The sequence below is a fragment of the Peptoniphilus catoniae genome (assembly GCF_901447155.2).
Lineage (GTDB): Bacteria > Bacillota > Clostridia > Tissierellales > Peptoniphilaceae > Peptoniphilus_E > Peptoniphilus_E catoniae.
In genome coordinates this window covers 1-115,343 of the sequence record NZ_LR588417.1, presented here as the reverse complement: position 1 = coordinate 115,343, position 115,343 = coordinate 1, and the positions used below count along the sequence as shown (strand labels likewise).

Sequence of the window (115,343 nt, the reverse complement as noted above, 5' to 3'; positions counted from 1 at the left end):
GCAAAGCCACGTTCAACGTTTCCTTTTTTAGCCTTTGAAACATGGTAGGCATTAGGGTATTCTGGGTGAACTCTTTCAGAGTTGGGATCAAGTCCTTTTTCAGCTGTATCTATTACATCTAAAACTTCATAGTCTATTTTTATAGCCTTGGCAGCCTTGTCTGCATTTTCAACTGTATCTGCAAATACTAAAGCAATGGGGTCTCCTATAAAGTGAACCTTATTTACGGCAAGTATATCTTGAGGATATACGTCTTCAACAAAGGTCTTCTTTCCCGGTATGTCCTTACTTATTATAATTTTTTCAACTCCCGGCATTTTTTCAGCCTCTGAGTAGTCTATATTTTTTATATTTGCATGAGGATAATCGGTAAATCTTAATCTGCCTTCAAGGGCTCCTTTAAAAGGAAAATCGTCCACAAATAATGTAGCTCCCGTTACCCTTTCAATTCCATGCTTACTTGCAGGGCTTTCTCCAACCCATCCTTTTTTATTTTCAATTTTGTTGGGGATCTTCCCGTCAATTATATCTATAGCAGTATGTACAGATTCAATTATTTGTTGATAGCCTGTGCACCTACATATATTTTCTTTTAACTGATTTTTAATTTCTTCATCGCTGGGATGAGGATTTTCATCTAATAGAGCCTTTACCGCAAGTATTACTCCCGGAGTGCAGTAGCCGCATTGAAATCCGTGTCTTATTAAAAATGCCGTTTGAATCGGATCAAGCTCTCCATTGGAAGCAAGACCTTCAATTGTAGTTATCTGTGCTCCGTCAAGCTTATCAAGCCTTTTGGTACATGATTTAACAGCCTTCTTATCTATAATTACAGTACAGGTTCCGCATTGAGCTTGACTGCAACCATCCTTAGTTCCTACCAACCCCATGTCTTCTCTTAAAAAACGAAGCAAGGTTTTTTTGGTTTCTTCGGTTTTTACTTCTTTACCGTTAATTTTCATAGTTACCGTCATAAATCTTCCCCTCCATCTTATTTAAGCTGATTTTTTGTCTACAAAAGGCCTTCCATAGTTTACCTTGTTTCCGGACATTTCAATAAATCCTATAGATGATGTATAAAAAACTATAATACCGTCTATTAATAATGCAATGCCTGCTACTTTGGTAAGAAGTTCTTCAAGGACAAATCCTGACCAGCCAACTGAACTGACACCTATTGCCGCAAACAGAATAATAAAAAAGTCGGTTTTCGGACTTACTCTGTTGGCATAAAGAATAACAAAAAGCATAAGTCCACTTACTATGTAAATTACGCTTGCTATTTGAGTAGAAAATGCTATTCCTTTAGCTTTTGCTATTTCATTTGCTATAGTAAGGCTTCCTCCTGTGCAACCGAATATAGTTGCAAAAATAAAGAAGGTATTTCCTCCTATGCCGGATCCTGATTTTAAAATAAATACTGATCCTATGGTGTAGCCTATAAATACGCTAAGTTGTAAAACCCCTACAGCAAGTGCCGCCCCTTCATTAACCACTCCTAAAAGCATAGCTGCAAAGCTGAAGCATAGACAACAATAAATAAATGTCGTGGCAGGTGCTGCATTTACTATAACACTTGGTCTAACTGTTACCCTACTGTCCATAATCTTCCTCCCTTCATATAAACCACAACCTTACGTCTTGCCTATCTATTACCCCTGATTTAATAAATTATCTATTTATTTAGATAAATAGATAATTTATTAAAAAGAGAGCCCTCTCGGCGGCTCTCTTTTAATTTTTATATACTATTTTACCTCGACAAATGGTGTATTTAACCTTGCCTATTAATTTTTCCCCCAGGTAGGGAGAATTGTCTGATTTTGATTTAAAGTCCTTTACTATATACTCCTCATTGGGATTAAAGATTACTATATCTGCAGGTCCTCCCTTAAAAATTCTTCCCGCCTTTAAATTAAAAAGCTTTGCCGGGTTTATTGTCATTTTTTCTATTAGTTCCATAAGGCTCAAGTGACCTTTTTTAACTAAATTTTTATTACCAAGACCAAGGGCAGTTTCAAGTCCTATAATACCTGATGGGGCTTTTAAAAGTTTCCTTTCCTTTTCTTCCTTACTATGAGGAGCATGGTCCGTTGCTATTATTGAAATTGTATTGTCCTTTAATCCTTCTATTATTTTTTGCCTGTCCTCTTCTCTTCTAAGGGGGGGATTCATTTTTGCAAGGCTTCCCTTTTCAAAAACCAGGTCCTCTGTTGATGAAAAGTGGTGAGGAGTAACCTCTCCATAGAGCTTGGCTCCCATTTTTTTGTAGTATCTCATAAGGTCTACAGTTCCACCTGATGATATGTGTTGTATATCAACTTTTGCTCCCGTCCTTAAAGACAAAAGACCGTCTCTTGCAACAAATACCTCTTCTGAAATAGCCGGAGCTCCATAAACTCCTAAGGCATCTGAAACCCTCCCATGATTTATTCCGTTTTGCCTGTTAAGGGACGGGTCTTCTTCATGAAAGGATATAGGTACATCAAGATTTTTTGCTCTTTCCATTGCCTCAACTATAATATCCGTCCTTGTGTTGGGTATGCCGTCATCTGAAAATCCTACGGCTCCCTCCTTTATCATGGCTTCCATATTAACAAGCTCCTCACCCTTCATTCCAAGGGTTAAAGCTGAAACTGTATAAATATTTATTTTTGACTCCTCGGCCCTTTTTATAAACTCCCTTAAGGTTTTTACATTATCCATAACGGGTTTGGTATTTGCCATACATACAACTGATGTATAGCCTCCACAAGCTGCGGCTTCCGATCCTGAGGTCAAATCTTCCTTATAAGTAAATCCCGGATCTCTAAAATGGACATGAATATCTACAAAGCCCGGAGCTGCCACTAGGTCCTTGCCATTAATTGTTTCCTCATCACCTATGTCAATCTGCCCTATTTCCCTTATAAGTCCGTCTTTAATTAGGATGTCACAAACCTTATCAGTTCCCGATTCAGGATCCATAAGTCTTACTTGTTTTATTAACATACTTTACCTCCCTGCTTTAGCTGAATAATCAGTTTCCTCGCTAACTACTTTTTTGAAATCTACCTTATTATATTGAATTTGAAAGTCATTTATGGTAGCTTTTTATTGTAATATTTGTCAAAATACTAAAGGTATCTATTATTATAGTATTATTTAAAGTTTATTTGTAAATAACTTTTTCCAATACTGTTAGGAGGCGAACAATATGGCTGATTACAATATGTTGGACATTTTAGGACCTGTAATGGTAGGTCCAAGCTCCTCCCATACTGCAGGAGCTTGCAGAATTGCAAATGTGGCTCTTAAAATATGCGGAGAGGATTTTGAAAAGGTGGAGTTTATCCTTCATGGTTCCTTTGCAGCAACCTACAAAGGTCATGGCACCGACAAGGCTTTGATCGGTGGCATAATGGGATTTTCAACCTATGATGACAGACTTAGAAGATCTTTTGAAATAGCCGAGAAAAAGAAGCTTAACTACATATTTAAAACTGAAAACTTAGGAGAAGCTTATCACCCTAATACAGTTAAAATTAATTTTTTCTACAAGGACAGACAGGAGTATATAATCGGCAGCTCCATTGGCGGCGGTGCAATTGAAATAGTTAATATTAACGGAGTCAGCCTAAGCTTTAGAGGAGAGTTCCCTGTAATACTTCTTCAGTACCACGAACAAAAGGGTGTTATAGCCTATGTTTCATCACTGCTTTTCGGCAGGAATTACAATATAGAATCCATGAACACCGACAAGGACAATATAAGCAATATAGTTACTCTTACTATAGAGTTGGATCAACCTCTGGCTGAAGACTTAAAATCTGAGATTCTTGAATCGGAAAGATTTATTTTCGCCAAGTATGTGGAGGTGTAACAATGTTAAACAAGGCACAGGAAATTATAGACCTATGTAGAGAAAAAAACTGTCATATTTATGATCTGGTTATTGAAAATGAGTGCAAGACCCTTAAAATGACTGAAGAAGAGCTAAGGGCCTATGTAGATAAGGTTATAGAGGTTATGAAGGACTCAGCAAAGTCAAACCTTACCAAGTCCGACGAAACCAGATTTAAAATGATTGACGGCTTTTCTAAAATAACCTATAAATATGCCACAGACAAGGAGCCTATTATAGGAAGGTTCGCAGCAAAGGCTATGGCAATGGCTTTTTCAACTTCAGAGGTTAATGCCGCCATGGGTAAAATTATAGCGGCTCCTACAGCAGGTTCATCAGGTATTATGCCCGCCATGTTAGTAGCAGCTTCTGAAAGATATAATTTTGACAAAGAAACATTACAAAACGGTTTTCTTACATCTGTAGGTATAGGACAGATTATAGGAAAATACGCAACCTTTGCCGGTGCAGAGGGAGGCTGTCAGGCAGAGTGCGGTTCGGCCTCTGCGATGGCTACATCCGCTCTTGTAGAAATGCTTGGCGGCAGCCCTGAGGAAATTTTAAATGCCGCTTCAATTACCTTGATAAATGTTTTAGGACTTGTATGCGATCCTATTGCAGGACTTGTTCAGTATCCCTGCACCTTTAGAAACGCATCCGGTGTTATTAATGCATTTATAGCAGCCGATCTTGCCCTTGCAGGGGTGAAATCTATAGTCCCCTTTGAAGAGGTGGTACAAGCCATGTCTGAAGTTGGAACAAGCTTGGACGAGGGTCTTAGAGAAACGGGACTTGGAGGTCTTGCCGGAACCAAAACCGGACAAGCCATTAGAAAAAATTTTTTAAATTTGGAGGAAAAAAATGACTGAGTCAAAAAAATTTACCTTGGGCTTAATACCCAAACTTATTATCGCAATTATTATAGGTGTAATTTTAGGAGGCTTTTTACCTGAAACTGCAATTAGAGTAATTGTTACTATTGGAGGGCTCTTCGGAAAGTTCTTAAACTTTGTAATCCCTCTTATGATTGTTGCCTTTGTAGCTAAGGGTATAGCAGACCTTTCAGAGGGAGCGGGAAAATTACTTGGAATTACCTTAATCCTTTCCTATGGCTCAACTCTTATAGCAGGTACTTTGTCCTATACCATGGCTTCAAATATTTTTCCTAGCTTTATCTCAGCTGAAATGGCTGAAAAGGTTAAAAATATTGAAGGCCTTGAGCCCTTCTTTACTATTCCCTTAAACCCTATTCTAGAAGTTACATCAGCTTTGGTACTTGCCTTTATGCTGGGCCTTACTGTTTCCATTTTAAGATCTAAGAACCAAGGTCAAGCTTTCTATAATTTAATATCTGAATTTAATGAAATAATAGTCCTTGTACTTTCAAAAGCAATTATTCCGGCACTACCTTTTTATATTTTTTGTAACTTTGCAAGTATGAGCTATTCAGGTTCAGTTTTCGCAATACTATCAATTTTCATAAAAATATTCGGCTGCATTATAGTCCTTCACATATTGTATCTTCTTGCAATGTTCCTAATTTCAGGTACCTATTCAGGAAAGAATCCTATTAAATCCTTTAGAAAAGCTCTTCCGGCTTATGTTACTGCAGTAGGTACTCAATCAAGTGCCGCTACAATTCCTGTAAACGTAAATTGTAACAAAAATATAGGAGTAACAAAGCAAATAAGAGAATTTGTAATCCCACTATGTGCTACCTGCCATATGCCAGGATCAATGATTACACTTACAGCCTGTGTCTATACACTTCTTTGTATGTATAGCATGCCTCACAGCTATGCTCTTATAATTAAGTTTATAGCAATTTTAGGAATTACCATGGTTGCAGCTCCGGGAGCACCGGGCGGTGCTGTTATGTCAGCCCTTCCCTTCCTACCTGTTGTTGGAATAGCTACAGAAAGTCCTTTGGCTACAATTCTTATATCCCTTTACATTACTCAGGACTCTTTCGGTACTGCAGCAAATGTAACAGGAGATAATGCTATTTCCATGTCAGTAGAAAAATTCTACTACAAGAACATACTTAAAAAGCCTATACCTAAAGAAACTGAAGAGGCTTAAATTAAATAAAGCCTATTAAAATAAAAATGACCTGAGAAGTTGTCCTTCCCGGGTCATTTTTTAATCTTGGTAAAATTTTTCCTTATTTATCTTCAAATAGTCAAAAAGCCTATCTTCATTCTCATCAAAATTTACAACTCTTTCTTTTGGAAAGCTAACTTCTTCAATAAGCTTAAGGGCTTTTTTAAAATCTCCCACCTGATAATCAACATGGGCATCTGAATTAATTATTATATCCACCTTATAATCCTTACAAAGCTTTAAAATTTCAATGTTATTTGATTTTGCATTTATCCTTGAGGTTTCCTTAGTCAATGAAGAATTATTAAGCTCAATTAATATGCCCTTTTTCTTAGCTGCAAGTACAAGCTCCTCTTTGTCTATAGGGTATCTGTCATCATCAGGGTGTCCTATTATTCTTACCTTCTTCATGTCCATGGCCTTTATTAAGGCTTCGGTATTATTTGTAAGTCCTCCATCCTTTATACAGGCTGAATGAAGTGAAGCTATTAGATAATCCAAATTTCTAAGGTGCTTGTCTTCTGTCAAGTCAAGTCTTCCACAATAGTCTATAATATTTGCCTCGGCTCCCCTTATTAAATATATGCCGTCAAAATTCCTCTTTAGAATCTTCATATTGTAAAAATATACATTATTACATGTTCCCGGCATTTGTTCAGAGTGTTCACTGGTTCCTATAAATTTAAGTCCTTTTTTCTTAGCCTCTTCAATATTTTCCTTAAGAGTTGAGTAGGCATGTCCACTAACTATTGTATGTGTGTGAAGATCACATAGCATCTCTATAAAACTCCTCCTTAATTACCTTTACATCCTCTCCCGGTCTATAACCGGCTTTTTTACTGTGTACATTTATTATACCTTGATTAGACTGAAGTTTGTACTCAAATCCGGTTCCCATATATTCTATTGATATTACCTTGGCGCTTATGCCTGAGTTTCCCTTTGATATAGACAAATCCTCAGGCTTTACAGGGTAGAGGTTTTGATTTGCGAAATTTGCCTTAACCGCTTTATCCTTAAAGGTAATATCACAGCCCTCAACCTCAAATAAATCTCCTTGCCAGCTTCCTCTTATAAGATTTGACTTTCCTACAAATTTTGCAACATATTCGGTTTTAGGACTTTCATAAATTTCAAAGGGGCTTCCCTCCTGTTCAATAATGCCGTTTTTTAAAATAACTATTCTGTCGCTCATTGCCAGGGCCTCGCCTTGATCATGAGTTACATAAATTATTGTGGACTTAAACTTGTCATGGATCTCCTTTATAAACTTACGCATTTCAATTCTCAAGTTTGCATCAAGAGCGGATAAAGGTTCGTCCATAAGAATAATTTCAGGTCTTGTTATAAGCGCCCTTGCCAATGCAACTCTTTGCTTTTGTCCTCCTGAAAGATCATCAGGATAAGACTTTTCAAATCCTTTAAGTCCAACTATATCAATCATGCGATTTATTTCTTCATCAGCATTGGACTTTTTATTCCTTCCTTTAACGGCATACTCCAAGTGTTCTTTTACATTCATATGTGGCCAAAGAGCAAACTGTTGAAAAACCATATTAAGGTTTCTGTCTTGAGGAGGAAGAAAAACTTCATTGTTTTTTACAAAAATCCTGCCGTCTTTTATAACCTCTCCTGAATCTATTCCTTCAAAGCCGGCAATTATTTTTAAAAGTGTAGTTTTCCCACAACCACTGGCCCCTAAAAGGGAAATAAATTCTCCTTCCTTTATTTCTAAATTTATATCTTTTAAAACGGCCTTATCTCCAAAACTCTTATACAAATTTTTAATTACTAAACTCATTTTTTCCTCCACTATTTATTTTTTCCATTAATATATACATAGCTAAAAGCACTATTAAAACCAAGGTAGACATGGCATAGGCCAGATTATAGTCCCCTGCCTGTTGTAGGTTGAAAATAAAAAGCCCTATTGTTTTTGTAAAGGGCCCTGACAGTATGGCTGAAAGGCTAAGCTCCGACAGGGAATAGACAAAAATAAGTAGACTGGATGTTAAAACATATTTATAAATTAAAGGTAGAAAGATTTCAGTCCACTTTTTTAAACTTGACCTGTTAGACAAAACCGCCGCATACTCAAGGCTTGTTGATATTGAAGAAAACCCTTGATAGGCCGACTTCATGTCTATAATTAAAAACCTGCTGACATAGGCTATTAAAATAATTACGGAGCTTGCATAAAACCCTATATTAAGTCCTGGTATAGGCTTTGCCCAATGAAATATCATACACAAAGCAAGTACCATTCCAGGTAAAGAATAGGAAATACTTGTAGCCTTTTCAAGAATGGAAATACTTAAATCAAACTTTTTCTTCCATTTAAAATAAGCATAGATTATAGATAAAAAAGCACATATTATAACAGTTATTAAAGCGTAGGTTAAACTGTTGGTAATGGACATTTTTATAGAAGATATTGAAAATAAAGACCTATAGTTATCAAGGCTTAAATTTGAAAAAGAAAATCCATCTACATAGTTGCCTACAAGAGATGAATATATCATAAAGCCTATAGGCACAATATTTATAAAGATAAATACTAAAAAGGTCAATACTTCAATAAAACTTCTTGTTTTCGGCTTAAAAGAGTATCTTATTTGTGTGTCCTCAGATGAGTCCTTACCTGTTCTTGATCTTTTAATTATTGACGACTCAATTCCGGATACAGATACAGAGATTATAAACAGAAGTGCCGACAAAACAGCCGGGTCTGTAAATCCTCCTGTTGATATAGAAATCGTCTTTTCATAAATTAAGGTAGACAGAACTGAAATCCCTGCAGGCACTCCTAAAAAAGCCGGAATGGAAAAGTTGTCCAAGCTTGATAAAAATACAAGGACAAAGGTGCTTACAAGAGTAGGCGTAATCTGTCTTAAATTTATATTTCTAAAGGTTTCAAAGCTTCCATAATTCAATAGTTTGGAAGCATGTTCATTGCTTAAGGGCACCTTTATAAGGCTCCTATAAACACTTAAATAAACAAAGGGAGTATAGCAAACCAGCATAAGAAAAACTATCCCCCCTATTGAATATAGGTTAATAGGCTTAAGTCCTACTGACTTAAGAAGTTTTGTAACTATACCTACATTGGATGTTATGTTGGTCCAAGCAAGAGTCATAATATAGCTTGGCACAATAAAGGGCAGATAAACTAAAACCTTTAAAAGTCCTTTAAATCTTATATTTGTATAGGCTATTATAAAGGCCAGGTAAGAGCCTACAATAAGGGTTATAAAGGAAGATGATATACCTATAATAAAGGTATTTATTATTCCTTTAATAACCCTTTTATCTGAAAATATTTTACTGTAGTTTATTATAAGTCCATCCCCTTGAAAGCTTCTTATAAAAAGCTTTATAAAGGGGATGACAAATATAAATACAACTACTATAGCAATTAAATAATCTAGCAGCTTATCTCTTTTCAAATTAGATCCCTCTTATTGGAATATTTTTGAAAATTCTTCTTTATCGGCTTCCCTGTTTTCCAATAGGACTTTGTCATCTCCTGACAGGATATTTAGTTCCTTGGCAGACTTTAATCCTTCAGGTGCTTCTATATCTTCTCTAATAGGAGTGTAGCCCATAGATGCTGCAAGCTCTTGACCTTCCTTTGAAATTATATAGTCATAAAAGGCTTGTGCAGCTTCAAGGTTTTTACTTCCTTTTACAATACCTACTGGTTCAGTAACTATAGGTGATCCTTCTTCAGGGTAAATAAATTCAACAGGTGCCCCTTCTTTCTTTGAACGATTAGCCATATAGTCAACAATTATTCCAAGTCCCTTTTGTCCGGAAACTACTGATTTTTGAACTGCACCATTTCCCTTGTCCACTAAAATGTCGTTGTCTTTTAGACCCTTATAAAAGTCCCAGCCTATACCGTCAGTTCTGGTTAAAAGTGAAAGATTATAGGCAGCAGCTCCTGAATACAAGGGTGAAGGCATAATTGTTTGAGATTTTGTTTCAGGACTTATTAAATCTTTAAACCCCTTTACCTCACCTGAATAAATATCAGTATTTTGAATTATACCTGTGGAAATTATCTTTGTTCCGGCATAATAGTTTTCCTTGTCGTAAAATTTTTCATTAAGTCCGTCAAGCTCAGGGGAAACATACTTGTCAAGTATGTCTTTTTCCTTTAAGATTTCAAAGGTAACAGTGTCTGCAACTAAAACTACATCAGCCTGAAGAGCATTAACCTCTTTTTCAGATAAAATTTTTGAAACAAGTTCCTCTGTTCCTGATCTGAATACTACTACATCAGCTTCAGGGTAAACTTTTTTAAAACCATCTACCAACTTTTTAGCATCCTCTTCAGGTTGAGAGGTATATAAAGTTATTGTTCCCTTTGCTTTTTTACCTTCAGTTTGTTCACTTACAGTAGTATTTGCCTCTTTTGTATTTTGAGTGTTCTCTGTATTTCCCGTGCCTGCCTTTTCATTTCCACCTGATGAGCAAGCTACAAGAGCAAATGTCATTAATATTATAGCCAACAATCTTTTCATATTATTTTTCTCTCCTTTAAAAATTTTAAATTCCTATCTAAAATAAAAGTTGTTCTACCTATTTCCATTCCTTCGACTACCATGGGAAGATTTTTTTCTCCTATCTTTTCTATAATCTCTTCCATAGGAAACATTCCCCTATCAAGTTCAGTATGATACTTATCCCTAAGCCTGTTGCTTATATGAACCTTAGAAATATTTTTTAAATTGTTAAGGTTAAAGTATATTTCATCCAGGTTGTCACAATGAGCAACATCAAGGGTGTATAAAAAATCCTCGTAACTACTGCCTGTAAGCTTTTTTAAAGAATAAAGATCTATAATAAATTCCTTTTTTATTTTTTCCATTATCTCTATAGACACCTTAACTTTTTTCTTTAGAGAATAGTTGAGAATAGCACTAAAGCTTTCCCTTAAAAGATCGTAATAAAATTCTTCTTTAAATCCTACAGAAAATCTCCCCGGATGGATGGTAATTTCTCCTGCTCCGATTTTACTTGCCAGGTCTATATCAGCTAAGGTTTCCCTTAGACTTAAGTCCCTGACCTTTTTGTTAATTGATGCTAAGTTTAAATCCCAACTCTTTGCGTGAAGAGTAAGATTCAGATTAAACTCCTTTGCTAAATCCCTTATCTTTTCAGAAGAAAGATTTTTATTTTCGATTTGTTGAGACCAAAATTCTATACCTGATAAATTGTTTACACAGGCACAGTCAAAAATTTCCTCCTCAGAAAAATCCCACATAAGAGAAGATGAAATAAAAATTCTCTCTATATCAATCACCTCTTCTATAATCTATAGAGCATATGTATAGAAAAAATATCTGAATTTTAAAATTTATGTAAAATCTGTAAAAGCCACCTTGAGGTTATTAGCTTAGCTTTAAATAAGAATAAATAATGTAAATATGAAAAAGACCCACATTAATTTGTGAATCTTTTATTAGGAATTATTAAATTGTAGAATTTTTTAAAATATAAGTTCTAAAAGTCCATAGATTACAAGTTGATGTAGCAAATAAATCTTAAGGGAGTTTTTGCCTACCAGGGATAAAATATTTTTGCTGCCGTAGTATCCGAAAAAGTCTTTTTCCTTTAAAAGTTTACCAAGTCCATACCCGAAAAGATAAATAAATATCCAGGGTATTAGAGGAAAGTAGTCTGATGATCTAAAAGTTTCCTTAGGAAATCCCAAAATAAATAAATTCATTCTGTATAAAAACTCCGGTACTTTTATTTTATAGATAAATAGATTCAAGTAGCCTGCATCAATATTATAAAAAATTATAAAGAGCAAGATGAAGACAATCATCCAAAAGATGTTTATTTTGTTGAGCCTTTCCTTTAAAAAGCCGCAAATAATCATGGATCCGCCAAGACCATTTAAAACGCCGAAAATTATAAGCTCATTTCTAATAAAAATATAAGTTACCAAACTTATAAGAAGACCTAAAAGACTTACTATAAGACCTTTCTTTATAAGCTTATCCCCTTTTGTAAGATAAGAGCTTATTCCTGATATTATAAAGAAACTGACAGCTATTGAAATTTGCCAAGGTCTTACTTTTTCTATTGTATAAAATTCTATGTCCCTTCCGAAAATATAAACTAAATCATAAAACAGGTGATAGAAAATCATGGATATTATTGTAAAGCCTCTTAATGTATCTATATAATGAACTCTTTTCACCTAATCACTCCCGCCTGAAAGTCTCTACTAAAAAATTTTTTTGAACTCTGATATAATATACCCATTAGGAGGAATAGTTATGATGGGAAAAATTTTAGTTGTAGATGATGAAAAGGCTATAGCTGAAATAATTGAATACAACTTAGATCAGGAAGGTTATGAAATTACCAAGGCCTTTGACGGAAAAGAGTGCCTTGATGTTTTTAAAAATAAAAAATTCGATCTTATAATATTAGATGTTATGATGCCTAAGCTTGACGGCTTCTCTGTCCTTAGAGAAGTTAGAAAAACTTCAAGTGTGCCTGTAATTATGCTTACTGCTAAACAGGAAGAAGTGGATAAGGTCCTGGGTCTTGAACTTGGCGCTGATGACTATGTGGTAAAACCATTTTCCATGAGGGAACTTACCGCAAGAGTTAAGGCCATCTTAAGAAGAAACGGTTTGGAAAGTGAAGAGTCCTTAGATTCAAATGTAATTGAAGCCGGGGATCTTGTTATTGATCTTGACAAGTATGAAATTAAAAAGAAGGGCAAGGAAATTAATCTAACCCTTCGTGAATACGAACTTTTAAAATACCTTATTGAGCAATCCGGTCAGGTTGTATCAAGGGAAGAACTTCTTGATAAGGTTTGGGACTATGAATATTACGGAGATATTAGAACGGTGGATGTAACAGTAAGAAGACTTAGAGAAAAAATTGAGGACAAGGGCAAGGATTATAGATACATTCTTACAAAGCGCGGTGTAGGTTACTATTTCGGAGGATAAAATGTTCAGCAGTATCAGATATAGATTTATAACTATATATTTTGTACTGGTTCTTATTTGTATGGCCATAGTTGGAGCCTTTATTATTAACAGACTTGAGGTGGTACAAATTGAAAGTGCCGGCAAGGAAATGAATAGGACTCTTATGTCTATAGAAAATACATCAGGTTATTTGGCAACTGATGTTTGGGATGACAAGGAAAAGGAAATTCATAAAAGTCTTTCATCCTGGCGTATTTCTCAAAACGATACTATTTACGCCATATCAGCATCAAAAGATGTGCCTACTATAATAACCTCAACATCAAATGCTGAGGTTTCAGGAAAATCAGCCCTTTCCCACAAGTCCTTGGAGCCGAGTTTAATCCTCAAGGCCTTAAAGGGCGATGAGGCTGAAACTATAGTTATAGGAGAAATCGATAACCTTAACTCCAAACACATAGCGAAACCTATATTTTCCCCTGAAGGAAAAATAAGAGGTATTCTTTATATGACATCAAATCTGTCTGAGGTATATGATGTTGTTGACAAGGCAAGGTCCATACTTACCTATGCTACAGGTATAGCTTTGCTTATTACTACGATTTTAGGTTATATAATTGCCAAGTCCATTACAGAGCCTATTCGTACTGTAACTAAAAAAGCCTCTCTTATGGCAAAGGGCGACTTCAGTCAAAAGGTCGATGTAAAATCCAATGACGAAATTGGAAATCTAGGTCATATGTTTAACTACCTTACTGACGAGCTTAATGTTACCATCTCAAAAATGGAGCTTGAAAAGTCCAAGCTTAACACTATTTTTAATCACATGACTGAAGGTGTTGTTGCAATTAACAGAAAAGGACTTTTAATTCAGGCAAATCCCATAGCAAGAAAAATTTTAAATATTGATACCGATTATGTAGACAGATTTTTTGATTTGTCCACACTTAACATTAAGGTTGACTATAACGACCTCTCTTCCCTTGAAGGGGAAAGTGAAGTGGAAATAAAGGACAGGTTTTACAAAATCAAGTATGCTCCCTTTATGTTAAAGAGCCTCTATGACCTGGGTATTATAGTTGTTTTACAGGATATGACCAAGGAACACGCCCTTGACTCCATGCGTAAGGACTTTGTTGCAAATGTGTCCCACGAGCTTAAAACACCTATTACTTCCATTAAGTCCTATGGAGAGACCCTTCTTATGTCTAAAAACTTAAATCCCAGAGAAAGAAAATTTCTTGAAGTTATAAATAACGAAAGTAACAGAATGTCTTCTCTTGTTACGGATCTTTTGGAGCTGTCTGATTTGGACTATAAGTCCTATAAGCCGAAGTTTGAAAGAATTGACACCTATGATCTTATAAGCTCAACCTTAGATCACTTGGAGCTTCTTATTAAAGAGAAAAAACACAAGATAGTTTTAGACATTCCCATGGATATAAAAGATATTTCAGCAGACAGAAACAGTGCCGACAGAATTTTAATTAACATTATCTCAAATGCCATAAAATATACAGATAAGTTTGGCAAAGTGGAAATATCAGCCTACTCTGATGATAATAAGGTTTGTATAGTTGTAAAGGATAACGGTATAGGTATACCAAAGGAAGATATGCCTCGAATTTTCGAAAGGTTCTACAGAGTTGAAAAATCTCGCTCAAGGGAAATGGGCGGCACAGGTCTGGGTCTATCTATATCAAAAAACCTTGCAGAGTCCATGGGCGGCTCTCTTGAACTTGACTCGGACTATGGTAAGGGAACGGCAGTTAAAATTACCCTGAAGGCATGTGGGTGATTTTATGAAAAAAAGAGATATAAGCTTAAATATTATAATGGTAACTTTAATAATCCTAACTATATTTCAAGCAGGGATTTTATGGATAAGAACACCATCCTTTAATAGACACATAGCTAAGGAAGAAAACCTTGACAGGGAAGACCTATTTAAGAGAATCTTAAGACCTGAAAAAACAGTCTTTAACTTTTCAAAATACAACCATACAATTGCCTATGATTCCGACGGACTTTATGAAAAATATAAAATTATTATTTCCAACAGATTAAAGGACCTGTCTGAGGATGACCTTAAGTCTATAAGTCAAGAAGACTACCTGAATCTTATGAACACAGGCTCAATTGTATTTCAATTCAGCTCAAATATAGACGGAAGTATATATGCCAATACCCTTGGTTATCAAAAAGATTCTGACAAAATTCTTAAAGTAAAGGAGATTTACCTCTCTTATAACAAGCTTGCCCTATCTGATGGCACAAACAACTATCTTATTGAAACTGAACCTATAGAAGAAATTAAATCCGATCTTGATTTTGTTAAAAGCAGTGGTTACCCAATCTACCTTAACTTTAAAGAAAGATACGATATAAATAAAAATGTTTTTGTTCCTGCAGATAATTCTTTTGATTATAGAAATATTTCCTATGTAAGTAACATGGAAAATATGGATCCTGTTTACAAAACCAGTCTTGTAGAGAGATTCCTAGGCATGAATATAGATTATATAAACCAAATTACCCAACCTGAGGAAACTGTGTATGCCTTTGGTCAACAGTACCTTAAATTTAATAATAAGGGTATTATAGAATATAAAAATACAGAAGACTTTTCTTCAAATAATCTTAATCTTTATACATCTTTGGATTATGCAGTTTATTTTATTTCTTCAAAACTGGGAACCATTGAGAACCTAAACGTTGTTAAAATAGAAGAAATTAACGAAGAAAACAAATTAGGATATAAAATCTCCTTTAATTATATAGAGGACAATTTTACAGTCTATCCGGGAGAGAAAGAAGCTTCCAACTTTATAGAGCTTGAAGTCTTTTCAAATCACGTTAGATCTTTTAAGCAAATCTATCGAAAGGCTGAAGACTCGCCTGCTGTAAATTACACTGCCGTAAACTCCCTTTCCTTTGAAAGGATAATTATCAAAAACTTGTACATTTTTACAAAAGGAAGTAAGGAAGAAAGCAAATCTGTTTTAAATGTGCTTTCAAATATTGACTCTGTAAGTAAAGTTTACCTTGATGATACAGACCTTGAGCCTTCCAGACTAAAGTTGTGCTTAAAGGTAAATTATCAAGGCAGGGAGCTTTTCTTTCAACTTAAAAATGGAAACTTTATAATGGAGAGATAGTATGGATTGGTCTAAATCAAAAATAATTTTAATAGTTGCTCTGATAATAACCAACTGTATTTTATTTGCCTATATTTTAAATAACAACCTTATTAAAAAAGACAGCTCCTCTTCACCCGAGTTTATAAAAGAAACCATATCCATGTTAAAAGATGAGGGTATAGAAGTGGATTCTTATATCCCTACAAACAAGACTAAGTTACCCTCCCTTCTGGTAGAATTTGAAAGCTATGATAAGGATTATATTAACAAAAAATTTTTTAACGGTAACGGCGAAATTGAAACTCCCAACAAGGAAGTTACAAAAATAACCTTTAACAAGGAAAGTCTAAGTATAATTAATACCAGAAGACTTATTTATGAAAATACTATGAACATAACACAAAAGCAAAAAATAGACTTTAACAGAGCTGAGGAGCTTGCAACAATTTTTCTTATGGATAGAGGCTTTGACACATCAAATATGCAGTGCAGCTACTTTAAAGAAGAGGATGGAGTTTATCAAATGACCTTTTCAAAGCTCTACAAGGGTGTAAGTATAGAGCGTTCCTATACGAACTTTACCATAGATAACGGAGTGGTAACCTCCATGGACAGACTTTGGATAAACGTAAAGGATCAGTCTGAAAATGAAATCTATTTAAGCTCTGCTGCAAAGTCCCTTTTAAGACTTTTAGATGACAGCTCCGACTACTATGGCAAAACCGTTACAGACATTGACCAATGCTATTACTTTGACCCGGAAAGTCAAGGCTATGTAGATGATATTACAAGAGTAACTCAAGGTAGAGCAATACCTGCTTGGAAAATACAATTTAATGACGGAACAAATACAGTGGCGGATAGTTTTTAATCCGCCCTTTTATTATTTACAAGAAATAAACTTACTTTTTAAATTTATGCTTTATAATTTAGGCTCAAGGCTTAATCCTTTGCCCTTGAATAATTATTGTGGTAGAATTACTTATCGGAGGTTTTAAGATGAAATTCTGCTCACTATCAAGCGGCTCTTCAGGTAACTGTCAGTACCTGGAATATAAAAACACCAAAATACTTATAGATGCCGGTCTTTCAGGTAAAAAAATAGAAAATCTTCTAAAGGATATAAACGTGGATATAGATTCAATAGATGCGATTTTTTTAACCCATGAACATATAGATCATGTTAAGGGAGCGGGAGTCTTATCCAGGCGACACAATATGAAGATATTTACAACTGAGGAAACCTTTAAGGCCATGTTGCCTATAACTAAAGAAATAAGTGGCGAAAATATATATTTTTTCCAAAATAATAAAGCTTTCAACTTTAAGGATCTTTATATAGATCCTATGGATTCCTTTCACGATTGTGTTAAGGGAACTTGCTACAGTATAATTGGCAACAAAAAGATATCAATAGTTACCGATACAGGCATGGTAAGTCCTGAAATGATGGAGAGAATTAAAGGGTCCTCCCTTTACTACCTTGAATCCAACCACGACAGCGATATGCTGATTCAAGGCAGCTATCCCTGGTCCACAAAACAAAGGATTATGTCAACAAGAGGCCATCTTTCCAATGATAATGCGGCTAAAATTTTAGAAAGGCTTTTATCTAAAAGCGAGGAAATAGTAATGCTGTCCCACCTTTCCAGGGACAACAACGACCCTAAGCTTGCCGTAAGAACAGTAAGAGATTCCCTAACAAATAAAAACATCAGAGAGGGTATCGATTATATAATGGAGGTCTCACCTAGAGATTCAGTTTCAACTATTTACGACTTATAGGAGGATATATGAAAATACTTCTTACAAATGACGACGGATTCTTTGCCCCCGGTATAAAGGCAATGGCCAAGGCACTTTTAGCTGAAGGTCATGAGGTGATAATGGTGGCTCCCGAATTTGAAAATTCAGGCAAAAGCCATTCAATAACACTAATGGAGGAGCTTGTAGTTCATCCTGTTAAAATTAAAGACCTTGACTGTGAATGCTATAGCGTTTCAGGTACACCTGCAGACTCAGTAAGGGCTGCACTTAAACTTTTTGATAGCTTTGATTACTGCTTTTCAGGAGTTAACCTGGGCTACAATGCAGGCATGGATATTCTTTATTCAGGCACTGTTTCAGCAGCTATAGAAGCCAACGTCTTCGGCTTAAATTCAATTGCTATCTCAGCTCAATACGCTCGTGAAAAAACCAAGTTCAGCTCAGCTGCTAAAATTGCCATAGAGGTCTTTAATAAATTACACAATAAACTTGACAGGCTGCAAGTCCTAAATATAAATGTGCCTAATCTTAAATACGAAGACCTTAAAGGAGTTAAGGTTTGTATGATAGGCGGATCCGTTCCGGATAATTATAAAATTACTAAAAATGACGACAGTTACCTTTTAAAGCTGGGTCCAAGACCTGATGAAGATGATATTCCAAGCTCAGACAGATTTTATCTGTCCAAAGGCTATGCCACTCTCACTCCTTTGGTTTATGATCTTAACAATAAAAAATTAATAGAAAAATTAAGTGATGAAATATGAAATCTAAAAAATGGCAGACAAGAGAAAACTTATCTGCAAAAATATTTTTAATAACAATTGTATTAACCTCTATCCTTGCTTTTGTATCAAACTTTCAATTGGAGCTTGTGCCTTTAAAATATCTTGCAACAGGGCTTACAGCTTCCACTCTTTTGGTCCTTGTAGGCACCAACATTATGAGTATAATTGAGTCTAAAAACTATAGCGGAAGGAAAATAACAAGCGCCGTTTTAAATATCCTGATGCTTGTAGTTTTAAGCTATTTATTTTGGTTTAAGTCAAAATTCAAATGAGCTACACTATAAATTACAAATCATCTAACGGCGAGGATAATATTTATGCAAGGATTTGGGACTGCGAAAATCCTAGCTGTATTTTGCAAATCTCTCATGGAATGGTTGAACATATTGACAGGTATGATGACTTTGCAAAATTTTTAAACTCAAAAAACATACTTGTTGCAGGAAACAATCACTTGGGGCATGGGCCCACTGCAAGAAAGCTCGGCTACTTCGGAGAAGGCCCTGTAGAGGATTATTTAATAGAGGATGTTTATAGCTTAAGCAACTATCTTAAAGAAAAATACAATCTGCCCCTATACTACCTGGGACATTCTATGGGATCTTTTATAACAAGATATTTAATAAGTAAGTATAAAAGTAAAAAAGTTATTCTTATTGGGACAGGTTATATATCACAAGGCGAGGTAAAGCTTTTAAATAACTTATCCAAAGCATCAATTAAGGTGTTTGGAGAAAATTACAAATCTAAGCTTCTCCTCTTATTAAGTCTTGGTGCTTATCAAATAAAGGCTCCTTTGGGAGAAAGTTGGATCAGCTTTAATAAGGACAACCTCCAAAGAAGAAAAGAAGATAAGTATTGCAGCTTCTCCTTTACAGACAACGGATACCTGGGACTTTCACGACTTCTTAAAAAAATCATTGATAAGGATGTTGTTTCAAAGACAGATAAGGATACAAGCCTACTCCTTCTTTCAGGTAAAGAAGACCCTGTAGGAGATAAGACCAAGGGAGTTAAAAAAGTCTATAAGCTTTACAAGGACTTGGGATATAAGGTTGACATGAAGTTTTTTGCAAATATGAGTCATGAGATATTAAACGAGGATAATAATATAGAGGTTTACCAAGAAGTTTACAATTTTATAAAAGAATAAATATAAGGCAGATGGGCAAAACCACCTGCCTTTATTTTATCTATTTAACCTAAAAGTATATCTAAAAACATCATTACTATAAAGCCCACTATTATTCCGTAGGTAGCCTGTCTTTCATAGCCGTTGGAATGGGTTTCAGGAATAATTTCATCACTTATTACAAAAAGCATGGCTCCTCCTGCAAGGGCAAGTATAAAACCTATAATAGGTTGGAAAACAGATACCAGTCCATAGCCCAAAAAGGCTCCGACAGGTTCAACAAGACCTGTTAAGCCGGCAATTATAAAGGCTTCCTTAGTAGAATAATTTTCCCTTACAAGGGATAATGCCACTGCAAGTCCTTCCGGCATGTTTTGCAAACCTATACCTAAGGCTATAGCTATTCCGTTGTTTATATCTTCAGTTCCGAAGCCTACACCTGTAGCAAGACCTTCAGGAAAATTATGAATTGTAATGGCTATAATAAAAAGCCAAATCTTTTTTAAACTTTCAGCGTTTTTTCCTTCGACTTTCTTAGTAATTAAATGTTCATGGGGAGCATATCTGTCAATTAAGTCAATCATAACTCCTCCCAAGAATATTCCCATAGATGTCACTGTTACAGCTCCTATTCCTCCTCCACCAATTTCAATGCTGGGTAAAATTAGAGAAAAGCAGGTTGCAGCAAGCATTACTCCGGCTGCAGCTCCAAGTAAAGAGTCAAGAATCTTTTGAGATACACTTTTTGTAGAAAATATAGGCAAGGCTCCGACACCAGTAAATAAACCGGGTAATATGCAGCCTAATATAATTATAATTTTTGGATTTAAATTATTCATTTCTCATCTCCTTTTATATAGATATCATACATAAATTTAAAAATATTAACCCTCTTAAATTTCAAATAATTAAGATGACTTCTGTTTTTTATAAGTCAATGTTATAATTAAATTAATTTATAACAAATTAATATAAAATAGTTTAGCTTGAATAAGCTTAATTGTTATCATAAACACAACTGTTAAATGAAAGGAGAAAGCATGGAACATTTACTAAGCCAAAAAATCGACGATAATTTTTATTACATCGGGGTTAATGACCGTATCACTCATAAGTTTGAAGGCATGTGGCCCATTCCCAATGGAGTTGCCTACAATTCCTATTTGGTAAAGGGAAAGGCCAACATCCTTATAGATTCCGTTAAACTTAACAGAATTACGGTATTTCTTGAAAGACTTTATGACGCCCTGGAGGGAGAGGATTTAGACTACATTATAATAGACCATATTGAACCGGATCACAGCTCCGGACTTACTACTATTATGGATAACTACCCTAATACTAAAATAGTATGTAACAAAAGGACTCTACCCTTTTTAAAAAATTATTACAATATTGAAGATAATATTATAGTGGTAAAGGATAAAGAAACTATCACCCTTGGAGATAAAAGATACACCTTTTATACCACGCCTATGGTTCACTGGCCTGAGTCCATGGTTTGTTATGATGAAGATGATAAAATCCTATTTTCTCAAGATATATTTGGAGGCTTCGGCACTCTTGATGGCGCTATATTTGACGATCAAATCGACTTTGACTCCCAATATCTTGACGAAACCAGAAGGTATTACATTAATATAGTCGGTAAATATTCAAAACAGGCTCTTGCCGCTCTTAACAAATTGTCTCACCTGGATATTAAAATGATTTGTCCGGACCATGGTCCTATTTGGAGAAAGGATCCTTCAAAAATACTAAACCTTTACACATCTCTTGCCAAGCAGGAAACTGTTGACGGAGTTTTAATAGTATATGGTTCCATGTACGGCAATACAGAGCAAATGGCTGAGCTTGTTGCACAGGGAGTTGTTGAAGGTGGTATAGGTGTAGTTAAGGTTAGTGATATTACCAAGGTTGATATGTCCTATATTCTTTCAGACACCTGGAAATATAAGGGAGTAATTTTAGGATCCTGCTCCTATGACAATAATATCTTCCCTCCTATGGGATATCTACTTTCAGATCTTAGTCACCAAAAGATGAAAAACAATATTTGGGGAGCTTTCGGTTCCTTCTCATGGTCAGGGGGAGCTGTCAAAAGATTAAAGGGCTTCCTTGAAGAAGAAAAGCTTAACTATATCGAAACCATTCCTGAAATTCAAGGTGCTGCAAATCCTAAAGAAGCTGAGGAGCTAAAGGAACTTGGAAGAGAAGTTGCAAGAAGAATTTTAAAGGCATCTGAAGAAAAATAAATTTAGAGCTCTCTAATTACAAGTAGCCCTTGGATTAGGGAGCCTTTTTAATCTGAAATTTTTTTAAGCTAAAATATTCTTATAGCTTGCCATATTAATTCTTTTTGTCCTATAATAAAGGACAGTTTATAAAAAAGGAGATAGTATGAAAAAAGTTAAAAATTTAATAATAGTTTGTTTGATTTTATCAGCCCTTGTTATCGGTGCCTTCTTCTATGGAAAGAATCAGGGGGCCTTGGACAAGGAGCCTGTTATTACATCGGAGCTTTTAACCAACCAAATTAAGGATTCAAAGGAACTTACCGTTACTAAATACTACTACACCAATATGGCGTCCTTTGAAAATCAAAATGAATTTTACGGTTTTAAAATACCCTTTACTCAAAAGAAATTTATCTTATCCTATGACGGTATTATATCTGCGGGAGTAGATCTTTCAAAGCTTGATTTAAGTCTTGATAAGGAAAAAAAGATTATAAAAATCAAAATGCCTGATGCTAAGATTCTTTCTCACGAAATAAATGATTCTTCAATTACTATTTTTGACGAAAAGAATTCTGTTTTTAATCCTATTAACCTTGAAGACTACTCAGGCTTCTATAAGGATCAAAAGGCCCTTATGGAGAAAAAGGCCCTGTCAAAAAATCTTCTTGCAAATTCAAAAGAAGCTGCACAAAAAGCCATTGAAGAAATCCTATCCATATATAATACGGGAGAAGACTCTTATACAATAGAGTTTAATTAAGACAAAAAGAATAAATTTTTTCTTGTCTTTAAACTCTTAAAGAGTATACTCGAATAAGGGAGGAATAATTATGAATATGTTATTTATAGTTTTAAACAGTGATGCCCATATAGATGAACTTTTAATTGAGTTTGATAAAAACGGTATTAAAGGCGGCACTATATTGGATAGCCAGGGCATGGGACAAACTATGGTGGAGCACTCCATAGGTGTAAGCTATAATTATCTTCGTACCATGCTTAGTGGAGGCAGGCCTTATAATAAAACCATGTTTTTGATTCTTGATGAAAAAAAACTTGAAATTGCAAAGGACTGTGTAAGAAAGATAGTTGGAAATTTAAACAAAGAAAATGTAGGGATAATGTTTGACTTCCCTATTAGCAATGTAGAGGGATTGACCAAGTAATGAGTATGTTTTATATAGCGATTTTGTTGTTTGGCGGAATGATTTTTGCCCGCCTCTTTTCAAAGATTAAATTTCCCGAGGTTACGGGATTTTTAATTGCCGGAATAATTATAGGCCCTTCGGTTTTAAATCTGATACCTAAGGACGGTGTAAAGTCTCTTGAGATTTTAAGTAATGTTGCCTTAAGCTTTATAGCCTTTTCAATAGGTGCTGAAATGAAGCTTTCAGTTTTAAAAAAGCTTGGAAGTAAAATTGCTCTTATAACTGTTTTTGAAGCCCTAGGTGCCCTTGTAGTAGTTTTGTTGGGATGTCTTTTTATCTTTAAAATGGACTTCCCCTTTTCAATTACCCTGGCAAGTATAGCCTGTGCCACTGCACCTGCTGCAACTCTTATGGTAATTAGAGAGTATCGAGCCAAGGGAGAGCTGGTAGATGTGCTTCTGCCTGTAGTTGCCCTTGATGACGCAGTGTGTATTATAGCCTTCGGTATCTGTTCTTCTTTGGCGGTTAATATGCTAAAAGGCTCAGATATGGGTATGGCTTCCATGCTAGTGGAACCTATTTTAGATATTGTTCTTTCAATTGTTATAGGTTTGGTAGGAGGATTTTTATATTCCCTTGTTGCCAAAAGGGTTAAAACTGAAAATGAGCTTTTGTCCTTAATAATAGCAACTGTTTTTATGTTGGCATCTCTTGCTGATATGCTCGGCCTCTCAGGTCTTTTAACCCTAATGAGTGCCAGTGTTTTAATTTCAAATATATCTGTAAGCCCAAGAAGATACTTTGATATAGTTGATAGAATAACACCACCTATATTTATGTGTTTCTTTGTACTTTCAGGAGCAGACTTAAACCTTGCAGGTCTTAAAAGTGTAGGTCTTATAGGAGTCTTCTATATCTTCGGAAGAGTTTTAGGAAAGTATCTTGGAGCCTTTTCTTCATCAAAAATTACAGGTATGTCTAAAAAAGTCCAAAGATATTTGGGACTTACCCTTGTACCACAAGCGGGTGTTGCCATAGGTCTAAGCTTAATAGCCAGTCAAGAAATACCCGAACCTCATGGTTCAATGATAAGGACAGTTATCTTGGGAGCTACAATTGTTTATGAGCTTTTCGGACCCTTACTTGCAAAGTTTGCCCTTACACAGGCAGATTGTATAGTTAAAAAGTCTTAAACACTTATAAATTAATATTAGTTAATCAAAAAACCGCCCAAGCTTTAATTGATCTTGAGCGGTTATTTTTTATTTGTGGTAGGGATAGTTATTTATTATTCTGAAGCATCTATAGACCTGTTCCAAAAGTATCAGTCTCATAAGCTGGTGAGGAAAGGTCATATCTGAAAAGGAAAGTCTAAAATCGGCCTCCTTTAAAATTTCCTCACTAAGACCTAAAGATCCTCCTATTAGAAAATTAATGGTGGAGTTGCCTTCAAGCATTATATCCTTGAGCTTTTCTGCAAAAGCTTCAGAACTAAGCTTTTTTCCTTTTATATCAAGGGCTATGGTATAGCCTGATTTTATATGCCTTTTGAGTCTTTCCCCCTCAGCTTCAATTACTATCTGCTTATCCTTTTCAGATAAATTTTCCCCTGCAGCTTCGTCGGGAACTTCTATTATTTCCACCTTGGCGTGAGAGGACAGCCTTTTGGTAAACTCCTTTACCCCTTCTTTTATATAATCTTCCTTTACCTTACCTACCCCTATTATATTTATATTCATTAAACAAGCTCTTTAACTGCATTAAGAGCTGCCTCAAAGTCAACCTCGTGAGTAACCTCATTTACATATTCCACATAGGCAACCTTGCCATCTTTATCAACTATTACAACTCCACGACTTAAAAGTTTAAGCTCCTTAATTAGAAAACCGTACTTTTCCCCAAATTCATGATCCCTGTAGTCTGAAACTATTATAGACTTATCTATACCTTCAGCTCCGCAAAATCTTTGTTGAGCAAAGGGCAAGTCATTGGAAATTGTAATTATATAAACATTATCCCCAAGCTTTGATGCTTCTTCGTTAAAGCTTTTAGTCTGAAGAGAGCAAACCCCGGTATCAATTGACGGCACTACTGAATAAATTCTTATTTTACCCTTATGCTCCTCTGAGTTAAATTCTGACAGGTCATTTTTTACCGCCTTAAACTCAGGTGCCTTATCTCCAACCTTTACATGACTACCTTCAAGATGCATTTCTTGTCCACCGAACTTTATATTCATAATTATACCTCCATTAATCACTAGTAATATCGTCATAATATTAATATCCATTTATGATAAAAAATAACTTTTCTATGAAAAAATGATATAATATCCCGAAAGGAGTGAAAACAATGGAATATAAACACAAGGCGGTAGTACTTGGTACAAACTACTACATAGGTCTTTCAGTAGTGAGAAATTTAGGTAGAAGCGGTGTAAGTGTAACTACTGTAGACTATGATAACCATCACTACGGCTGCTCCAAATATGTAAAAGAAAAATTAATCGGCCCTCATTATAAAAAGGAAGAAAAAAAATTAGTGGAATTTCTCATAGATTATGCAAAAAAACAGGAAGAAAAACCTGTGCTTTTCCCTACAGCGGACCTTTATGTTGAATTTATGGAAGACAATTTTGATTCCCTTAAGAAATATTACCTTTGGCCCAATGAAAAAAAAGGTCTTTTAAGAAAACTTATGGACAAGGAGTCCCTACTTGAATTTACAAAGCCCCTAGGAATAAGAACTCCCGAAATAATTCCCATGGATGCTGATAACTTATATAAAAAGGTTACTGAGGAACTCGGTTATCCATGTATAGTTAAGCCTAAGGACTCTATGCCTTTTGTAAATAAATACAGGTCCAAGGTCTTTATGATAAAAAATGAAGAAGAGCTTAAGGAAAAAATAGAAATGTGTAAAAGGGATTCTCAGGAAGTTTTCGTTCAAAGAATTATAAAGGGTCCTGAAACAAACTGCTATTCCTTTGATGTTTACATGGATAAAAATCAAAAGGTTGTTAGTTATATGACCACTCACAAAATAAGGCAGTGGCCTATTAACTTCGGTGCCAGCACCTATGCCAAGCAAATTTATATACCGGAGCTTTATGACATATGTGTTCCCCTTTTTAAATCCACAGGATATAGAGGCTTTGCCGAAGTGGAGCTTAAACGTGATGAGAAAACAAAAAACATCTATCTCGTTGAGGTTAATGTAAGATTTGTAAACTTTACCGAGCTTCAATGCTACATGGGTATGAATACGCCTATGATGTACTTTTTAGACTCTATAGGCGAGGATTTTTCCGGACCTGAAATTAAAGAAGATCACGAGGTTTATTGGAAGTATAAATATGAAGATCTTTCTGCAATTAGAAAATATTTGTCTACAGGTCAAATGAGTCTTAAGGATATAATTTCAGATTATAGATTTAAAAAAGTTTCATCAACATGGGCCCTTGATGATCCTATGCCGGGAATACATTTTTTCCTTTGGGCCATAGGAAAAAGATTTAAAAGATAACTTAAAAGATAAAAATCCCCTTAAGCTATGAGCCTTAAGGGGATTATTTTATATTACTCCTCTAAACTTAAAGAGTCCGTAGAGGGGAATTAAAAGCAGATATACTTTTATCAAAGTGGAAAAAAGTGACGAGCTTTCTTTTTTTGCATAAATTAAACTTATTACAATAATAGCTGCAAATAATACATATTTTATTATTTCAAATTTTAAGGCAAGCTCTTTACTAAATTTATTTTTACTTGTTAAAAACTGAAAGATAACAAAAATTGTTACCATGGCTATAAGAACTTTTTGTAAGTTTTCTTTTTTCATTTTTCTATTCTATTGTACTCGTCAATAGCCTCTCTAAGAATTAAAATTGAATCATGAAGGTCTTCAGTATTTATAACATAGGCAATTCTTACTTGTTTTTTTCCTTTGTCGCTTCCATAATAAAAACCTTCTCCGGGAGCAAGCATAACTGTTTTGTTGTCCTTGGAAAAATCTGTCAATAACCATTTGGAAAAGTCAAAGGCATTATCTACAGGAATTTCCGGCATTATATAAAAGGCTCCTTGAGGTTTATATACCTTTATATCGTGAATTTCTTCAAGCTCTTTGCAAATTAAGTCCCTTCTCCTTTTATATTCTTTATTTACATCTTCAAAGTATTTTTTATCTACATTATAAAGTTCAGTTGCGCCTATTTGGTCAACTGTAGATACTGCAAGCCTTGTTGAACAAAGCTTTACAAACTCCTTATAAAGATCCTTGTTTTTAGTTGCAAGAGAACCTATTCTTGCTCCACAAGCCCCAAATCTTTTAGAAATTGAATCAACTAATATAAGTCTGTCCTCAATTCCTTTAACTTCTCCGAAAGAATGGAATTTTTTTCCATCAAATACAAATTCTCTATAGACTTCATCTGCAATTATAAAAAGATCTTTTTCTATAGCTATTCTTGCTATTAATTCAACTTCTTCCTTGCTATAAACCACACCGGTAGGATTGGAAGGATTAGAAAGTAAAATTGCCTTGGTACTTTTATCCACCCTGGAAATTATATCTTCATAGCTAGGAAGTCTGTATCCGTTTTCTACAGATGTTTCAAATACTCTAGGTTTAATTCCACATTGTCTAAATGCAGTTAGGTAATTGGTGTAAAAAGGATCTGATGTAAGTATAGTATCTCCCAAATCTGTAATTGTCATTATAGCAAAGATTAAGGCTTCACTTGCCCCATTAGTTATTACAATATCTTCAGGATCTATATCTATGTTCTTGGATTTATAGTAGAGGGAAATTTGTTTAATTAAATCTGGATACCCCTTAGATGATTCATAGGGTAAAACATGGGACTTAATTTCCGATATAGCCTTAAAGAACTCATCAGGCACACTTATATCCGGTGCTCCTATATTTAAATGATATATCTTTTTTCCCCTTTTAATTGCCTCATCAGCATAAGATGTTAAGATTCTTATTGCTGAATATGGCACTTCTTGTATTCTTGTTGAAATATTCATCTTCCACCTCTAGTTAATTTTTAATCTCAAATCATCACCGAAAAACTTCAAAGGAACAAATCTTTGATAAACCCTTGAAAAAACTCTATTAGTATAGGTCCTTGAAAGCTCGTCCGGAGAAAGATTGGTAGATATAAGTGTCTTCTTTCCTCTAAGTATCCTGGTATTTACTACATTAAATATCTCCGATGCCGAAAATGAATTTACAAGCTCAATTCCTAAATCGTCAATTGCTAAAAGATCGCAAGAAAAAAGTAGGTCGTATTTAGCTTGCGTTATTTCACTTCTTCTGAATTTTCTATCCTCCATAACATCTAGTAAGTTAAATGCAGTTTGATAAATTACACCAAAATTTTTATCTATAAGTTCCTTAGCTATACAGTTAAGCAAAAAGGTTTTTCCCTGTCCTGTAGGACCGTAAAAAAGAAGATTCATGTCATTTTTCTCATTAAAGCCGTAAATAAACTTCCTTACCGCCTTTAGGATAAGCTCCATGTTTTCTCTTGGGGATATACCTTCACTTTCTTTAACTTCCCTGGAAAAAATTCCAAGGTCAAAAGTATCGAAGTTTTCCTTGCCCAATATATAAGAAATATTACTCATTTCATATAATTCTTTGCTTAACTTTACCTTCATACAGTCGCATTTTTGTCCATTTTCAAGATAACCCGTATCCCTACACTCTAAACACTTATACCTTATATCTAAATAATCTTTAGAATAACCATATTTTTGCAAAATTTTTAATTTTTCTTCTCTAAGTTCGTAAAGATCTTGATTTATCTTTAAAAGGCTTTCACTTGAAGGTGCCTTTATCTGCTCCTTAGATCCTGATAGGGCAAGATTTACTATTAGTTCATCGATTTTTTTTATTTGTGGGATCTTTTCATAAATCTCCGCTTTTCTCTCTTCCAAAGCATCCCTTTCAGAGTCCCTGGTCATTTCGTATTCTTTTTCAATTTTTCTATAAACTTCTTTCATTAAATCACCTTAATTTCTTAAAAAAGGCATCTCTTTTCTTCTTAGCTAACTCGTCCAGGTCTTCTTTAGAGTAGTTGTCAGACTGCTCCTTAAAGTTGTGGAATTTGGTTTTAGGTATTCTAGCTGTCTTATCAAGTTTGTCTATATCCTCAACCTCAGTAATTCCCTTTTCTTTCCAATCTTTAAGAATTGAATCTACATATCCTATATTTGGATTATTGGTATTAATACACCTATCACAGGCTGCCATAACTATATCCATATTAAATCCCAAATCGTTAAACCATGAGTTAACCTTATCAAAATCTACTTGATTAAAGCCCTTGTAAGAAAGACCTATTCTATTTTTTACTTTCATAAGCCTGTAGCGGTTGTCGTCATATTCCTTGTAGGATTTTTCTATGTCCTCTTTACTTCTTATATTATCCTTTGCCCAATTTCTCACTACAGCCTCCACATAATCTACAGAGTCCTTTTTCATAACTTCTGTGGAATACCAAAAGGCTTCTTCTATAAGATCAGTAGGCATATTATAAGTATCTCTCCAGCTTGCAATGTTTTGCTTTTGAGCAATACTTAAAGGTCTTCTCATATAATAGTCGGCAACTGAAAGAAGATTGGCTATATTTTTGTCATCTAAAATTTCATTTCTATCCGCAACCTTTTCTTCCTTGGAGGCTGAATAAATATTCTCTATATATAATTGTTTAAGATTTAAAAAAATTATATTGAAGGATCCGTCTTCATTATACTCTTTTTTTATAATTCCAGCCTTTTCCCAGTAATCCCACGCCCTTAGAAGATCCGACTCTATAAGTCCTAAAAGATCCGCTATTATTCCAAAATCAAAAGCCTTAAGACCTCTTGACTCCTTGGCGAATTTGTAGCCTAGAAGATAAATTTTGACAAAATTTCCGTCAGCTTGAGGCATATAGTCGTTTAAAAATATATTTTCAACAGGTGTGTCCCCAAGATCCATTGTTAAATTTTGTAGTTTGAAATACATTTTACCACCTCATTAAAGGTATCTTTATCTAAAATCATTTTATCTCCATAAAAAAATGTTTTTCCGAAAATTTTAAAAAAGCTCTCCTTGTTTTCCAAATACTCAGGATCATAGGGATCCGGTTCATCATTTGGATAGGATTGCATAAAAGAAGCATACTTGGAAAATCCTAATTTTTTATAAAGTGCCAAGGCCCTTTTATTATAAGTTGCAACTCTTAGGTAAATTTTTTTAAATCTCCACTTATTAAAATAATTATCAAGCATAGTTACCAGGGTCTCTTCCCCATAGGCTTTGCCTATAAGGTCCGGGTTAAATACCAGTCCCAAAACTGAACTTCCTGTAAGTCTTCTTATGTTTTTAAAACTTATGTATCCTATTGGATCTCCCTTTAAGAAAACTGTAAAGTACTTGCCCCTTGCAGTTTTCCAGCTGTACCAGTTAAGTATCTCCTCAGGACTTTCTTCATAAAAATTGTAATCGTCATAAAGACTACTCTTATGCCTACCCCAATTTTTAAAGGCATTTACATCCTCAGGGCTCATTAGCCTGTAGCTTAATCTTTTGCTGTAAATCATACCATCACCTTAAAAAACAAAGAGACTTAAATGTCTCTTTATTGCTGATACTCAAGTTTTTCCACAGATTTTCTCCAGCTTCCGAACTTGTAATAAAGTCCATTTAGTACAAAGGTAATACACCAGGACAGAGGATAGGATATAAATATCATTTCTATTTTAAAATACATGGACAAGCTTACATAGACCCAAATAATTCTAAGTACACACATACCTATCATGGACATTACCATAGGAGGAACTGCATAGCCCGCTCCTCTTACATAGGCCCCGAAAACCTCACTCATACCGAAGATAAAATAGGCTGTTGAAAGGTATCTGAAGCCCTTAACTCCAACCTCTATTACCTCTTCATCATTAGAGAAGATTCCCATTAAATCGTGGATAAAAATCCTACCTAAAATAGACAAGCTTAGGCAGACAACTACTGATACCAGCATGGACATTTTTATGCCTTCTTTTAGTCTTTCAAATTTTCTCGCTCCTATATTTTGCCCTGCATAAGTTGTTGAAGCAAGGGCTATAGCATTTAGCGACATAAAAATAAAGCCGTCAATTTTCTCCTGAGCGGCAAAGCCCGCCATGGTACTTGCCCCAAAAAGATTTACCTTAGATTGTATAAGAACGTTGGAAAGGGATATTAATGAACTTTGTATCCCTGTAGGTACTCCGATTTTAACAATTTTTGAAAAAGTGCTTTTATAAAAATTAATTTCCTTTAAAATCAATTTAAAATTTCTTTCAGACTTCATTAAGCTGTAGGTAACTAAAAATGCCGCAGCTATTTGAGCTATAAGGGTAGCAGTGCCTGCTCCTATAACAGACATTTTAAACCAAGCAACAAAAACAAAGTCCAAGGTTACATTAATTACAGCTGATACGCAAAGAAAGTTAAAAGGTCTTTTAGAATCTCCTACTGACCTTAGTATTGCAGCTCCCATATTATAGACTAAAAGAGGAGTTATCCCTAAAAAAAATATCCTCATATAGACTATGGCATCAGGAAGTATTTCATCAGGTGTATTTAACATTTCAAGCAGCTTGGGAGCAGATATAATTCCTATAATAGAAAGCAAAATCCCCCCGCTTATGGCAATGGCAAAGGCATTATGTACTGAATCGTGAAGCCTTTGTCTGTCATTTGCCCCATAAAACTGAGAAACAATAACTGATGCGCCTGTAGTAAGACCTAAAAACAAGCCTATTAAAAGATTTGATATGGAGCCTGTTGCGCCGACAGCTGCCATAGGGTTTTTACCTGCAAACTTACCTATAATCATAAGGTCTGCAGTATTATAGCCCTGTTGCAAAAAGTTGGTTAAAAGAATAGGAATGGCAAAATATATAATTCCGGAAAGAATTGATCCCTCAGTTAAATTAATATTGTCTTTATTTTTTAATTTTTTTAAATTAAACTTCAACTATATCGCCTTCCTTCTGTTCTTCTATTTATTATATCATAGCAAAGAAGCAATAATACTATTATAATAGTTACAGTTGAATTTTTATAGCTTATAATAAAACAAATAAATTGATTGGAGATAGAAATGAAAAAACCTTTTTACTTAATAATTACAGCTTTTATTTTTATATTAACAGCCTGCTCAGCTCAAAGAGAAATATCAGAATTAAATGAGGGCAGTGAAAATAAGTCTCTTCCAATAAAAAAAGAGGAGCCTAAAGAATACTTTTCTCCCCTTAATGGAACAAAAACACAAGAAGACATATCAACTGAACCTGTCTTTGCTATAATGTTTGATAATCATCCAAAGGCAACCCCTCAGTCAGGGCTTGCATCTGCAGACCTTATTTACGAATATAAGGTTGAAGGAGAATATACAAGATTTTTAGGACTTTTTCAAAAAAACAAGCCTGAGGTTATAGGTCCCGTAAGATCTGCAAGACCATATTTTGTAAATACTGCAGCCGAATACAAGGCAATATACGTTCACTGGGGAGGATCAGAGGCGGGTTATGCTCAAATATCTTCAGATGATGTTAAAGATATAGACGCCATTATCTATGAAGGCTCCACCTTCTATAGAAATAAGGAAGTAAATAAAAAAAGACCCCACGACGGTTACACCTCCTATAATCTTTTATATGAAAGAGCAAAAGACCTTGAATATATAAATTCAGAAAGCCTAAAGCCTAAGTTTGTCTTTGACCAAAGTGAAAATCTTGAAAAATTAATGGCTCAGTCAAAAGAAAAAGATGCCACAAGTCTTAATCTTAGCTTTTTTCCCAATTATAAAACTTCCTTTGAATATAATCAGGACAAAAAATCCTACCTTGCCCTTAGAAATGATGAAAATATTATTGATGAGGATACCGGAGAAGATATTTATGCAGAAAATATAATAGTGGTCTTTGCCGATTCAAAGGTTACAGGACCTAATGGAACCCTAACCATTTACAATATAGGCCAGGGAGAGGGAATGTTTATTTCAAAGGGGAAGCTTATGGATATTAAATGGTCCAAGGAAAGCGAGACATCAGACATGGTTTTTACAACTATGTCAGGAGAAAAGCTTATTCTAGCTCCGGGTCTTACCTTTATAGAAACAATAGACTCAAAGGACCTTGTAAGTGTGCTTCCTGAAGATAGTGAGGCTAGTTTAGAAGCAGAAAAAGAGAATGTAAGCTCCAATAACAAGTAGTATTATAATAAATTTAGATATATAAAAAATCTCCTCAATTAAGAGGAGATTTTATTATTTTAATAATAAAGTCTTTAACTTCCTATCCACGGTTAAGGATTATAGAAGTAAGGTTTTATTTATTCATTTCATACAAAATTCTTAAACCCTCCAGGCTTAGATTATCATTTATTATTAAATCATAGCTGCTAAGATCTGTTAGAAATTCTGCATATTTGCCAGTTACTATTATTTTGACATCCTTAGGTTCAAGTCCAAGCTCCTTGCAAAGCATTTTTATGTTTCCATCAAAGAGATTGACATAGGAATAGTACAAACCTGATTGAATTGCTTTAACAGTGCTGTTTCCTATAAGCTTTTGAGGTTTTAAAGCTTCGACCTGAGGAAGCTTGGCACTGAAGTTTGCCAAGGCGTACTTTGCAAGACCTATACCCGGAAAGATAAGCCCCCCCAAATAGTCGTTTTTACCACCTATTACATCGAAGGTTATAATATCTCCAAGACTTACAACTATAGCAGGTCCCTTATAAATTACAGAGGCTGCAACTGCATCTACTATTCTATCTGATCCAAGCTCCTTAGGGTTTTCATATTTTATATTTATGCCGGTTTTTACACCTGCTCCTATTATAATAGGTTTAATTTTAAAATATTGGTTTCCTATTATCTTAAAGGTGTCTGTAAGTTCAGGCACAACTGAAGAAATTATAAGGTTTTTTACATTTTTTAAACTTATATCTTCTCCTATTAAGATTTTCATAAGAACATAAATTTCTTCAGGAGATTTGTAAACATCGCTTTTAATTTTGTAATTGTTAAGCAATTTTTCCCCGTCAAAAACTCCAAAACAGATATCTCTGTTTCTAATACTAATTGTTAGTAGCATTTTCTCTCCTGCTCAGTCTAACAGCATTTACAACTGATGTAGCTATTATTACACTTATTATTGCCTCGGGAATACCTGATGTAACTACTACTCCAAGTACTGCTGCTCCGGCATCTCCAATAGGTCTCTTTAAAATTTTCATATACTCAGCAGCATATAGAAAATAAATACCTCCCATTACCAAAATGGTATTGGTCATGGATCCTATAAAAGCCCCCACTGTTACCTCTAAATTTGAACCGCTTCTGTTAAGTAGGTAAATCATAGCAAGGGACACTATTATTAGAACTACATTTAGGGCTATTACCAGGGAAGTTGCTCCAGTTTTTATATTCTTGTATAAAAGATAGCTTAGTCCTAATACAATTGCTCCCCAAAGTCCAAAAGCGACTTTTTTGGAATTTAAAAATCCAAGTTTTTTCGCCCAGGAATATGCATAATAGGAAGTGAGTCCTATAAGCACTCTAGGTAAGATCGAAATCAATGGATTATAAAATACAATTGACATAGGTGTAGGTTTTGTAACTGCATTAAATAGACTGGACAATCCAAATATAAGTCCTACAGCCATACCTACTACAGGTCCTTCTAAAATTCCTGCAATTATTACAGGAATGTGCATTGTAGTCGCATTTATTATGCCAAGGGGTATGAATCCCAGCGGAGTCAATCCAAGTGCTATTGTAATTGCTCCAAGCATTGATGCAACAACTAACTTTCGGTTTCTTAAATTTTTCATTTTTACCTCCTGATAGGGTTCATATAGATACCCTTCAATTTTTAAACCTCTACTATTCTACATCACTATAGGCTATAAGTCCACCTATAGATTTGGAAGAATAAATTGCATTTGCTATTGCCCTTGAAATAACTTTTGCTCCAAGAGCTCCTACAAAGGATATATCCGCATCAACCTGTCCTGTTGCCAGGGCAAAAATCGTATCTCCGTCAAACATGGTGTGAACAGGCACTATACTCCTTGCATATCCGTCATGTGCCATTTGAGCCACCTTATTGCAGCCGGGCTTATTAAGTTTAGCATTAGTTGCAACTATTGATATAGTGGTGTTGGTAGATTTGTTAAAGGCATTGTAGTCAGCTGTCTTCTTTTCATAAATTTCCATAGTATTTAAAAATTTCTTTTCTTTTTTGTCATAGGGAGCCGCTATAAGCTTTGACTCCTCATAATCATAAATATCTCCAAAGGCATTAAGGGCTGTTATCGCCGCAACTCTTAAAGATCCAATTTGAATTGAAGCTTGACCTATACCTGACTTAATGGCGTAATCATTTCCCAAAATTTTTCCAACGCTGGCTCCGGTTCCTGCTCCCAAGCATCCCATAGTCTTATCATGGTCTGAAGCATTTTGAGCAGCCTTATATCCCATATTAAAGTCCGGCCTTACAAAAGGGTCTCCCAGGGCTAAATCAAAAAGTACCGCTCCTACAACTATAGGTACCTTGCAAACTGTAACATCCATGCCTATATCTTTTTCTTCAAGAAATTTCATTACACCTGATGCCGCATCAAGTCCGTAGGCTGATCCACCTGCTAATATTAAACCGTGGACCTTTTCAACAAGATTTTCAGATTTTAAAAGATCTGTTTCTCTTGTCCCCGGGGCCGATCCTCTTACGTCAACTCCACAAACCGCTCCTTCTTCACAAATAACGGCACTTACACCTGTAAGGGCATTGCTGTCTTCGCAATGCCCTAATTTTATACCTTCAATATCTGTTAAATATCCCTTATACATTATTTTATTTGTCCCTTTTTTATAAAATCTACAAGATTTGTAAATAAAGTTCCTTCCTTTACCTTTTGGGCACTTTCTTCGTCCTTTAGTATTTCTATAAGTCTAAAGGCAAGAACTTGTGCAAAGGAAGGTCCCATTGCTGTAACAATGTTATCAGCTTCATAAATAGGAAGATCCTTTCTCCCCTTTACGCTAAGATTTCCTTCATATCCCGGAAAACAGGTAAATTCATTATCTTTTAGAAGCTTTGCCCTGTCAAGGACAACAGGTCCTGCACAAATTGCCGCTACCAGCTTATCCTCTTGACTATACATTTCAACGGATTCTATAACTCTGTTGTCATCTGCAAGATTTGTTGCTCCAGGAAGTCCTCCAGGAATATATATTGCCCTATAGTCTTCAAAAATTATTTCAGAAAAGCTAAGATCTGCTTCAATTTTAACTCCATGAGCGGACTCAACCATTCTACCCTCATTAATACTTACCAGATCCACAGTTAAATCTGCACGTCTTAAATAATCGCTGATAGTTAAGGCCTCAATATCTTCAAAACCGTCAGCTAAAAAAATTAATAGATCCTTCATGGTAACTCCTTTCACATTTCCCTATACTTCTTAGCAGCCTCGTTAAGAGCCTCTATAATTCCGGACCTGAAACCGTGGGCTTCAAGTACCTTAAGTCCCTCAATTGTAGTGCCGCTTGGTGATGTAACATCATCCTTTAGCTTTGCGGGATGTTCTTTTCCTTCTAGAATAAGCTTAGAGGAACCAAGCACGGTCTGAGCAATAAACCTATAGCTATCTTTCCTGTTCATTCCGTTTAATACAGCAGCATCTGCCGCAGCTTCTATAAACATATATATGTATGCCGGAAGAGAACCGCAAACTGCCGTAAAGGCTGCAAATTTATCTTCATCAAGTTCTGTTACTTCACCAAAAGAGCTAAATATTTCTATTACATCTTTAAGTTCATTTTCATTAAGTCTATCATTTGGACAAATTGCACTCATGGCTTCCATAACTATAGCCGGCATATTTGGCATACCGATAACAATCTTTCTGCCGGGGAAAAGTCTTTCCATTTTCTCTAAAGTGTAACTTGCCGCAATAGATATAACTACACTTTCATCAGTCAGATAGTCTTTTATTTCCTTAGCAACTGTTGGACATACTACAGGCTTTACCGCTATTATTATATACTTGGCCTGTTTTACCAAATCCACATTGGATTTTGCTATTGTTACATTATCTATACCCTTAAATCCATCCATATCGGACTCTGTTCTGTTATAGATAATAAGGTTCTTTTTTTCTTCGCAAAGAGCCTTTGCTATAGCTCCTCCCATGTTGCCTATCCCAATTATTCCTATTTTATCCATGAATACCTCCTGATAATATTATTACACAAAGATACGCTTTTTTAAAGTAAATTAATAATATGAAAGCTTGTATCCCCCTAAAGCTAGCCTTTAAATAGAAGTTTATACTTTTCTTATTCAAAATATTTACCCGAAATTTCTGTTAAGTTTCTTTTATTTTGATATTATATTATAATGAAGCAGGTGATTAAATGAGTAAGTTTACTATGAAAGATTTGTTTATTACGTTTTTTAAAATAAACTCCGTTACCTTTGGAGGCGGCTACACTATAGTAACTGTAGTTAAAGACGTCTTTGTTGACGAGCTTAAACTTCTCTCTGAAGAAGAAATGCTTGATATCTTGGCCCTGGCCCAAGGAGGACCCGGAGCTATGGCAATATCAACATCAATTCTTACCGGCTATAGACTCAAAGGTCCTATTGGCGGAATAGTGGCCCTTGTGGCATCAAGCTTGCCCTGTTTAATTATTTTGTCCTTAGTTTCGATTTTTTACAATGAATTTAAAGAAAACTTCTTTGTCAGATCAGCCTTTGACGGAATAAGCGGCATGGTTACGGCAGCACTTCTTCTTACAGTTTATAATATGGGCAAAAATTCCTATAGGAAATATCCGGGCTTTACTCTTATAATGGTTGCACTTATATTTGTCCTGGGATATTTTTTAAAGGTTAAAACTGCGTATTTAATAGTATTTTGTGCAGCAGTAGGTATACTGGTATTCGGCTTAGCAGATAGGAGGTCCGGTAATGATGACTAAACTTTTGGATCTTTATCTTATCTTTGCAAAAATCGGCATTCTTGCCTTCGGTGGAGGCTACGCTTCCATTCCCTTAATAGAAAAATACATAGTAGAAGAAAATAGCTGGATCACCATGCTGGAATTTAGAGATTTAGTTTCCATATCTCAAATGACTCCCGGACCTATAGCTATAAACTCCGCGACCTTTGTAGGTCAAAAGGTAATGGGATTTTTAGGTTCTGTTGTGGCAACTCTTGGCTTTGTTACTCCCCAGCTTATCCTTATGATGATTCTTGGCTACTTTCTCTTTTCTAAGGGCAAGAAATTTAAAGTTTTGGATTGGATTTTAAATGGTATAAAGGCAGGGATAGTGTCCCTTATCTTTATAAGTGCCATTAAACTCTTTAAGGCAAGTATATTTCCTCAAGGCTTTACAAGCTTTAATATATCAGCAGCTATTTGCTTTGCCCTTGGAATATATATGTATCTTAAAAAATACAGCCTTTTTAAAATGGTTTTTTGTGGAGCCGTACTTGGACTTGTAATTAATATATCAATGAAATTTTTAATGTGAGGTAGTTATGTGGACTAGAAAATTTTTAAAAGATAATGCAAAAGAATTTTTAAGAAGATATTTAAAAGATGCAATTGTAGTCTGCCTAATCTTTTATCTATTATCATCTCTATTCGGATCAGACAATTCCTTTGACAACATGAGAGTCTATACTATGGATGAATTTAAGAAGGAATACAGACAGGAGGAAGGAAGAGAGTATAATATACAAGTATTTAAAGGTCCCTTTATCTATTCAAAGAATATTTTCGGCGATGGCTTTTGGATGTCCAAATCCCCTTTTACAGAACAAAAGCTAGTTGTAAGTGACCAGATGTTTTTTGTCCTCTCCCTTATATCATTACTTGTAAATATTTTTGTCTTAGGTCCTCTTAAAGTGGGGCTTAATAAATACTTTATAAAAGGCTATAAGTACGATTCAAATATAAAATACCTGATAAGTCCCTTTGCAGAAGGGAAGAGCCTTAAAATTTCAGGCAAAATCGTTCTTAAAAACATTTATATTGTTCTCTGGAGTTTGCTTCTTGTAATTCCCGGGATAATAAAAGGCTATGAATATTACTTTGTAGAATATATCTTTGCTGAAAATCCCGACATGAGCCTTGAGGATGCAATAAATTTAAGCAAAGAGCTTACTAAAGACGATAAGTTTAATATATTTATTTTAGAATTTTCCTTTATAGGTTGGGCTTTTTTATCAGCACTTACATTTAATCTAGGCTTTATATTATTAAACCCTTATATGGAAGCAACAAGAGCTTCACTATATATAGTAAAAAAGAAGGCTTTCCAAGATATGCAGGATAACATGGGATCAAGCGACTTTGACAAATAAAGATAATCAGTTAAATAAATTTATATCCACCGATTAGGTCGGTGGTTTTTTATTATATAATACAATAACTGCTTCTATTTAAAAGAACCTTATGAGCACTAATTTGTGTTCAAAAGGTTCTTAAAGTAAGAAGGTTTTCTTTCGATAAAATCTAAATCAAATAAATTTTTTAAACTATAAATTAAAAACTTCTTTAACATTTTTAAGTACAAGGTCTGCTATTGCATCAAAAGCATCTTTAGTGTTTCCTCCTATATGAGGACTTACATAAACATTATCTAATTCAAACAAGTCAGATTCCATATGAACATCCTCCGTTTGCAATCCTCCTCCTGCAAGTTCTGCTTCCAAACAATCTAAGCCATAACCTGCTACTTTTTTGTTTTTAAGATAAAAATACAAATCCTCTTCATTAACTATTCCGCCACGAGCATTATTTATTATGAAAACACCATCTTTCATTTTTTCTATTTCTTTTTTTGAAATAAGATGCTTACTTTTATCTGTAATAGGTAAGTGCAAACTTATAACATCAGAATCGGAAAGTATTTCATCAATATCGACAATCTTAATGCCATCAACTATTTCTCCAGGTTCGTATATAATATCATTTGCAATAACATTCATTTCCAAAGCCTTTGCAAGCTTTGCAACTCTTTTTCCAATTTTGCCGAAGCCTATTATTCCTAGAGTATCTCCTTTAAGTTCCTTGCCTGCCCACTTATACTTATTCCAATTATTTTTATATTTTACTTCATTGTTTGCCTCTATTAAGAATCTGTATAATTCAAAAATTTTTCCTATTGTTAACTCAGCAACTGCATTTGAATTAAGGCCTGGTGAATTTCTAACATCAATTCCCTTTTCTTTAGCATATTCCAAATTAATATGATTTGTACCTACAGAAGATACAGCAATTAATTTTAAATTTTCTGCAGCATCTAAAATTTCTTTATCTATAAAAGGATCCACTCTCATAACAAGCAAATCAAAATCCTTTATTATTTTTTTTAGCTGATCTTTTGTAGGTAAAATTTTAATTGTAACATCAAAACCTAAATCAGATAAACCCGCAGGTATTTTTTCAGATACCTTATCTATAACTAATGCCTTCATATTATCTCCTTTTTTATGTTCTTTTTTTGCAGTATAAATAAAACTACAAATAATATATAACCTGCAATATCTGTGTAAAATTCAGGATAAACCAACAATATAAAGGCTACCCCATACAAGATCCTTTCTATTGTTGAAAGTCCTCTCATAAACCAACCTTCAAAAAATATCGACATGGATAATAATCCTAATACACAAGAGAATACCACTTTAAATATATCAATGAAATTTCCCTGTAAGAGTAATTCTGTATGATATATGAATATAAACGGAAGAATAAACCCTGTAAGTCCCAATTTAACCGCTTGTATAGATGTTTCATAATAATCTGAGAAAGCTATTCTTGAGCCTACTAATGCAGCAGATGCTACCGGTGGAGTTATATTAGCTAATATAGCATAGTAGTAAATAAATAGGTGCACAGATAGCAAAGGATAACCAAGTTCAACTAAAACAGGTGCTCCTAACACAGCAACCAATATATATGATGCAGTTGTAGGTACTCCCATTCCAAAAAATATAGATATTATCATGGTTAAAACCAATCCTATAAAAGGAGTATTTCCTGCAAATCTTTTTATAAAAAATACTATTTTTAAGGCTAATCCTGTCATTATAAAGGTTTGAGATACCACACCCATAGCTGCACAAGCTGCACCTACAGAAATAGAACTTTCTGCACCAACTACAAGACCATCAAAAATAAATTTTCTAAACTCTTTACTTAATAAATATGTCTTATCTTTCTTTGTATTTCCTACTATAACTACAAGTAATAATATACATATTCCATAAAACCCAGCCTTTAGAGCTGAATACCCTTTAAACATAAATATCATTATTGTAATTAGAGGTAGTATAAAATACCATCCATCCTTTAAAACTTTTTTCAAATTAGGAATTTCATCTTCAGGTAATGGTTTTAAACCAATTTTTAAAGCTCTAAGGTGAACTGTACAACTTGTAGTGAAATAATATAAAAGTGCAGGAACTAAAGCTGCTATAGCTATTTGTGCATATGGAATTCCTGTTATACCACTCATTACAAAAGCCGCCGCACCCATTACAGGTGGCATAATCATACCTCCAGTAGAGGCAACACTTTCTACGGCTCCTGCAAAAGGAGCTGGATATCCTCTATCCTTCATCATAGGAATTGTAAATACACCTGTCGTTGCAACATTGGCAACTGCACTACCGTTAATTGAGCCTACTAAACCACTACTTATTACTGCAGCTTGGGCAGGTCCTGATCTTGACCTGCCTCCCAAAGCTAAAGCAAGATTTATAAAAAACTCTCCGGCTCCACTTACCTCAAGAAGTCCTCCAAATATCATAAATAATACAATATAAGTTGCAGATACTTCCAGAACTGTCCCGAATATTCCAGCTAAGTTAACTGTAACTGAAGGAATTAATCTTGCCCATACATAACCGCTATGATTAAAAAAGTTAAGTGGACCTGTAAAAACAAAACCATACCTTGCATACAATAAACTTAAAACAAGTAATCCTGTCAATATAGCTCCAAAAGCACGTCTAGTGGCTTCAATAAGAACTATTAAAAGTATTAGTCCAACTATTATGTCCATCTTCGTAGAATTTCCAGCTGCATTAACTAATCTTTCAAAATGAAACATTATATATAATGTAGAAAAAGCAGACAATAAAGCTAGCCCATAATCAATATATTTCTTTATACCTTGCTTTTTATATCTACCTATATATATAAGTACTAGACAAAAAAACAAATGAAGTGCCTGATTTTCCGTAGGTGAAAATATAGGTCGAACAGCATAACTAATGTGATATAAAGACATTAGAACTGCAATTATTAAAAATAATTTATTTTGAATTTTATTATTTTCTACTTTCTCCATATCATCACCATTAATCCAGTTCGCCTATTGTATAAGAATCATCCCACACTCCTTGCTCTTTAAAATACTTTGCTGCACCGGGGTGAATTTTTAATTCTTTAGGAACTCCCTTTAAAACTGTTTTTATATTTAATGCACTTGCCAATTTTATATAGTTTTCCAATTCAGGAATATTTTCATAAGTATTTTTAACTATTGAATAAACTTCATCTTCAGTTAGACTTTTTCTTGTTACTTGTATACCATAGGAAGCTAATGTTTCGTAAGGTTTATCCAGGCAAGAAATTGCTCCTTCAGGTATTGTTTCTCCTGCATAGTCTTTATATTTATCAAAGGCTTTTTGTAAAACATTCATATCTAAAGGTATAGCCTTTATTTTTGATGTGGAATCTAATTGTTGTAAATATGAAGCAGGCATTCCTCCTGTTGTAAATGAAAACAATACATCTATTGATCCTTCTTTTAAGCTATCTACAGATTCATTGTGACCCAAATTTAAAATTGTAACTTTATCTGTTATGTCATATGCTTCAAGAATTGCTTGTGCCATTTGCGCTATTCCGGATCCTGGAGGACCTATACAAACCTTTTTGCCTACTAAATCATTCATTGACTTAATAGGACTATCTTCTAATGTGAGTACAAGAGCTTCTACTCCGTATGTTTTTAATACAACCATTAAATCTTCAATCGGTCCTTCGCCTTCAAAGATTCCTTCACCAACATAGGCATTGTAAGCTTCTGTAGTGTGCCCTATATCGATGCTTCCATTTCTTAAAAGTCTTGGATTTTCTGCGGATCCTCCTGTAGATTGTACGGTAATGTGTAAACTTGGATCTTTTTCTTGAACAACTGTACCAATTGCAGTTACCATCATTTGAGCAGATCCTCCTAAACTTGCAGAACCCCATGTTATATTTTTAACTTCTCCTGAGCTTGATGTTTTATTTTCTTCTGTTGTTTCTCCAGAGCTACTATTTTTATTTCCACAAGATGTTAAAATCATACTAAGTGATAAAATTACAAGTAGTATAGCGGAAATTTTAGATTTTTTCATAATTAAACCTCCTTTTGTTTTACAACATTTCCTTTAATTTTTTTAATTCTTCTTCACTCATGTGATAAGAGTGTTCATCTTTCGGATATTCTCCAGTTTTTACATCATCTACAAAATGTTTTGCAGCATTTATTATGTCTTCTCTTAAATTTGCATATTTTTTTACAAATTTAGGATTTTTTTCGAAGAAACCCAGTAAATCATAAAAGTTAATCATTGGACTGTCTGAACAATCTCCACAACCTGTTCCCAAAAAAGGTACTGTAATTCTATCATATATAATTTCAGCAACTTCTCTAGGCACTGCTTCAACAAGTACAGCTATTGCTCCGGCTTTTTCAAAAGCTTCCACTACCTCAATTAACTTAAGTGCAGCTTCAGCACTTTTTGCTTGTGTCTTAAATCCCCCAAGCATTATTGCACTTTGAGGTGTTAAGCCTGTATGTCCTATAGTTGGTATTCCTGCTTTTGTTAAAGCTTCAATTACGGGAACGATTTCCATACCGCCCTCAACCTTTACGCAATCCATATCAGCTTCTCTAATATATCTTCCTGCATTTCTTATTGCATCCTCAATGGAAGCCTGATAACTCATAAAGGGCATATCTCCCATAATAAATATTGAAGGCGCGCCTTTTCTTACTGCTTTTGCATGCTCTATCATTATGTCTAAATCAGCCTTAACAGTAGATTCATGTCCAAAAGTAATATTGGCAATAGAGTCACCCATATTAATGATTTCTATTCCAGCTTCTTCTGCAAAACGTGCCATTGGATAATCATATAATGCAGTCCTTGACAACTTTTCTCCTTTTGCTTTTTTCTCCATTATGTATTTAATGGTTACCTTTTCCCTTTTCATAATCCTCTCCTTATTTTTTAGTTTGATATAACTATAACACAGTTTGGTCTGACCATCAACCACTATTTATTAAATATTTATTTTTTTATAATAAATCTGTAAATCGTTGTCATTAAATCTAAAAAAAGTATATAATGTAAGTGTATTGTTAAAAGTTTGACTTAAGTAAAGTTTATTATAAATCTTTACTTATTTTTAATTAAAGGGGCTGTAAAAGTGAAGGAAATAAAACAACAACCTAAAATAACCGACCTTATATTAACTGAATTTGTTAACTCTTTAAAAGAAGGGGAAATGAAAGTAGGAGAAATTTTAGATTCTGAAAGAGACTTGGCTAAACAATTAAATGTAAGCAGAAGCAGTTTAAGGGAAGCTTTTTCTATTCTTGAATTTCTAGGAGTTATTTCCAGTGACGGTAACAGAAAAATAGTTCAAAAAGATTATAATTCAATTAAATCGTTACTTATGCTTATAAATAAGGATGAGATAAAAAAAGAAAATATTATATATGATTACATAACATTTAGAAAATTAATTGAATTTAATAATATTAAATATGCTTGTATAAATAAAACTAATGAAGATTTAAAAATTTTATGGGATTTGTACGATCAAATAATGAAAAGTGACGCGGATTATCCTGATATAGATTATAAATTCCATATGACGATTGCAAAATCAACTCATAATGTTTTTTTTGAACTTGTTTTAGAATTTTTAATTGGATTGATTGGGGAAATTAGAAGCCCTTTAATAAAATATCCCGGACGTTTGGAAAATATTAGAAAAGAATATTTTGAAATTATAAGCGGAATTGAACAATCTGATTATGAAAGATCTGAGAAAGCAATGGGAGATCACTTGTTTTTCATTGAAGCTACTCTTAAAGCTTTTGATGAATTTAAAAATATGGGTCAGAAATAATAAATTTTTTATAGATTATTAAGTACACTTATTCTTAAAAAATTATTAGATGTATAAAAAAGAAGCCGATGGGCTTCTTTTTTTATTAGGTATTTTTGTTTGTAATTGATACTTCTTCTATAAGGCCGTTGTTATATTTATATACTTCATAAATATAATTTTCGTCCTCAATCATTTTATTTTCTTCTATTTCTTCTCCATTTTCTTCGAGAAGTTTAACTACAAGGCCTCCTATGGTTTCGCATCCTTTAGGGTCTATTTTATAGTTGTACTGCATATTTATTTCTTTTATTCTCGAGACGGCGGAAAATATAACGTCTTCTCCTAAAGCTAAACTTTCGACTCCTCCTTGGGATTTTGATAAAAATTTTCTTGTTATAAATAGTATTGTTATTGATATTACTCCAAGAAGTATATCTGACATTTCATCTGATTTTATCAGCATTTTTCTGGCAATTACCAAGGTTATAAGGTGGACTATAGTTGTATCTGTTTGTGCCACCATAAGCATAATAAACTCCATGGCTATTACCAGCATAAGAACGTGGGACAAAAAGTCGGAAAACAGTGCTCCACTTACTTTTACATCGTTTTGTAAAATTTTTATATAGTACTTAATAATATCAGGAATAGAGATTAAAATTCCTATTATCAGCATTAGTGAAATAAGAATTTCAAATAGATAAATCAGTTTGCTTAAATATAGCATAAATTTTTTTCTATTCATTTAAACCTCCAAAGATTTTTTCATTTCTTTTCTCATTTTGTTTAATACTATTTTTTCTATTCTTGATACTGTCATTTGGGATATATCAAGTTTTTTAGCTATTGATATTTGTGTGCTCCTGTTAAAGTATCTTTCTATAAGAATAGTTTTTTCTACTTCATTAAGGTTGACCATGGATTTTTCCAGAAAGTCTTTAAGCTCTATTTTTTCAAAATATTTTTCGTCTACTCCTATTAAATCTCCAAGGTTTATTTCCTTATCTTCTCCGCTTAGATCATAAATTACATCTAGGGATTGGGGAGAATAAACTTTACTTGCTTCTATGGTTTCAAGTATTTCTTCAGGGCTTGTGTTTAAATACTCTGCTATATCTTTTACTGTAGGAGTTTTTTGGTATTCTTGTGAAAGCTGTGTCCTTGCAGTGTTTATTTTTTTTGAAAGGTCTTGTATTCTTCTTGGCACTCTTATTGTCCAACCTTTATCTCTGAAATATTTTTTTATTTCTCCTATTATTGTAGGTGTTGCAAAGGATGAGAATTCATATCCCTTGGACAAATCATATCTTTCTATTGCATAGATAAGTCCTATTGATGCAACTTGATATATATCGTCATAGTCTATTCCTCTGCCTGCATATTTCTTTGATAAAATTTCAGCTATATAAAGGTGTTCCTTTATTAAAATATCTCTTATTTCCTGGTCTTTTGTTTCTTCGTATTTTTTAAAAAGTTCTTTGCGTTCTTCTTTGGTAAGTTTTCTATCCAACTTATAATATTCTTGAACGTTCATCTTATTTTTTCCTATTTGCTGTAAGAAGAAGGTGATTGTTTTCTACTTTGCTTTCATCTACCAAACATTCTAAAATTGTAAGAGATAGTGAAAGCTCTTCTATTTTTTCTATATCTTCTCTGCAAATTTCTCCTATTTCTATTTTTATTTTAGTTTCGGATATTTCAAAAATTATGTCGATTGTTTCTTTGCAATCTAATTTTAAAGCTATGTTTAAACACTCACTAATTGCAATTTTTAAATCTTCAACTGTTTCTATATCAAAGTCCATATTTGCTAAAAGTCCTGATAAAAATAGTCTTACTGAGCTGAAATATTTAGCCTTTGAAGGAATTTTTAAATTTATTTTTTCCATATCAGTCCCTCATCTCAAATATATCATCAAGCTTTGTTATAGTGAAAAGCTTTCTTATTACGGGCTTTATATTTATAAATGATAATTTCTTCCCGTCTTTTTCTATTTGATTTAAAATATACATAAAGGTGCCAAGTCCTGTAGAGTCTATATATTCCAAGTCTTTTCCGTCAATGAGTATATCTTTTTTGTCTTTGTTATATATGTCTATTGCTTGATTTTTAAATTCTTCTGTTGTGTAAACATCAAGTTCCCCTTTAGGATATATTATAAGCTCTTTTTCATCCTTATATTCTATTTCAAACATTTATGCCTCCTTAATCTCCAATATATTTAGCTACAGCAACTACATTGGAATCGGTAATGTTCATAAGTTTTACTCCTGATGTGGCTCTACCCATTGATGATATTCCTTCAACTTCTATTCTTATTATTATTCCCTTTGATGTTATTATCATTATTTCGTCTTCTTTATCTACTACCTTTGATGAAACAAGGTCTCCTGTTCTTTCTTTAGGTTTGTAGGTTATTATACCCTTTCCTGCTCTTGACTGAGTTCTATATTCTTCTATAGGTGTAATTTTTCCAAATCCTTTTTCTGATATTACAAGGAAATATTTATTGTCTGCTGCTATATCGCAGCCTACAACTTCATCATCTTCATCTAATTCTATTGATTTTACTCCCATGGAGTTTCTAGCTGTGTTTCTCACATCTTTTTCAGAGAATCTTATGCTCTTTCCCTTTTTAGTTGCAAGAATTACATCTTTCTCCCCTGTTGTTAGAATAGTTGATATTATTGAGTCATCTTCTCTTAATTTCATGGAAATTATACCTGTTTTTCTAATGTTTCTAAATTCTTCAAAGGAAGTCTTTTTTATTATTCCTTTTTTAGTTGCCATTAGAATGTTAAGGTCAGGGTTAAATTCGTCTACATGAATTATAGATTGAACTTTTTCATCCTGGGACAAGCTTAAAAGATTAATTATCGCAGTTCCTCTTGCTTGTCTTGAGCTTTCAGGTATTTCATAGGCTTTAAGCATATAGACTCTACCAAGATTTGTAAAGAAGAGAATTGAATCGTGACTTGATGTTACAAAAAGATCACATACAAAGTCTCCGTCCTTGGTACTTAGAGCTGAAATTCCTCTTCCCCCTCTTCTTTGAGGTTTGTAGGTTCCTTCGGGCATTCTTTTTATATATCCTGAATTAGTAAGGGTAATTACAACGTCTTCTTCTTTTATTATGTCTTCTATATCTATTTCAGATTCTGATGCCTTTATTACAGTTCTTCTAAGATCTCCGAATTTTTCCTTTATTTCAGTTAATTCTTTTTTTATCAGTTCCATTAAAACATGGTGATTTTCAAGAATTTCAGTCAACTCGGCAATAGTTTTTAAAAGCTCCTCGTATTCATTGTCAAGTTTTTCTCTTTCAAGACCTGTAAGTCTTTTGATTCTCATGTCAAGTATGGCTTGACCTTGTACGTCTGTTAAGCCGAATTCTTTTGTAAATTTTTCTTTTGCTTCATCATCGTCTTTTGATGATCTTACTATTTCTATAATTCTATCAATATTGTCAAGGGCTATTCTAAGTCCTTCTACTATGTGAGCTCTTTCCTTTGACTTGTTTAAATCAAATTTAGTTCTTCTTGTTACAACTTCTATTTGGTGATCAACATAGTTGGAAATAAGCTCTTTTAATGTTAAAACCTTAGGAACACCATTTACAAGAGCAAGGTTTATAATACCGAAGGTAATTTGCATTTGGGTATTTTTGTATAATTTATTAAGAACTATGTTTGGATTTGCATCTCTTTTTAGTTCAAGTACAATTCTTATTCCCTTTCTTGTTGATTCATCTCTTATTGCTGAAATTCCTTCAATTATCTTTTCTCTTACAAGCTGTGCAATTTTTACTATTAAGTTTGATTTGTTAACTTGATAAGGTATTTCTTTAATTACTATTCTGGTTTTGTTTTTTACTTCTTCAAAATCTGCAACAGCTCTTATTTGAATTTTGCCTCTGCCTGTTTCGTAGGCTTCCTTTATTCCGCTCTTGCCCATTATATAAGATCCTGTTGGAAAATCAGGACCTTTTATACTTTTCATAAGCTCTTCAACAGTAATGTCATCGTTGTCTATAAAGGCTATTACTCCGTCTATTACTTCATTTAGGTTGTGAGGTGGCATATTTGTAGCCATACCTACCGCTATACCTGCAGATCCGTTTACTAAAAGATTTGGAAATCTTGAAGGAAGAACTGTAGGTTCAAGCTCCTCTTCATCAAAGTTTGGCTGCATATCTACAGTATCTTTATTTATATCTCTAAGCATTTCCAGGGCAAGCTTTGTCATTCTCACCTCTGTGTAACGCATAGCTGCAGCTTCGTCTCCGTCTATGTTACCGAAGTTTCCTTGACCATCTACTAGAGGGTATCTTGTATTAAAGGGTTGAGCCAGTCTTACTGTTGCATCGTAAATTGAAGAGTCTCCGTGGGGGTGGTATTTACCCATTACATCTCCTACAAGTCTTGCTGATTTTCTGTAGGGACCTCCCGGATTTAATCCTAAAACCTGCATTCCATATATTATTCTTCTATGTACAGGCTTCAGTCCGTCTTTTACATCAGGTAAAGCACGAGACACTATTACACTCATGGAATAGTCAAGGTAGGACTTTCTCATTTTCTCCGATAATTTTACATTTACTATTCCATTGTTTTCAAATTCGTCCATAATCTCCTCCTATGCATCTATATAATCAACATATATTGCATTTTCTTGTATAAATTCCCTTCTCGGCTCTACATCTGAACCCATTAACATGGAAAATGTTTCGTCTGCATATATTAAGTCGTCTATTTCTATTTTTAAAAGTATTCTGTGGTCCGGATTCATAGTAGTCTCCCACAAATCTTCCGCATTCATTTCTCCAAGACCCTTATACCTCTTTATCTCGTATTTTTTATCTCTACCCATTTCCTTTAGGGCACTTTGAAGCTCATCTTCATCATAACAATATCTTACTATTTTATTTCTATAAGCTATACCGAATAGTGGAGGTTTTGCCACATAAACGTGTCCTCCTTCTATAAGAGGTCTCATATATCTGAAGAAGAAGGTTAAAAGAAGGGTCATAATGTGAGCTCCGTCTATATCGGCATCTGTCATTATTATAATTTTATTGTATCTTAAATCTTCAATGTTAAAGTCTTCCCCGATACCTGTTCCAAAGGCTGTAATCATAGCTTTAATTTCTTCTGAATTAAGCATTTTATCAAGTCTTGATTTCTCCACATTCATAATTTTGCCTCTTAAAGGTAAAATGGCCTGATAAATTGAATCTCTTGCATCTTTAGCGGAACCTCCGGCTGAATTACCTTCCACAAGAAATATTTCGGTATTTTTATTGTCGGTATTTTGGCAGTCTGCAAGTTTACCGGGAAGTGCCATGGAATCAAGTACATTTCTTTTTCTTGATAAATCTCTTGCCTTTCTTGCAGCTTCTCTGGCTCTTCTTGCTGAAAGGGCCTTATCTAATATAAGCTTTGCAACTTTTGGATTTTCTTCTAAAAATATATTCAAGTTTTCTGAAATTATAGAATCCACAATTCCTCTTGTTTCAGAATTTCCCAGTTTTGCCTTGGTTTGACCTTCAAATTGCGGATTTGGAAGTTTAACCGATATTACTCCTGTAAGACCTTCTCTTACATCTTCACCTGAAAGATTTTCTTCTTTTTCCTTAATAATATTATATTTTCTACCATAATCATTAATACTTCTTGTTAGAGAAGATCTGAAGCCTGAAAGGTGAGTTCCACCTTCTTCAGTATTTATATTATTTGCAAAGGTAAGGATATTTTCGCTGTAAGAATCAGTATATTGAAGGGCAACCTCAACAGATGTATTTTCCTTTAATTCATCTATATAAATTATTTCATCATGAATTGGTTTTTTCTTTCTATTTATATATTCTACAAAGGATTTAATTCCCCCTTCATAGTGATAAATTTCATTTTTATTGATTCTTTCGTCTGTAAATTCTATTTTTATTCCCTTATTTAAAAATGCCATTTCTCTAAATCTTTTAGATAGGGTTTCAAAATCAAATTCTACAGTATCAAAAATTTCAGGGTCAGGCCTAAAATATATTTCAGTTCCTGTTTCATCATTATTTGTACTTCCTATTATTGTAAGGTCTGTTAAAGGCTTACCTCTTGAAAATTTTTGTTCATAAATCTTGCCTTCTCTTTTTACTGTAGCAACAAGCTCTATAGACAAAGCATTTACTACAGACACACCTACACCATGAAGTCCTCCTGAAACTGAGTAGGCTTTATTGTTAAACTTACCACCGGCATGAAGTATTGTAAGTACAGTTTCTACAGTACTTTTTTTAGTCTGAGGGTGAATATCAGTAGGTATACCTGAACCGTTATCTATAACTGAAACGGCTCCATCTTCATATATTTGAATTTTAATATGGTCGCATATACCTGCTAAAGCCTCATCTATAGAGTTGTCCATTACTTCATAGACCATGTGATGAAGTCCTCTTGGTCCTGTAGAGCCTATATACATACCCGGCCTTTTTCTAACAGGCTCAAGACCTGTTAAAACTTGAATATCTTCAACACCGTAATGTCTTTTATTATTCTTGGTCATAATCTTCTCCTAATCTGTTTTTTAATTTACCATTTATAACTTCATAAAAATTACCTTTAAAAATTTTAAAATTTTCAAAATCATAATCGGTTGAGGTTATAAAGGTTTGTATAGGTCCTATACTGTCTAACAAATATGAAGATCTGTTTTTATCAAGCTCTGAAAAAACATCATCTAAAAGCAGTATGGGATCGCTTTTTTTATATTCTCTAATTAAATCTATTTCAGATAATTTAAGTGCCAATATTATTGTTCTTATTTCTCCCTGAGAGGCAAAATTTTTAGCCGACATATTATTTATTTTAAAATCTATATCATCTCTATGAGGTCCTATAGAAGTGTATCTTCTTTCAATATCTCTTTTAAAATTAACTTTTAAAGAATCTTTAAAGGTAGCCTCAATTTCCTCTTCACTATTTGAAAGGGGAATTGTACTTAAATAAGTTATTTTAAAATGATCTCCTCCGGATAACCTTTCAAAATGAACCTTGGCAAATTTTTCAAATTTTTTTATGGTTCTCAGCCTATCTTTTAAAATTTTTACTCCGTAATTTGCAAGCTGAAAGTTATATACATTAAGTAAATCATAGTGTAAATTATTTTTTAAAAGTTTATTTCTTTGAAAAATTATTTTTTTATAGGCTGATAAATTATGTTCATATACAGGATTAATAAGACAAATCAAATTATCTATATAATTTCTTCTTTCAATTGGGGACTGTTTTACCATATTTAAGTCCGCAGGAGAAAATATTACTGAACTGAAATCCTTTTTATAATCTTTTAATATTATGTCTTCATTATTTATTTTATAGGTATTTTTGCCATCCTTGTTTATTTCTATTTCAACCTTGTCAATATAGCCGAAGCTTTCAATTTCAGCCTTTAAAAGAGCCTTGCTGCTTTCTAAATTAATAAGATTGCTGCTTCTTGCACTTCTAAAGGGTTTACCTACAGTAATAGTGTAGATGGCTTCAAGAAAGTTGCTTTTTCCCATGGCGTTTTTTCCGTAAATTAGGTTTAGATTTCTATCAGCCTTAAATTTTAAATATTGATAATTTCTAAATTTAAAAATTTCTAAATTTAAAATTTTCATTTAACTTTAAATTCCTGATTGTTTACACTTACTATATCTCCAGGATTAAGTTTTTTTCCTCTTCTTGTTTCAATGTCTCCGTTTACTTTAACAAATCCCGATTGAATTAAAACCTTTGCTTCGCCGCCACTTTGAGCTATATTGTTTATTTTTAAAAAATCCCCCAATTTTATATAACTTTTTTCCACTTTATCACCTAGTTTGCAAGTCTTACAGGAAGAACCAAATATATATAATCAGGATCTTCATCTTCTTTTATTATGCATGGATTAACTGAGTCGGTAAAATTGAAGGTCAGATTTTCTCCTGTCATATTTTTTATTCCTTCAAGAAGATATTTTGAATTAAAGGCTATTTTTAAATCTTCTCCTTCTATTTGAGCAGCTACCTCTTCCTTAACTGAACCTATTTCAGAATTTGAAGTAATTAAAATATTTTCTCCACTTATATCTAATTTTATAAGATTTGCTTTTTCCTCCTTGGCAAGAAGGGAGGCTCTTTCAAGAGAATTTTCTATATCTTCTCTTTTTGTCTTTACAATACTTGTATGGTCGTTTCTTATTAGACCTTCATAATTAAAAAATTCTCCGCTTATTCTTGTTGTATAAACTTCAGTATTAGCAAGGGTAAATTTTATTTGATTAAAGCTTACATCTACCTTTATATCTTCCTCTTCTTCTATAATCTTACCAATTTCATTTAAGGCTCTTGCCGGTATAATTACGGATATATTTTCTTCACATCCACTTCTTATACTTTTAAGTGCCATTCTGAATCCGTCCAAAGCTACAAAATTTATTGATCCTTGGACTACATTCATAAAAACTCCCGTGAAATTTTTTCTTGTTTCATCAAGAGATACTGCAAAGGATGTTTTTCTAACAGCTTCTTTAAAGTCTTCGGAATTTATAGTTACAGTGGACTCGTTGTCTATTTTTGGAAGATCAGGAAACTCTTCAGAATTTTGCACTTGAATATCAAATTCAGATTTGTTTGCGCTTATGTGCATATTATTTTGATTTACACTTATATTTACGATATCATCTTGAAGTCTTCTTATTATTTCTCCAAAAAGTCTTGAATTTACTACATAATTTCCATCCTCTTCAACTACTGCTGAAAGCTTTGATTTTATACTTAGCTTTTCATCTGATGCAATTAGGGTAAGGGTGTTATCTTTTGCAATAATTAATATTCCTTCTAAAATTTGCATAGTGGTTCTTGGAGAAATTGCTTTTTGTACAATGGATATATGTTTTGAAAGTTCTTTTCTATTTACTTTTATTTTCATTTTTTCCTCCCGTATAAATATTATAGATAGATTAATAATAGTAGTAGGGCCTGTTAATTTGTACATAAGTTTCTTTAGGCTTAATAAAATAAGATTTAAGCTTTTAATAATTTGTGGATAATTTCTATTAAAAACTTATACTTATTAACATTAACTTGTAATCTCCTTTTTAATATTATTAATTTTAATCTTTAAGGAAGTATGCTTTTCCAATTCTTTTTCTATTTTATTGTAGGCGTGAATTACTGTAGAGTGATCCCTGCCTCCAAACTCTTCTCCTATTTTAGGTAGGGATAAATCTGTTAAATCTCTGGTAATAAACATTGCTATTTGTCTTGGGTAAGCTATATTTTTAGTCCTTTTTTTTGAGTCCAGATCATTAACTGTAATGTTATAGTGTTTTGCAACTACTTCTTTAATAAGCTTTGTATTAATTACCTTTTCTTTAGTTTGATAAAGGTCTTTTAAAATAACCTCTGCATTTTCTTCGGTCATTTCTTCATCAGTAAGCCTTGAATATGCCATTACTCTTGATAATGCTCCTTCAAGTTCTCTAATATTACTTTCTACGTGTTTTGCTATGAAGTTAATTATTTCATCTGATACATTGTAGCCTTCTGAATCCGCTTTTGATCTTAATATGGCAATTCTAGTTTCTAAATCAGGAGCTGATATATCAACTACAAGACCCCAGGCAAATCTTGAAATAAGCCTTTCTTCAAGAGATTTTATTTCCTTTGGAGGCTTGTCCGATGTTAGAATTATTTGCTTGTTTTGGGCATGAAGTTCATTAAAGGTGTGAAAAAACTCCTCCATAGTCCTGTCCTTATCAGCTATAAATTGGATATCATCAATTAAAAGCAAGTCGACTTTTCTATATTTGTTTCTGAATTTTTCGTTTTGATTAGTTTGAATGGAATTAATAAGTTCGTTGGTAAACTGTTCACTAGTTACATAAAGTATCTTTTTTTCAGGGTTTATCTTATATACAAAGTGACCTATAGCCTGCATAAGGTGAGTTTTACCAAGTCCTACTCCCCCATAAATAAAAAGTGGATTTGAATGAGCCTGAGAAGGATTATCATAATTTTCAGCAACTGCAAGGGCTGCTGCATGGGCAAATTCATTACTTTTACCAACTACAAAATTTTCAAAGGTGTATTTGGGATTAAGCCTGTTTGAAGGTCTGTATTCAGGAGTTTCTTTTAACTTAGGCATATCCTCGTCCTTAGTTAAAATAACAGGTTCATAATCTTCCTTCATAACTTCCCTTATACATTTCTTAATAATTCTTATTTGAGAAGGGTTGTTTGTAAGTCTTGCCTTGATAAAATCAATAGGTACAGTAAGGTAAAAGATCTTTTTTTCTCGGTCTATTTCTTTTAACCTCATATCTTTAAACCAGGTATCATAAGAAACAGAGGTCATGGACTGCATTTTAAGTTTATTCATTACCTCTTCCCAAGTATCATTAAGTTGTAAATCCATATTTACCTCCTAATATATTAACAACTGACTTTTATGGATAAAAATATGTAAATAAAAAAATTAACAAATCTTGATAATTTGTTGGTAAAATTTTAGATAAAAATTACCTGTGGATAAATATTAAAAAAAATCTTTAATTTTACAAGAAAAAAAATAAATTAATAAATCTATCCACAAACTATAAACAATATGTTAATAAGTATTTTTATCAACTGTTATATTTTTAATCAACAATATAAATATTTATCAACTATTATTTTAACAGATAAATGCGAACTTATCAACAGGGTAAGATCTTGTAAATTACAATAATAAAGCCTATTTTAGTCATGGTGAATTTAATTTTTAGAAGGTATGTTGATAAATATGAAAAATCTCCTTATAAACAGTTGTTTCTTGACTTTTACAGCTTATTTCAATATAATTTCTAAAGTATAATAGAAAGTGGGTGAAAAATATGAAAAGAACTTACCAACCTAAAAACAGACAAAGAAAAAGAGAGCATGGTTTTAGAGCAAGAATGAAAACAAGATCAGGTAGAGATGTTATAAAAGCAAGAAGAAGAAAGGGAAGAAAGATTCTTTCAGCTTAATTTTTGTATGAGGGATTGTTATTTAAAGAAAAACATTGATTTTCAAAGGGTATACAAGAAGAGAAATATTAACGGAAATAGACATATAACTGTTTTTTATAGGAAGAACGATTTGCCGACAAAAAGAGTGGGATTTACCATTACAAAAAAAATTGGCAATGCAGTTGTAAGAAATAAGCTAAAGAGAAGGCTAAGAGAAATTTACAAAAGCAATTTTGATCTTTTAAAAGACGGATATGATTATGTTTTTGTAATGAAAAAATCAGCCGTGGATCTTAGCTACCAGGACCTAAATAATTCCTTTGTTCATATTTGCAAAAAACTAAGGTGATATTTATGAAAAGGATTATGCTACTGTTAATAAGATTTTATCAAAGAGTTATTTCCAAATATATTTTTGTGGGAGCACATTGTAGATTTTATCCCACTTGTTCTGAATATGCCTATCAGGCCTATGAGAAGTACGGATTTTTTAAGGGCAGCTATCTGACTGTAAGAAGGATACTTAAATGCCATCCGTTTCACAAAGGCGGCTACGATCCTTTAAAGTAAGGGAGGTATAATGAGTACCATAAGTAGAGTACTGGGAATGTTTTTAAAATTTATCTATGATCTGCTTGCTAAAACATTTCCAAGTGAGCCGGAAAGCATATCTTTTTTTGCGCTTTCAATTATTATTTCAACTATAATAATTAAGCTTGTCGTTTTACCTATTAACTTTTCCATGGTAAAAAATCAAAAAAAGATGGCGGAATTGCAGCCGGAAATTGAAAAATTGCAAAAAAAATATAAAAATGATCCTCAAACACTTGCCGCAAAGCAACAAAAACTTTATAAGGAGGCCAACTATAATATATTGGCGGGATGTCTACCTATGATTATACAAATGGTTGTTCTTATAGCTTTTTATAGGGTGTTTTGGGAACCTTCAAAATATGCTTTTACAGACAAGGCGTTTTTTGAAAGTATTAACAAAAACTTCTTTTATATAGACAGCCTTGAAAAAGTTGATAAGACCATGATACTTGCAGGTATTGCCGCACTGACGACTTTCCTGACTTCATTTTTAAGTATGCAGACTCAACCTGCACAAAATGAGCAGTCAAAATCCATGATGAGAAGTATGATGATAATTATGCCTCTTTTTATCTTTTGGATGGGAAGAAATTTTCAGTCAGGGCTTCTGCTATATTGGGTTGTAGGAAATATATTTACCGTTATACAACAAATGATTACCAATGCTATGGTCTCAAAAAGTGTATCGGAGGAAGTTAAATGAACTATGTAATTAAAAGAGCAAAAACTGTAGATGAAGCTGTAAGTGAGGCTCTAAAGGAATTAAATTTAAAGAAGGATGAAGTTAAAATCGAAATAATAGAAGAACCTTCAAAGGGATTCTTGGGACTTATAGGCTCCAAGGAAGCTACTGTTAAGGTATCAAAAATACAAAAAACTTCAGATATATTAAAAGAAATCTTTAATAATTCCCATACAGAGAAGAGCCAAGTTGGCCCGAAAAGGGATGAATTTGAAAATAAAGAAGAAATTATAGAGGAAGTTCAAAAAACAGAAGAAGTAGAAGAGGTTATTTCTGTAGAAAATGAAGAGGTACAGAGCCTTGAAGATAACCAGGAAATAGATAAAATTATTAGAGAATTTTTAGATAAGATTCTTAAAAACCTGGACCTTGACTATGAACTTGAAATTGAAAAGAAAGACAGACAAATAGATATAGAGATTAAAGGTGATGAACAAAAGCTTGGAATAGTTATTGGAAAAAGAGGAGTAACTCTTGATTCAATCCAATATATCCTAAGTCTTCTTGTAAATAAGCACTCTGATAACTATATAAGAATAAGTCTTGATTCCTCAGGCTATAGACAAAGAAGAAGAGAAACTTTAAAGGAGCTTGCTGAAAAAATGGCAGCTAAGGTTTTAAGCACAAATAGATCCATAAGGCTTGAACCTATGAATGCTTTAGATAGAAAAATTATTCACGAAGCCCTTCAGGATTATGAAGGAGTCATAACTCATTCAGAAGGCAAGGATCCTTTTAGAAAAGTTGTAATACAAAAAGAGAGAAAATATTAAAAGTCCGCTGATTATCAGCGGATTTTTTATAATATTAATTTAAAAATTCTTTAAAAATTTCCTTCTTACATATATTATAGTAGTTGGAGGGTTAAGATGAAAAATAATAAAAATTATGTTGACTATGTAGATGATTTTTTAAATAGTGACGAGTTTAAAAAATTAAAGAATATAGTTTCAGAGACGGCAAGTATGTCTCTTGATAAATTAAATTCTTATATAGAAAGAAAAAATGAAAAAAGATACGCTTCTCTTATTCCGGCAATGAATCCTACTTTAGTTGACCCTATACCTGCAGAGGAAAAGACTTCTAAAATTTCAAACTTTTTATTTACAGTTATATTTTGGGTTCACACTATATTAGGTGCTCTTACCCTTATGGGAGCTTTAATAGCTAAAGAAAAAACAGCTTTAAGAGTAGTTTTATTTTACTTTTTACCCTTGGGACTTCTTTTATTTTATGGAAGGTATAAAACGAATCTTTCTAAAATCAGAATGAAAAGATATAAAAAATACCTTAGAGCCTTCGGTAAGTCCTCTCTTGCTAAGGTATCAGACTTAGCTTTAGCTGCACAGGTTAAAGAAGAAACCGTTGTTAATGATATAAATAATTTTATAGAAAAGGAGTATTTTAAGGAAGCAAGGCTTATTGAAAATAATAAAATTTTACTTTTAGACGACAATACTTACAAGGATTATGTTAAGTATTCCCTCAGGGAAGGTGAAGATGATAAAAGCTTTAGCGATGCGTCAAGTGTAATTAAACTTATAAATTACAAAAAATTACTGGCTGAACCTGTTAAGTCTATAGTAGATGAGCTTGTTTTAATAACGGAAAAATTTTATTCTAATATTGATGAAGCTAAAAATAAGGATTATTACGATAAATTTAAAAATTATTATTTACCTGAGACAATAAAGCTTCTTGATGAATACTATAAATTAGAAACCAGTAAGGTAAAGCTTGACAATGAAGATGAAGTTAAAAAGGAAATTGAATCAGCTCTTAATGATCTTGTAGAAGCCTATAAGAAAATGTTGGAATCCACCTTTGAAATGAATTACATGGATATAAGGGCGGATATATCAGTGCTTAAATCCATGTTGAAAAATGAGGGTTTACTTGAAGATGACTTTAATTAGGAGGAAGTTATGGATAAGGAAATAAAGCTCACTTTAGATGGTAGCGAAGATAAGTTTGAAAGTATAGAGGATATTGAAAACAAGCTTGAAGAAACTAAAAAAACTGAAATTACCTTAACTGATGAAGAAAAAAAGCAGATAGAAGATTTTGCCGAAAAAATAGACCTTAAAGATTCCAATATGGTAATTCAATATGGGTCAGGGGCTCAAAAGAAAATTTCAAATTTTTCAGAGCAAACCTTGGAAAAAGTTAGAAACAAAGATTTGGAAGAAGTGGGGGACCTACTTACGGGCCTTGTTACAGGACTTAAAAATTTTGATACTGAAGAGGAAAAGGGATTTTTGTCAATTTTTAAAAAGTCTGCAAATAAACTTAATTCTTTAAAATCCAAGTATCAAACAGTAGAGGCCAATGTAGATAATGTAAAAAAGGTTTTGGAAGATCATCAAATAAGACTTTTAAAAGATGTAGCCACCCTAGACTATATGTATGACCTTAACAGGGACTACTATAGAGAACTTGTTATGTATATAGAAGCGGGAAAATTAAAAATTGAAAGGGCTAAAAATGTCGATTTAAAAGCTTTACAGGATAAGGCACAAGAAAGCGGACTTCCGGTAGATGCCCAAAAGGTAAACGACTATCAGAATTTAATTAACAGGTTTGAAAAAAAGCTTTATGATTTGGAGCTTACCAAGGCAATATCTCTTCAAATGGCTCCTCAAATAAGAATGGTTCAGTCATCTAACAGTATAATGGCTGAGAAAATACAGTCAACTATAGTAAACACCATACCTTTGTGGAAGTCTCAAATGGTTCTTAGTTTAAGTGCAGGTCACTCTCTTGAAGCTGCTAAGGCTCAAAAGGAGGTTACCGATTATACCAACGAGCTTTTAAGAAAGAATGCGGATAAGGTTAAGCAAAGCACCATTGACACAAGCAGAGAATCTGAAAGAGGCTTGGTGGATATAGAAACTATTAAGTATACTAATCAGGCTTTAATAGATGCCTTAAATGAAGTTAAAAAGATTCAGGCTGAAGGCTACAAGAAAAGACAGGAAGCAAGTATTGAACTAAAGAAGCTGGAAGGAGATTTAAAAAATTCTCTTTTGAAATAAACAGCATTTAAGGGGATTTTGTGATAAAATTAGAGGGCGCATGGTAAAAACATCTTGAGAGAGATGTTTTTATTCTTTTACATAAATTGAAAGTGAAGGTGAAAATATGTTTGAAAATGATACTATATCAGCTATATCCACAGCTAATGGAGAAGCCGGTATAGGTATTGTAAGAATAAGTGGAGACAGATCCATTGAAATTGCAGATTCGATTTTTAAGGGAATTAAAAAATCTCTAAAAGAATCTCCCAACAGGCAATTAATCTACGGACATATTTATGATGCTGATAAAGTAATAGATGAAGTTTTAATAGTAAAAATGCTTGCTCCCTACACCTATACCAGAGAGGATGTAGTTGAAATTTACTGTCATGGAGGGATAATTTCAGTAAGAAAGATTTTAGATTTGACCCTTGAAAGAGGAGCAAGACTTGCAGACAGAGGAGAATTTACCAAAAGAGCATTTTTAAATGGGAGATTGGACTTGACTCAGGCTGAGGCTGTAATAGATATAATAAAATCTAAATCTGAAATCGCCCACGACATGAGTATAAGACAGCTTGAGGGCTCTTTAAAGGGAGAACTTGATAAGGTAAAGGACGATCTTATTTCTATGCAGGCCCTTATAGTTGCAAATATAGATTTTCCTGAGGATGAAATAGAAGAGGCCACTTATTCAAAGCTAAAGGATTATGCCGACAGAGGCCTTGAAAGGGTGGAAAAGTTAATTAAAAACTCAACAAGGGGCCTTCTTTTAAGGGACGGTATTAACACTACAATTTTAGGCAAGCCTAATGTAGGAAAGTCTTCCCTATTAAATGGACTTTTAAGATTTGAAAAGGCTATAGTTACAGATGTAGCAGGAACTACAAGAGATATTATAAGCGATTATATAAATCTTGACGGTTTGCTTTTAAAGTTAACTGATACGGCAGGTATTAGAAACACCGACGATATAGTTGAAAAAATCGGAGTGGATAAGGCAAAGGAAGAAATAGAAACAAGTGATTTAATAATAGCTATTTTCGACGGATCAAGAGAATTTAATGAGGATGACAGACAAATTGTAAAGCTTATAGAAAATAAAAAGACTATAATTTTAGTTAATAAGTCAGACCTTGAGCAAAAGGTAAATGAAGATGATATTAAAGCCCTTATAGGAGACAGAGCCTATTTAAGAACCTCACTTATGAAGGCTGATGAAATTTCTAAAATTGAAGACCTGATAAAGGAAATGTTTTTTGAAGGTAAAATTGAACAGACAAGAGACGTTTATGTAAATAATCTAAGGCATGTAAGGGCTCTTAAAGATACAAGAAATGCTCTCTTGGATGTAATAGATGACATAAACAACGAAACCTTTTTGGACCTCATGGAAGTAAACTTAAATATGGCTCTTAATTATTTAGGTGAAATAACAGGTGAAACAACAAATGAGGATATTTTAGACAAGGTCTTCAGCGAATTTTGTATTGGAAAGTAGGAAAAACAGTGGATGTAAAAAGATATATACAAGGAGAATACGACTTGGTAGTTGTGGGAGCAGGTCATGCCGGAAGCGAGGCCGCCCTTGCAGCTGCAAGAATGGGACTTAAAACTGCCCTTTTATGTATAAACCTAGACTCTATAGCTGCAATGAGCTGCAACCCCAATATAGGAGGCACAGGTAAGGGACATTTAGTTAGGGAAATAGATGCTCTTGGTGGAGAAATGGCAAAGGTAATAGACAAGGCCTTTATCCAATCAAGAATGCTTAACACCTCTAAGGGACCGGCAGTACATTCCCTGAGAGTTCAGGCGGACAAAAGGCTTTACCATGATGTAATGAAAAGAGTTCTTGAAAATCAGGAAAATCTCTATCTACACGAAGCTGAAGCTACAGACCTTATAATTGAAGACTCCAAGGTTAAGGGAGTTGTTTCAAATACAGGAGCCGTTTATAAAACAAAGGCTGCAGTTCTTTGTACCGGAACCTATCTAAGGGGAAGAATATATATAGGAGAGCTTAATTATTCGTCAGGACCTCAAGGTTTTAGACCTGCGGGTAAACTTTCAAACTCTTTGGAGGGCCTGGGCTTTAACCTTATGAGATTAAAAACCGGAACTCCTGCTAGAGTCCTAAAATCTTCCTTAGATTACAGCAATATGGAGGTTCAAAGGGGAGATGAAAAGGTTGTTCCCTTCTCTTTTGAAAATATAGACAAGGATCTTAACAAAAAACAGGAGGTTTGCTACCTAACCTACACTACAAAAAAGTGCCATGATATAATTCGTGAAAATATAAACAGGTCAGCCCTTTATCTTGGAGATATAGAAGGAGTCGGTCCCAGGTACTGTCCCTCAATAGAAGACAAGGTTGTAAGATTTGCCGACAAGGACTCTCACCAAGTCTTTATTGAGCCGGAAGGATTAACAACTGATGAAATGTATGTACAGGGAGTCAGCTCTTCACTACCTGAAGAAATCCAAGGAGAGTTTTATAAAGAAATTATAGGCCTTAAAAATGTTAAGATTTTAAGACCCGCCTATGCCATAGAGTATGATGCCATAGATGCCACAAGTCTAAAAAGAACTCTTGAGCATATGGAAATAGAAGGTTTGTTTTTTGCAGGGCAAATTAACGGCTCATCAGGCTATGAAGAAGCTGCCGCTCAAGGAATAATGGCGGGAATTAATGCAGCTCTAAAAGTTAAGGGCGAAGAGGGTCTCGTTCTAAAAAGATCTGAAGCCTATATAGGAGTTTTAATAGACGACCTTGTAACTAAGGGTACCAAGGAGCCCTACAGAATGATGACATCAAGGGCGGAGTATAGGCTTACTCTTAGACAGGACAATGCCGATTTAAGGCTTACTGAAATAGGAAGGAAAATAGGCCTTATAAGTGACGAAAGATATGAGAAGTTTTTATATAGAAAAAACAGAATTAAGGAAGAGCTTAACAGACTCTCAGACATTAAAGTCAACCCTAGTGAAGAAAATAATAAAAAACTTAAGTCTTTAGGATCTTCCCCTATTAAAAATGCCATAAGTATTAAGGAGCTTATAAGAAGACCGGAACTTAACTACAAAATCTCAAGTATCTTTGACTCTAAAAGGCCCTACCTTAGAGATGACATAATAGAAGCTGTGGAAATTGAGATAAAATACGAAGGCTATATTAAAAAACAACAAATTCAAATTAATCAATTTAAGAAAATGGAGAACAGAAAATTAGACCTTAATATGGACTATTCTAAAATAGAAGGGCTAAGACTTGAAGCAAGGGAAAAACTTAACAACATTAAGCCTGAATCTTTGGCACAGGCATCGAGAATTACAGGAGTATCCCCTGCAGACATTAATGTTTTGTTAATATATCTTGAGCAACAAAGGAGAAAAAATGAATCTTGAAGAAAGAATTAAGGCCTTCGGTTTAGAAGCTAAGGCTCTTAACAAACTGGAAGCTTTTAGGAAGATCCTCCTTGAAGAAAATAAGAAGATGAATCTAACCTCTATTACTGAAGAGGATGAGGTTGATGTAAAACACTTTTTAGATTGTTTGTCCCTCTTTAAAACTCCCTATTTAAATGGGAAAAAGAAAGTTATAGACATAGGAAGTGGAGCGGGATTTCCGGGAATAGTGATAAAGGCATATAATGAATACTTAAATATTACACTTCTTGATTCCCTAAACAAAAGAATAAGGTTTTTAAACAAGGTTATTGATGAGCTGGAATTTAAGGAAATAGAAGCCATTCATGGAAGAGCTGAGGAGCTTGGGAGGAAAGCCGACTATAGAGAATCTTATGACTTAGCTACATCAAGAGCAGTAGCAAACCTTGCAACCCTTTGTGAATACGCCTTGCCCTTTGTAAAGGCTGGAGGCTATTTTATAGCCATGAAGGGGCCTGAATATGAGAAAGAACTTGAAGAAGCTAAAAACGCTATAAGGCTCTTAGGCGGAAGGCATGTGGAAAGCATAGAGGTAAAGCTACCTATGGATATCACCCACTATCTTCTTGTAATAAAAAAAATTAATAATACTGATAAAAAATACCCGAGATCCGGCGGCAAGCCGAGAAGTAAGCCTCTATAAGGAATGCTCCACGTGAAGCATTCCTTTTTTAATAGCTTTACACAAGACGCTAAATCAATGTATAATATCTAAAGATGCTCCACGTGGAGCATGAGGAAGTTATAATAATACTACTCTTATAAGGAGGACTTATGGGAAAGGTTATCAGTGTATTTAATCAAAAAGGCGGAGTCGGAAAGACAACTACAGTTATTAATTTGGCAGCGGCACTTTCAAAGAAAAAAAACAAGATCCTGGTAGTGGACATGGACCCTCAAGCTAATTCAACATCTGCAATGACAGAAGAAAAACCCCAAGCTGATATCTATGATTTTTTAATAAATAAAAATGAAAGTCCACAGGTTCCGACAAAGACCAAGGACCTTTATTTAATAGGATCATCCCCTGGCCTTGCAGGAATGGAACTTGAAATTTCAGGCAAAGAAAACTGGCAATTTGTTTTAAAAGAAAGTCTTAAGTCTATAAAGGACAGCTATGATTTTGTCTTAATAGATTCACCACCATCCTTAGGAGTCCTTTCAATAATATCATTAGTTGCTTCAGATAGCATCCTTATACCGGTACAGTCGGAGTATTATGCTCTTGAGGGAGTAGGGCAACTTATGAGTACCATTGGTCTGGTAAAGGATAACTTTAATCCCGATTTAAAAATTGAAGGAGTCCTTTTATGTATGTACGATAGCAGAACTAATCTGTCATCAAGCGTAAAAAAAGAGGTTGAGGAATTTTTTAAAGATTTAGTTTATACAACAACTATTCCTAGAAATATAAGACTTGCTGAGGCTCCAAGCTTCGGAATGAATATTTTTGAATATGACAGATTTTCAAAAGGTGCCAGGGCTTACTCAAAGTTTGCCAAGGAGTTTTTAAATAGAAATAAGGTGACAAAATGAAAAAACCTGGACTTGGAAGAGGAATTAACAACTTTATTAAAGATGCAAATACAGTTTCCAAGATTTTAAGAGAAGATGAGGGGGACTTAAGAAATATCAACATTGATGAAATCTCTCCAAATGAAATGCAGGCAAGAAGAATTTTTGATAAGGATTCCCTGGAAGAACTCTCAGAATCTATAAAAAAGTTTGGAATTATACAACCTTTGGTAGTTAGAAAAGCCGAGGAAGGATATGTAATTATAGCGGGAGAAAGAAGGTTTAGAGCCGCAAAGCTTGCAGGTTTAAAAGAAGTACCGGCTATAGTTAAGGACCTTAATGACGAAAATGCCGATAAAATTTCCTTAATTGAAAACATTCAAAGAGAGGACTTAAATCCTATTGAAGAGGCAAGAGGCTATAAAAGGGTACTGGATCTTTATGGAATAACTCAGGAAGAGCTTGCTCTAAGTCTTGGCAAAAGCAGACAGTATATAGGAAATACCATTAGGCTATTAAAATTGGATCCCAGAGTTTTAACTCTTATGGAGAAGGGACTTTTGACCACCTCTCACGGCAAGCTTCTTTTAGCTATAAAAGATAAGGATCAACAGTTTAAAGAAGCTAAGAGGATTGTAAGGCTAGGTAATACTGTAAGGGAAACCACAGACCTTTTAAACAGACCTAAGCCTGAGAAGAAAAATGATATTTTCCTTGAGAAGGCAGAGAGGAATCTTTCCTATGCCTTAGGCACAAAGGTAATTTTAAGGACTAAAGGTAAGAAGAAAAACATAGTAATAGAATATTATAATGAGGAAGACTTATCCAGAATATATGAAAAAATAGTGGGAAGGGATAAGGATGAGATATTATAGCGTATATTTTTTAAAAGTCTTTTCTAAAAGGGAAGGAGAAAACAATAGCTTGGCTGTAGTTATTGCCAATGACCCCTTATCTGAATCCGACATGAGAGAAATTTCAAAAAATATCAATCAACCTCTTACAGTATTTGTAAAAAGAGAGGATAGAGACATATTTGATGGAAAAATTTTCTCCAGGGGCAGTAAGGTAGACCTGTCTCCTGAAGCTGCTATAGGTGTTTTTTATACCCTGGCTGAGGAAAAATTCATTGAGGGCTTAGACCTTGGCAATAAGGAAGTTATCTTAATTACAGATAAGGGTAAGGCAAAGGTTGAACTTGAATATAAAAATGGAGATATTCAATGTGTATATACTAAAGTCAGCGAAACTTTTTCCTTAAAAATCGATTCTGAAGGTGATTTTATAAGACTTGGAGGAAGGGCTCATATTTATCTAAATGGAATACTGAAGATTTAGAGGTGTTGGAAATTAAAAGAAGTAGAAAATCTAAAAATAAAACTAAATTATTTGTAATGTTTTTTTTCGTCTTGCTGCTTTTTCTTTCCTATAAGATGCTGTCAAATAGAAATAAAATAATTCAGCTGGAATTAAAGGATGTGTCTTATTCAGAGCTTATAACCTTTAATAAAAATATAATGGTTACTATTAATGATTCGTCTAAATTAAGGGATATTTTACTTATGCTTAACTCTCTTAAGGGGGAAAAAGTCGATTTTGACAGTGACGAGTATAGTGATTTTGTATTTATAAATGTTTATGATAAAAGTTTTAACAAGTTGGAATTTTTTAAAACCGACAGATTTTTAAAAATAAATAATCAGTGGTATAAGTTGGATAGAACGAGTGCGGCAAGATTTAATAAAATTTTTGAAAAATACAGCAGTCAAAATTAAAAGAAGTAGGTTTAATAAGACCTACTTCTTTTAATTTTCTTTTTGTTTTTTCTTTTTTCAATAAGGGTGGATATTTTTGTTACAAGGGAGAAAATTAAAACAGCTGCAAGAGTTGCAGTAGTATTATCCTTGTCAAACCTTGGAGATACCTCAGCTATATCAAAACTTACAACATTTTCATGGGATAAAATATGCTTTAAAAGCACAATTGCCTTTTCCGGATCCATGCCTAAAGCTTGAGGAGCACTTACTCCCGGGGCAAAGGCTGTAGAGAAAACATCTGAACAAATAGTTATGTAAATATAGTCTACAGACTGTATAAATTCGTCTATTTCATCAAACAAGGAAGGAATGTCCCTATTAACAATATCCTTAGCAAGGATATATTTTACTTCGTTTTCCTTGGCGAAATTAAAAAGACTTTTAGTGTTTGAATGCTTTTGAATACCTATACACATATAGTTGTAGTCAAAGCCGTTTTCTTGAACCAAATCCCTAATTTGTCTAAACATTGTACCTGAGGTGCCTCCAAATTTTTCATAAGGTCTTGTATCAAAGTGGGCATCAAAATTAATTATACCTATACTTTCGTCATCCTTTAAAAAATGTTTAAAAAGGCCTTTAAAGTGGCCGAAGGCAGTTTCATGTCCTCCACCTAAGACAATAGGGAACATGTTAAGGTCCAATATTCTATTTACAGCTTCTCCAAGACAATCCTGTGCCTCATCAAGACTTAAGCCGTCAGTTATTATATTTCCGGCATCGAAAATCTTTATTTCCTCATTAAACTGACAGGGTAAATTCGCAAGTTCCTTTCTTATACTAACAGGACCCTTGGCGGCGCCGACTCTACCCTTGTTAAGACCTATACCGAAGTCGCACTCAAAGCCTATAAGGCAAAAGGCGAAGGTACCGTCAAAAGCTTTTAAGCTATTGTCATTTAAGTCTATAAGCTTTATCCATTGATGCCACCTAAAAGAATCATAATCTTCAGTATCATCTATTCTGCCCTGCCAAGTTTCAGGGCTTTCAAGTACATAATTTCTAATCATAAAAACACCTCACAGTAGGTATTATATACCCTATTTATTATGAATTTTAATTATTTAAAATAACGGACTTTATATTATGAGATCTCTCCACTCGGAATAAATTCCTCGGTCGAGATGACTGACTTAAAAAGTCTGTCCTTTAGTCGAGATTACTAGTTACAGATTGAATAAAACGCCACAACCTTTTAGTTGTGGTGTCTTATTTATAGCTCTACTTCATTATTATCTTTATCTAAAATGTGAATTGTTACATCTGCCTTTAGGTAGTGTTCAAGATTTTCTTTTAAGTAGTCAAGGGCTTCTTTAAGAACGTCAAATCTTTCAAGATCAACAAGCTCCATAATCATAAAGGCATTTTTAGTATCCTTATCAATCATGGTACGAACGCTGTCACGCCAGTTAAAGCATCTGCAAACCGCTCCCGCATCGTCTTTGTAGCAAAGCTCATTAGGGTAGGTTTCTTCAACTCTGTCCCCTATACCTACAAATTCATCGCCGCCTTCAGTTACAGTAAGTCTAAGATCTCCTACAAACTTATCTATATCCTCCGCACCGCATGGCATGGCATATTTTAGTGAAGCGGAATTATAAATATCGACTAGGGTGTTAATTGAACCTACAACGTTACCTGTTGAAACTCTTTTAAGTAAAGCTTCAATGGAGCATCTGGCACCTTTTTTGGTTTTAAATTTTTTATAGGCTTCTCTCCATACTGCTATCTCGGGGTTTTCGCTAAGTTGACTTTTAACCAGATATTTTTCAGCCTCTTCATTGGCATTTATAAGCATTTCTCTAACTTCTCTAGGGCTTTCATCTGAGTTTTCCATGTTTTTTACAAGTAAGACTCCAAGTTTCGCCTCGGGGAAAAGTTCAAAAAAACTCTCATCTGCTATAAATTTACTCATATTTCCTCCTTATAGTTTTCAAATTCTCTCTTAAAGCTTTCCTCCAGGGAACCTTCTATTTTTATATTAAGCTCTTTAAAGGCTTGGTCCAAGGATTTAAATAAAAATAGGAAATTATCATAAGAAATGTTATGACCCATATGTCCTATTCTAAATACTTTTTCAGTAATTTCTCCTACTCCCTTTGAAATGGCAAGACCTTTTTCTCTAAGGTTTTCAAGAAGGGTTTCGCTTTTATCAAGACCTTCAGGATTTATAACTGTAGTTACAGTATTGGATCTGTGATCCTTAGCATATAATACAAAGCCGCATGATTCAAGGCTCCTTCTTGAAATTTCAGCATATTTTTTGTGAAGATTTACAAAATCCTTATCTAAAAGTTGATTTAAAGCTTCATCTAAGGCATAAATGAGATTTTCATTTACAGTATAGGGAAAAGGTGCAAGATCTGAATCATAGTAGTATTTAAAGTTTAGATAATAGCTGGGGATCCTGGATTTTCTCTTAGAAATTTTTTCCTTAGCAGCCTCTGAAAGAGTTACCATGCCTATACCTGTAGGGGCACTTATACACTTTTGTGAGCCTGAAAGCAAAACATCAATATTAAAATCATCAAAGTCAACGTATTCTCCGCCTACTCCTGATACGCTGTCTACTATTGAGAGAATACCATAGGATTTTAAAAGACTACAAATTGATTTAATATCATTAGTAAGTCCTGACGGGGTTTCACAGTGAACCATAGTTGCAAGGGCAAAGTCGTGGTCCCTTTCAAGAAAGTCCTTTAGGTCTGAAAGATTTATTCCCCTTCTAAAATCTCCCTTAAAAGCTACAGCTTCTCCACCGAAATTTTCTATATATTCTCTAAAGCCTTCACCAAAAAAGCCATTATAAATTACAAGGACTCTTTCACCTTTCTCCATAAGGGAACAAATTGAAGCCTCCAAGGTAATTATAGCTTCACCTAAAATAAAAAAGCTTGTAGCCTTTGTATTAATAAGTTTTTTGTATTTTTCTTCAACAGATTTATAAAAGTCTTTATAATTAGGGTCAAGATCAGGATTAGTAAGGGAAAGACTCATTTTATCAAGGACCCTTTTATCAATTGATGTAGGTCCGGCACATAATATTTTCATAAACATCACCTTTTAAATTTTAACATAATTTCAATAAAAGTATTAATTTTATAAATATAAAAAATCCACAATTCCTAAAAATTGTGGATAATTTTATTTATTTTTAAAAGTGTTACTTGAAAGCCAACCCTCATAACTCTCACCTGTTATAGAATCCTCCGCCTTGACCTTGCACCAAATTCTCTCTATGCCTTCGATTTTAGTTTCCAATATATAAATATCAGACTCTTTAGGAAGAACTGTAATTATATTGGATTTAAGGGAGGGCTCATCCCTAAGATTAGCCTTATCAATGGTAATTTTTTGGTAGGTGTTAATTATAGATTCGGATTTTTTATTTATTTCCGCCCTGCTTTTTTCAAGCTCCAAAGCCTCACTGGGATCTACAGTTTCAGGTCCTGTTTCAGCCCTATAGTTAATAATGGAATTTCTTAAATTTTCAGCCTTTGCGGATTCATTTATTACATCAAGGTAGCTATTTAGAAGGTTAAGAGCCGATTCATAGTCCTTAGCTGCAATTTTGCTATCTGCATCTTGAAGAATCAACTCCTCAAGCTCGCTGATTCTGTTTTGAGATTCCAAATAGTTGTCCTTATCGTCGCTTAAAACCTTTTTAAACTCCTTAATAGCATCAATATATCTGCCTTGAGATATTAAGGAGTTGCCCTTGTCATAAGCCTTCCTTGAATCTATAAGGGCATGAGCCTTTTCAATTAAAGGAGTAGTCTCATATTTATCGTTATATTTAAGGCCCTCAAGCTTTTCAAGAACAAGCTGGTATTGACCTTTTTCCAGGTAGGCCTTGGCATCGTTAAAGTCCTTGTCATTTCTGTAGTTTCTATAAAATTTAAATCCGAAAAATCCTCCAAAAACAATGAAAAGTCCCAGAAAAATATAAAAGTAAAGCTTGATTTTAAAGTCTTTTTTCTTTTTTTCAGACTCATCGATTTCCCTATTTACACGAGTCTTTTCCAGGTCGTCGCTGGTTAAGGCGATTTTTACCATTTGAGTTTGAGTAAGGGAGTTAATAACCTTCTGATTCTTTTTATCCTTAGGATCCGAATCCGACATAGAGGATAAAATTTTCATATTCATTAAAGGCTCAGTAAGGGTGGATAAAATAAATTCCTTATTCCTTAAGCAATTTTGACACTCATAGTCCTCTTTTGAATTAAAGGCTCCACAAACACATCTCCAAAGCTTAGGAGTATTTTCCCCATAACTTATAATTTCCGGGCCGAAAACCTCCAAGATTTTTTTCCGCTTGATTTCAATAATTATGGGAAGGGTAAAGGGGTATTCTTCTAACAAATTGTCGATTTTTGAATTTTCAAAATATAAGTCACTAAGCCTTATGGAAATTCCCTTTGCATCTGAAAATCTCTGCTCCACCTTTATAGGCTTAAGGTAGTAGAGTTCATGGGGGTTAATTTGCAAATCCTTTAAGTGAAAAAGAGAAGGATTACCGTTAAATAAAAAATTGTTATTTTCATCAAAATATTTAACCTCAAAGTAAACCTCACTTATAACTTCCTCACTTAAATTAAGAAGATCCACAGCAATAGTTAAATCGCTGGTAAGCTCAGCCCTTATTATTTGAAGTTTATAACTAGGATTTATGTAGAGTTTTGTAGGTAAAGTTTTAAAATTAGAAGCCACTTAAACCCCTCCTCCAAGCTAATTATATTATAATGGCCCCTTCTTTTCAATAAGGCGAGGTCTAAGTTAGCCACGAGTCAAAATTGGGTAACAGTTAGAGAGGGAGGTAGATAAATGAAAGTTTTAGTTACCGGAAAAATTGATGAAGAGCATATTGAAAAAATAAAAAGCATGGGTTTTGATGTTGAGCTTGCAGGAATTAATGAATTAAGGTCCGGAAATTATCCAAAGGATGCAGAAATTCTATGCGGAAGTATAGCACTTAAAAAATTGGATTTAAGGGACTTTAAAAATCTAAAGATTATACTGACCTATTCAGTGGGAGTGGATTATTTAGATAAAAACTATTTAAAGGAAAAGGGAATCATCCTTTGCAATAATAAGGGCGCTTATGCCCAACCTATAGGAGAATGGATAATATATAACCTTCTTCAAATTGAAAAACTAAATAAGGAAAACATTAAAAATCAGGAAAATAAAATTTGGAAAAGAAGAAATTCTTCAGGAACCCTCTATAATAAAAAGATTTTATTTTTAGGAACAGGGGACATAGCAAGTGATGCTGCAAGAAAGCTCCAAGGTTTTGATATGGAAGTTGTAGGATTTAATACAGACGGAAGGGATCTTGATTACTTTAATCGTTGTGTAGATAAAACTAATCTTGACAAGGAGCTTGCAAGCTCAGACTATATAGTTGTGGCTTTGCCTCACACACCTGCTACTGAAAGGTTTGTAAACAAAGAATGTTTTGACAAAATGAAAGATGGTGTAGTTATAATTAATATATCGAGAGGTTCAACTATAGATGAAGCTGAAATGATAAGACAACTTGAGTCAGGCAAAATAAAAGCGGTAGCCTTAGACGTTGTTGAAAGGGAGCCTCTTTCTCAGGACAGCCCCTTGTGGGAAATGGAAAATGTTTATATAACGCCTCACATATCAGACACCAGTGAGGATTTTAGAGACAGAGTCCTCTTTAATGTAATGGATAATCTAAAAAATATTAAAGAGGGAAAGGAACTGATTAATAAGGTAAATTTTAATAAGGGATACTAAAAAAGAGTCGATATTTATCGGCTCTTTTTCATTATATATTAACCCTTAAAGGGTTTTTTAATTATTTTTAAATATTTTTCAAAAAGGGAAGGCTCCTTAGTCGGCTTTTCTTCAAAGCTTTGGTAGATAAGCCTTAATTTTTTGTCAATGTTTTTTAAATCTCTGTCAAGGGCAACCTTATAGCCTTCTTCTGTAAGATCAGGTAGGTCCTTTTTTAATATGGCACTTGTTTTTTTGATAAAATTCTCCTTTGAATCAGCCTTATAGACATTTAATCCATCCTTAAGCCAAGGAGAAAAAACAGGTATATCCCTTATTAAAATGGGAATTTTTGAAGCCAGAGCCTCAAGAACCACTATCCCCTCAGTTTCTTCATGAGTGAGGAAAACAAAAAGATTCGCTCCCATATAGGCATCCCTTAATTCATATTCATCAACAAAGCCGGGAAGGTATAAATTTTTAGGTTTATTCTCAAGAGCCTCCTTAACCTCCAAGCTTACAAGGGAGGGATTGGTGTAGCCGAACCAATAAAAGTCATATTCAGGCAAACCTCTGGCTAAATCTATAAATTCAATTATTCCTTTTCTTTCAATATAGTGGCCTACAGAAAGGACAACTTTTTTATCTTTAGGAATCCTATACTTATCTCTAAACCTTTGTCCATATTCTTCCTTATAGCTATAGAAGCTTGTATCTATACCGTTAGACAAACTTATAATAGGCTTTTTAATCCTTTTATAGCTATAAAGGACAGATTTTGAATAGTCCGTGGGAGTTATAATCAGGTCCCCGGAATTATAGCAAAGACAAATCCAAAATTTAAAGAAAGGTGCAAGAAAATTTGATCCCTTAAAAGAATTTTTAAAATCCTCCATAGTGGAATGGGCATAATAAATTATTTTTTTGCCCCTAAGCCTTGATATAAGACTTTTAATAAAGGATGAAGGAAAAACTGTATTAATTTGTATAAGGTCGAAATTATCACGAGGATTTAAGCTGTAATTAACTCCTGAGGCGTCAAGGGCCAGTCTTTGATGCTCCAAAGCCTTACCGATTCCGCTTTTTTCAATTAAATTTTCATGATCTGAGTATAATAATACCTTCATTTTAACTCCTAGGATGCAAAAGCCGCCACAAAGGGTGCAAATTTCATTAATATATATTTAAGGCCAAAGGTATAACAAGCTATTGAAAGAGGTTTGCCGAAAATAATTATGGGAACAAAGGTTTTAAGGTGCATTTCAGTTGTACCTGCCAAATAGCAAAGAAAGTCGTCTGGGGCAATGGGGAAAAATATAGCAAGGGCGAAAAAGGAAATAAACTTTTTGCTCTTTCCCATGGCACTATATTTTTTTAAAAGTCTCTTAGGGAAAATAAGTTCCAGTACAGGAATTCCATATTTTTTAGCTATTAAAAAGGCCATTATAGATCCAATGCAAACACCTATATAGTTATAGATAAAGCCTTTAAAGGGTCCAAATAAAAACACGCTTACTAAAAGCCCCACGCCTAAGGGAACAGCAGGAAAGACCACCTGTAAGGCCTGTATGCTTATAAGAATAAGGGGACCGAAGCTGCCAAAAATCATAAGAAAATTTTTAAGCTTCTCCTCAGATGTGAATAGGTCCGTTTTAAGGCCATATACAATAAAGGCTAAACAAAGTACAGTCGATATTACAGTTACAATATTCAAAAAGATTTTAACCTGACGAGGATTAAGTTTTAACAAAAGTCTCACCACTTTATTTTGTATTTAATATTATAAAGATAGAATAACAAGTTTAAGTTAAAAATTTCTTAAAATTATGTGTTGATTAAATAAAAATTTTGTAAAAATTTCTTAGTCTTTAAAAAATTTAAGCAAAATATTCTGCGATCTTTTCAATAAGCCTTCTGTTTGATTTTTTATCAAGAATACAAAACCTGAAATACTTTTCACCAAGACCTTTAAAATTTGAGCAGTCTCTTATTACAAGACCATAAGGCAAAAGGCTGTTTCTAAGTTCCTTTGCAGTAGATTCATTTAAAATCTTAGATAAAATAAAATTTCCGTAAAAGTCATAGGACTTAATTTCATCTATTTTATCAAGCTCTTTTTTTATAAAGGACCTTTCTGCAGAGACAAAATCTTCAACGCTTTTAATAAAGTCTCTGTCGGCAAAGGAAGCCTGTCCCATAAGGTCTGCAAAAATATTTATATTCCAAAGCATCTCATTAGTCTCTATAGATGATTTTATAGGCTCTGAGGAGATTATACCATATCCCAGCCTAATACCCGGCATGGCGAAAAATTTACTTGTTCCCCTAAGGGTAAAGAGATTAGGATAGGTTTTTGTAAGCTCAACTGAGGAGAATTTTTTAGTGTCGGTAAACTCCACATAGGTTTCATCTACTAAAAGGTGAGTATCGGTTTGCTTAAGGATTTTTTCAATGTCATTTTTTTCAAGGGCTGTGCCTGTTGGATTTGATGGATTTGAAAATACTAAAAGGTCAATCTTATTATCTTTAATTTGTTTAATAAGCCTATTAACATCAACTCTAAAGCCCTCTTCCTCTTTAAGATAGTAGTAATGGATTGTTGATTTTATTTTTTTAAGTTCATGTTCATACTCAGAGTAGCTTGGAGCGAAAACCAGAGAGTTTTTGGGATTTATAAGTCTTATATATTCTATAAGACCTTCAGTAGTACCTGTAAAAAGTAAAATATCTTCTTTTCTTGCTCCTGAGTAGTTTGAAATTGCATTTTTTAAGTCTATATAATCAGTGTCAGGGTAGGCTGATACCAGATCTATATTATCTTTTACCTTCAGTTTTGCCTTAGGGCTTGCTCCCATAGGATTTATATTAGAGGAGAAGTCGGCTATATCTTTAAGGGCAAGACCATAGTCCCTTGAAATTTCAAAAATATTGGCTCCATGTTTATTTTTCATTTTTATCTTCCTTTCCCTGACCATATAGTATAATTATTATAGCATTGGAGGGATAGAATGAATATATTTTTAAATGATTACAATGATTTATGTCACGAAAGGGTTTTAAAAAAGATATCTGAAATTAAAATTAAAGGAACTCCCGGCTACGGATATGACGACTACAGTTTAAGGGCTAAGGAATACATAAGAAGGGACCTTAATAGAGATGTTGAAATTCAATTTGTAGGTGGAGGCACCATGGCAAATATTATTGCCGTTACCTCAAACCTTATGCCCTATGAGGGAATAATTTCAGCAAAGACTGGACACATTAACGCCCATGAGGCAGGCTCCATTGAAGCCTGTGGGAAAAAGCTTGAAACTATAGATAGTGATGACGGTAAACTTAATCCGAGCCTTATAGAAAATAAAATTAGAGATCTTACTGAGGAACATACAGTTTTACCCAAGCTTATTTACCTTTCTCAAACTACTGAATTAGGTACTGTTTACACCTATAAGGAAATAAAAGAAATATATGATTTGTGTCTTGACTATGGAATTTATCTTTATATAGACGGAGCGAGAATGGCTGTAGGTCTTGCAGCATCTGATATTAAGGTGAGTCAGCTTCCTGAACTTTGCGACATTTTCACCCTGGGAGGAACCAAAAACGGAGCCATGTACGGAGAAGCCCTGGTAGTTGTAGCTGATGACCTTATGGACGGACTTAGAAGGTATATGAAGCAAAGAGGAGCTGTAATGGCAAAGGGATTTATTTTAGGGGCACAATTTGAAGCTCTTTTTGAAGACGGGCTTTACTATGATTTGGGACAAAAAGCCTATGAATCAGGCAGGCATTTAGCCAAAAAGCTAAAAGAAGCAGGAGTTAAATTTTATAAAAAACCTGAAAGCAATCAAATATTTATTATTTATCCTGAAGCTAAAATAGAAAAATTAAGAGAAAACTCCTCCTTTGAGGTATCAAACTACAATAAGGATGAAAAAATAATAAGATTTGTTACAAGTTACAGAAGCGAAAGGTCTGAAATAGATGATTTAGTAAAGCATATTTAAAGTATAGGCTAAGATAATTAAACTATTTATATAAAAAGAAGTATATAAAAAGAAAAAATCCTATTCTACTTCAGAAATTGGAGAATTTATAACGGAAAAATCCTAAAATCCCAAACTCGCTATGCTCAAACATTGGGATTTTTAACAGATTTTTCCGCCTAAATTCTTTGCAATTTCTTCCGTAAGAAAAGTTTTTTCTTTTTATGTTACTATAAGCTTTTATATTAAGATAAATATTTTACTTAGCCTTATTTTCCAGAGCTTATATATTTACCCTTATCTTTACTATTAAGAAAAAAATAAGCGACCTGTATAGTCAGGTCGCCTTTAATTTAAAAGATTTTATTTTAATAGAAGATCAGGTAGTGAAAGAGGCTCTATATATTGGTTACCCTTATAGATTCTCATGTTTCCACCGGAAACTTCATCTATAAGCATAATATTTCCCTCCTTATCTCTGCCGAATTCCAATTTAAGATCGTAAAGATCCAATCCTTTTTCAGCTAAGATATCTTTAATTACATCTGAAATTTCCTTAGTAAGCTTTGTAAGGGTTTCGTATTCTTCTGCCGTCATAAGATTTAAAAGAATAAGGCCGTCCTTGGTAATAGGAGGATCTCCTGCAGCATCGTCCTTTAAGGTTACCTCTACAAATCCCTTAAGGTCTTGACCTTCTTCACAATACTTGTGGTATCTTCTGAAAAAGCTTCCTACAGCCTTGTATCTGCAAATAAATTCCAAACCTTGTCCGAAGGTTTTAGCAGCTAAAACTTCCATAGTCTTTTTTTCGGGGTTTGAAGAAACATAGTGGGTAGGTATTCCCTTTTCCTTGAATTTTTCAAAGAAGAAAGTAGTAAGTGCAAGAGCTGCTGCTCCTGAGCCTTCAAGAGTAAGTCCTACTTGGTTTTCACCGGGATCAAATACTCCGTCCTTGCCTGTTACATCATCTTTAAATTCAAGTAGAATGTTTCCATTTTCCAACTTGTAAACATTTTTTGTTTTTCCTTTGTTAATTAATTCCATATTTACCCCCTATAAATTAAAAATACATTTGCTATTATACTACTAAATTTTTATCTTGAAACAAAAATTTTTAAATTTTTTAAATTTTTTAAAATTTTAAAGGCTTTTAATCATATAGTCCTTAGGATCTATAATTTTAAGCTTAGAGAAGCTCTCGAGTTCTTCCCTTATATAGGGAAAGTGAGTACAAGCTAAAATAAGGCTGTCTACCTTTATAGATTCCCCATAAGAAAGCAGGTCTTTAAGCTTTAGGTCCTTAATGATTTTTTCAGGAGCAAGGCCTTTTTCTATTGCTTCAACTAACTCCAGCATGCCCATTGATATAGTTTCTATTTCAGATGACTCCCTGATAATTTTATCCACCCGGTAGGCTGATAGGGCATTAGCTGCAAGAATAAGAACCTTTTTAGTGCCTATAGGCAAGTTTTTGTAGGCTTCAAGAGGCGTGATAATCTTAATATTTAAAAGCCGGGATAATTTTTCACAGTCCACTGCAGAGTTTAGAGAATTGCAGTAGACAAAGATTTTCTCTCCACCCATTTCTTTTGCTTCTTCTACCTTCTCTATAAAAAGATCTTCCAATTCCTCCTTTGAATAGTACTGCATAGCTGTTTGTTCCTTGGGATTTTTGGAAAAGGGAAAGGATAAGGCCTCTATTCCTATATTTTTAAGAATATTAACACCCATTTCAGTATCTTTTTTTGTTCCTGCAAATACCGCTACCTTCAAATTATCACCTCCTTATAATTTTAACACTGAACTTGTCTATTATCAAAGGGGCTAATCTATGTTATTATTCTTTAAGGTGATAGTATGGACTTAGAAAGAAAAAAAGAGTTGGACAAAATGTTAAGCACTCTTTCAGATTATGACTATGATATGGTCTATGCCTTAGTTGAAAGGCTATACGAAGACTATGAGCCCTCTAATGAATCTACTGACTCCTTAAAGAAAGGTAAGGAGAGCTTTAAAGATGACCTTGGAGGCATGGACGAGGATCAAATTGAGTCAATTCTTGGAGATAATTATTTAGAAAAGCTTATGATGTGGAAGGTTGAAGACTAGGAAAAGTATAAAAATAAGGCTACAAAAATCTGTAGCCCTATTTTAATTTTCTTCTGTGAACCTTTTAATATCTTTATCTGATCCTAAAACACTTAAAATATCATCCTCTTTTATTTTAAAGGAAGCTTTGGGGTTTACTATATTTTCTCCATTTCTCTTTACCATGAGAACATTAAAATTATAATCTTCTCTAAGTTTAAGCTCACGTATTTCCTTTCCATTCATTACGGGAGTAGATTTAAAGTCATAAATACTGTAACCTTTAGAAATTTCGTTGGGATCTAATAAATTATCATTTGACAGATTATTTGCAAGTCTGTATCCCATTTCCCTTTCAGGAAAAACAATTTTATCTGCACCGCATTTTAATAAAATTTTACCGAATTTATAGGAGGGTGCTTTTGCTATAATTTTTTTAATTCCCGCTTCCTTTGATGTAAGGACTGACATTATTGCAGCCTCTAAATTTTCTCCAATGGCAACTACCGCTACATCATAATTATTAAGGGCAAGCTCTTCAATGGCCTTTTCATCTTCAAGATCGCATATAATCGCTTCTGTTACATTTCCTGAAATCAAATCGATTTTTTCCTGATCTGAGTCTACAACTACAACATCATTTTTTAAATCATATAACCTTGTGGCAACGGTAGAACCGAATCTACCACAGCCGAATACAATAAATGTCTTCATAATTACCCCACTATAATTTTTCCTTGAGAATATCTCGTGTGTTTTTTCTTACTTCTATTTAAAATTCCTATACCTAAAGTCGCCGCTCCAACTCTGCCTATGTACATAAGCATTATTAAAATTAATTTTGAAAGAGGGCTTAGGCTTTCAGTAATTCCCCTGCTAACTCCAACAGTTCCAAGAGCTGATACAATTTCATAAAGCATGTCCAAGTATAGAAACTTTCCTTGTTCAAGAATTGTAATGAAAAGGGATGAAAATATTACCAGTCCGCTTCCCAGGGAAAATATAGATAAACTTTTTAAAAGTGTATCATGGGATATTGACTTGTGAAATATTTCCGTTTCCTTATCTCCTCTAAGAAAGGAAATTGTTGAAAACAACAAAACTCCGAAAGTCGTCGTTTTAATTCCTCCACCTGTTGATGCAGGGGAGGCGCCTATAAACATAAGTATAATAGTTACAATTAGGGAGCCCTCCTTCATTTTTCCAATGTCAATTGAATTAAAGCCGGCAGTTCTTGATGTAACGGACATGAAAAAGGAAGATAAAATTTTACCCTTAAGACTTAAACCCTCCATAGAGGCACCATTGTGTTCAATTATAAAAAATGCGAGACTGCCCGTTAAAAGTAATATTGCAGTAGTTGAAATAACCACTTTTGAGTGAAGAGTCAAGTTTTTAAAATTTCTTTTTCTATAAATATCAATAAAAACTGTAAAACCCAGTCCACCAAAAATTATTAAAAGGGAAATAGTAATATTTATCGTAAAATCAGAAGTATAATTAATAAGAGAATTTCCTGTAAGGTCAAAGCCTGCATTACAAAAGGCTGAAACTGAATGGAAAAGAGAAAATAAAATCCCCTTAGAAAGGCCGAAGTCAGGGATAAATTTTATTGAAAGTAAAATCGCCCCTATTAATTCAACTGTTAAACTGAATTTAATAATATAAATTACCAGTCTGATAATTCCCTTATTTGTTTCAGCACCGGTTTGCTCTTTTATAATACTCCTTTCCTGAATTCCTATTTTTTTGTTAAAAGCCATGGCAATCAATGATAAAAATACCATAGTTCCAAGTCCGCCGATTTGAATTAAAGCTACAATTATAAATTTGCCGAAGGCTGTCCATTTAGTCGCAGTATTTACAACTATAAGCCCTGTAACACATGATGCTGATGCAGATGTAAAAAGTGCATTTAAAAAGCCGACACTCTCGCCGTTAGAGCTTGAAATAGGAAGATTTAATAAAATCGCTCCTAAAAGTATTAAGGCGAAAAATGAGAGGCAAACTGTAAGAGGCGGATTCTTTTTTAATTTTCTAATCATAATATCCTCATTAAATAAATTTATATAGTTATTACACTTGAGTTATTATAGTACTCTTTTCTTAAAATAAAAAGACCCTTTGTTTAAAACAAAGGGCAATAAATTTTTAAAATTTATTTTTTGGTAACGGCACCATAAATTGCAAGTAAAATTACTGCTCCTATAACACCTGTTGCAAGAGAATTTACAAAGCCCTCTCCCAATTGAAAACCTAGAGAAGACATAACAAAATTACCTATAACTCCGCCAATTAGGCCGACAATAATATTTGCCAGTCCGCCCATTTGATCATTTCTTTTCATAATCATACTTGCTATCCAACCTGCCAATGCTCCTACTATAATAGCTCCTATCATAATTTCCTCCCATAAAATATATTTTACTTACAATTCATATATACCAAAAAATGAGCTTTAAAACACATTTATGAGAAAAATAATTTTTTATAAGCAGATTAAAAGCTTAATCTTCATTTTTTTTAACTTTTTTAATTCTGTTGTCCCTTACTATTTCTCCAAGTATATCTCTACCTGCAAGAAGCTTTTTAATGTTCTTAGGGTCCATAATAATTACCGAATGATCCAGAAGGTAGTCCTTACTGAACTCAGACAATAGCCCTTCGTTAATTATAAGAATAGGATTTACTCGGGAAAGACCTTCAAAAAGAGATACCAGCTTCTCTATATGTAAATGATCCAGGAAGTTGTCCTTGGTATTAAATTCAGATCCGGATTTTCTGATTTCTATGGCATACCTTCTGCCGTCCTTTTGGGCAGATAAGTCAAAATCCCTTTCAGCATCTTCAGACACAGTCCAATGCTCAACCTTGTATCCGCAATTTTCCAAGGCTCTTTTAACAAGCTTTTCAGTAGTCAGCTCAGTGTCCAAGTTTTCCAGAGCCTTTAAAAGGTTTTCAGGCTTTATTTTAAAAATAGCCTTACATTCCTCCTTGCCGCTTTGGTTTACCTTATAATCAAAGCCTATTAAAAGATTCTCCACTACTGTAAAGCTTCCATGGGCAATGGCATTTCTTATATGTCTTAGAGTAGAGGAGGTTTTGGTTTCACTTTGTCCCCTTGTAATAACAAGCTTTTGTTCGTGAGGACAGATAGATCCCTTGTAAAAATCTTCTATTTCCTTTGGAATATTTTCTGTAAAAAGAACATCCTTATCACCAATATTCATATACCTGGCAATTTCTTCAAAGGTGAATTCGTCATAAAGGTAGTTGGATACCATTTCATTGTCCTTAGACTGAATTGAAGATATATCAGGTACATACCAAAGAAGATACTCTATGGCACGTGACAGATCCGGTCCCATTTCTAAAGGTATAGGATTGTGTATAATACTGTATGGAATTTTATCCTCGCACTTTTCCAATTCAAATTTGTTTGTAATCATAAATACCTCCAATTTAATAATATCAAAAGAGAGATTTTTTTCAAATGCTTAAAAGCTTATTAAATTGCCTATGATATAATTAACTTAAGGTGATAGAATGCTTAAATTAAACTTAAATCTTTCCCAAAAACTTAACCTTACAAATGATTTAATCACTTCTATAGAAATGACCGGCTTAAATCTTATTGAGCTTGAAAAATTTTTAACTGAAGAAAGTCAGGACAATGTTCTTATGGAATATGAAAGAGTTTCACGGGATTTATATGACTTTAATCTATCAAGGTTGACAAAATCAAGATACAATATAGCTCCATCAAAGGACGATGAAGAAAGGGATGACTTGGGAGATTACAATACAAAATCCAAGACCCTAAGGGATTATCTTTATGAACAAGCCGGGCTTTTAGATTTGAGAAAAGAAGAATATGAAACTGTAAAATTTTTAATAGGAAATATTGGAGATGATGGCTATTTAAAAATCAGTTTAAACGAGGCTGCAATTATTTTAAATACTCAAACTCATTTTGTCTACTATTGTCTAAAAATTATATGGACCCTTGAGCCTAAGGGAGTAGGAGCGAGAAACCTTAAAGAGTGTCTGCTTCTGCAAATAGATAAGGACAATATCTCTAAAAAAATTATAGAGAATCACTTAGAGGACCTTTCAAAGGGGAGAATTCAAAAAATTGCAAAGGCTTTAGAGCTGGAGCCTTATGAGGTAGAGGAAAGCCTAAACAGAATAAAAAAACTTAGGCCAAGACCGGCCTCAGGTTTCGAAAGTGAAAAAGGTATAGACTATATACTGCCTGAAATTTTTATAGAGGTCCAAGGAGAAAATATAAATATAGAAATAGAAGATCTTTCCTCAAATATTCACATAAATACCTATTATGCCCATATGCTTAAATCAGACATAGATGGAGAAACCTATGACTATATTAACGAAAAACTAAAAAGAACTCTTTTTATTATAGATGCAGTAAAAAGAAGAAGAAAAACCATAGAATCTGTAGTTGAAGAAATAGTTAAAAGGCAAAGGAAGTTTTTTATTTACAATGGATCACTTGAACCTATGGTTTTAAAGGATTTGTCAACTAGCCTTGGAATTTCAGAATCTACAGTATCAAGGGTAACAAAAAACAAGTACCTTCAGTGTCAAAGAGGTACCTACTCCTTAAAAAGCTTTTTTAACAGACCCTTAACAGCTAAAGATGGTTATGTATCAAAGGACCTTGTAGAAAGGGAAATATTAAATATAATAAAAAAAGAAGATGTAAAAAATCCCTTATCAGACCAAAAAATAACCGATAAGCTGAATAAGCTAGGAATAGATATAAAAAGAAGGACCGTTGCCAAGTATAGAGATGAGTTGGGAATACCCTCGGCATCCCGTAGGAGATTAAAATGAGAAAAAAAGAAAAAAACAATTTATTTTTCTTCTTTAGCGGCTTTATATTTATAATAATTATTTTTATAGTTGTCTTTAAATCCGACGGAGAAAATAAATCCGAAGACTTTAAAGAGTCCTACCTTTCAGAAACTAAAGTAATAGCCTTTAAAACCGCAAGAAGCTTTAACCTTCTGCCATCAGTTATTCTTGCTCAGTCAGCCCTTGAAAGCTCCTTCGGCTCCTCTAAGCTAAGTAAGGACTACAACAATTACTTCGGTATTAAGTCCAAGTCAAAAAACGGGGTCAAATTAGATACAGTGGAGTATATAGACCAGGAGGAAAAAATCCTAAGTGAAAGCTTCAGGGTCTATAAATCAAAAGCCGAAAGCTTTACCGACTATGGAAGACTTATAACAGAAGCTCAAAGGTATGAGAAAGTAAGGGAGGCAAGGGACTATAAGGAGGCCTGTAGAGCCTTGCAGGATGGAGGCTATGCAACAGATCCCTCCTATGCAGATAAAATAATTTCAATTATAGAAAAATATGAGCTTTATAAGCTTGATGAAGAAATGATAAATTAAAAGGGAATCTTTCCTTAAAATAAAAGCTATGGACTTTGTATCCATAGCTTTTTATCTATAAAGGTTGAGAAATTTTAAAGTTTCAGAATTTATTTTTTCAAGGACATCCTTATAGTCTGCAGTATTTTTATTTCCGTCTACAAGGCTTGTTATAAAAGGTGAAAGAATCCTTAAATCTGTAAGCCCTAAGTGGCCGGCTCCTTTAATGTGAATATTTATATATTTATTAGGATCAGCATCTAAAAGCTTTAAATTTGTATTATATTCACTGCCTTTAAGATCAGTGAGCCTATACCAGAGAGAGTCTGAATAGAAGTGCAGCACCGGAAGAGGATAGTCCTCCTTAACAAAGCTAAAGCTCTTTTCATCTGCAGAAGCTATATCACCGAAAAAGGGAGCCTCCAGGGAAACTACAGCCCTAACCACATCATACCTTTTTCTTCCTATTTCAAGAGCCACGGATCCACCTAGTGAGTGGCCGCCGAGAAATATCCTGTCCCTGTCTATAATTTCAGATAAATTTTCCGGAAGGTTCCTGTCTAAAATCTCATCTATAAGAAAATTCATATCTTCAAGACGTATTCCCGTCCATTTCCTAAAGCTTTCAAGCCTTTGAGGATAGGTTAAGCCGCTATTATTTTTCATAAGCTGTGAGATAAAATCTTTATTTACCCTTAGAGATTTACCATTTGAAAGCTTAGTTGAAAAGCTTTGATAAGGGTGGGACATACTTATAACCACATAGCCCTTTGCTGCCAAGTCTTCAAAAAGAATCTCATTAGATCTGTCAACACCGAAGGCTCCATGGGAAAAGATAAAAACAGGCAACTTATCCTCTTTTTTATCCTTAGGAAACCAGACCCTAAGGGGAATTTCCCTTAATCCCTCTTCAGTTTCATAATTCCTATAATTTGTAGGATGTTTAATAAATATAAGCTTTGTTTCAACCAGGTCCTTAAAGTCAGATTTAATCCTTCCGTAAGGAGGGAAGACAAAAAGATATAGAAATACAAGGGTAAGGGCAAAAGATAATAAAATACCTAATGCCTTTTTATAGGTAGGCTCCATTTTCTTTACAATAAAATTTATCATAAGGCAAAGAGATATTATTGCCAAAAGTAAAAATATATAATACATAGGCCCTCCGAGATTTAATTTGCTATTAGTCGCTAGAGGAAACAGCCCTTTAAAGAAGTTAAACCTTTATGCTATCTGTCCTGGATAATTTCGTTTGCCAAATCCAAAAGCTCAAGACTCATGTAATAGTTGTCTCCCATAAGGTCATAAATTGCATCCTCAGTTAAAATAGCCTGCTTTACATTATCAGGGATTTCGCCTTTGTTGGACTTGTCCAAGTCCTTGCTGAAGCTTTCACTATAGTAATAGGAAACCAGGTCCTTATATTCCCTTTGATGATCTTTAAAGGCCTCTAAAGCCTTCTTTAAATCCGCCAAAACCTTTTTGTGGTCCTCATAAATGTCATCGTACTTATTAAGATACTCGTAGTCCATAGTCTTCTCCTTTTTTAAAATTAATGACCTAGGCACCAAGTAAAAGGTAGCCTAAGGACATAGATAGGGGAAATAATAAAATCAAAATCAAATTTAATATTCCCCATAGGGTTTTGCCTTCTTTTATTGCAAATATAAGACCTACAAGACCTATTAAAGGACAGATAAATAAGCTGCTTAGCCCTATAGGCTTAATATTGGTAAAACCTGTCAGAAATTTTTCGGGAAGAATCAATGACAGTATAAAAATGCTAAAACCTAAAATAAACAGTTTTTTGCCTATGTTTTCCTTCATCCTTTACCTCATTTATACTTATTGCCTAAAGAATTTTTAAAATATATCCTTAAAAGATTCTACATATTATCCTTTACACCTACAGCGACCATTTTAGCCTTGGCACGGATTTCGCCTTCAGCCTCCATTTCCATAGTAAGGATAACCTTTCTTTCACCAATTTCCTCAGCCCTTGCTACAACAGTTACTTCCTTGTCCATAGGTACGGGCTTTTTAAAGTCCACTTCAAGTCTTGCAGTAATAAAACGGCCTATTACCGTATCTTCATTATAGTCAAGGCCCTTGTCCCTATGCTTAAACCAAGCTGCTGAAGCTGTTCCGTGGCAGTCGAAGATCATGGCAATCATTCCGCCGAAAAGATTTGCAGGCACTCCTCCTGTAAACTTGCTTTCAGGTACAACCTTACATATACATTCCTCACCGCTTTCAGATGGGTAAGACTTTAAGTGCATACCTTCTTCGTTTTTAGGACCGCAGCCCCAACAATATTGAAATCTTTCTCCATAGGTGTCTTGAATTGCAATTTTATTATTTTTCATTCTTTAAATCCTTTCTTATTAGATTAATAAAATCAATATATTAATTTTTTAAGCTCCTTTTCTCACATAGTGCTATTATATCATACCCTTGAACCTTTAATTTTAATTAACCTTAGCAAGTCCTAAGGGTAAAAAAATCACCCCGCTTAGCGAGGTGATAAATATAGTCTGCCCTGTAAGGTGTATATTTAATTATTAAATGTAAAGTTTAAAATTAATAATTTTTAGTTAAACAAACTTAATTAACCATATCTCCTAATAGGTAAAGCCAATTTTCCACAAGGCTTTTTTCTTCACGACGAATATACTCGTGGGAGTTTGCAGCTTCCATAATTTCATAGTAAGCCCAGTGATCTTTTTGCAAATCTGTAAAGTCTTTTAAAATTTCTATATTTTTTACACTGTCAAAGCTTTTTGCATCAGCCTTGCGACTGTAGAAGCGGTTAAGCATTGTAGCAACCTCAGATCTTGTAATAGACTCATCAGGACGGAAGCTTCCGTCAGGATAGCCTTCTATACGATTATTTCCATAAGCCTGGTTAATGGCATCTTCATATAGGTGTCCCTTAACATCGGCAAAAGGTGCAACTAAAGTGTTTTTCTTATCCAAAGGTGCAATAAGTCTTGCAAGTTCAGCTCTTGTAATAGGTTCATCAGGTCTAAAAGCTTCTCCAGCCTTTTCAACTAAAATACCCTTGGCAAAGGCTGCATTTATATACTTGTTGTACCAAGCTTCGGCTTTAGTATCTGAGAAGGTAGTAGCGTCTTCGTTATTTAAACTGTATCCTTCCAAGCGAGTTATAACAGCTACAGCTTCAGCCCTTGTCATATTGCCTTGAGGCATAACTCTTCCGTCAGGATAACCTTTAATATAGGCCTTGTGAATCTCAGAAGTTTTAATTTCTGAAGGGTTATTAGATTTTACCCACAAGGATCCAACTGCAAAGCCTTCGTGTTCAGGTCTTTCAGGTTCAACAGGTTTATCAGGCTTATCGGGAAGCTTTTCCCATTTAGCTGTAAAAATGTGATTTTCTGCTACAGTATAGGAATCTCCAGGGTTATATTGAGGACTTTCCCAGTAAAGAAATTTGTATCCCGGTCTTGTAGGGCCATTAATAATTTTAATTTCTTCGCCGATTTTATATTCTTCAGTCTTTTTATTGGAGCCGTCCTCAAAGTTTCCGCCATTTGCGTCATAAATAATAAGACTGCTATCACTTTTGTAATTTACATCGTAGTTGTTTAAAAGGCTCTTTCTAGTTAAAATCTCATGAATTACATCAGACTTGTCGCTATATTTAAGATTTGTAAAATCCTCAAAGTTAGTAGGAGGATTAAATAAGCCTTCACCTGAGCTGTTGTCGACAAAAAGTGTCGTGTCGTCTGTAATAAGTTTTTTATAAGCATCTTTGTCTGTAATTTTATAAGCATACTCATAGGGGGCAGCATAAATAGCTCCGCCTTGACCCACTTTAACCCTATTTGATTTAAACTCGGTGTTGTCTGAAATTTTCACCATAGCATCAGGTTTTATTTCTGTTACTTCACCGCTGGTTTTATCTCTTTTTACTCCGTTTATGCAAATTGCTCCTCCTGAACCGAAGGCACTGTTTTCAATAAAGGATGATTTTTTAATAAGAGTTTTTTGATCCATTACATATAAAGCTCCACCGCAGCCCGATTCATGAGGATTGTCTTGAATGTCGCTAGGGTGAACATCGCTGTAGTTTTTGCTAAAAGTTGTTTCATTTATTTCTGTAGGGAAGGCTGTAAAAAGCCCTGCTCCTAAAAGTGCCTTATTTTCTGCAAATTCACTTGAATTTATGTTTATGTTTGTAAGGCTTGTATCTATACCTTCAGCTGATGCCGCACTGGAAATACCGGCGCCGTATGCGGCTTCATTATTTTTAAATTTTGACCTTTCAACTTCAAGCTTGGAATTTCTTCCAAGATAAATTCCTCCACCGAAAAGTCCTGTGTTATCTGTAAATTCGCTTTCTGATACTTTAGATATGCTATTGCTGTCAGGAACTATAAAAATAGCACCGCCGCCGTTTTCTGAATCGTTTTTACTAAAGGTTGAATTACTTAAAGTTAAATTACCTTTAGTAAGATAAATACCTCCGCCTTGCTTAGCTGAAGTATTTTCTGTAAAGCTAGAATTATTAATAGTAGCCCCTGCACTTAGGTATAAAGCACCGCCTTGTTTAGATACAGAGTTATTTGCAAAGGTTACACCATCTAAAGAAAGGTTCTTAGCGGCAAAAATTCCTCCGCCCCAGTTAGCTTCGTTAGCAGTAAAAGTGGACCTTTTAATAGTAGGCTCACTCATAGCGTAAATTGCTCCGCCTGTAGAGGCCTTATTATTTTTAAAAGTTGCATTTTCTATATTTGCTACAGAATTTGAGCCTATAAGAATAGCTCCTGAAGTTTTAGCTGCACTGTTATTTTCAAAGGCTCCACCTGTAATATTCAAGTTTCCATAGGCCGCAAGAAAACCCCCGTCAGATGTAGTGGTGGAGTTGTTTTTAAAGCTTCCTCCTGAAATATTAACTGTAGTGCCGGATTGAGCCTGAATTGCTCCTCCAGCTTGATTAGATGTATTATTTTGAATAATTACGTCATCTTCAATATTAAGAGTGGAAGTATCTTGCATAAGAATTGCCGGGCCGTCATAGTTAGGCGTACCAACACAGTTTTGGACAACTGTACCCTTTCCTAAAGTCAGAATAGACTCGTCGGCTAAAAGTGTAAATTGTCCGTCACTATGGCCGTCTAAAATAATATTTTCAGTTCGCAAGTTCATTTTCTTATGTAAATCTATGAAATCTCTATTGCCCTCTCTTGTTAAGGTATATTGTTGTCCCGGGGCTGAACGCAAAATCATATTTGTATTTGACCTTCCATAGCAATGTTCATCCGCCGGAATAGTCCAGTCCTTATTTAAGGTAATTATATACTCATTGGACAAATCATCCTGTGGGCAATTATCCACAGCATCATAAAGGGTATCATATTCACCGACTAAGGTTCCATCACCTGTATCGCCTAAAGGACGTTTGGTAACTGTAAATGCTTTATCACCACCTCTTACAGGTGTGGGGACCTTTAAGGGAGCCTCCTCAAGCTTATAGGGGTTTAAAACCTCTATTTCCTCATTTACAGGCTTCTCAACCTTATTTTCACTTTCTTTATTATTAGGTGTCACAATTTCGTGACTATTTACCTGACCTTTTTCACTTATCTCTTTATCAATGGGATTCTCCATTAAAAAATGATTGGGATTTTCGATTTTTGCCGGTTCAGCCTCAGCCACAGCCCTTATAGGGAAAAGGAAAATTCCTATAAGTGCCGTCAAGGCAAAAATAGATTTAAATCGCTCCATTCTCATTACCTCCTTATAAGATTTTAAATATTTTACTCAAGGAAATTTTATCACAAATCTTTAGGAAAGGATATGAGTGTTAAAAAACTTTACTTTTTGGAATTTTTAAGAAAATTATAAGTAAGATATCCTCCTTGTTTTCTTTTTTGATTTTGGTTTATAATTAAAACCGTATTCATTTTAAGATCAATTAAGGAGGACGACTTATGAATAAATTAAAGGGACTTAGTCTGTGCTTTATCCTTGCTCTTGTAGCAAGCTTTTTAGGTGGCAGATTTCCCGTAGTAGGTGGTGCTGTTTTTGCAGTTTTAATAGGTATGCTTTTGGCAAAACCTGTTTCAAAACTTACCTGGGCCAATGAAGGCATTGCCTTTAGCAGCAAGAAGATTTTACAATATGCAGTTATACTTTTAGGTTTTTCCATGAACCTTAATCATATTATTGAAAGCGGGAAACAGTCTTTACCTGTTATTGTTTCAACTATTTCAATTTCCTTAATTACATCCTATATTCTAACCAAGGCTCTAAAGCTTGATAGAAAAATCGGTATCCTTGTAGGAGTGGGCTCTTCAATTTGCGGAGGTTCAGCAATTGCAGCAACGGCTCCTATTATTAATGCAGACGATGAAGATGTGGCTAAGTCTATTTCAGTTATTTTTCTTTTTAACGTTTTGGCGGCTCTTATTTTTCCAAGTCTAGGAGAGTGGTTGGGTTTTTCCAATGAAGGCTTCGGACTTTTTGCAGGTACTGCAATTAACGATACGTCTTCTGTTACCGCTGCGGCATCTTCCTGGGATGCGGTTCACGGATCGGACACTTTAAGTCTTGCAACTGTTGTTAAGTTGACAAGGACTCTCGCCATTATTCCCATAAGCTTGGCTTTATCTATTTATGAAGGGAAAAACAAAGGCAAAAAAGATTTAAAGGTTTACTCTTTAGTTCCGTCTTTTATTCTTTTATTTGTCCTTGCTTCTATTATTACAACGGTTCTTCCTTTGCCTGAAGCCCTTGTTACTAATCTTAAGACCTTATCTAAATTCTTTATTACCATGGCAATGGCTGCTATAGGCTTTAAAACTGACATTGTAAAGCTTATTAAAACAGGGGGATCGGCAATTTTTGTCGGCCTTGTCTGTTGGATAATGATTACTTTAACAAGTATTTTTGTTCAGCATCTTATAGGCATTATTTAAGTAACTTTAAATATTGAGTCAAATTTAATATAAGGACAGTATAATTCATATACTTTTAATTTAAGGGATTTGTAGGTTTTTTTCTTGATAGCCATCCTCGGAAGATTCCGCCTTTAAAGATAGAGATTATAATAAAAAACACATCTGCCAGCAGAATAAAAATAAGGGAAGGCAAGAGTATTCTGGTGTAGTGTTTGTTAAAACTTTTGCCTTTGTTAATACAATGAGCCAGTTTAATCGTAAAGTATATAATAGCTATTGATAAAAGGAAGTCTACAAGAACTTGTGAAAGAAAGTTTAAAACAGTATCCCTATATTCAGGCTGCCCCTTGACAGCTGTGGCTGCGGCTATATTAATTAGCATAATAATAAATTGAATAGGAATTAAAATTCTTATTACATTAAGCATAACGCCGCCGCCAATTCCCAAACCCCCTTTCCAGGAAAGTCCGCTTGCCAGACAAAAATTTTCCATAACCTGCATTAGGGCTTCATTTTGTCTTCCTTCAATATATCCGTTATTTGCTATAACATATACATTGCTATGAAGATTTAAGTCCTTGGCATTTTCTTCCAATTTTTTTAAAAAGGGCAGCAGGTGTGAAGGGACGCTGTCAACATAAAGAGGCATGGCGAAGATAATATTATCAAAATCCTTAATCTTTTCTATTATATCTGAGTAGGACTTTTCATTTTTCGGTAGTTTTACCTTTTCCTTTTCTCCTTTAATAAAAAGTTTTATAAAAGATAAAAGAAAGCCGGAAACTGAAAGTCTTTTCTTGGGGCTTACATCTATTAAGAGGCTTTTCATAGGACCTTCTCCTCCAATTCTTTAAAGGAGGAGATAAAATTTAATTTATAGTTTTTCCAGCCTCCATTTGTGGCATTACATTGGGCTAAAAGCTTCCAAGTTTCCCTTTCTTTTTCACTTATATCTCCATAAACGTAAACTTTCATTATATCCTTTTTCCCGTAGCGTAGGGTGTGGTGCATAAGACCTCCCATATAGGCCGAAAGGGGCGTTGATGTTCCAATACCTCTATCAAGTACAGCCTTTATTTTAGGACTGTAGCTACCATAGCAGTTTTCGCTTATAATAATCAACTCATCTGCAAGACCGATAAAGGTTGCTATTTCATGTAGACGATCTTTATAGTCGCAGGTGGCGGGATGTTTGGTCCAGCAATGAAAGCAACCTTTACAGGGAGCATATTTTCCATCGGCATAAAAGACTGAAGATCCTTCAGATGATAAAGAGCTGTTAAATTCTTCCCCCAGGTCATGAATAATCATTTTCATAACTTTTTCTCCTTTAAGCTATTGCTTAATCCTTATATGTAACCTAGCTTGCCTATATTATTTTAATCTTTATTAATTGTAGAAGATACCAATATATATTAAAGCTTATTCAAGTAAAGAATATTTATTATTTAAGTAAAATCTAAGTTTAATAAAATTATTTATAGAAATTAAAATACCTGACAAACCTTTAAAGGCTCTGTCAGGTATTTAAGCTTTTACAAATTATAAAATTTATAATTCTAAAATTTTCAATATATAATTACTTTCCTAAAACAGCTTTTCCCATTGCATCAGTTGCTATTATGGCAGCATAAAGTTCATCTGGAGTAACATCTCCTGCAAGGTTATGAATTGTTTCTCCTTCCGCACAGGCATTTTCAGCTATCTTTCTTATTTCCTCATCTTTAGTTATTCCAAGCTCTTCTAGGGTTATAGGAAGACCTACCTCTATACAAAAGCCTTGAACATCATCAAATTCTTCCTTGACTACACCTTCCAAAACCAATTGGACAAGAGTACCGAAGGCTACACAGAAACCATGGGAAGCCTTATGTCCTCCCAGTGAGGTAAGTCCGTTATAAAAGGAGTGGGCTGCCGCACAGTTTACATTATCAGCTCCAACACCTGACATATAAGTATTGGCTTCTATAATTGCATCTAGAGCAGGTGTGACTACATGGTTTTCACAGGCCTTTATAGCTTGTGATCCATAGGCTCTTAGGGTGTCATAGCATAATCTTGCAAGTCCTAAGCCTGAACGGGTTATACCTGTACCTTCCAAGCTTGGGGATTCAGTTCTTATAGAGGCTCTACCTTCAAAGTAAGTGCCTAAAGCATCCCCCATACCTGAAATTAAAAATTCCACCGGTGCATTGGCTATAACTTGACTGTCAACTATAACTGCATCAGGATTGGTAGGGTAGAACAAGTAAGTATTAAAGCTTCCGTCGTCATTATAAATTACAGAAAGACCTGTACAAGGAGCATCAGTTGCAACTACTGTAGGTATTACTACAATGTGCTTCTTGCAGTAGTAAGCTGTTGCCTTGGCGGTGTCCACTGCGGAGCCGCCTCCTGCAGCTACTACAACATCAATTTTGTCCTCTTCAACTATTTTTTTCATTTTGGCGATTTCTCCCTTGCTGGAAATGCCGCCGAATACTTCATAACGTCTAAAGTCATCTGTTCCTTCAAAGGATTTTTCTATTTTATCATGGCATGCCTTGTAACCGCTTCTTGAACATATAAACAACCATCTCTTGCCCATATAACCCATTTCCTCATGGAACTTAAGTAGGGCATCCTTACCTTGAACATATTTTAGAGGTTCACGCATAGCTCTTAACAATTTCATAATATATCTCCTTTATATTTATTAAATTCAGCATAAGCCTAATGTTTATATACCCATAATTAAATATTTGAGTAAGTCTTATAAAAAACCATGGCAATAAATTTAAAAACAAAATATATTAAAACTCGGACTTAAGTAGGGGAGTAGTTTTGCTTTTTAGCTTTTTATATTAATGTTTAGTTTATGCTTTATAGTATATTTTAATAGGCTCCAAGGCTAAAAGTTTGTATAAATTAGTTTAAGGCTTATATTGGCAATATTCATTGACACACTATTAGTCCTCTATATAAGTAAATAAAATAAAAAAGAGAAGGCTTATTGCCCTCTCTTTTTCTATAGACCTTATATTACCTTAACACTCTTTGGAACTTATCTTTACTTATAACAAGTCCGTCAGTGTTAATGTTAAATAGATTGTTGTCTCCATTAATCCAGTGTGCTCTGTATAAATCTTTCTTGTACAAGAAAGTGTTGCTTGCACATAGGATGTCATAGTAGGACCACATATCCTTCTTGACGTCTTTATAGGTTACTAGGTTCTTGTCATTGTATTCAATATAAGTCTTGTCGAGAACTCTATTGAAGGCCTTATTAGAAACTGCTGCAACCTCTTGTCTAGGAATAAACTCGTCAGCCTTAAAGCTTGCAAGTCCGTCGGTGTAAATACTTAACCAACCTTCCTTATAAGCAGCTTCAACTTCCGCCATAGCCCAGTGGTCAGATTTCATATTCATATGATTTCCCTCTGCATTGGCTATACTTTGGAATCTCTTTAAGGTTGCAATCCATTCAGCCCTTGAGATTTTATCGTCAGGTCTGAAGTAGCCGTCATCATAACCCTTAAATACATTAGCTTGAGTAGTTATCTTAATTGCTTCAGTGTACCACTCATCGCCTATATCCTTATAGTTTAACTTATAGGATAAGTCATACTTGTATCCGTCTTCTTTAAGAGCGTTGGCAAGAATTTGAGCAGCCTCGGATCTCTTTAAGCCGTCATTAGGTCTGAAGTAGCCTTCAAAGCCTTGCATATATTTAACTTCTTTTCTATAAGCGTTGTCCTTAACAGGTACTTCTATATACTTTGTTTCAATCTTAGTTTCAACTATTTTTTCAGGATAAGAAGGTCCCCAAGGGTTAGGTCCAGGTCCCCAAGGATTATGTCCGGGATCCCAAGGATTAGGTCCGGGTCCCCAAGGATTATCCGGATTATCCGGTGTTGGTGGAGTAGTGCCTTCTTTTATCCACTTAGCATATAGTGTAATATTGCTATTTACCGGAGTAGCAAAATTATATCTATATAAGCCATCTTTATCTGTATACCATCCTTCAAATTTGTAACCATCTTCTGTTGGAGCCGGACTAGGTTCTATTGCTGTTTGACCTACATTTACAGTTTGAGCTTCCGGTGCTATTCCATGTCCATTTGCATCAAATGTTACTGTATATTCTGTTATAGGTGTTTCTTGATAAGTGTTAGTTACAGTTAAACCATCTACTACTGAAGTGTAGTTTGGATGGCTAAATGCATTTCCGTCTTCACCTAATTCTTTTACAGTATATACATATTCATTTCCATTATTATCAGTCTTATCCTGTTTACCGAAGTTTACTTGTCCATTTGTAAGATCCATTGCTTGTCCAACATCTTCAGTAACACCATTAGCAGTTCTTTGTAATTGGAATTTAACTTGAGGTGTTATAGTTCCTGCCGGAACATCCTGCCATACCTTAGTAGCGATTATATCCTCTTCAGTTTGTGGAACCTTGTAGGTGTTGGTAATCTTAAATGCAGTAGTTTCATTAGCAGTGATGTCAGAGTCATTTTCAACCTTAGATACATATTCGTTGTTGCCAACTGTATATATCTTATCTGTTGATGTTGGGTCACTAACTGTGCCAAGTTCTTCTACTCTATAAGTGTACGCATAACCTTCATCATCATGCTTAGGAAGATTCTTCCAAACATAAGTTATTGAGTCTGAAGTACTGTTAATTGTTTCAGCTGTATAAGCATTAGTTACATCTTCTTCAATGCTGCCGGCCTTCGCACTTAATCTCTTAAGTGTAAGTGTTACAGCCGTGTGATCAGACATAGGTCCGCCAATCCAAATCTTAGTTGCTCTAACTGTAAGATCATTTTGATTGATAATATTCTTATTAGTTACAGTAACATTAACTTCATCACTACTATTAATAGTTACCTTAAATTCTTGGGTTTGTTTTTCTTCATTGCCAAGAGTAAAGAATGGGGTGTAACCCTTAGTATCTGTTTCCTTAATAGTATATTCACCATAAGGTAAATTATCTAAGGTCTTAGATCCATTTGCTGCAAGTTCAAATTCTTCACTTGTGCCATCAGGTTTTGTTACTGTGAATTTGAATTTGATTGGATCTGCATTTCCTGCAGGAGACCTCATCATCATTCTTACAGGAACATTTTCTAATTTTTTAGTAATAATCAACTTACCATCTTCGGCCATTTTAGTATTTGTAGCTGTTAATCCATCTACCACTGAAGTGTATTTTGGATGGCTAAAGGCATTTCCATTTTCATCTACTTCTTTTACAAAGTAAGTGTATTCAACGCCATTTGCATCAGTCTTATCTTGCTTACCGAAGTTTGCTTGGTTATTTGCATCAAGGTCTGTTGCATCAACAACCTTTACTCCTTGATCAGCATCTGATGTCTTTCTCCAAAGCTCTAACTTGACAGTAGGTGTTGTAGTTCCTGCCGGAACACCTTGCCATACCTTAGTACCGATTACATCCTCATCAGTTTGTGGAACCTTGTAAGTGTTGGTAATAGTGTTGCCATCTTGTGTAACTACATAAGTGTTGCCATTAACTGTAGCTGTTTTTTCATTTGTTTGAGCATCAGTTACAACTCCGGCTTCTTCTACTGTGTAAGTGTATTCCTTACCTTCATCATTAATCTTTGGAAGATCTTTCCATAGATAGTTAAACTTAGAAGCGTTATCTACATCGCGAGTTTTTACTGCTGTAACATCTGTTACTTCTTCTTTTTGTCCACCATCAACTTGTCTGTAAAGGTTCAAGGCTACAGCTGTATGATCTGTTGCCGGTCCATTTACCCAAACCTTTGTAGCCATTACTTCAATGATGTTAGGATTTTCTCCAGGCTTAACATTCTTGTTAGTGAATGTTACTGTGCCTTCTTTAGCGGCCTTTGTTAAAGTAACTTTTCCTGTATTGCTTTCATTTTCCGGGTCTTCTCCAACTTTAACAAATGGAGTTAAGCCTTTTGCATCAGTTTCTTCAATAGTGTAGTCACCGTATAGCAAGCTCTTAAGCTCTTTGCTTTCTCCAGCCTTTAATGTGAATGTCTCTTCCTTTCCATAGGGGTCAGTTACCTTAAAGGTAAATTCCAATGGAGCTGCCGGAGCTTTATGCATTGAACTTGATTTTGCTATAGGTTTACTTTCAATCTTCTTAGTGATTGTAAGTTTACCCATTCTGTGTTCATCTTCGTTTGGAGTATCGTTATCGCCTGGAACTGTTTTTAGTTTGTTGGTGATAGTCTTGTTGCCACTATCATCAGTTTCCATAGCTCCAAGGATCCAGTTAGCATTCCTAGCGTCAGAATCTTCATCCTTAAATGTTTCCTTTACAGAATATTCATAAGCTTTGCCGCTGGCATCTGATTTTGGAAGATTATCCCAAGTTGCTTCAGTAGTTGTTTTTGTAATTTCTTTTACTTCTGCGCCTTGAACTGCTTCTTCTGTTCCGCCTTCAACTTTTCTGTAAAGAGTGAGGTTCATAGTAGGAACATCATTAACATTATCTGCCCAAACTTTATTAACTGTAAATGTCGTTGTATTAGCCTTGAAAGTGTTAGTAACAGTATTTGTGTCATTATTTACTGTAACTACATAAGTGTTGCCATTAACTGTAACTGTCGTTTCATTTGTTTGAGCATCAGTTACAACTCCGGCTTCCTTTACAGTGTAGGTGTATGCCTTGCCATTATCATCAGTTGTTGGAAGGTCTTTCCAAGTGTAGTTGAAAGTTCCTGTGTTTGCAGCACCTGGTGTAACTTCCGGAGTTAGGCCTGAAACTTGTTCTTTTAGTCCACCTTCAACTTGTCTAAATAGATTTAGACTTACTTGAGTGTGGTCTGCTTCAGGTCCATCTGACCAAACTTTTGTAGCTGTAACATCAGCTTTTAGAACCTTGTAGGTGTTGGTAATAGTGTTGCCATCTTGCGTAACTACATAAGTGTTGTCACCAAACTTAACTGTTTTATCTGTTTCAGGAGCAGTAGGTTCAATAATATTAGCTTCTTCTACTGTGTAAGTGTATTCCTTACCCTCTGTATTGTGTTTTGGAAGATTTGTCCAAGTGTAGTTAAATTTGTTAATGTCGTCGGCATCGCGAGTAACCTTTAGTTTTACATTTCCTTCTACTTGAACTTCTTCTTTTTGACCACCTTCAACTTGCCTAAATACATTTAGACTTACTTGCTTGTGATCTGTTGTCGGTCCATTTTTCCAAATCTTTGTAGCTTCAAGAGTGACAAAGTTCGAATCCGGTTTTTCAAGATTTTGGTTTACTACTGTTACTGTCTTTGTGTCATTAGCTTTAGATACTTCAACCTTTATAGGTTCATCTGATAAAGTTGAAGTGCCCGGAGTGTAGTCACCTTCAACGTACTTAGGTGTATAGTTATTTGTTTCAATTTCCTCAACAGTGTATTCGCCGTAAGCTAAATCTTTTAATTCTTTTTCTTTTCCGGCCTCTATTTCAAAAGTTTCTTCATAGCCATAAGGTCCGGTTACTTTAAATTTAAACTTAATTGGTGCAGCCGGTGCTTTCATCGGTCCCTTTGCCATTGCCATTGCCGGTACCGGTTCGTTTTCAAGAACCTTCTTAACAGTTAACTTGCCTACGAAGTTCTTATCAGGATCTGGATTCGTTCCCGGTTCTGCAGGCTTCTTTAATGTGTTAGTAATAGTTCCTTCTGTAGGAGCAACTTTTGTTTCATACTCAGCTTTTGATATATACTCATATGGCATTGTCCCGGTAATCCAGTTGTCATTTTTAATGTCAGAATCTTTAAATTCTTCCTTGACATAGTAAGTGTAAAGATCTCCATTTGAATTTGCTTTTGGAAGGCCTTTCCAAACTGCTTCTAAATTCTTACCATCAACATATCCTACTTCTTCTCCTTGAACTGCTTCATCACCCGGTTGTTCTTCGCCGGCATCTCCAATTGTCCATGCTCTCCAAAGAGTAAATTTCATAGTAGGATATTCATCTTCTGTTAGTGTAAGGCCAGTTGGAATATCCCAAACCTTTGTAGCTGTGAAGTCCATCTTTTCTGCAATGTAAGTTGCATAGAAGACTTCTGGTGTATAACCATCGTCAGGGTATGTTTCCCAATCCCAATCTGGGACCTTTATTACATAATCATCAGCAACTTTTGAACCATCTGCTGCCTTGTTTTGCCATTCTTTAAAAGCAGCCATGTCCTTAGTTGGAAGGCCGTATTGGCTTTCTATCTCTGCCCTAGCTTCTTCAAAGGTTACTGGGTTGTCGCCTGTGTTTATATACACCCAAAGAGTTTTTTGCGTGTTGGCTCCAAATTTACCGCCATTGGCATCGAAAACTACTTTGAAGTAAGCATTTTCATTATTCGGATCTTTTGTTGTTACTCTTTTTAAATAAGAGTACTTAACTGTATCCAGTTTATCTGGTTCTGCTGGATCCTTATAGTATTTACCCTTTATATCATCTCTACTACTATAGATATATCCCTTAAAATCAGGTCCTTCGCTGGCAAAATCAATATAATTAGCCTCTCTACCAAGGCCACCAGTTTTTTCTGAAGGATAATCTTGTCCAGCAATATGATACTTCGCGTCGATTTCATTGCCGTAGTTATCAACATAGATAATCTTGATTGTTCCGGTTCCATATTGGGCAGTAATTGTAGATGCTTCTGCGTAAATTTGTCTCTTTCCAAATGTATAGTCAGCCTCAACAGTATCACTATCAGCTTTTATGGTCCACTTAGAAAATTTATTGTCACCAGCTCCCACTGGATCTTTTCCTGGAACTATAACTTTGGCTTTTGGATTTACATAATAGTAAGTCTTTCGTGGGTCTTGAGCCTTATCTGTGGGATCAATGGTTACCTTTACATAATCAGCAGGTATATGTGGGTACTTGTTACCTTCGTCAGTTCCCTTATAGATATTTTTTAAGACTTTGATAGGTATATCTATCTCTCTTTCAGTCCCATCACTGTATTTGATCTTTGCTTTTACTGTTTCAGTTCTTGAGACTTCGTCTGTCTTACTTTCTTTAACCTTGCTATAAATAAATTTCTTTAGGTCATCGCTATCTTTATCATATTCAGTGCCCTTATCATCTACTATAGTGAATGTTAGGCCTGTTTCTGGTAGCGGTCCAAAGTTTCCATTGGCATCTTTGACCTTAACTTGGGCTTTTAAGTCCTCAAATGTAGGAACAAAATCATTGGTAAATCTTGGGGGTTTATTTTTAGGGAAGCTTCCAAGTGACTCAGTAGTTTTAAGTTCTTCTGCTTGGATGTCTTCGTCGCTCCAAATTGCGTAGAAGGTCTTTGCAGTTGTAAGATTTGCATATTCGGTCTCAGTTGCAAGAGTCGTTCCGTTAGCATCTGTAGCCCAGCCCTTAAAAGCCTTTCCCGGCTTTGTAGGATTTTCAGCCTTGTCTGTTAAAGTGCCTTCATATTCAACTTCTTTAACGATTTTTGTTTCAGTATCAGGAGCTGTAAAGTTAGCAAACTTTCCACCATTAGTATCAAAAGTCACAGGGATGACTTCTGTCACAGTAAGCTTACCGCCGTTTATGACATCGTAAGTGAAGTCGTATTTAAACTTATGGTCGCCTGACTTAACAGTTTTAACTCCATTATTTTCTTCAAAAGTTAAGCCTGTTGTAGTAGTTTTAACCTCTACAGTTTGCGGAGTAGTTTCAAGTTCAGCAGATAAGAAAGACCATGGTCCATTATGTTCATCTTCTGCAAAGTTTTCTACAAAACTAGATCTTAATATAGTTCTTGTTGTATCATTTTTAGGAAAATTAAAGTCATTATCTATTTTATCATCGACTTTAAAGTATCCTTCAATTTGAGGTCTATCCGCTTCTTCTAAACCTGTGTGCCATTCGGAAACAAATTTTGTAGAAGCTAGTTGTTGAATCCCTATATCAAGGAATTGTATAGTTGCAACTTGTTTGTCTCCTTCCGGTCTCCATGATACACCAGGTGTACCGTTAGATTCTTGGATAATAAGCTGGACGTTTTCACTAAAGTTTCTTTGTATTTGAACATTATAGGTATAGGGATTTCCATCTACATCATATAGAGGCAAGTAGGTAGGCTTACCATCACTACCTTGCCAAGTATAGGTCCCATCTTTATCTACTAATAGAGTATATGTTACACCTGTCATAACATTACCATTTGTTTGGGTGAACAAAAGCTTAACCTTTGCACCTTGGCCTAATACCTTATTCCAATCAAAGGTAGTTCCATCAATTCCTCTAGTTGTAAGTTTTCCCTGTACATTTGCCCAATACTTCGGCTTGTCCGGATCAGCCGGTTGTTGTCCATCGATGTATGGAGATTTGCTGTTCCTTAATGCTTGGGGAACTATTTCATTGCCTATTTCCAATCCGTCTAAAGCCTCTGTCTTTGAGTTATCTTTTTGCTTAAATTCCTCAGGCTTAGGATAGTAGTCAGGATTCAGCACTCCTATTGTTACTAAATCCCCATCTTTTTTTTCTTTAGACTCTGCGGCAAAAACTAATCCTGTCGGCATTAGAGTCTGAGTCAGCATGGTTAGTGCTAACAAAAAAAATAAAATTCTCTTTTTCATAATTTCCTTTCTCCGACCCACGTCGGTTTAATTAAAAGTTTATACTTTAGATAGACTTGTCTATAACTAGGTTCCCATAAGATCTTATACAAATCTTAAATTAATGGAACCTTTAGGTTTTAGCCAAATCTAAATAAGCATTTAAACATTTTACATATTTTTATAAATGGAGTTTCACTAGTTAGTGTTAAATGTCATCCTCAATTTCATATCATCCCTCCCAAACTAGAAATTTTAAACCTAAAACCCCACAATGAGTATAAGTATATTATACATATTCCATCTAAATATCTCAATTCTTTTAACCTAGTATTTATATGAAACTTTTATATTTTAATGTTTGTTTTTATTTTTTGTAATTTGTATGTGTATTTTATAATTTGTGAGTAAATCTTTTACTTTAACCCTTTAATCTGTGGTAGATAAAACCTAAATGTTGTAAAAAAAGAACTGACCAAGGAATTTCCCTGATCAGTTCTTTTGTTTTTGTCTGATTTTTCGTGCTTAGTTAGTGGATAGTCTCTAATATAGGATCACATGATCTAATACCATCATCTGCCCAGTATCTTATAATATCTCCAGCTTGCAATGGATCATTTAAATTAAATAAATGGAAGGTTTCTCCTCTTCTGCTGTAACTGTTATTTTCATAAGAGCTAATTACATTGCCGGCTCTTATAACTTCCAGCTTACCCTTAGCTCCATTTGATAGCTCTTTGATGAAAATCCTTTTGCTTCCTGCTGGTGGAGTGTCTATTACAATTTTAATGTCAGCTAAATTTTCATCACTTATAATAGTGTCTTGAGTAAAGCTTTGTTTAACCCATTGGAAATTTACTGCATAAGGATCATTAATCATATTTAGATCCATAGGTTCACTAACAATGTTTACATCCTTCCAACCCTTAAATGAATCACCAATATTTTTCTCTAAAACAACAGGTGTAAGAATTCTAACTTCTACATTTCTCCTTACATAGTACTTTGCATTGTTTGGAATATAGAATTTACTATCATCTGATACTTTAAATGTTACCAATACCATATCATCCGGTTTTTCTTCTTGAATTTGTGTTTCATCTACAACATTAGGGTCAACAGGAATAACATTTGCCTTAGGTTCATACTGTGCTATAAATGTTACATCTTGATTATTTAAGGCTAATTCTTTGTCCCAACCGCTATTTAAATCCTTTGCCTTGTAGTATTTATCAGGGACAATTTCAGGAACCTTTAGTCCTGCTGCTTTAGCTTGGTCAAAGGTCAAGTCTTTTGCAACCTTATAGGTTACATCTCCTATAAGTGTTCCATGGGATCCCTTAAGGAAGGTAACCTTGATAAATTGTTCTTCAACTCTATCGCCGTCATTAATTCTCTGAACTTTATCTTGCCATTGTGCTATTAGTGTTTTGTCTTCTGTTATAGCTGAAGCTAGGTCAAAGTAAGACGGGTCACTTTCTTTTCCTTTTTCCTTCCAACCCATAAATACTTTACCATCTAATGTCGGTATAGCAACATTTGTCAATTTCTTTCCATGTTCAACTTTTTGACTTGCCACATCTGTTCCGCCCATAGTGTTAAAGGTTACAGTGTGTACAGATGATGACCATTGTGCAGTTGCCGTTCTATTCTTATTAAGTGTGATTTGTTCTCCCGGTTGATAGATTGTTTCATCTTCATCAAGCTTCCAGCCTATAAATGTTGCATTCGGCTTTGTAAGATTACCTTTATTTGCAAGCCAAACTGTTTTGCCGGTGTCTACTGTCGCCTTACCCGGTACTGTTCCTGTTACATCATCTCCGCCCTTGTTGTAGGTCAAGGTTACTTGACCTGATTGGAAGATTGCTACATGAACTCTTTCGCTTGTGATTGGAGTTGTTTCATCAATGCTTTCTTGCCATTTTGCAAAGGTGAAGTTTTCATTTGCTGTTGGTGTTGGGACTACTAGCGTTTTATTGTCAGCTGTTGCTGTTTTTCCTAATTTAATTCCAGCCTTGGGATTTACATAATAAACTTTTTCAGGGGCATCAGCATCAAAATGTCCGTTGCCATCTGTTATAAACTTAACTGTTACATAACCCTTTGGAGCTTCAGTTACCTGAGGTGTTTTTTCTACTATGTCCTCGGTTTTTGTAAAGTTAAAAGTAAATTCCGTATCAGCATCAAATGTTGCTTTTAATGATTTACTACTTGTGTCCCAATCTCCGCTAATATATCCAACATCCGGAGTCTTTGTAATACTATTAGCTGAATCAGTCATGTCAACTTCAACTTCAGGTGATACAAAGTAGATTAGAGTTCCATCTACAGATCCGCCTGTACCTGCCTTGAAGGTTATCTTTACATAGTTGTCCATAGCCCCTTCAGGTCTATCTCCAAACTTGTTAGCCGGTATTATCGGTTCGTGAACTTCTACAGGTATTTTAACAGGATTTGTATTTGTACCTTCTGTTGTTCCGTCAGTATAGGTAATAATTACACTTGCATCTGACTTTCCGACTGTATCTTTATCAGGTTTTGAAATAACTTCTATAGATTGAATTGTCTTGCCTTCCGGTGGAGTAATTTTATCTTTTAAGCTATCGTCAGTAATTTCCTTACCCTTAGGTGTGTCGAGTTTAGTAACTGTACTTTTACCTATTAGCTCTGCTGCATCTATTTCTTCTTCATAGGATGCCTCAACAACCGTTACCTTGTCTATATATTGGTTCTTAGCCAAATCAATAGTTGCTGCAGGTGTAAGATCTGTTAGGTTATTATCGTCACTACCTGTTTTAACCTTTTGCCATTCAATAAAGGTGTAAGTTACTTTTTGATTGCCTAAGGAATCTCCGTTGGCATCTTTCAATTCTACCTCTACATCAGCTTTACCTGTTGGATTTGTTACTTCTATAGGCACTTCCTTGTTTGGATTAACCCAGAAAGTTTTTTCAAACTTACTATCATCTGTTGCCTTATCTGTAGTAGTAACTATTACTTTTACATAGCTGCTTGGTACATTCGGTTTTTTGTTTGGATCTTTTTGTTCAACAACATCAGCTACGCCTACCGGTTTAATTACCGTGTCTTCAGTAAATTTATGACGCTTAGCAAAGTCAAAGTTACCATTTGCTGCTCCATCATCATTTTGTGCATCTACACTTGCTGTCCAATTGATAAATGTTGATGAGCCATCCGGTTTAACTTCAGAAATTGCTACCCAAGCCTTTGAATTTACATAGTAAACCTTGTTGTCCTTGGAATTCATATCGCCGGTAGGGGCAACGGTAACCATTACGTAGTTGCCGGTTACATCTTGCAAGCCACCTTCTGCAGCAGGTTTCTTTTCTGCTTCAGATAAGAACAATGGTTTCTCTGTTCCTGTAAGTGCTTCATAAACATTTTTGTAAACTGTTACTGGTATTTCAATGTCTTGAATTGAATTATCAGCATATTTAATCTTTGCCGGAATTTTAACTTCTCTTACAAGCTCATCCTTATCAGCCTTGCCTAACTCCTTAAAGGAATCAGCTAAAGTCGTTTCAATATCATCTGCAAATATTACTTCTACTCCGGCAGGTAAATTTTCTTCAACTTTATTCTTGTACCATTTAACTTGTCCTTTTAATTTATCAACTGTTGGAGCGAAGTCATTTGTCCAAGTGCCATTAGGATCTTTAAAGGATTCTGTTACTACTAGAGGATTGATTTTTATTTCTTTCCAGTCAAAGTAGGCTGTGAAAGTGTAGCTGTCGTTAATTATTGTATTGTCATTTAATAAGGCTCTGTTGTCCCACTTGATAAAGTTTTTACCTGGTTCAGGTGTTACATAGTACTTGCCTTCAACCTTTTCACTTTCTGCAACAGGGTCTCCCGGTACAGGAAGGAAGTCTGACTTAAGTCCCTTTATTACATCGTAGTTAAGTTCTTTAATGTCCTTACCTTGGTCATCCTTACCGAAAGATCCGCCTTCTTCCGCCTTAAAGGTTACTCTTACATAACCATCCGGAACCGGGTCATCTTTTGGAACTTCGATTACTCTTACATCCTTGTAATAGAAGGTAATTTCGTCTTTGCCTGTGTCGTTAATGCCTAAGAATGCATTTGTTTCTTCGTTTACATCAAAGAAAAGTTGTTGTTGCGGTTTTTCATTATCAGCTAATACCCAGCCTGGTATTGGTCTATAATTTCTTGCATCATAGTGACGGTTACCATTGGAAACTTTTTCTTGTGGAATTATTGCTCCATTTGCTGGATCGTTTTTAAATCGTTCATCTATATAGTTAACCTTGTAGTCACGAGTTCTAAATGGTCTGTAGAAGAAGTGGAAGACATTATTCTTGGCATCAGGATTTGGAATTAAATTTCCACTGCCATCATCAATCTTTTCAGGTTCCACGCGGAAAGTTTGGAAGTAGGAGTTATTTAGATAATTTACTCTTTTATTATAGTCTTCGTACAGTGTCTTTAAGTCGCCGGTTAATTTTTCACTAAGCTCTTCATGGGAAGCAAGTGCCAATTCATCGTTTTGTTGGTCTCCGGTTGTGGCAACCAGATAGCCTGCACGCTTGCCATGCAAGGTCTCAGGTATGGTTTTTGTTTCTTCACTTAAATCCACGCTTAGAATGTGATGTACTACATCGACATCTACTCTATTGTTTGGAACCCAAATTGCCTTTAAATAGACTGGTGCTACTACGTCGTTACCAAAGGAATATAATTCTGGAACCTTATAAGTTTCTCTATAAGAGTTGTCAACTTCATTTGTATAGTCGCCTTTATTATCCTTCTTATATCTAATTACTTCCCAACCCATAAAGTCGTAGCCTTTTCTTGTAGGCTTCTTTGGTTCTACAAGCTTTTGTCTTTGGATAACGGTAAAGATTTGCTTGTCGCCATCATTGGCTTCTTTTTTCGCATAGGTATTTATTTCTTCTTGACCTATGTCTCCTTCTTGTATCTTTTTGCGGCTTGTAGTTAAATTTTCTTCCTTAATATTTCTTAGGCTTCCGCCGTTTGGATCAAAGGTAACCTTCCACTTATAGTCCGGTTCGCCCCACTTAGCATATAGGTTTACCGGGTGGTTAGGCATGATTTCGCCCGGGTTCTCCCAAATAAGCTTAGTGCCGGCAGGGTCTAGGGCCCATCCCTTGAATACCATTTGGTCTGAAAGATTGTCGGGACGCTTAACTTTTAACTTGCCATCAGTATCTGTAAATATTAAATCAGTAAGACCTAATTTTTGTAAATTCTCTGGATTATCCAATAAGTTAGCTGGATTGTCTTTTTTATATTCATCTGTAGTATCTACTTTAGGGCTTAGAGCCTTTAGAGGAAATTCATAGAAGGTTTGTAGTTGGTTTGTTGAGTTAAACTCATTGTCACCCTTAATCACTGACGGGTCGCAGTTAAACCTTAGTGGGTACTTGTTACGAGTGTATTTAAACCTAAGGTAGCCGTTTTCTTTAAAGCCGTCCCAGCCATCAGGGTCACCAAACTCATCGGCATTATTAAAGAAGGCGTAAATAAATTGCATCTTACCTACAGGGAGTTCATTCCCAAACACTGTATATGTCTTAGTAGGAAACGGTGTTACTGCTGCACGCTCGGCGTTTATTTTATCTACGTCATCTGCAGTAAAAAATTTCGCTGGTTCAAAATCTCTCTTGCCAGTAAAGCCTTGAACCTTGGGGTATCTAGGCGCATAATCTTTAGAATTGGTATCTGCCTTGGACCTGTATAGGTCGTAGCGGATAATTGTTTCGCCGTCCTTAAAGCCGTCCATCCAAAAGTCCATGTGGTGAGGCATAGAGTCTTTATCCTGCTTTATACCAAAGGAAAGAGTTGTAAAATCGAACCAATTTAAATTTATGGTTGTTCCATCACCCTTATCTATATTTTTCGTGTAGCCGCCTCGCCTGGTGTAATCTCCCGTTTTCACGCCCATGTCCAAGAATTCATCGGCATTTAATCGATAAGGAGGTGTGTCCAAGTGAGTTGGCCAATCTGGCGTATCATAGTTTGGTCCCCAGCCGAAGGATTGCATGTTAGGACTAAAGCCCTTGGTTTGCATGGAATCGTTTGGCCAGCCAAGCATGAGCTGGTTAAACCTAGCCTTGTAATGGTAAGGATTGCCTGGACCGCCTAATTTTACCAGATTATTATCTTTGTCATATCCCCAAATTTCAGGGTAAAAAGTATTTTTACCATTATCTATCTTTTTATAATGATTGGATTCAGTGAAGTATAGTTCATATACTTGTCTGTCGTAGTAGATATTGTAGACAGTCTTACCTGTTGCATCCACAGACTTAACTAGATTTACATTTGCAGGGTCCTTATTTTGATCATGAGTTAGAGCTTGGTTGTAAACATAGAACTTGTTTAGATAAAGATCTTTTCCACGATTAAATCTATCGCCATTCCATATCTTTTTTAGACGAAATTGGTCTAGGTCAGGAAAGACGATGTCTTTTACCGGTTCATTGTCGAGGTCCGGTCTCGAGCCTGTGGTTTGATCTTTATATACACGAGTGCCTATATAGTCGTACTTATCAGCTAGAGAAGCACCATCTGCGTGGTCTGCCTTTTCTGCCCAGAATTGGACAGCATAGCCTGCCTTGTCCTTGTCCTTCCAAACTGCTGTGAAGGTAACCTTACTTGCCGGCATTTTTATATCTGCAGCTAGGTTTAAAATAGCCTTGCCATTAGTATCTTTGATGATTCCATCTGCCCTATATTTGCTTCCATTTATAGATTCTAAATCTACAGATGGCTTCCAACCTTGGAACTTGCCGCCTACTTTTGTAGGAATAGCTTCATCGGCAAGTTTAGGAATCACTTGTCCTGTGTAAAGGGTACGAGCTGGAAGCTCTGTTCCGCCTGCAGTGTCAAAAACTACATCGTAGTGGGCACGGTTGTAACGGTATTCCAAAATAAAGTTCGTAGCATTTTCCGGAACTTGCATTGTTATAGAGTCAGCTTCTGGGACAAAGCCTTTTACTCTCGGATCATTTTTGTCCAATGGACTTACTTCCATAGTTGAACCAGTATTACCTTGTTGAGTGGTAAAAAGTGCGTGTTCTTCATCAGTACTTCCATCCGGATTTGTGTACTTGGTAAAGTCTTCTAAGTCTTGGAAGACGTGTTTGATTTTAATACTATTGCTTCTAGCTGTGTATTTAAAATCTTGCTTGTCAGAGTATCTAAAGCCGTTAACATCATCGCCTGCTTTGCCCTTACCATCTGCAGCCTCTTTGACAGTTTTGTAGTCAATTTTAAAATCATCTTCTGGCTCGTCATAACCAGCAAGAGCAGGTAGGTCTATAGTCTTCTTAACTTTAGCTTTTTCCTCATTTGTTGCTGCTGCACCTACACTTGCGATGTATGGTTGGTAGTCAACCTCATACTTTTCCCCTCTTTGTACCTTAAAATCAGTACGCAGGGTGTAGATGGCCGGCTGCTCCGGATTTTTAATTAAATCTGCTGCCTTGTCTGTCTTTGCCGGCTTAACAGGTGTCAGTTTGTTTACAATCTCTGATTTGTCGCCCGTTAAGTTATTATAATTCACCTCGGCAAAGGCCTGTGCCGGAACCGACAAGAGCATAAGTAATGCTAATAAAAATGTCGTTGTTCTTTTTAAATAATTTTTCACTTTCTCTCCCTCTCTATTAGGAATAATTTTTGTTTTTCCCTATATATTCTTAATAAGAAACTAAATTCATTTAGTCCATATTATTAATTATCATCATATATTAATTAGGCTTATAATTCAATTGATATATGATGATAATATAGCCTTTTTAACTATAAATTTAAAAATATTTTTAAAAACTATATTTTTTATTTTTTCATAAATTTTCCCGCTTTAATATATTTGATATAATTAAATCTGAGGTGAAAATTTATGAAATTAGGCATTATCGGAGCAGGTGCAGTCGGCTTTGCCGTTGGGTATACGGCGGCGAGAATGGGCATAGTATCTGATATAAGGTACAACGACATAATAGAAGAAAGAGCAAAGGCTCAAGCCATGGACATAGAGGATGCATCAAGCTTCTATCCTCACTATGTAAAAATGGGCTGGGGCTCCTATGCAGATATGGCAGACAGAGACATAATAGTCCTATCTACAGGAGACTTATCGGGAATAAATGACAGGCTTGAAGAATACGTCAAATTTAAAAGCAGCACTGAGTCCTATGTAAAAGAAATAGTGGCAGCGGGCTTTAATGGTATCTTTATAGTGGTAAGCAATCCTTGTGATTTAATGGCGGACTTGGTTTATAGGGCAAGTGGATTTCCCAAGCAAAGAGTTATTGGATCCGGCACCGCTCTTGATACAGTAAGACTAAATACAACTCTTGCAAAAATTTTAGACATTGATCCCTCAGATGTTAGAGGCATAACCATTGGCGAACATGGTGAAAGTCAATTTGTCGCCTGGTCAAATGTTCTTATTAACAATATTAAATTAGATGATTATTTAAAGGCTAATCCTATAGATTTTTCCAGAGATAAGGTTGAAGACCTTGTTAGAGAAAGAGCCTGGAGGGTAATAGATGGCAAGGGTCATACTCAATGCGGTATAGGCAATACTGTTTGTTCAATGATAGATGCTATAGCAAATGACAGAAAAAAGATAATTTTAGTTTCCACACTTTTAGAAGGAATCTATGGACTTAATGACATTTACCTGTCAACTCCATGTGTTATCGGTAAAAACGGCGTGGAAAAAGCCCTTGAACTGGACTTAAACGAAGAGGAACTAAAAAGACTTAAGCATTCAGAAGAAATTTTAAAGGCCAATAGGGAAAAGTATAAATAAAAATTTACAAGAATCAATTTTTGTTTGCTGATTTAATATTATCTATTCATTTACCCTCTATTAGCTTAAGGATTTTTTACACTTAAGAGGCAAGGGCAGGCTCTAATGTAAACAAGTTGCCTTTATTTATTCTGTTAGAGTTTAAGGGTCTAGTCTTTTATTAAGGGATATATTATAATCCAGTTAATGAGGAGAGGCTTATGGAAGATAAAAGAAAACTAAAATTTATTCTTTATGCATTTGCACTTTTACTAATTATTGGCGAAATCGGTTATAAGATCTTATTAGATGTATCTTTTGTAGATGCTTTTTATATGACAGTTATAACTATATCCACTGTAGGCTTTGGCGAAATCGGAACCACCAGCAGTCAATCGGAGCTTTTTTCAATCTTTATGATATTTGCAGGTGTAGGTGTGGTGGGATATGCTTTTACCACAGTTGTTGCTATGTTTGTTGAGGGTAAGGTTGCAGATTTGTGGAAGGGAAACAAAATGAATAAAAAAATTTCCACTCTAAGTGATCACTATATAATATGTGGATCGGGAGAGTTGGCAGAGGTAATTATAAAAAAATTTATAGATGAGAATTTGGACTTTGTTGTTATAACGGACAAGCGTGAAGACCTTGACGACTATAGCCACCATAACATTTTGGTAGTGGAAGGCCACTCCACTGAAGAAAGTATTTTAGAGCAAGCCGGAATCCAAAGGGCTAAGGGACTTCTTGCCACCTTGGAAACAGAAGTGGATAATATAGTAACTGTACTTACAGCAAGAAACCTTAACAAAGAGATATACATTATTGCAAATTCTCTTAGCAAATCAGGGCGTGAAAAATTATTAAAAGTCGGTGCAAACAAAACTTTGTCCGCAGTAGAAATAAGCGGCAACAGAATGGCATCACTAATGACAAAACCCAATATTATTTCATTTTTAGATGTAGTTACAAGAATTGGAGATGTGGAGCTGGACCTTGAAGAGGTTATAGTGAAGAAGGGCTCCTATCTTGAAAATAAAAATTTAGTTGAAGCACAAATTCCTAAGAAAACAGGGCTTACCGTTCTTGCAATAAAAAAGATTGAAGACAATGAAATGCTTTTTAACCCACCAATTGACTACACCTTTAAAATTGGAGATGTGCTTATTGTTCTTGGAAGAGAAGAACAGGTTGACAAGTTAAAACACTTAGGCGATGAAATTAATTAAGGCTATCTATAAAAGGATAGCCTTTTATTATATGTTTTAAGCTGATTCTTTGCACTTTCTTTAATGTTATTAAACTTAATATATTTATAGGGGCCTTCGGGATTATGGTATTGATTTTATTAAACATTACACATTTAATTTAAGCAGCAAAAAGCACCCGAATCATTCGGATGCTAAATAAGTTTTTAATATATAAATTGATTTTATATTATAGGCATATAAAACTGTAGGCAAAGGGCAAGTCGAGCATCCTTGCATAGGCCATAGCTTGTTGCAAACCTTAAGAAATACTCTTTTTATTATCCTTGGCTTCTACAACGGCAATGGGGTTATTGTTATTTAAATATAATATATAGTCAGCTTTTTTGGGTTTTTCTCTAAACCTAAGATTCCCACGAATATTAATTTTTCCGTCTGTAATTTGAGTTTCCATAGTAATCTTGTCTTTATTCCACTTGGAGGTAATAGACGGTGTAATATAATGAAGCTTTATAGCTTCCTCAGTCATTTGTTTTTTATTTAATACCTTGCTCATTTAATCATCACCTTAGAATCTTAAATAGATGTGAATTTTTTAAAAATCAATAGTAAAATACATTTGCTTTATATAGCATATCAAATAAATCTAGAGGGTCCATATTTATTTTTTATCCCTTTATTTAAAAAGATTAAAGGGAAAGATTAAAAATTCACTTTTAGTATAATATGAATCATCATTTTTTAAGATGCGATAGGCGTTGTAGGAAAACAAAATTGAATTATAGGAAGATATTGAATCTTCATAGCCAAAGGGAAGAGGGGCTACTAAGAGTAATAAAACAATTATAATAATCATCTTCTTTTTCTTTTTACCTTTTTTGATTTTTTCATAAATTATCCATTCTTCAATTTGTAATAAAAGACTTTTAACTATTTTAAGTCCATTTACTGGACACTTTTAATTTTTAAATCTTTTATGTTATCAACCTACACCAAGGATGAAATTAATTCTTTCAAACATAGTGTATGAATAGAGATCTTCTTCTACGAGGCTGTTCCAATCGAGGATATCCTCGGCATTAAAGACTCCCTTAGGTAAAATCAGGCTGCCGTCCTTTAAGCTAATTGATGGTGAGAACTCCAAGACATCGTCTCTGTACCTAATGGTGATTTTTCCGTTTGGAGCAATTTCACTAATATTTTGACAGATAAAGGTAGTTCCTGCACAGGCATTATTATCCAAGAGGTAATTGTCCACCTCTTTTAATTTTCCGTCTTGGGAAATTTCCAATTCCTTTAGGGAGACAGAGGCATTTCTGTACTTAGGTATAATCAAATAGCACTCAGCTCCATTTAGAAAAGGCATGTCGCCGCCCTTGCTTTCTTTCATGGAGATAAGCATATTGGGATCTTCATAATCTAAAAATAAACTTGACCAGGGATAAAGCTTTTCAAGGGTTCTCTTTAAACTATCCTCATCATAGACAGAGCCCAGATAAATTATAAAGGCCTTGTATTTTTTATCAGTAGAATCGATGCCGAGCTTTCTCGCCATCCTTAGATATTCATCAGAAATAGGATTCTTATTAAAGCTGTTTGACTTTAAATTTAAAGTTACCGGGTAGAAGCCCATGTTTCCAAGATCATATTGACTAAAGAGAAAGTTAGGTTTGCCGACCTCGTCTATATAAATTTGATGATCTATAGAACGGAATTTGTCCCATAGGGTGTTAAGAACCATGCCTGTATAGTTGCTTGGATTATAGATAAAGGTATTGTCAAGGACATCTGAATAGTAAAGGCCGGTGGTTAGATCTTGCCTTTCCCTCAGGCTATCCTCAACTATGCCTAAAAGGTCATCGGCATCTACACCGAAATTACTCATCAGCTTATAGTCATCAATAAATTTTCCATCAGGTAGAGAAAAGTTATAGGCAATATAATCTGCAGGATCATCCTGCCAATAATCATAGGATTCAATCATGACGCTAAGTATATTTTCGTCTTGGTAAGTAGAAAAAGAAAGATAAATTCCAAGATCGGCACTTTCAGAATCATCCTTGTGAGTCTCGTATATATTTTTTATATTTTCTACCATTTCATCAATTTCAGCGTTTGCCGCCTTTGCATCCTTGGAGTCTAAAAGAATCCTAGGTAGGTGAATGCCAAAGTTATCTCTCTTTGCAGAGGCTATATATTTTTCATCCATGAAGTCATTCCAAATCTCCCTATCCTCAACATAGGAAGACATGGAACCGATTTTTGCACCCTTAACAGGCCTTAAAACTTTTTTATCTTTAGAGCCGGTCTTATTAGAATCTTTCTCTGGGGATTTTTTCTTATCAGCATTATTAATATTGCTTGTATTGTTTGTATTGTTTGTATTTTCATTTACAAGCTTAGACGAACTACCTTCTTTTTTGCAGCCGGAAAAAATAGCAACGGCAAGCATTAAAATAATTAAAATTTTAAAATTTCTTTTCATAATATACCTCACATAAATAATCAGTGTTTGTTTAACTTAATTATAGCAGAGAAAGGAACTTTCTCCACCATTATAGAAGAGCAAGCTGAGTTTAAGTAAAAAAAACGGTCTAGCCTCATACTAAACCGTTTTTACCTTTAATATATAATTTTAAGAGTGAGTTAACTTATTTAACAAGAATGGATCTATAAATAGTAACCTTGTTGGTTTGACTATTCCAGATTATATCCTTGCCGTCTTGAAGTCCCAGTGCTCTTGCTATATTAGCTATTGGAAGCATAGTTCTGCCATTTATAATTTCCGGTTTTACATCGCTGGTGTAGACTTTGCCATTTACGATTATTTGGTTGGTGTCTACTGGTATTTCTACTCTTGTACTACCTTCTTTCAATATTACTGTTCTAGTACTTTCATTCCAATCTACGTCAAATCCAAGTGCCTCTGCCACATATCTTACTGGGAGCATGGTTCTTCCTTCCTTGATATATGGTGCTATATCCATCTTGATTTTTGATTGTACTCCGTTTATTTCTCTATTAAGTACGTCTATTCCTATTGTAAGTTCAAGTTTCCAATCTATTTCTATACTATTTACTGGTTTTTCTT

General features: G+C 34.5%; 105 protein-coding genes and 1 pseudogene (1 of these 106 running past the window's edge). 43 read left to right on the top strand and 63 right to left on the bottom strand.

Going from position 1 to position 115,343, the window contains the following annotated elements:
* The 3 genes from PEPCATONIAE_RS07300 to PEPCATONIAE_RS07290 form a co-directional block, all read right to left on the bottom strand.
* Window positions 1-974, bottom strand: the 5' portion of a protein-coding gene (locus PEPCATONIAE_RS07300) for a molybdopterin-dependent oxidoreductase (RefSeq protein ID WP_138160486.1). Its footprint begins 1,798 nt before the window's first position; the window shows 974 of its 2,772 coding nt (coding positions 1-974); its start codon is at window positions 972-974; the stop codon falls past the left edge of the window.
* Window positions 975-995: 21 nt separating this feature from the next.
* Complete coding sequence (locus tag PEPCATONIAE_RS07295) at window positions 996-1,604, bottom strand: hypothetical protein (RefSeq protein WP_138160485.1); 609 nt, start codon at window positions 1,602-1,604, stop codon at window positions 996-998.
* Window positions 1,605-1,734: 130 nt separating this feature from the next.
* The gene (locus PEPCATONIAE_RS07290) at window positions 1,735-2,991 is read right to left on the bottom strand and encodes a dihydroorotase (RefSeq protein ID WP_138160484.1); all 1,257 of its coding nucleotides are present in this window, start codon (window positions 2,989-2,991) and stop codon (window positions 1,735-1,737) included.
* A gap of 205 nt (window positions 2,992-3,196) precedes the next feature.
* Here PEPCATONIAE_RS07290 and sdaAB point away from each other — a divergent pair, with 205 nt between their 5' ends.
* Genes sdaAB through PEPCATONIAE_RS07275 form a run of 3 tightly spaced genes read left to right on the top strand, consistent with a single transcriptional unit; the run spans window position 3,197 to window position 5,965 of the window.
* A complete protein-coding gene (gene sdaAB, locus PEPCATONIAE_RS07285; protein WP_138160483.1) occupies window positions 3,197-3,862 on the top strand; it encodes an L-serine ammonia-lyase, iron-sulfur-dependent subunit beta in 666 nt (221 codons plus the stop codon).
* A gap of 2 nt (window positions 3,863-3,864) precedes the next feature.
* On the top strand, window positions 3,865-4,752 hold the full coding sequence (gene sdaAA / locus PEPCATONIAE_RS07280) for an L-serine ammonia-lyase, iron-sulfur-dependent, subunit alpha (RefSeq protein ID WP_138160482.1): 888 nt from the start codon (window positions 3,865-3,867) through the stop codon (window positions 4,750-4,752).
* The gene (locus PEPCATONIAE_RS07275) at window positions 4,745-5,965 is read left to right on the top strand and encodes a dicarboxylate/amino acid:cation symporter (RefSeq protein ID WP_138160481.1); all 1,221 of its coding nucleotides are present in this window, start codon (window positions 4,745-4,747) and stop codon (window positions 5,963-5,965) included. Before sdaAA ends, PEPCATONIAE_RS07275 begins: the two co-directional genes overlap by 8 nt.
* Before the next feature lie 60 nt (window positions 5,966-6,025).
* Here PEPCATONIAE_RS07275 and PEPCATONIAE_RS07270 read toward each other — a convergent pair whose 3' ends face one another.
* The 6 genes from PEPCATONIAE_RS07270 to PEPCATONIAE_RS07245 all read right to left on the bottom strand — a co-directional run bounded on the left by PEPCATONIAE_RS07270 (window position 6,026) and on the right by PEPCATONIAE_RS07245 (window position 12,200).
* Complete coding sequence (locus tag PEPCATONIAE_RS07270) at window positions 6,026-6,763, bottom strand: phosphatase (RefSeq protein WP_138160480.1); 738 nt, start codon at window positions 6,761-6,763, stop codon at window positions 6,026-6,028.
* A complete protein-coding gene (locus PEPCATONIAE_RS07265; protein ID WP_138160479.1) occupies window positions 6,753-7,787 on the bottom strand; it encodes an ABC transporter ATP-binding protein in 1,035 nt (344 codons plus the stop codon). The genes PEPCATONIAE_RS07270 and PEPCATONIAE_RS07265 overlap by 11 nt, the downstream gene beginning before the upstream one ends.
* Window positions 7,771-9,432, bottom strand: a complete 1,662-nt coding sequence (locus PEPCATONIAE_RS07260) for an ABC transporter permease (RefSeq protein ID WP_138160478.1) — start codon at window positions 9,430-9,432, stop codon at window positions 7,771-7,773. The genes PEPCATONIAE_RS07265 and PEPCATONIAE_RS07260 overlap by 17 nt, the downstream gene beginning before the upstream one ends.
* Window positions 9,433-9,444: 12 nt before the next feature.
* Complete coding sequence (locus PEPCATONIAE_RS07255; protein ID WP_138160477.1) at window positions 9,445-10,512, bottom strand: ABC transporter substrate-binding protein; 1,068 nt, start codon at window positions 10,510-10,512, stop codon at window positions 9,445-9,447.
* Window positions 10,509-11,294 (bottom strand): TIM barrel protein, encoded by a 786-nt coding sequence (locus tag PEPCATONIAE_RS07250; RefSeq protein ID WP_138160476.1) that lies wholly within the window; start codon window positions 11,292-11,294, stop codon window positions 10,509-10,511. Before PEPCATONIAE_RS07250 ends, PEPCATONIAE_RS07255 begins: the two co-directional genes overlap by 4 nt.
* Before the next feature lie 186 nt (window positions 11,295-11,480).
* Window positions 11,481-12,200 (bottom strand): acetyltransferase domain-containing protein, encoded by a 720-nt coding sequence (locus tag PEPCATONIAE_RS07245; protein WP_138160475.1) that lies wholly within the window; start codon window positions 12,198-12,200, stop codon window positions 11,481-11,483.
* A gap of 79 nt (window positions 12,201-12,279) precedes the next feature.
* Here PEPCATONIAE_RS07245 and PEPCATONIAE_RS07240 point away from each other — a divergent pair, with 79 nt between their 5' ends.
* From PEPCATONIAE_RS07240 to PEPCATONIAE_RS07205, 8 genes are all read left to right on the top strand, one after another.
* The gene (locus tag PEPCATONIAE_RS07240; protein WP_138160474.1) at window positions 12,280-12,969 is read left to right on the top strand and encodes a response regulator; all 690 of its coding nucleotides are present in this window, start codon (window positions 12,280-12,282) and stop codon (window positions 12,967-12,969) included.
* A 1-nt stretch (window position 12,970) separates the two neighbouring features.
* Window positions 12,971-14,749 (top strand): HAMP domain-containing sensor histidine kinase, encoded by a 1,779-nt coding sequence (locus PEPCATONIAE_RS07235; protein ID WP_138160473.1) that lies wholly within the window; start codon window positions 12,971-12,973, stop codon window positions 14,747-14,749.
* Window positions 14,750-14,753: 4 nt separating this feature from the next.
* Window positions 14,754-16,109 (top strand): hypothetical protein, encoded by a 1,356-nt coding sequence (locus tag PEPCATONIAE_RS07230; RefSeq protein ID WP_138160472.1) that lies wholly within the window; start codon window positions 14,754-14,756, stop codon window positions 16,107-16,109.
* A 1-nt stretch (window position 16,110) separates the two neighbouring features.
* Window positions 16,111-16,962, top strand: a complete 852-nt coding sequence (locus tag PEPCATONIAE_RS07225) for a two-component system regulatory protein YycI (RefSeq protein WP_138160471.1) — start codon at window positions 16,111-16,113, stop codon at window positions 16,960-16,962.
* A 128-nt stretch (window positions 16,963-17,090) separates the two neighbouring features.
* Window positions 17,091-17,876, top strand: coding sequence for an MBL fold metallo-hydrolase (locus tag PEPCATONIAE_RS07220; protein WP_138160470.1), 786 nt, complete (start codon window positions 17,091-17,093; stop codon window positions 17,874-17,876).
* Between the two features lie 8 nt (window positions 17,877-17,884).
* Window positions 17,885-18,625 carry a 5'/3'-nucleotidase SurE gene (gene surE, locus PEPCATONIAE_RS07215; RefSeq protein ID WP_138160469.1) on the top strand — a complete coding sequence of 247 codons (741 nt, stop codon included), beginning with the start codon at window positions 17,885-17,887 and terminating at the stop codon, window positions 18,623-18,625.
* Complete coding sequence (locus tag PEPCATONIAE_RS07210) at window positions 18,622-18,918, top strand: hypothetical protein (protein ID WP_138160468.1); 297 nt, start codon at window positions 18,622-18,624, stop codon at window positions 18,916-18,918. The genes surE and PEPCATONIAE_RS07210 overlap by 4 nt, the downstream gene beginning before the upstream one ends.
* On the top strand, window positions 18,915-19,799 hold the full coding sequence (locus PEPCATONIAE_RS07205) for an alpha/beta fold hydrolase (RefSeq protein ID WP_138160467.1): 885 nt from the start codon (window positions 18,915-18,917) through the stop codon (window positions 19,797-19,799). Before PEPCATONIAE_RS07210 ends, PEPCATONIAE_RS07205 begins: the two co-directional genes overlap by 4 nt.
* A gap of 44 nt (window positions 19,800-19,843) precedes the next feature.
* On the opposite strand, the gene PEPCATONIAE_RS07200 is transcribed toward PEPCATONIAE_RS07205, so the two are convergent.
* Entirely contained in the window at window positions 19,844-20,617 is a 774-nt protein-coding gene (locus PEPCATONIAE_RS07200; RefSeq protein WP_138160466.1) for a ZIP family metal transporter, read from the bottom strand.
* Window positions 20,618-20,818: 201 nt separating this feature from the next.
* Between PEPCATONIAE_RS07200 and PEPCATONIAE_RS07195 the strand changes: the two genes are divergently transcribed.
* The 4 genes from PEPCATONIAE_RS07195 to PEPCATONIAE_RS07180 all read left to right on the top strand — a co-directional run bounded on the left by PEPCATONIAE_RS07195 (window position 20,819) and on the right by PEPCATONIAE_RS07180 (window position 24,359).
* On the top strand, window positions 20,819-22,033 hold the full coding sequence (locus PEPCATONIAE_RS07195) for an FprA family A-type flavoprotein (RefSeq protein WP_138160465.1): 1,215 nt from the start codon (window positions 20,819-20,821) through the stop codon (window positions 22,031-22,033).
* 145 nt (window positions 22,034-22,178) lie between these two features.
* Entirely contained in the window at window positions 22,179-22,778 is a 600-nt protein-coding gene (locus PEPCATONIAE_RS07190; protein WP_138160464.1) for a DUF4230 domain-containing protein, read from the top strand.
* Between the two features lie 70 nt (window positions 22,779-22,848).
* A complete protein-coding gene (locus tag PEPCATONIAE_RS07185) occupies window positions 22,849-23,184 on the top strand; it encodes a hypothetical protein (RefSeq protein WP_138160463.1) in 336 nt (111 codons plus the stop codon).
* Window positions 23,184-24,359, top strand: coding sequence for a cation:proton antiporter (locus PEPCATONIAE_RS07180; RefSeq protein ID WP_138160462.1), 1,176 nt, complete (start codon window positions 23,184-23,186; stop codon window positions 24,357-24,359). The genes PEPCATONIAE_RS07185 and PEPCATONIAE_RS07180 overlap by 1 nt, the downstream gene beginning before the upstream one ends.
* A 69-nt stretch (window positions 24,360-24,428) precedes the next feature.
* Here PEPCATONIAE_RS07180 and rlmH read toward each other — a convergent pair whose 3' ends face one another.
* Window positions 24,429-24,905 (bottom strand): 23S rRNA (pseudouridine(1915)-N(3))-methyltransferase RlmH, encoded by a 477-nt coding sequence (gene rlmH / locus PEPCATONIAE_RS07175; RefSeq protein ID WP_138160461.1) that lies wholly within the window; start codon window positions 24,903-24,905, stop codon window positions 24,429-24,431.
* Window positions 24,905-25,405 carry a thiol peroxidase gene (gene tpx, locus PEPCATONIAE_RS07170; protein WP_138160460.1) on the bottom strand — a complete coding sequence of 167 codons (501 nt, stop codon included), beginning with the start codon at window positions 25,403-25,405 and terminating at the stop codon, window positions 24,905-24,907. The genes rlmH and tpx overlap by 1 nt, the downstream gene beginning before the upstream one ends.
* A gap of 113 nt (window positions 25,406-25,518) precedes the next feature.
* On the opposite strand from tpx, the gene PEPCATONIAE_RS07165 reads away from it, so the two are divergent.
* Complete coding sequence (locus PEPCATONIAE_RS07165) at window positions 25,519-26,691, top strand: carboxylate--amine ligase (RefSeq protein ID WP_138160459.1); 1,173 nt, start codon at window positions 25,519-25,521, stop codon at window positions 26,689-26,691.
* Between the two features lie 48 nt (window positions 26,692-26,739).
* Here the strand turns inward: PEPCATONIAE_RS07165 and PEPCATONIAE_RS07160 are convergent, their stop codons facing one another.
* From PEPCATONIAE_RS07160 to PEPCATONIAE_RS07135, 6 genes are read right to left on the bottom strand one after another with little or no spacing between them, the layout of a single operon-like run.
* On the bottom strand, window positions 26,740-27,003 hold the full coding sequence (locus tag PEPCATONIAE_RS07160) for a hypothetical protein (RefSeq protein WP_138160458.1): 264 nt from the start codon (window positions 27,001-27,003) through the stop codon (window positions 26,740-26,742).
* Window positions 27,000-28,196 carry a pyridoxal phosphate-dependent aminotransferase gene (locus PEPCATONIAE_RS07155; RefSeq protein ID WP_138160457.1) on the bottom strand — a complete coding sequence of 399 codons (1,197 nt, stop codon included), beginning with the start codon at window positions 28,194-28,196 and terminating at the stop codon, window positions 27,000-27,002. The genes PEPCATONIAE_RS07160 and PEPCATONIAE_RS07155 overlap by 4 nt, the downstream gene beginning before the upstream one ends.
* 9 nt (window positions 28,197-28,205) lie before the next feature.
* Complete coding sequence (locus PEPCATONIAE_RS07150) at window positions 28,206-29,177, bottom strand: ATP-binding protein (RefSeq protein ID WP_138160456.1); 972 nt, start codon at window positions 29,175-29,177, stop codon at window positions 28,206-28,208.
* Window positions 29,178-29,181: 4 nt separating this feature from the next.
* Window positions 29,182-30,183 carry a DnaD domain protein gene (locus PEPCATONIAE_RS07145; RefSeq protein WP_138160455.1) on the bottom strand — a complete coding sequence of 334 codons (1,002 nt, stop codon included), beginning with the start codon at window positions 30,181-30,183 and terminating at the stop codon, window positions 29,182-29,184.
* Window positions 30,159-30,761: a GNAT family N-acetyltransferase gene (locus PEPCATONIAE_RS07140; RefSeq protein WP_138160454.1), complete on the bottom strand. Its 603-nt coding sequence runs from the start codon at window positions 30,759-30,761 to the stop codon at window positions 30,159-30,161. Before PEPCATONIAE_RS07140 ends, PEPCATONIAE_RS07145 begins: the two co-directional genes overlap by 25 nt.
* Window positions 30,762-30,799: 38 nt before the next feature.
* Window positions 30,800-32,182 (bottom strand): MATE family efflux transporter, encoded by a 1,383-nt coding sequence (locus tag PEPCATONIAE_RS07135; RefSeq protein WP_138160453.1) that lies wholly within the window; start codon window positions 32,180-32,182, stop codon window positions 30,800-30,802.
* 126 nt (window positions 32,183-32,308) lie between these two features.
* On the opposite strand from PEPCATONIAE_RS07135, the gene PEPCATONIAE_RS07130 reads away from it, so the two are divergent.
* Window positions 32,309-33,421, top strand: coding sequence for a DUF3048 domain-containing protein (locus PEPCATONIAE_RS07130; protein ID WP_138160452.1), 1,113 nt, complete (start codon window positions 32,309-32,311; stop codon window positions 33,419-33,421).
* 115 nt (window positions 33,422-33,536) lie between these two features.
* Here PEPCATONIAE_RS07130 and PEPCATONIAE_RS07125 read toward each other — a convergent pair whose 3' ends face one another.
* Genes PEPCATONIAE_RS07125 through proC form a run of 5 tightly spaced genes read right to left on the bottom strand, consistent with a single transcriptional unit; the run spans window position 33,537 to window position 37,442 of the window.
* Window positions 33,537-34,307 carry a type III pantothenate kinase gene (locus PEPCATONIAE_RS07125; protein ID WP_138160451.1) on the bottom strand — a complete coding sequence of 257 codons (771 nt, stop codon included), beginning with the start codon at window positions 34,305-34,307 and terminating at the stop codon, window positions 33,537-33,539.
* Window positions 34,291-35,046: an ECF transporter S component gene (locus tag PEPCATONIAE_RS07120; protein ID WP_138160450.1), complete on the bottom strand. Its 756-nt coding sequence runs from the start codon at window positions 35,044-35,046 to the stop codon at window positions 34,291-34,293. Before PEPCATONIAE_RS07120 ends, PEPCATONIAE_RS07125 begins: the two co-directional genes overlap by 17 nt.
* Window positions 35,047-35,098: 52 nt before the next feature.
* Window positions 35,099-36,064: a P1 family peptidase gene (locus PEPCATONIAE_RS07115; protein ID WP_138160449.1), complete on the bottom strand. Its 966-nt coding sequence runs from the start codon at window positions 36,062-36,064 to the stop codon at window positions 35,099-35,101.
* Window positions 36,064-36,648 carry a DJ-1 family glyoxalase III gene (locus PEPCATONIAE_RS07110; protein WP_138160448.1) on the bottom strand — a complete coding sequence of 195 codons (585 nt, stop codon included), beginning with the start codon at window positions 36,646-36,648 and terminating at the stop codon, window positions 36,064-36,066. Before PEPCATONIAE_RS07110 ends, PEPCATONIAE_RS07115 begins: the two co-directional genes overlap by 1 nt.
* Before the next feature lie 11 nt (window positions 36,649-36,659).
* Window positions 36,660-37,442 carry a pyrroline-5-carboxylate reductase gene (gene proC, locus PEPCATONIAE_RS07105; protein WP_138160447.1) on the bottom strand — a complete coding sequence of 261 codons (783 nt, stop codon included), beginning with the start codon at window positions 37,440-37,442 and terminating at the stop codon, window positions 36,660-36,662.
* Between the two features lie 191 nt (window positions 37,443-37,633).
* Here proC and PEPCATONIAE_RS07100 point away from each other — a divergent pair, with 191 nt between their 5' ends.
* From PEPCATONIAE_RS07100 to PEPCATONIAE_RS07090, 3 genes are read left to right on the top strand one after another with little or no spacing between them, the layout of a single operon-like run.
* Window positions 37,634-38,200, top strand: coding sequence for a chromate transporter (locus PEPCATONIAE_RS07100; protein ID WP_138160446.1), 567 nt, complete (start codon window positions 37,634-37,636; stop codon window positions 38,198-38,200).
* Entirely contained in the window at window positions 38,190-38,756 is a 567-nt protein-coding gene (locus tag PEPCATONIAE_RS07095) for a chromate transporter (RefSeq protein WP_246060453.1), read from the top strand. The genes PEPCATONIAE_RS07100 and PEPCATONIAE_RS07095 overlap by 11 nt, the downstream gene beginning before the upstream one ends.
* A 7-nt stretch (window positions 38,757-38,763) precedes the next feature.
* Complete coding sequence (locus PEPCATONIAE_RS07090; RefSeq protein ID WP_138160445.1) at window positions 38,764-39,591, top strand: DUF975 family protein; 828 nt, start codon at window positions 38,764-38,766, stop codon at window positions 39,589-39,591.
* A 174-nt stretch (window positions 39,592-39,765) separates the two neighbouring features.
* On the opposite strand, the gene PEPCATONIAE_RS07085 is transcribed toward PEPCATONIAE_RS07090, so the two are convergent.
* From PEPCATONIAE_RS07085 to panB, 4 genes are read right to left on the bottom strand one after another with little or no spacing between them, the layout of a single operon-like run.
* Window positions 39,766-40,707, bottom strand: coding sequence for a D-2-hydroxyacid dehydrogenase (locus PEPCATONIAE_RS07085; RefSeq protein ID WP_138160444.1), 942 nt, complete (start codon window positions 40,705-40,707; stop codon window positions 39,766-39,768).
* Window positions 40,704-42,587 (bottom strand): TRAP transporter permease, encoded by a 1,884-nt coding sequence (locus tag PEPCATONIAE_RS07080; RefSeq protein ID WP_138160443.1) that lies wholly within the window; start codon window positions 42,585-42,587, stop codon window positions 40,704-40,706. Before PEPCATONIAE_RS07080 ends, PEPCATONIAE_RS07085 begins: the two co-directional genes overlap by 4 nt.
* Window positions 42,588-42,597: 10 nt before the next feature.
* Window positions 42,598-43,644: a TAXI family TRAP transporter solute-binding subunit gene (locus PEPCATONIAE_RS07075; protein ID WP_138160442.1), complete on the bottom strand. Its 1,047-nt coding sequence runs from the start codon at window positions 43,642-43,644 to the stop codon at window positions 42,598-42,600.
* A gap of 19 nt (window positions 43,645-43,663) precedes the next feature.
* On the bottom strand, window positions 43,664-44,506 hold the full coding sequence (gene panB / locus PEPCATONIAE_RS07070; RefSeq protein WP_218975529.1) for a 3-methyl-2-oxobutanoate hydroxymethyltransferase: 843 nt from the start codon (window positions 44,504-44,506) through the stop codon (window positions 43,664-43,666).
* A 216-nt stretch (window positions 44,507-44,722) separates the two neighbouring features.
* Between panB and PEPCATONIAE_RS07065 the strand changes: the two genes are divergently transcribed.
* A complete protein-coding gene (locus PEPCATONIAE_RS07065; protein WP_138160441.1) occupies window positions 44,723-45,430 on the top strand; it encodes a FadR/GntR family transcriptional regulator in 708 nt (235 codons plus the stop codon).
* 85 nt (window positions 45,431-45,515) lie between these two features.
* On the opposite strand, the gene PEPCATONIAE_RS07060 is transcribed toward PEPCATONIAE_RS07065, so the two are convergent.
* The 10 genes from PEPCATONIAE_RS07060 to dnaA form a co-directional block, all read right to left on the bottom strand.
* Window positions 45,516-46,157 (bottom strand): transporter associated domain-containing protein, encoded by a 642-nt coding sequence (locus PEPCATONIAE_RS07060; RefSeq protein ID WP_138160440.1) that lies wholly within the window; start codon window positions 46,155-46,157, stop codon window positions 45,516-45,518.
* A complete protein-coding gene (locus PEPCATONIAE_RS07055; protein WP_138160439.1) occupies window positions 46,158-46,946 on the bottom strand; it encodes a SigB/SigF/SigG family RNA polymerase sigma factor in 789 nt (262 codons plus the stop codon). It abuts the gene before it with no gap.
* A gap of 1 nt (window position 46,947) precedes the next feature.
* Window positions 46,948-47,301 carry an ATP-binding protein gene (locus tag PEPCATONIAE_RS07050; RefSeq protein ID WP_138160438.1) on the bottom strand — a complete coding sequence of 118 codons (354 nt, stop codon included), beginning with the start codon at window positions 47,299-47,301 and terminating at the stop codon, window positions 46,948-46,950.
* Between the two features lies 1 nt (window position 47,302).
* Window positions 47,303-47,608 carry an STAS domain-containing protein gene (locus PEPCATONIAE_RS07045; RefSeq protein WP_138160437.1) on the bottom strand — a complete coding sequence of 102 codons (306 nt, stop codon included), beginning with the start codon at window positions 47,606-47,608 and terminating at the stop codon, window positions 47,303-47,305.
* Between the two features lie 10 nt (window positions 47,609-47,618).
* Window positions 47,619-50,039, bottom strand: coding sequence for a DNA gyrase subunit A (gyrA, locus tag PEPCATONIAE_RS07040; RefSeq protein WP_138160436.1), 2,421 nt, complete (start codon window positions 50,037-50,039; stop codon window positions 47,619-47,621).
* A 9-nt stretch (window positions 50,040-50,048) separates the two neighbouring features.
* Window positions 50,049-51,968 carry a DNA topoisomerase (ATP-hydrolyzing) subunit B gene (gene gyrB, locus PEPCATONIAE_RS07035; RefSeq protein ID WP_138160435.1) on the bottom strand — a complete coding sequence of 640 codons (1,920 nt, stop codon included), beginning with the start codon at window positions 51,966-51,968 and terminating at the stop codon, window positions 50,049-50,051.
* A complete protein-coding gene (gene recF, locus PEPCATONIAE_RS07030; protein WP_138160434.1) occupies window positions 51,955-53,064 on the bottom strand; it encodes a DNA replication/repair protein RecF in 1,110 nt (369 codons plus the stop codon). The genes gyrB and recF overlap by 14 nt, the downstream gene beginning before the upstream one ends.
* A complete protein-coding gene (locus PEPCATONIAE_RS07025) occupies window positions 53,061-53,252 on the bottom strand; it encodes an RNA-binding S4 domain-containing protein (RefSeq protein ID WP_138160433.1) in 192 nt (63 codons plus the stop codon). Before PEPCATONIAE_RS07025 ends, recF begins: the two co-directional genes overlap by 4 nt.
* Before the next feature lie 8 nt (window positions 53,253-53,260).
* Window positions 53,261-54,355, bottom strand: coding sequence for a DNA polymerase III subunit beta (gene dnaN / locus PEPCATONIAE_RS07020; protein WP_138160432.1), 1,095 nt, complete (start codon window positions 54,353-54,355; stop codon window positions 53,261-53,263).
* 150 nt (window positions 54,356-54,505) lie between these two features.
* Window positions 54,506-55,843 (bottom strand): chromosomal replication initiator protein DnaA, encoded by a 1,338-nt coding sequence (gene dnaA / locus PEPCATONIAE_RS07015; RefSeq protein WP_138160431.1) that lies wholly within the window; start codon window positions 55,841-55,843, stop codon window positions 54,506-54,508.
* 457 nt (window positions 55,844-56,300) lie between these two features.
* Between dnaA and rpmH the strand changes: the two genes are divergently transcribed.
* The 14 genes from rpmH (at window position 56,301) to PEPCATONIAE_RS06945 (ending at window position 67,510) form a co-directional block, all read left to right on the top strand.
* Window positions 56,301-56,435 carry a 50S ribosomal protein L34 gene (gene rpmH, locus PEPCATONIAE_RS07010; RefSeq protein ID WP_138160430.1) on the top strand — a complete coding sequence of 45 codons (135 nt, stop codon included), beginning with the start codon at window positions 56,301-56,303 and terminating at the stop codon, window positions 56,433-56,435.
* 7 nt (window positions 56,436-56,442) lie between these two features.
* The gene (rnpA, locus tag PEPCATONIAE_RS07005; RefSeq protein ID WP_138160429.1) at window positions 56,443-56,766 is read left to right on the top strand and encodes a ribonuclease P protein component; all 324 of its coding nucleotides are present in this window, start codon (window positions 56,443-56,445) and stop codon (window positions 56,764-56,766) included.
* A gap of 5 nt (window positions 56,767-56,771) precedes the next feature.
* A complete protein-coding gene (gene yidD / locus PEPCATONIAE_RS07000; RefSeq protein ID WP_138160428.1) occupies window positions 56,772-56,987 on the top strand; it encodes a membrane protein insertion efficiency factor YidD in 216 nt (71 codons plus the stop codon).
* 10 nt (window positions 56,988-56,997) lie between these two features.
* A complete protein-coding gene (locus tag PEPCATONIAE_RS06995; RefSeq protein WP_180339370.1) occupies window positions 56,998-57,714 on the top strand; it encodes a YidC/Oxa1 family membrane protein insertase in 717 nt (238 codons plus the stop codon).
* Window positions 57,711-58,526 carry an RNA-binding cell elongation regulator Jag/EloR gene (gene jag, locus PEPCATONIAE_RS06990; RefSeq protein WP_138160426.1) on the top strand — a complete coding sequence of 272 codons (816 nt, stop codon included), beginning with the start codon at window positions 57,711-57,713 and terminating at the stop codon, window positions 58,524-58,526. Before PEPCATONIAE_RS06995 ends, jag begins: the two co-directional genes overlap by 4 nt.
* A gap of 96 nt (window positions 58,527-58,622) precedes the next feature.
* Entirely contained in the window at window positions 58,623-59,669 is a 1,047-nt protein-coding gene (locus tag PEPCATONIAE_RS06985; RefSeq protein WP_138160425.1) for a 5-bromo-4-chloroindolyl phosphate hydrolysis family protein, read from the top strand.
* 9 nt (window positions 59,670-59,678) lie between these two features.
* On the top strand, window positions 59,679-60,788 hold the full coding sequence (locus tag PEPCATONIAE_RS06980; protein ID WP_138160424.1) for a toxic anion resistance protein: 1,110 nt from the start codon (window positions 59,679-59,681) through the stop codon (window positions 60,786-60,788).
* A 106-nt stretch (window positions 60,789-60,894) separates the two neighbouring features.
* Window positions 60,895-62,271, top strand: coding sequence for a tRNA uridine-5-carboxymethylaminomethyl(34) synthesis GTPase MnmE (gene mnmE / locus PEPCATONIAE_RS06975; protein ID WP_138160423.1), 1,377 nt, complete (start codon window positions 60,895-60,897; stop codon window positions 62,269-62,271).
* 8 nt (window positions 62,272-62,279) lie between these two features.
* Window positions 62,280-64,178 carry a tRNA uridine-5-carboxymethylaminomethyl(34) synthesis enzyme MnmG gene (mnmG, locus tag PEPCATONIAE_RS06970; protein ID WP_246060452.1) on the top strand — a complete coding sequence of 633 codons (1,899 nt, stop codon included), beginning with the start codon at window positions 62,280-62,282 and terminating at the stop codon, window positions 64,176-64,178.
* Window positions 64,168-64,863 carry a 16S rRNA (guanine(527)-N(7))-methyltransferase RsmG gene (gene rsmG / locus PEPCATONIAE_RS06965; RefSeq protein WP_138160421.1) on the top strand — a complete coding sequence of 232 codons (696 nt, stop codon included), beginning with the start codon at window positions 64,168-64,170 and terminating at the stop codon, window positions 64,861-64,863. Before mnmG ends, rsmG begins: the two co-directional genes overlap by 11 nt.
* 131 nt (window positions 64,864-64,994) lie before the next feature.
* Window positions 64,995-65,756: a ParA family protein gene (locus PEPCATONIAE_RS06960; RefSeq protein ID WP_138160420.1), complete on the top strand. Its 762-nt coding sequence runs from the start codon at window positions 64,995-64,997 to the stop codon at window positions 65,754-65,756.
* A complete protein-coding gene (locus PEPCATONIAE_RS06955; RefSeq protein ID WP_138160419.1) occupies window positions 65,753-66,610 on the top strand; it encodes a ParB/RepB/Spo0J family partition protein in 858 nt (285 codons plus the stop codon). The genes PEPCATONIAE_RS06960 and PEPCATONIAE_RS06955 overlap by 4 nt, the downstream gene beginning before the upstream one ends.
* Window positions 66,597-67,073, top strand: a complete 477-nt coding sequence (locus PEPCATONIAE_RS06950; protein WP_138160418.1) for a PhzF family phenazine biosynthesis protein — start codon at window positions 66,597-66,599, stop codon at window positions 67,071-67,073. The genes PEPCATONIAE_RS06955 and PEPCATONIAE_RS06950 overlap by 14 nt, the downstream gene beginning before the upstream one ends.
* A 2-nt stretch (window positions 67,074-67,075) precedes the next feature.
* Complete coding sequence (locus tag PEPCATONIAE_RS06945; protein WP_246060451.1) at window positions 67,076-67,510, top strand: hypothetical protein; 435 nt, start codon at window positions 67,076-67,078, stop codon at window positions 67,508-67,510.
* A gap of 11 nt (window positions 67,511-67,521) precedes the next feature.
* Here PEPCATONIAE_RS06945 and hutG read toward each other — a convergent pair whose 3' ends face one another.
* From hutG to PEPCATONIAE_RS06925, 4 genes are all read right to left on the bottom strand, one after another.
* Complete coding sequence (gene hutG / locus PEPCATONIAE_RS06940) at window positions 67,522-68,562, bottom strand: formimidoylglutamase (protein WP_138160416.1); 1,041 nt, start codon at window positions 68,560-68,562, stop codon at window positions 67,522-67,524.
* Window positions 68,563-68,765: 203 nt separating this feature from the next.
* The gene (locus PEPCATONIAE_RS06935; RefSeq protein WP_138160415.1) at window positions 68,766-69,467 is read right to left on the bottom strand and encodes a B3/B4 domain-containing protein; all 702 of its coding nucleotides are present in this window, start codon (window positions 69,465-69,467) and stop codon (window positions 68,766-68,768) included.
* Complete coding sequence (locus PEPCATONIAE_RS06930) at window positions 69,464-70,603, bottom strand: pyridoxal-phosphate-dependent aminotransferase family protein (RefSeq protein WP_138160414.1); 1,140 nt, start codon at window positions 70,601-70,603, stop codon at window positions 69,464-69,466. Before PEPCATONIAE_RS06930 ends, PEPCATONIAE_RS06935 begins: the two co-directional genes overlap by 4 nt.
* Window positions 70,604-70,696: 93 nt before the next feature.
* A complete protein-coding gene (locus PEPCATONIAE_RS06925; protein ID WP_138160413.1) occupies window positions 70,697-72,262 on the bottom strand; it encodes an SH3 domain-containing protein in 1,566 nt (521 codons plus the stop codon).
* A 114-nt stretch (window positions 72,263-72,376) separates the two neighbouring features.
* Between PEPCATONIAE_RS06925 and PEPCATONIAE_RS06920 the strand changes: the two genes are divergently transcribed.
* The gene (locus PEPCATONIAE_RS06920) at window positions 72,377-73,318 is read left to right on the top strand and encodes an NAD(P)-dependent oxidoreductase (protein ID WP_138160411.1); all 942 of its coding nucleotides are present in this window, start codon (window positions 72,377-72,379) and stop codon (window positions 73,316-73,318) included.
* Window positions 73,319-73,356: 38 nt separating this feature from the next.
* On the opposite strand, the gene PEPCATONIAE_RS06915 is transcribed toward PEPCATONIAE_RS06920, so the two are convergent.
* The 3 genes from PEPCATONIAE_RS06915 to PEPCATONIAE_RS06905 all read right to left on the bottom strand — a co-directional run bounded on the left by PEPCATONIAE_RS06915 (window position 73,357) and on the right by PEPCATONIAE_RS06905 (window position 76,248).
* Window positions 73,357-74,424, bottom strand: a complete 1,068-nt coding sequence (locus PEPCATONIAE_RS06915; protein ID WP_138160409.1) for a glycosyltransferase family 4 protein — start codon at window positions 74,422-74,424, stop codon at window positions 73,357-73,359.
* Window positions 74,425-74,432: 8 nt separating this feature from the next.
* Window positions 74,433-75,047 (bottom strand): TVP38/TMEM64 family protein, encoded by a 615-nt coding sequence (locus PEPCATONIAE_RS06910; protein WP_218975528.1) that lies wholly within the window; start codon window positions 75,045-75,047, stop codon window positions 74,433-74,435.
* Window positions 75,048-75,174: 127 nt separating this feature from the next.
* Window positions 75,175-76,248 (bottom strand): pyridoxal phosphate-dependent aminotransferase, encoded by a 1,074-nt coding sequence (locus tag PEPCATONIAE_RS06905; protein WP_138160408.1) that lies wholly within the window; start codon window positions 76,246-76,248, stop codon window positions 75,175-75,177.
* A 57-nt stretch (window positions 76,249-76,305) separates the two neighbouring features.
* On the opposite strand from PEPCATONIAE_RS06905, the gene PEPCATONIAE_RS06900 reads away from it, so the two are divergent.
* Entirely contained in the window at window positions 76,306-77,307 is a 1,002-nt protein-coding gene (locus tag PEPCATONIAE_RS06900) for a threonine aldolase family protein (protein WP_138160406.1), read from the top strand.
* 342 nt (window positions 77,308-77,649) lie between these two features.
* Here PEPCATONIAE_RS06900 and PEPCATONIAE_RS06895 read toward each other — a convergent pair whose 3' ends face one another.
* Window positions 77,650-78,330, bottom strand: a complete 681-nt coding sequence (locus tag PEPCATONIAE_RS06895) for a phosphoribosylaminoimidazolesuccinocarboxamide synthase (protein ID WP_138160405.1) — start codon at window positions 78,328-78,330, stop codon at window positions 77,650-77,652.
* A 96-nt stretch (window positions 78,331-78,426) separates the two neighbouring features.
* Window positions 78,427-79,059 carry an aspartate/glutamate racemase family protein gene (locus tag PEPCATONIAE_RS06890; RefSeq protein WP_138160403.1) on the bottom strand — a complete coding sequence of 211 codons (633 nt, stop codon included), beginning with the start codon at window positions 79,057-79,059 and terminating at the stop codon, window positions 78,427-78,429.
* Between the two features lie 84 nt (window positions 79,060-79,143).
* On the opposite strand from PEPCATONIAE_RS06890, the gene PEPCATONIAE_RS06885 reads away from it, so the two are divergent.
* The gene (locus PEPCATONIAE_RS06885; RefSeq protein ID WP_138160402.1) at window positions 79,144-79,395 is read left to right on the top strand and encodes a hypothetical protein; all 252 of its coding nucleotides are present in this window, start codon (window positions 79,144-79,146) and stop codon (window positions 79,393-79,395) included.
* Window positions 79,396-79,437: 42 nt separating this feature from the next.
* Here the strand turns inward: PEPCATONIAE_RS06885 and PEPCATONIAE_RS06880 are convergent, their stop codons facing one another.
* The 4 genes from PEPCATONIAE_RS06880 to PEPCATONIAE_RS06865 all read right to left on the bottom strand — a co-directional run bounded on the left by PEPCATONIAE_RS06880 (window position 79,438) and on the right by PEPCATONIAE_RS06865 (window position 82,823).
* A complete protein-coding gene (locus PEPCATONIAE_RS06880) occupies window positions 79,438-80,088 on the bottom strand; it encodes a potassium channel family protein (protein WP_138160401.1) in 651 nt (216 codons plus the stop codon).
* 2 nt (window positions 80,089-80,090) lie between these two features.
* Window positions 80,091-81,419 (bottom strand): TrkH family potassium uptake protein, encoded by a 1,329-nt coding sequence (locus tag PEPCATONIAE_RS06875; RefSeq protein ID WP_138160400.1) that lies wholly within the window; start codon window positions 81,417-81,419, stop codon window positions 80,091-80,093.
* Window positions 81,420-81,532: 113 nt separating this feature from the next.
* Window positions 81,533-81,775 (bottom strand): GlsB/YeaQ/YmgE family stress response membrane protein, encoded by a 243-nt coding sequence (locus tag PEPCATONIAE_RS06870; protein WP_138160399.1) that lies wholly within the window; start codon window positions 81,773-81,775, stop codon window positions 81,533-81,535.
* 106 nt (window positions 81,776-81,881) lie between these two features.
* Complete coding sequence (locus tag PEPCATONIAE_RS06865) at window positions 81,882-82,823, bottom strand: HEPN family nuclease (protein WP_138160398.1); 942 nt, start codon at window positions 82,821-82,823, stop codon at window positions 81,882-81,884.
* 97 nt (window positions 82,824-82,920) lie between these two features.
* Here PEPCATONIAE_RS06865 and rpoN point away from each other — a divergent pair, with 97 nt between their 5' ends.
* Window positions 82,921-84,231 (top strand): RNA polymerase factor sigma-54, encoded by a 1,311-nt coding sequence (gene rpoN / locus PEPCATONIAE_RS06860; RefSeq protein ID WP_138160396.1) that lies wholly within the window; start codon window positions 82,921-82,923, stop codon window positions 84,229-84,231.
* Window positions 84,228-84,794: a glycoside hydrolase family 73 protein gene (locus PEPCATONIAE_RS06855; protein ID WP_138160394.1), complete on the top strand. Its 567-nt coding sequence runs from the start codon at window positions 84,228-84,230 to the stop codon at window positions 84,792-84,794. The genes rpoN and PEPCATONIAE_RS06855 overlap by 4 nt, the downstream gene beginning before the upstream one ends.
* 51 nt (window positions 84,795-84,845) lie before the next feature.
* Here PEPCATONIAE_RS06855 and PEPCATONIAE_RS06850 read toward each other — a convergent pair whose 3' ends face one another.
* From PEPCATONIAE_RS06850 to PEPCATONIAE_RS06830, 5 genes are all read right to left on the bottom strand, one after another.
* Window positions 84,846-85,931: an alpha/beta hydrolase family protein gene (locus PEPCATONIAE_RS06850; RefSeq protein ID WP_138160393.1), complete on the bottom strand. Its 1,086-nt coding sequence runs from the start codon at window positions 85,929-85,931 to the stop codon at window positions 84,846-84,848.
* Between the two features lie 71 nt (window positions 85,932-86,002).
* Window positions 86,003-86,305: a DUF4298 domain-containing protein gene (locus tag PEPCATONIAE_RS06845; RefSeq protein WP_138160392.1), complete on the bottom strand. Its 303-nt coding sequence runs from the start codon at window positions 86,303-86,305 to the stop codon at window positions 86,003-86,005.
* A 28-nt stretch (window positions 86,306-86,333) separates the two neighbouring features.
* On the bottom strand, window positions 86,334-86,600 hold the full coding sequence (locus tag PEPCATONIAE_RS06840; RefSeq protein ID WP_138160391.1) for a hypothetical protein: 267 nt from the start codon (window positions 86,598-86,600) through the stop codon (window positions 86,334-86,336).
* 59 nt (window positions 86,601-86,659) lie between these two features.
* Window positions 86,660-87,139, bottom strand: coding sequence for an acyl-CoA thioesterase (locus PEPCATONIAE_RS06835; RefSeq protein ID WP_138160390.1), 480 nt, complete (start codon window positions 87,137-87,139; stop codon window positions 86,660-86,662).
* A gap of 238 nt (window positions 87,140-87,377) precedes the next feature.
* Window positions 87,378-90,524, bottom strand: a complete 3,147-nt coding sequence (locus PEPCATONIAE_RS06830; protein ID WP_180339369.1) for an S-layer homology domain-containing protein — start codon at window positions 90,522-90,524, stop codon at window positions 87,378-87,380.
* 206 nt (window positions 90,525-90,730) lie between these two features.
* Between PEPCATONIAE_RS06830 and PEPCATONIAE_RS06825 the strand changes: the two genes are divergently transcribed.
* Entirely contained in the window at window positions 90,731-91,717 is a 987-nt protein-coding gene (locus tag PEPCATONIAE_RS06825; RefSeq protein ID WP_138160388.1) for a YeiH family protein, read from the top strand.
* Window positions 91,718-91,772: 55 nt separating this feature from the next.
* On the opposite strand, the gene PEPCATONIAE_RS06820 is transcribed toward PEPCATONIAE_RS06825, so the two are convergent.
* From PEPCATONIAE_RS06820 to PEPCATONIAE_RS06800, 5 genes are all read right to left on the bottom strand, one after another.
* Window positions 91,773-92,528: a hypothetical protein gene (locus PEPCATONIAE_RS06820; protein WP_138160387.1), complete on the bottom strand. Its 756-nt coding sequence runs from the start codon at window positions 92,526-92,528 to the stop codon at window positions 91,773-91,775.
* Window positions 92,525-93,016 carry a flavodoxin family protein gene (locus PEPCATONIAE_RS06815; protein WP_138160386.1) on the bottom strand — a complete coding sequence of 164 codons (492 nt, stop codon included), beginning with the start codon at window positions 93,014-93,016 and terminating at the stop codon, window positions 92,525-92,527. Before PEPCATONIAE_RS06815 ends, PEPCATONIAE_RS06820 begins: the two co-directional genes overlap by 4 nt.
* A gap of 262 nt (window positions 93,017-93,278) precedes the next feature.
* Window positions 93,279-94,373: a glycerol dehydrogenase gene (locus PEPCATONIAE_RS06810; protein ID WP_138160385.1), complete on the bottom strand. Its 1,095-nt coding sequence runs from the start codon at window positions 94,371-94,373 to the stop codon at window positions 93,279-93,281.
* 347 nt (window positions 94,374-94,720) lie between these two features.
* Window positions 94,721-102,259 (bottom strand): Cna B-type domain-containing protein, encoded by a 7,539-nt coding sequence (locus tag PEPCATONIAE_RS06805; RefSeq protein WP_138160384.1) that lies wholly within the window; start codon window positions 102,257-102,259, stop codon window positions 94,721-94,723.
* Window positions 102,260-102,767: 508 nt separating this feature from the next.
* Complete coding sequence (locus PEPCATONIAE_RS06800) at window positions 102,768-109,844, bottom strand: InlB B-repeat-containing protein (protein WP_138160492.1); 7,077 nt, start codon at window positions 109,842-109,844, stop codon at window positions 102,768-102,770.
* A 300-nt stretch (window positions 109,845-110,144) separates the two neighbouring features.
* Here PEPCATONIAE_RS06800 and PEPCATONIAE_RS06795 point away from each other — a divergent pair, with 300 nt between their 5' ends.
* Window positions 110,145-111,065, top strand: a complete 921-nt coding sequence (locus tag PEPCATONIAE_RS06795; protein WP_138160383.1) for a lactate/malate family dehydrogenase — start codon at window positions 110,145-110,147, stop codon at window positions 111,063-111,065.
* Between the two features lie 200 nt (window positions 111,066-111,265).
* On the top strand, window positions 111,266-112,273 hold the full coding sequence (locus tag PEPCATONIAE_RS06790) for a potassium channel family protein (RefSeq protein WP_138160382.1): 1,008 nt from the start codon (window positions 111,266-111,268) through the stop codon (window positions 112,271-112,273).
* Between the two features lie 283 nt (window positions 112,274-112,556).
* On the opposite strand, the pseudogene PEPCATONIAE_RS06785 reads toward PEPCATONIAE_RS06790, so the two are convergent.
* The 3 genes and pseudogenes from PEPCATONIAE_RS06785 to PEPCATONIAE_RS06775 form a co-directional block, all read right to left on the bottom strand.
* Window positions 112,557-112,808: pseudogene (locus PEPCATONIAE_RS06785) on the bottom strand (EcoAI/FtnUII family type I restriction enzme subunit R); the annotation flags it as partial.
* Window positions 112,809-113,234: 426 nt separating this feature from the next.
* Window positions 113,235-114,737: a hypothetical protein gene (locus tag PEPCATONIAE_RS06780; RefSeq protein WP_138160381.1), complete on the bottom strand. Its 1,503-nt coding sequence runs from the start codon at window positions 114,735-114,737 to the stop codon at window positions 113,235-113,237.
* Between the two features lie 166 nt (window positions 114,738-114,903).
* On the bottom strand, window positions 114,904-115,343 hold a 440-nt coding region (locus tag PEPCATONIAE_RS06775), incomplete at its 5' end, for a copper amine oxidase N-terminal domain-containing protein (RefSeq protein ID WP_138160380.1).

Excerpts from the sequence above, each read along its gene's own strand:
- jag (WP_138160426.1), top strand. The coding sequence starts at position 57,711 with ATGAACTATGTAATTAAAAGAGCAAAAACTGTAGATGAAGCTGTAAGT.
- PEPCATONIAE_RS07230 (WP_138160472.1), top strand. The coding sequence starts at position 14,754 with ATGAAAAAAAGAGATATAAGCTTAAATATTATAATGGTAACTTTAATA.
- PEPCATONIAE_RS07050 (WP_138160438.1), bottom strand. The coding sequence starts at position 47,301 with ATGGAAAAAATAAATTTAAAAATTCCTTCAAAGGCTAAATATTTCAGC.
- PEPCATONIAE_RS07195 (WP_138160465.1), top strand. The coding sequence starts at position 20,819 with ATGGAACATTTACTAAGCCAAAAAATCGACGATAATTTTTATTACATC.
- panB (WP_218975529.1), bottom strand. The coding sequence starts at position 44,506 with ATGAAAAGGGAAAAGGTAACCATTAAATACATAATGGAGAAAAAAGCA.
- PEPCATONIAE_RS07060 (WP_138160440.1), bottom strand. The coding sequence starts at position 46,157 with ATGAATAGAAAAAAATTTATGCTATATTTAAGCAAACTGATTTATCTA.
- PEPCATONIAE_RS06850 (WP_138160393.1), bottom strand. The coding sequence starts at position 85,931 with ATGTATTATATATTTTTACTTTTGGCAATAATATCTCTTTGCCTTATG.
- PEPCATONIAE_RS07085 (WP_138160444.1), bottom strand. The coding sequence starts at position 40,707 with ATGAAGGCATTAGTTATAGATAAGGTATCTGAAAAAATACCTGCGGGT.
- dnaN (WP_138160432.1), bottom strand. The coding sequence starts at position 54,355 with ATGAAAATAAAAGTAAATAGAAAAGAACTTTCAAAACATATATCCATT.
- rlmH (WP_138160461.1), bottom strand. The coding sequence starts at position 24,905 with ATGAATATAAATATAATAGGGGTAGGTAAGGTAAAGGAAGATTATATA.
- PEPCATONIAE_RS06835 (WP_138160390.1), bottom strand. The coding sequence starts at position 87,139 with ATGAAAAATAATAAAATTGCAATTCAAGACACCTATGGAGAAAGATTT.
- PEPCATONIAE_RS06895 (WP_138160405.1), bottom strand. The coding sequence starts at position 78,330 with ATGGAATTAATTAACAAAGGAAAAACAAAAAATGTTTACAAGTTGGAA.
- PEPCATONIAE_RS07150 (WP_138160456.1), bottom strand. The coding sequence starts at position 29,177 with ATGAAAGAAGTTTATAGAAAAATTGAAAAAGAATACGAAATGACCAGG.
- PEPCATONIAE_RS07275 (WP_138160481.1), top strand. The coding sequence starts at position 4,745 with ATGACTGAGTCAAAAAAATTTACCTTGGGCTTAATACCCAAACTTATT.
- PEPCATONIAE_RS06960 (WP_138160420.1), top strand. The coding sequence starts at position 64,995 with ATGGGAAAGGTTATCAGTGTATTTAATCAAAAAGGCGGAGTCGGAAAG.
- PEPCATONIAE_RS07205 (WP_138160467.1), top strand. The coding sequence starts at position 18,915 with ATGAGCTACACTATAAATTACAAATCATCTAACGGCGAGGATAATATT.
- PEPCATONIAE_RS07145 (WP_138160455.1), bottom strand. The coding sequence starts at position 30,183 with ATGTATTTCAAACTACAAAATTTAACAATGGATCTTGGGGACACACCT.
- PEPCATONIAE_RS07155 (WP_138160457.1), bottom strand. The coding sequence starts at position 28,196 with ATGAATATTTCAACAAGAATACAAGAAGTGCCATATTCAGCAATAAGA.
- PEPCATONIAE_RS06780 (WP_138160381.1), bottom strand. The coding sequence starts at position 114,737 with ATGAAAAGAAATTTTAAAATTTTAATTATTTTAATGCTTGCCGTTGCT.
- PEPCATONIAE_RS06920 (WP_138160411.1), top strand. The coding sequence starts at position 72,377 with ATGAAAGTTTTAGTTACCGGAAAAATTGATGAAGAGCATATTGAAAAA.
- rpoN (WP_138160396.1), top strand. The coding sequence starts at position 82,921 with ATGCTTAAATTAAACTTAAATCTTTCCCAAAAACTTAACCTTACAAAT.
- PEPCATONIAE_RS06870 (WP_138160399.1), bottom strand. The coding sequence starts at position 81,775 with ATGATAGGAGCTATTATAGTAGGAGCATTGGCAGGTTGGATAGCAAGT.
- PEPCATONIAE_RS06900 (WP_138160406.1), top strand. The coding sequence starts at position 76,306 with ATGAATATATTTTTAAATGATTACAATGATTTATGTCACGAAAGGGTT.
- PEPCATONIAE_RS07110 (WP_138160448.1), bottom strand. The coding sequence starts at position 36,648 with ATGAAGGATCTATTAATTTTTTTAGCTGACGGTTTTGAAGATATTGAG.
- PEPCATONIAE_RS07295 (WP_138160485.1), bottom strand. The coding sequence starts at position 1,604 with ATGGACAGTAGGGTAACAGTTAGACCAAGTGTTATAGTAAATGCAGCA.
- PEPCATONIAE_RS07115 (WP_138160449.1), bottom strand. The coding sequence starts at position 36,064 with ATGTATAAGGGATATTTAACAGATATTGAAGGTATAAAATTAGGGCAT.
- proC (WP_138160447.1), bottom strand. The coding sequence starts at position 37,442 with ATGGATAAAATAGGAATAATTGGGATAGGCAACATGGGAGGAGCTATA.
- PEPCATONIAE_RS07055 (WP_138160439.1), bottom strand. The coding sequence starts at position 46,946 with ATGAACGTTCAAGAATATTATAAGTTGGATAGAAAACTTACCAAAGAA.
- yidD (WP_138160428.1), top strand. The coding sequence starts at position 56,772 with ATGAAAAGGATTATGCTACTGTTAATAAGATTTTATCAAAGAGTTATT.
- PEPCATONIAE_RS06810 (WP_138160385.1), bottom strand. The coding sequence starts at position 94,373 with ATGAAATTGTTAAGAGCTATGCGTGAACCTCTAAAATATGTTCAAGGT.
- PEPCATONIAE_RS06935 (WP_138160415.1), bottom strand. The coding sequence starts at position 69,467 with ATGAGTAAATTTATAGCAGATGAGAGTTTTTTTGAACTTTTCCCCGAG.
- PEPCATONIAE_RS07120 (WP_138160450.1), bottom strand. The coding sequence starts at position 35,046 with ATGAAAAATTTAAGAAACCGAAAGTTAGTTGTTGCATCAATGCTTGGA.
- PEPCATONIAE_RS07200 (WP_138160466.1), bottom strand. The coding sequence starts at position 20,617 with ATGAATAATTTAAATCCAAAAATTATAATTATATTAGGCTGCATATTA.
- PEPCATONIAE_RS06905 (WP_138160408.1), bottom strand. The coding sequence starts at position 76,248 with ATGAAAAATAAACATGGAGCCAATATTTTTGAAATTTCAAGGGACTAT.
- sdaAB (WP_138160483.1), top strand. The coding sequence starts at position 3,197 with ATGGCTGATTACAATATGTTGGACATTTTAGGACCTGTAATGGTAGGT.
- PEPCATONIAE_RS07225 (WP_138160471.1), top strand. The coding sequence starts at position 16,111 with ATGGATTGGTCTAAATCAAAAATAATTTTAATAGTTGCTCTGATAATA.
- PEPCATONIAE_RS07180 (WP_138160462.1), top strand. The coding sequence starts at position 23,184 with ATGAGTATGTTTTATATAGCGATTTTGTTGTTTGGCGGAATGATTTTT.
- PEPCATONIAE_RS07185 (WP_138160463.1), top strand. The coding sequence starts at position 22,849 with ATGAATATGTTATTTATAGTTTTAAACAGTGATGCCCATATAGATGAA.
- PEPCATONIAE_RS06955 (WP_138160419.1), top strand. The coding sequence starts at position 65,753 with ATGAAAAAACCTGGACTTGGAAGAGGAATTAACAACTTTATTAAAGAT.
- PEPCATONIAE_RS06995 (WP_180339370.1), top strand. The coding sequence starts at position 56,998 with ATGAGTACCATAAGTAGAGTACTGGGAATGTTTTTAAAATTTATCTAT.
- PEPCATONIAE_RS07140 (WP_138160454.1), bottom strand. The coding sequence starts at position 30,761 with ATGATTTACAGCAAAAGATTAAGCTACAGGCTAATGAGCCCTGAGGAT.
- PEPCATONIAE_RS07090 (WP_138160445.1), top strand. The coding sequence starts at position 38,764 with ATGTGGACTAGAAAATTTTTAAAAGATAATGCAAAAGAATTTTTAAGA.
- hutG (WP_138160416.1), bottom strand. The coding sequence starts at position 68,562 with ATGATTAGAAATTATGTACTTGAAAGCCCTGAAACTTGGCAGGGCAGA.
- PEPCATONIAE_RS07210 (WP_138160468.1), top strand. The coding sequence starts at position 18,622 with ATGAAATCTAAAAAATGGCAGACAAGAGAAAACTTATCTGCAAAAATA.
- PEPCATONIAE_RS07290 (WP_138160484.1), bottom strand. The coding sequence starts at position 2,991 with ATGTTAATAAAACAAGTAAGACTTATGGATCCTGAATCGGGAACTGAT.
- PEPCATONIAE_RS06840 (WP_138160391.1), bottom strand. The coding sequence starts at position 86,600 with ATGAAGGAAAACATAGGCAAAAAACTGTTTATTTTAGGTTTTAGCATT.
- PEPCATONIAE_RS07095 (WP_246060453.1), top strand. The coding sequence starts at position 38,190 with ATGATGACTAAACTTTTGGATCTTTATCTTATCTTTGCAAAAATCGGC.
- PEPCATONIAE_RS06790 (WP_138160382.1), top strand. The coding sequence starts at position 111,266 with ATGGAAGATAAAAGAAAACTAAAATTTATTCTTTATGCATTTGCACTT.
- PEPCATONIAE_RS07190 (WP_138160464.1), top strand. The coding sequence starts at position 22,179 with ATGAAAAAAGTTAAAAATTTAATAATAGTTTGTTTGATTTTATCAGCC.
- PEPCATONIAE_RS06820 (WP_138160387.1), bottom strand. The coding sequence starts at position 92,528 with ATGAAAAGCCTCTTAATAGATGTAAGCCCCAAGAAAAGACTTTCAGTT.
- PEPCATONIAE_RS06930 (WP_138160414.1), bottom strand. The coding sequence starts at position 70,603 with ATGAAAATATTATGTGCCGGACCTACATCAATTGATAAAAGGGTCCTT.
- PEPCATONIAE_RS06815 (WP_138160386.1), bottom strand. The coding sequence starts at position 93,016 with ATGAAAATGATTATTCATGACCTGGGGGAAGAATTTAACAGCTCTTTA.
- PEPCATONIAE_RS07265 (WP_138160479.1), bottom strand. The coding sequence starts at position 7,787 with ATGAGTTTAGTAATTAAAAATTTGTATAAGAGTTTTGGAGATAAGGCC.
- PEPCATONIAE_RS07100 (WP_138160446.1), top strand. The coding sequence starts at position 37,634 with ATGAGTAAGTTTACTATGAAAGATTTGTTTATTACGTTTTTTAAAATA.
- dnaA (WP_138160431.1), bottom strand. The coding sequence starts at position 55,843 with ATGGATTTACAACTTAATGATACTTGGGAAGAGGTAATGAATAAACTT.
- PEPCATONIAE_RS06800 (WP_138160492.1), bottom strand. The coding sequence starts at position 109,844 with ATGCTCTTGTCGGTTCCGGCACAGGCCTTTGCCGAGGTGAATTATAAT.
- PEPCATONIAE_RS07080 (WP_138160443.1), bottom strand. The coding sequence starts at position 42,587 with ATGGAGAAAGTAGAAAATAATAAAATTCAAAATAAATTATTTTTAATA.
- PEPCATONIAE_RS06980 (WP_138160424.1), top strand. The coding sequence starts at position 59,679 with ATGGATAAGGAAATAAAGCTCACTTTAGATGGTAGCGAAGATAAGTTT.
- PEPCATONIAE_RS07240 (WP_138160474.1), top strand. The coding sequence starts at position 12,280 with ATGATGGGAAAAATTTTAGTTGTAGATGATGAAAAGGCTATAGCTGAA.
- PEPCATONIAE_RS06880 (WP_138160401.1), bottom strand. The coding sequence starts at position 80,088 with ATGAAGACATTTATTGTATTCGGCTGTGGTAGATTCGGTTCTACCGTT.
- PEPCATONIAE_RS06875 (WP_138160400.1), bottom strand. The coding sequence starts at position 81,419 with ATGATTAGAAAATTAAAAAAGAATCCGCCTCTTACAGTTTGCCTCTCA.
- surE (WP_138160469.1), top strand. The coding sequence starts at position 17,885 with ATGAAAATACTTCTTACAAATGACGACGGATTCTTTGCCCCCGGTATA.
- mnmE (WP_138160423.1), top strand. The coding sequence starts at position 60,895 with ATGTTTGAAAATGATACTATATCAGCTATATCCACAGCTAATGGAGAA.
- PEPCATONIAE_RS07165 (WP_138160459.1), top strand. The coding sequence starts at position 25,519 with ATGGAATATAAACACAAGGCGGTAGTACTTGGTACAAACTACTACATA.
- gyrA (WP_138160436.1), bottom strand. The coding sequence starts at position 50,039 with ATGGACGAATTTGAAAACAATGGAATAGTAAATGTAAAATTATCGGAG.
- recF (WP_138160434.1), bottom strand. The coding sequence starts at position 53,064 with ATGAAAATTTTAAATTTAGAAATTTTTAAATTTAGAAATTATCAATAT.
- PEPCATONIAE_RS06915 (WP_138160409.1), bottom strand. The coding sequence starts at position 74,424 with ATGAAGGTATTATTATACTCAGATCATGAAAATTTAATTGAAAAAAGC.
- PEPCATONIAE_RS06885 (WP_138160402.1), top strand. The coding sequence starts at position 79,144 with ATGGACTTAGAAAGAAAAAAAGAGTTGGACAAAATGTTAAGCACTCTT.
- PEPCATONIAE_RS07075 (WP_138160442.1), bottom strand. The coding sequence starts at position 43,644 with ATGAAAAAATCTAAAATTTCCGCTATACTACTTGTAATTTTATCACTT.
- tpx (WP_138160460.1), bottom strand. The coding sequence starts at position 25,405 with ATGAATATAAAGTTCGGTGGACAAGAAATGCATCTTGAAGGTAGTCAT.
- rsmG (WP_138160421.1), top strand. The coding sequence starts at position 64,168 with ATGAATCTTGAAGAAAGAATTAAGGCCTTCGGTTTAGAAGCTAAGGCT.
- PEPCATONIAE_RS06855 (WP_138160394.1), top strand. The coding sequence starts at position 84,228 with ATGAGAAAAAAAGAAAAAAACAATTTATTTTTCTTCTTTAGCGGCTTT.
- rnpA (WP_138160429.1), top strand. The coding sequence starts at position 56,443 with ATGAGGGATTGTTATTTAAAGAAAAACATTGATTTTCAAAGGGTATAC.
- PEPCATONIAE_RS07045 (WP_138160437.1), bottom strand. The coding sequence starts at position 47,608 with ATGTTTGAAATAGAATATAAGGATGAAAAAGAGCTTATAATATATCCT.
- gyrB (WP_138160435.1), bottom strand. The coding sequence starts at position 51,968 with ATGACCAAGAATAATAAAAGACATTACGGTGTTGAAGATATTCAAGTT.
- sdaAA (WP_138160482.1), top strand. The coding sequence starts at position 3,865 with ATGTTAAACAAGGCACAGGAAATTATAGACCTATGTAGAGAAAAAAAC.
- PEPCATONIAE_RS06795 (WP_138160383.1), top strand. The coding sequence starts at position 110,145 with ATGAAATTAGGCATTATCGGAGCAGGTGCAGTCGGCTTTGCCGTTGGG.
- PEPCATONIAE_RS06830 (WP_180339369.1), bottom strand. The coding sequence starts at position 90,524 with ATGGAGCGATTTAAATCTATTTTTGCCTTGACGGCACTTATAGGAATT.
- PEPCATONIAE_RS07220 (WP_138160470.1), top strand. The coding sequence starts at position 17,091 with ATGAAATTCTGCTCACTATCAAGCGGCTCTTCAGGTAACTGTCAGTAC.
- rpmH (WP_138160430.1), top strand. The coding sequence starts at position 56,301 with ATGAAAAGAACTTACCAACCTAAAAACAGACAAAGAAAAAGAGAGCAT.
- PEPCATONIAE_RS07235 (WP_138160473.1), top strand. The coding sequence starts at position 12,971 with ATGTTCAGCAGTATCAGATATAGATTTATAACTATATATTTTGTACTG.
- PEPCATONIAE_RS06950 (WP_138160418.1), top strand. The coding sequence starts at position 66,597 with ATGAGATATTATAGCGTATATTTTTTAAAAGTCTTTTCTAAAAGGGAA.
- PEPCATONIAE_RS06845 (WP_138160392.1), bottom strand. The coding sequence starts at position 86,305 with ATGGACTACGAGTATCTTAATAAGTACGATGACATTTATGAGGACCAC.
- PEPCATONIAE_RS07270 (WP_138160480.1), bottom strand. The coding sequence starts at position 6,763 with ATGCTATGTGATCTTCACACACATACAATAGTTAGTGGACATGCCTAC.
- PEPCATONIAE_RS06805 (WP_138160384.1), bottom strand. The coding sequence starts at position 102,259 with ATGAAAAAGAGAATTTTATTTTTTTTGTTAGCACTAACCATGCTGACT.
- PEPCATONIAE_RS06825 (WP_138160388.1), top strand. The coding sequence starts at position 90,731 with ATGAATAAATTAAAGGGACTTAGTCTGTGCTTTATCCTTGCTCTTGTA.
- PEPCATONIAE_RS07125 (WP_138160451.1), bottom strand. The coding sequence starts at position 34,307 with ATGCTACTAACAATTAGTATTAGAAACAGAGATATCTGTTTTGGAGTT.
- PEPCATONIAE_RS07160 (WP_138160458.1), bottom strand. The coding sequence starts at position 27,003 with ATGAAAAAAGAAAACTTACAAAAAGTTCTTATAGCCATGGTAACAATT.
- PEPCATONIAE_RS07130 (WP_138160452.1), top strand. The coding sequence starts at position 32,309 with ATGAAAAAACCTTTTTACTTAATAATTACAGCTTTTATTTTTATATTA.
- PEPCATONIAE_RS06865 (WP_138160398.1), bottom strand. The coding sequence starts at position 82,823 with ATGATTACAAACAAATTTGAATTGGAAAAGTGCGAGGATAAAATTCCA.
- PEPCATONIAE_RS06985 (WP_138160425.1), top strand. The coding sequence starts at position 58,623 with ATGAAAAATAATAAAAATTATGTTGACTATGTAGATGATTTTTTAAAT.
- PEPCATONIAE_RS07255 (WP_138160477.1), bottom strand. The coding sequence starts at position 10,512 with ATGAAAAGATTGTTGGCTATAATATTAATGACATTTGCTCTTGTAGCT.